This window comes from Cellulomonas wangleii, from assembly GCF_018388445.1.
GTDB lineage: Bacteria > Actinomycetota > Actinomycetes > Actinomycetales > Cellulomonadaceae > Cellulomonas > Cellulomonas wangleii.
Genome location: NZ_CP074405.1, coordinates 621,056 through 736,398, shown reverse-complemented (window position 1 = coordinate 736,398; position 115,343 = coordinate 621,056). Strand labels below are relative to the sequence as shown.

At 75.4% G+C, this 115,343-nt stretch carries 100 protein-coding genes and 1 tRNA gene (2 of these 101 running past the window's edge); 34 read left to right on the top strand and 67 right to left on the bottom strand.

Annotation, left to right across the window (positions count from 1 at the left end; all coding sequences use genetic code 11):
* From KG103_RS03600 to KG103_RS03580, 5 genes are all read right to left on the bottom strand, one after another.
* Window positions 1-173, bottom strand: partial view of a hypothetical protein gene (locus tag KG103_RS03600; RefSeq protein WP_207340494.1) — the 5' portion only. It extends 166 nt beyond the left edge of the window; 173 of the gene's 339 nt are visible here — the first part of the coding sequence; it begins with the start codon at window positions 171-173; its stop codon lies off the left edge, out of view.
* A gap of 14 nt (window positions 174-187) precedes the next feature.
* Window positions 188-613, bottom strand: coding sequence for a flagellar export chaperone FliS (locus KG103_RS03595; protein WP_207340493.1), 426 nt, complete (start codon window positions 611-613; stop codon window positions 188-190).
* A gap of 14 nt (window positions 614-627) precedes the next feature.
* Entirely contained in the window at window positions 628-2,049 is a 1,422-nt protein-coding gene (fliD, locus tag KG103_RS03590) for a flagellar filament capping protein FliD (protein ID WP_207340492.1), read from the bottom strand.
* A gap of 122 nt (window positions 2,050-2,171) precedes the next feature.
* Window positions 2,172-3,026 carry a flagellin N-terminal helical domain-containing protein gene (locus tag KG103_RS03585; protein ID WP_207340491.1) on the bottom strand — a complete coding sequence of 285 codons (855 nt, stop codon included), beginning with the start codon at window positions 3,024-3,026 and terminating at the stop codon, window positions 2,172-2,174.
* Window positions 3,027-3,144: 118 nt separating this feature from the next.
* Window positions 3,145-4,002 carry a sigma-70 family RNA polymerase sigma factor gene (locus KG103_RS03580; RefSeq protein WP_249670760.1) on the bottom strand — a complete coding sequence of 286 codons (858 nt, stop codon included), beginning with the start codon at window positions 4,000-4,002 and terminating at the stop codon, window positions 3,145-3,147.
* Window positions 4,003-4,366: 364 nt separating this feature from the next.
* On the opposite strand from KG103_RS03580, the gene flgN reads away from it, so the two are divergent.
* The 6 genes from flgN to KG103_RS03550 all read left to right on the top strand — a co-directional run bounded on the left by flgN (window position 4,367) and on the right by KG103_RS03550 (window position 9,552).
* Window positions 4,367-4,864, top strand: coding sequence for a flagellar export chaperone FlgN (gene flgN / locus KG103_RS03575; protein WP_207340490.1), 498 nt, complete (start codon window positions 4,367-4,369; stop codon window positions 4,862-4,864).
* A gap of 8 nt (window positions 4,865-4,872) precedes the next feature.
* Window positions 4,873-6,291 carry a flagellar hook-associated protein FlgK gene (gene flgK / locus KG103_RS03570; RefSeq protein WP_207340489.1) on the top strand — a complete coding sequence of 473 codons (1,419 nt, stop codon included), beginning with the start codon at window positions 4,873-4,875 and terminating at the stop codon, window positions 6,289-6,291.
* Window positions 6,292-6,295: 4 nt separating this feature from the next.
* Window positions 6,296-7,192 (top strand): flagellar hook-associated protein FlgL, encoded by an 897-nt coding sequence (gene flgL, locus KG103_RS03565; protein ID WP_207340488.1) that lies wholly within the window; start codon window positions 6,296-6,298, stop codon window positions 7,190-7,192.
* Window positions 7,189-7,635 carry a flagellar assembly protein FliW gene (locus tag KG103_RS03560; protein ID WP_207340487.1) on the top strand — a complete coding sequence of 149 codons (447 nt, stop codon included), beginning with the start codon at window positions 7,189-7,191 and terminating at the stop codon, window positions 7,633-7,635. Before flgL ends, KG103_RS03560 begins: the two co-directional genes overlap by 4 nt.
* An 80-nt stretch (window positions 7,636-7,715) precedes the next feature.
* Window positions 7,716-8,918, top strand: a complete 1,203-nt coding sequence (locus tag KG103_RS03555) for an EAL and HDOD domain-containing protein (RefSeq protein ID WP_207340486.1) — start codon at window positions 7,716-7,718, stop codon at window positions 8,916-8,918.
* 103 nt (window positions 8,919-9,021) lie between these two features.
* Window positions 9,022-9,552, top strand: coding sequence for a hypothetical protein (locus tag KG103_RS03550; protein WP_207340485.1), 531 nt, complete (start codon window positions 9,022-9,024; stop codon window positions 9,550-9,552).
* Between the two features lie 81 nt (window positions 9,553-9,633).
* Here the strand turns inward: KG103_RS03550 and groL are convergent, their stop codons facing one another.
* A complete protein-coding gene (gene groL / locus KG103_RS03545) occupies window positions 9,634-11,259 on the bottom strand; it encodes a chaperonin GroEL (protein WP_207340484.1) in 1,626 nt (541 codons plus the stop codon).
* A 230-nt stretch (window positions 11,260-11,489) separates the two neighbouring features.
* On the opposite strand from groL, the gene KG103_RS03540 reads away from it, so the two are divergent.
* The gene (locus KG103_RS03540; RefSeq protein WP_207371309.1) at window positions 11,490-12,992 is read left to right on the top strand and encodes a glycoside hydrolase family 15 protein; all 1,503 of its coding nucleotides are present in this window, start codon (window positions 11,490-11,492) and stop codon (window positions 12,990-12,992) included.
* A 124-nt stretch (window positions 12,993-13,116) separates the two neighbouring features.
* Here KG103_RS03540 and KG103_RS03535 read toward each other — a convergent pair whose 3' ends face one another.
* The 3 genes from KG103_RS03535 to KG103_RS03525 all read right to left on the bottom strand — a co-directional run bounded on the left by KG103_RS03535 (window position 13,117) and on the right by KG103_RS03525 (window position 14,510).
* Window positions 13,117-13,320, bottom strand: coding sequence for a cold-shock protein (locus KG103_RS03535; RefSeq protein ID WP_207340482.1), 204 nt, complete (start codon window positions 13,318-13,320; stop codon window positions 13,117-13,119).
* A 164-nt stretch (window positions 13,321-13,484) separates the two neighbouring features.
* Window positions 13,485-14,096: a LytR C-terminal domain-containing protein gene (locus tag KG103_RS03530; RefSeq protein WP_207340481.1), complete on the bottom strand. Its 612-nt coding sequence runs from the start codon at window positions 14,094-14,096 to the stop codon at window positions 13,485-13,487.
* A gap of 102 nt (window positions 14,097-14,198) precedes the next feature.
* Entirely contained in the window at window positions 14,199-14,510 is a 312-nt protein-coding gene (locus KG103_RS03525; RefSeq protein ID WP_207340480.1) for a DUF3263 domain-containing protein, read from the bottom strand.
* Window positions 14,511-14,609: 99 nt separating this feature from the next.
* Here KG103_RS03525 and KG103_RS03520 point away from each other — a divergent pair, with 99 nt between their 5' ends.
* Window positions 14,610-15,284 (top strand): uracil-DNA glycosylase, encoded by a 675-nt coding sequence (locus tag KG103_RS03520; RefSeq protein ID WP_207340479.1) that lies wholly within the window; start codon window positions 14,610-14,612, stop codon window positions 15,282-15,284.
* A 101-nt stretch (window positions 15,285-15,385) separates the two neighbouring features.
* Window positions 15,386-16,237, top strand: a complete 852-nt coding sequence (locus KG103_RS03515) for an SGNH/GDSL hydrolase family protein (protein WP_207340478.1) — start codon at window positions 15,386-15,388, stop codon at window positions 16,235-16,237.
* Between the two features lie 28 nt (window positions 16,238-16,265).
* On the opposite strand, the gene KG103_RS03510 is transcribed toward KG103_RS03515, so the two are convergent.
* A complete protein-coding gene (locus KG103_RS03510) occupies window positions 16,266-17,417 on the bottom strand; it encodes a sensor histidine kinase (RefSeq protein WP_207340477.1) in 1,152 nt (383 codons plus the stop codon).
* Between the two features lie 98 nt (window positions 17,418-17,515).
* Between KG103_RS03510 and KG103_RS03505 the strand changes: the two genes are divergently transcribed.
* Together KG103_RS03505 and KG103_RS03500 are read left to right on the top strand one after the other, a co-directional pair.
* The gene (locus tag KG103_RS03505; RefSeq protein WP_207340476.1) at window positions 17,516-18,187 is read left to right on the top strand and encodes a response regulator; all 672 of its coding nucleotides are present in this window, start codon (window positions 17,516-17,518) and stop codon (window positions 18,185-18,187) included.
* A 40-nt stretch (window positions 18,188-18,227) separates the two neighbouring features.
* Window positions 18,228-18,989: a deoxyribonuclease IV gene (locus KG103_RS03500; RefSeq protein WP_207340475.1), complete on the top strand. Its 762-nt coding sequence runs from the start codon at window positions 18,228-18,230 to the stop codon at window positions 18,987-18,989.
* 14 nt (window positions 18,990-19,003) lie between these two features.
* Here KG103_RS03500 and KG103_RS03495 read toward each other — a convergent pair.
* From KG103_RS03495 to KG103_RS18765, 4 genes are all read right to left on the bottom strand, one after another.
* Window positions 19,004-19,080 (bottom strand) — tRNA-Thr (locus KG103_RS03495).
* A 70-nt stretch (window positions 19,081-19,150) separates the two neighbouring features.
* A complete protein-coding gene (locus tag KG103_RS03490) occupies window positions 19,151-20,071 on the bottom strand; it encodes a DsbA family protein (protein ID WP_207340474.1) in 921 nt (306 codons plus the stop codon).
* Between the two features lie 59 nt (window positions 20,072-20,130).
* Complete coding sequence (locus KG103_RS03485) at window positions 20,131-20,640, bottom strand: hypothetical protein (RefSeq protein WP_207340473.1); 510 nt, start codon at window positions 20,638-20,640, stop codon at window positions 20,131-20,133.
* Between the two features lie 55 nt (window positions 20,641-20,695).
* Complete coding sequence (locus KG103_RS18765; protein WP_243656359.1) at window positions 20,696-23,074, bottom strand: serine/threonine-protein kinase; 2,379 nt, start codon at window positions 23,072-23,074, stop codon at window positions 20,696-20,698.
* Between the two features lie 108 nt (window positions 23,075-23,182).
* Between KG103_RS18765 and KG103_RS03475 the strand changes: the two genes are divergently transcribed.
* The 4 genes from KG103_RS03475 to KG103_RS03460 all read left to right on the top strand — a co-directional run bounded on the left by KG103_RS03475 (window position 23,183) and on the right by KG103_RS03460 (window position 28,130).
* Window positions 23,183-24,619: an alpha,alpha-trehalose-phosphate synthase (UDP-forming) gene (locus KG103_RS03475; RefSeq protein ID WP_207340472.1), complete on the top strand. Its 1,437-nt coding sequence runs from the start codon at window positions 23,183-23,185 to the stop codon at window positions 24,617-24,619.
* Window positions 24,616-25,419: a trehalose-phosphatase gene (gene otsB, locus KG103_RS03470; protein WP_207340471.1), complete on the top strand. Its 804-nt coding sequence runs from the start codon at window positions 24,616-24,618 to the stop codon at window positions 25,417-25,419. Before KG103_RS03475 ends, otsB begins: the two co-directional genes overlap by 4 nt.
* Before the next feature lie 202 nt (window positions 25,420-25,621).
* Entirely contained in the window at window positions 25,622-26,746 is a 1,125-nt protein-coding gene (locus KG103_RS03465) for an ABC transporter ATP-binding protein (RefSeq protein WP_207340470.1), read from the top strand.
* A gap of 100 nt (window positions 26,747-26,846) precedes the next feature.
* On the top strand, window positions 26,847-28,130 hold the full coding sequence (locus tag KG103_RS03460) for a DUF4032 domain-containing protein (protein WP_207340469.1): 1,284 nt from the start codon (window positions 26,847-26,849) through the stop codon (window positions 28,128-28,130).
* 100 nt (window positions 28,131-28,230) lie between these two features.
* On the opposite strand, the gene rlmB is transcribed toward KG103_RS03460, so the two are convergent.
* The 4 genes from rlmB to KG103_RS03440 are packed head-to-tail and all read right to left on the bottom strand — an operon-like array spanning window position 28,231 to window position 32,702.
* Window positions 28,231-29,232, bottom strand: a complete 1,002-nt coding sequence (gene rlmB / locus KG103_RS03455) for a 23S rRNA (guanosine(2251)-2'-O)-methyltransferase RlmB (protein ID WP_207340468.1) — start codon at window positions 29,230-29,232, stop codon at window positions 28,231-28,233.
* Window positions 29,232-30,671, bottom strand: coding sequence for a cysteine--tRNA ligase (gene cysS, locus KG103_RS03450; protein WP_207340467.1), 1,440 nt, complete (start codon window positions 30,669-30,671; stop codon window positions 29,232-29,234). Before cysS ends, rlmB begins: the two co-directional genes overlap by 1 nt.
* 58 nt (window positions 30,672-30,729) lie before the next feature.
* Window positions 30,730-31,980: an alanine racemase gene (locus KG103_RS03445; protein WP_207340466.1), complete on the bottom strand. Its 1,251-nt coding sequence runs from the start codon at window positions 31,978-31,980 to the stop codon at window positions 30,730-30,732.
* Entirely contained in the window at window positions 31,977-32,702 is a 726-nt protein-coding gene (locus KG103_RS03440; RefSeq protein WP_207340465.1) for a TetR/AcrR family transcriptional regulator, read from the bottom strand. The genes KG103_RS03445 and KG103_RS03440 overlap by 4 nt, the downstream gene beginning before the upstream one ends.
* Window positions 32,703-32,845: 143 nt before the next feature.
* Between KG103_RS03440 and KG103_RS03435 the strand changes: the two genes are divergently transcribed.
* Together KG103_RS03435 and KG103_RS03430 are read left to right on the top strand one after the other, a co-directional pair.
* Window positions 32,846-34,192 (top strand): D-arabinono-1,4-lactone oxidase, encoded by a 1,347-nt coding sequence (locus tag KG103_RS03435; protein ID WP_207340464.1) that lies wholly within the window; start codon window positions 32,846-32,848, stop codon window positions 34,190-34,192.
* A gap of 129 nt (window positions 34,193-34,321) precedes the next feature.
* Window positions 34,322-35,242 (top strand): quinone oxidoreductase family protein, encoded by a 921-nt coding sequence (locus KG103_RS03430; protein WP_249670759.1) that lies wholly within the window; start codon window positions 34,322-34,324, stop codon window positions 35,240-35,242.
* Here KG103_RS03430 and KG103_RS03425 read toward each other — a convergent pair.
* The 4 genes from KG103_RS03425 to KG103_RS03410 all read right to left on the bottom strand — a co-directional run bounded on the left by KG103_RS03425 (window position 35,232) and on the right by KG103_RS03410 (window position 37,435).
* Window positions 35,232-35,486 (bottom strand): hypothetical protein, encoded by a 255-nt coding sequence (locus tag KG103_RS03425; protein WP_207340462.1) that lies wholly within the window; start codon window positions 35,484-35,486, stop codon window positions 35,232-35,234. The genes KG103_RS03430 and KG103_RS03425 overlap by 11 nt on opposite strands.
* A 146-nt stretch (window positions 35,487-35,632) precedes the next feature.
* Window positions 35,633-36,121, bottom strand: a complete 489-nt coding sequence (ispF, locus tag KG103_RS03420) for a 2-C-methyl-D-erythritol 2,4-cyclodiphosphate synthase (protein WP_089800501.1) — start codon at window positions 36,119-36,121, stop codon at window positions 35,633-35,635.
* On the bottom strand, window positions 36,118-36,861 hold the full coding sequence (ispD, locus tag KG103_RS03415; protein WP_207340461.1) for a 2-C-methyl-D-erythritol 4-phosphate cytidylyltransferase: 744 nt from the start codon (window positions 36,859-36,861) through the stop codon (window positions 36,118-36,120). Before ispD ends, ispF begins: the two co-directional genes overlap by 4 nt.
* A gap of 91 nt (window positions 36,862-36,952) precedes the next feature.
* Window positions 36,953-37,435 carry a CarD family transcriptional regulator gene (locus tag KG103_RS03410; RefSeq protein ID WP_046530074.1) on the bottom strand — a complete coding sequence of 161 codons (483 nt, stop codon included), beginning with the start codon at window positions 37,433-37,435 and terminating at the stop codon, window positions 36,953-36,955.
* A 439-nt stretch (window positions 37,436-37,874) separates the two neighbouring features.
* Here KG103_RS03410 and KG103_RS03405 point away from each other — a divergent pair, with 439 nt between their 5' ends.
* Complete coding sequence (locus tag KG103_RS03405) at window positions 37,875-38,447, top strand: hypothetical protein (RefSeq protein WP_207340460.1); 573 nt, start codon at window positions 37,875-37,877, stop codon at window positions 38,445-38,447.
* Between the two features lie 117 nt (window positions 38,448-38,564).
* Here the strand turns inward: KG103_RS03405 and pstB are convergent, their stop codons facing one another.
* The 6 genes from pstB to KG103_RS03375 all read right to left on the bottom strand — a co-directional run bounded on the left by pstB (window position 38,565) and on the right by KG103_RS03375 (window position 44,735).
* Window positions 38,565-39,344: a phosphate ABC transporter ATP-binding protein PstB gene (gene pstB, locus KG103_RS03400; RefSeq protein ID WP_207340459.1), complete on the bottom strand. Its 780-nt coding sequence runs from the start codon at window positions 39,342-39,344 to the stop codon at window positions 38,565-38,567.
* A gap of 36 nt (window positions 39,345-39,380) precedes the next feature.
* The gene (pstA, locus tag KG103_RS03395) at window positions 39,381-40,445 is read right to left on the bottom strand and encodes a phosphate ABC transporter permease PstA (protein ID WP_207340458.1); all 1,065 of its coding nucleotides are present in this window, start codon (window positions 40,443-40,445) and stop codon (window positions 39,381-39,383) included.
* Entirely contained in the window at window positions 40,445-41,440 is a 996-nt protein-coding gene (gene pstC / locus KG103_RS03390; protein ID WP_372434891.1) for a phosphate ABC transporter permease subunit PstC, read from the bottom strand. Before pstC ends, pstA begins: the two co-directional genes overlap by 1 nt.
* Before the next feature lie 155 nt (window positions 41,441-41,595).
* A complete protein-coding gene (pstS, locus tag KG103_RS03385; protein WP_207340456.1) occupies window positions 41,596-42,696 on the bottom strand; it encodes a phosphate ABC transporter substrate-binding protein PstS in 1,101 nt (366 codons plus the stop codon).
* Window positions 42,697-42,849: 153 nt separating this feature from the next.
* The gene (locus tag KG103_RS03380; protein ID WP_207340455.1) at window positions 42,850-43,557 is read right to left on the bottom strand and encodes a response regulator transcription factor; all 708 of its coding nucleotides are present in this window, start codon (window positions 43,555-43,557) and stop codon (window positions 42,850-42,852) included.
* Entirely contained in the window at window positions 43,554-44,735 is a 1,182-nt protein-coding gene (locus tag KG103_RS03375; protein ID WP_207340454.1) for a sensor histidine kinase, read from the bottom strand. The genes KG103_RS03380 and KG103_RS03375 overlap by 4 nt, the downstream gene beginning before the upstream one ends.
* A 151-nt stretch (window positions 44,736-44,886) precedes the next feature.
* Here KG103_RS03375 and phoU point away from each other — a divergent pair, with 151 nt between their 5' ends.
* A complete protein-coding gene (gene phoU / locus KG103_RS03370) occupies window positions 44,887-45,561 on the top strand; it encodes a phosphate signaling complex protein PhoU (protein ID WP_207340453.1) in 675 nt (224 codons plus the stop codon).
* An 89-nt stretch (window positions 45,562-45,650) separates the two neighbouring features.
* On the opposite strand, the gene KG103_RS03365 is transcribed toward phoU, so the two are convergent.
* The 5 genes from KG103_RS03365 to KG103_RS03345 form a co-directional block, all read right to left on the bottom strand.
* On the bottom strand, window positions 45,651-46,391 hold the full coding sequence (locus KG103_RS03365) for a phosphoglyceromutase (protein WP_207340452.1): 741 nt from the start codon (window positions 46,389-46,391) through the stop codon (window positions 45,651-45,653).
* Between the two features lie 62 nt (window positions 46,392-46,453).
* Window positions 46,454-47,788 (bottom strand): glycosyltransferase, encoded by a 1,335-nt coding sequence (locus KG103_RS03360; RefSeq protein WP_207340451.1) that lies wholly within the window; start codon window positions 47,786-47,788, stop codon window positions 46,454-46,456.
* A 78-nt stretch (window positions 47,789-47,866) separates the two neighbouring features.
* Complete coding sequence (locus KG103_RS03355) at window positions 47,867-48,370, bottom strand: pyridoxamine 5'-phosphate oxidase family protein (RefSeq protein ID WP_207340450.1); 504 nt, start codon at window positions 48,368-48,370, stop codon at window positions 47,867-47,869.
* A 127-nt stretch (window positions 48,371-48,497) separates the two neighbouring features.
* Window positions 48,498-49,580, bottom strand: a complete 1,083-nt coding sequence (locus tag KG103_RS03350; protein WP_207340449.1) for a lactonase family protein — start codon at window positions 49,578-49,580, stop codon at window positions 48,498-48,500.
* Between the two features lie 164 nt (window positions 49,581-49,744).
* A complete protein-coding gene (locus KG103_RS03345; RefSeq protein ID WP_242635843.1) occupies window positions 49,745-51,079 on the bottom strand; it encodes an ROK family transcriptional regulator in 1,335 nt (444 codons plus the stop codon).
* Window positions 51,080-51,177: 98 nt separating this feature from the next.
* Between KG103_RS03345 and xylA the strand changes: the two genes are divergently transcribed.
* Both xylA and xylB read left to right on the top strand, forming a co-directional pair.
* Window positions 51,178-52,368: a xylose isomerase gene (gene xylA / locus KG103_RS03340; RefSeq protein ID WP_207340448.1), complete on the top strand. Its 1,191-nt coding sequence runs from the start codon at window positions 51,178-51,180 to the stop codon at window positions 52,366-52,368.
* 146 nt (window positions 52,369-52,514) lie between these two features.
* Entirely contained in the window at window positions 52,515-53,954 is a 1,440-nt protein-coding gene (xylB, locus tag KG103_RS03335; RefSeq protein ID WP_207340447.1) for a xylulokinase, read from the top strand.
* An 85-nt stretch (window positions 53,955-54,039) separates the two neighbouring features.
* Here the strand turns inward: xylB and KG103_RS03330 are convergent, their stop codons facing one another.
* The 21 genes from KG103_RS03330 to dacB all read right to left on the bottom strand — a co-directional run bounded on the left by KG103_RS03330 (window position 54,040) and on the right by dacB (window position 83,083).
* Complete coding sequence (locus KG103_RS03330) at window positions 54,040-54,387, bottom strand: histone-like nucleoid-structuring protein Lsr2 (RefSeq protein WP_207340446.1); 348 nt, start codon at window positions 54,385-54,387, stop codon at window positions 54,040-54,042.
* 83 nt (window positions 54,388-54,470) lie between these two features.
* Complete coding sequence (locus tag KG103_RS03325; protein WP_177199668.1) at window positions 54,471-54,632, bottom strand: hypothetical protein; 162 nt, start codon at window positions 54,630-54,632, stop codon at window positions 54,471-54,473.
* A 20-nt stretch (window positions 54,633-54,652) separates the two neighbouring features.
* A complete protein-coding gene (gene lysS, locus KG103_RS03320; RefSeq protein ID WP_207801299.1) occupies window positions 54,653-56,119 on the bottom strand; it encodes a lysine--tRNA ligase in 1,467 nt (488 codons plus the stop codon).
* A gap of 81 nt (window positions 56,120-56,200) precedes the next feature.
* Window positions 56,201-57,151 (bottom strand): carboxylating nicotinate-nucleotide diphosphorylase, encoded by a 951-nt coding sequence (nadC, locus tag KG103_RS03315; RefSeq protein WP_207340789.1) that lies wholly within the window; start codon window positions 57,149-57,151, stop codon window positions 56,201-56,203.
* Between the two features lie 364 nt (window positions 57,152-57,515).
* On the bottom strand, window positions 57,516-61,175 hold the full coding sequence (locus tag KG103_RS03310) for an endo-1,4-beta-xylanase (RefSeq protein WP_207340445.1): 3,660 nt from the start codon (window positions 61,173-61,175) through the stop codon (window positions 57,516-57,518).
* A gap of 276 nt (window positions 61,176-61,451) precedes the next feature.
* Window positions 61,452-66,176 carry an endo-1,4-beta-xylanase gene (locus tag KG103_RS03305; protein WP_207378775.1) on the bottom strand — a complete coding sequence of 1,575 codons (4,725 nt, stop codon included), beginning with the start codon at window positions 66,174-66,176 and terminating at the stop codon, window positions 61,452-61,454.
* A gap of 149 nt (window positions 66,177-66,325) precedes the next feature.
* A complete protein-coding gene (locus tag KG103_RS03300; protein WP_207340443.1) occupies window positions 66,326-68,044 on the bottom strand; it encodes an L-aspartate oxidase in 1,719 nt (572 codons plus the stop codon).
* A 24-nt stretch (window positions 68,045-68,068) separates the two neighbouring features.
* Window positions 68,069-68,539, bottom strand: a complete 471-nt coding sequence (gene panD / locus KG103_RS03295) for an aspartate 1-decarboxylase (protein WP_249670758.1) — start codon at window positions 68,537-68,539, stop codon at window positions 68,069-68,071.
* Window positions 68,536-69,516 (bottom strand): pantoate--beta-alanine ligase, encoded by a 981-nt coding sequence (panC, locus tag KG103_RS03290; RefSeq protein ID WP_207340442.1) that lies wholly within the window; start codon window positions 69,514-69,516, stop codon window positions 68,536-68,538. The genes panD and panC overlap by 4 nt, the downstream gene beginning before the upstream one ends.
* The gene (locus tag KG103_RS03285) at window positions 69,513-70,559 is read right to left on the bottom strand and encodes a Rossmann-like and DUF2520 domain-containing protein (protein ID WP_207340441.1); all 1,047 of its coding nucleotides are present in this window, start codon (window positions 70,557-70,559) and stop codon (window positions 69,513-69,515) included. The genes panC and KG103_RS03285 overlap by 4 nt, the downstream gene beginning before the upstream one ends.
* Complete coding sequence (locus KG103_RS03280) at window positions 70,556-72,313, bottom strand: PH domain-containing protein (RefSeq protein WP_207340440.1); 1,758 nt, start codon at window positions 72,311-72,313, stop codon at window positions 70,556-70,558. The genes KG103_RS03285 and KG103_RS03280 overlap by 4 nt, the downstream gene beginning before the upstream one ends.
* Window positions 72,310-72,831 carry a PH domain-containing protein gene (locus KG103_RS03275; protein WP_207340439.1) on the bottom strand — a complete coding sequence of 174 codons (522 nt, stop codon included), beginning with the start codon at window positions 72,829-72,831 and terminating at the stop codon, window positions 72,310-72,312. The genes KG103_RS03280 and KG103_RS03275 overlap by 4 nt, the downstream gene beginning before the upstream one ends.
* Window positions 72,832-72,877: 46 nt before the next feature.
* Window positions 72,878-73,372: a DUF3180 domain-containing protein gene (locus KG103_RS03270; RefSeq protein WP_207340438.1), complete on the bottom strand. Its 495-nt coding sequence runs from the start codon at window positions 73,370-73,372 to the stop codon at window positions 72,878-72,880.
* A complete protein-coding gene (gene folK / locus KG103_RS03265; RefSeq protein ID WP_213319978.1) occupies window positions 73,369-74,976 on the bottom strand; it encodes a 2-amino-4-hydroxy-6-hydroxymethyldihydropteridine diphosphokinase in 1,608 nt (535 codons plus the stop codon). The genes KG103_RS03270 and folK overlap by 4 nt, the downstream gene beginning before the upstream one ends.
* A complete protein-coding gene (gene folP / locus KG103_RS03260; RefSeq protein WP_207340786.1) occupies window positions 74,973-75,824 on the bottom strand; it encodes a dihydropteroate synthase in 852 nt (283 codons plus the stop codon). Before folP ends, folK begins: the two co-directional genes overlap by 4 nt.
* Window positions 75,825-75,930: 106 nt before the next feature.
* The gene (folE, locus tag KG103_RS03255; protein WP_443623135.1) at window positions 75,931-76,542 is read right to left on the bottom strand and encodes a GTP cyclohydrolase I FolE; all 612 of its coding nucleotides are present in this window, start codon (window positions 76,540-76,542) and stop codon (window positions 75,931-75,933) included.
* A 1-nt stretch (window position 76,543) separates the two neighbouring features.
* Window positions 76,544-78,595 carry an ATP-dependent zinc metalloprotease FtsH gene (gene ftsH, locus KG103_RS03250; protein ID WP_207340437.1) on the bottom strand — a complete coding sequence of 684 codons (2,052 nt, stop codon included), beginning with the start codon at window positions 78,593-78,595 and terminating at the stop codon, window positions 76,544-76,546.
* A gap of 119 nt (window positions 78,596-78,714) precedes the next feature.
* Window positions 78,715-79,269 carry a hypoxanthine phosphoribosyltransferase gene (hpt, locus tag KG103_RS03245; RefSeq protein ID WP_207340436.1) on the bottom strand — a complete coding sequence of 185 codons (555 nt, stop codon included), beginning with the start codon at window positions 79,267-79,269 and terminating at the stop codon, window positions 78,715-78,717.
* A 3-nt stretch (window positions 79,270-79,272) separates the two neighbouring features.
* A complete protein-coding gene (tilS, locus tag KG103_RS03240) occupies window positions 79,273-80,430 on the bottom strand; it encodes a tRNA lysidine(34) synthetase TilS (protein WP_207340435.1) in 1,158 nt (385 codons plus the stop codon).
* 37 nt (window positions 80,431-80,467) lie between these two features.
* Complete coding sequence (locus tag KG103_RS03235; RefSeq protein ID WP_207340434.1) at window positions 80,468-81,556, bottom strand: zinc-dependent metalloprotease; 1,089 nt, start codon at window positions 81,554-81,556, stop codon at window positions 80,468-80,470.
* A 114-nt stretch (window positions 81,557-81,670) separates the two neighbouring features.
* Window positions 81,671-83,083: a D-alanyl-D-alanine carboxypeptidase/D-alanyl-D-alanine endopeptidase gene (gene dacB / locus KG103_RS03230; protein ID WP_207340433.1), complete on the bottom strand. Its 1,413-nt coding sequence runs from the start codon at window positions 83,081-83,083 to the stop codon at window positions 81,671-81,673.
* A 157-nt stretch (window positions 83,084-83,240) separates the two neighbouring features.
* On the opposite strand from dacB, the gene KG103_RS03225 reads away from it, so the two are divergent.
* The gene (locus tag KG103_RS03225; protein ID WP_089800440.1) at window positions 83,241-83,735 is read left to right on the top strand and encodes an inorganic diphosphatase; all 495 of its coding nucleotides are present in this window, start codon (window positions 83,241-83,243) and stop codon (window positions 83,733-83,735) included.
* 203 nt (window positions 83,736-83,938) lie between these two features.
* On the opposite strand, the gene KG103_RS03220 is transcribed toward KG103_RS03225, so the two are convergent.
* Entirely contained in the window at window positions 83,939-85,420 is a 1,482-nt protein-coding gene (locus KG103_RS03220) for a C40 family peptidase (protein WP_249670749.1), read from the bottom strand.
* Between the two features lie 465 nt (window positions 85,421-85,885).
* On the opposite strand from KG103_RS03220, the gene KG103_RS03215 reads away from it, so the two are divergent.
* The 5 genes from KG103_RS03215 to KG103_RS03195 all read left to right on the top strand — a co-directional run bounded on the left by KG103_RS03215 (window position 85,886) and on the right by KG103_RS03195 (window position 91,469).
* Window positions 85,886-87,205 carry a bifunctional o-acetylhomoserine/o-acetylserine sulfhydrylase gene (locus tag KG103_RS03215; RefSeq protein ID WP_207340432.1) on the top strand — a complete coding sequence of 440 codons (1,320 nt, stop codon included), beginning with the start codon at window positions 85,886-85,888 and terminating at the stop codon, window positions 87,203-87,205.
* Between the two features lie 30 nt (window positions 87,206-87,235).
* Window positions 87,236-88,537, top strand: a complete 1,302-nt coding sequence (gene metX / locus KG103_RS03210; RefSeq protein ID WP_242635845.1) for a homoserine O-acetyltransferase MetX — start codon at window positions 87,236-87,238, stop codon at window positions 88,535-88,537.
* Between the two features lie 73 nt (window positions 88,538-88,610).
* Window positions 88,611-89,333: a maleylpyruvate isomerase N-terminal domain-containing protein gene (locus tag KG103_RS03205; RefSeq protein WP_207340431.1), complete on the top strand. Its 723-nt coding sequence runs from the start codon at window positions 88,611-88,613 to the stop codon at window positions 89,331-89,333.
* A gap of 96 nt (window positions 89,334-89,429) precedes the next feature.
* The gene (locus tag KG103_RS03200; RefSeq protein ID WP_207340430.1) at window positions 89,430-90,389 is read left to right on the top strand and encodes a zinc-binding dehydrogenase; all 960 of its coding nucleotides are present in this window, start codon (window positions 89,430-89,432) and stop codon (window positions 90,387-90,389) included.
* A gap of 3 nt (window positions 90,390-90,392) precedes the next feature.
* Window positions 90,393-91,469, top strand: a complete 1,077-nt coding sequence (locus KG103_RS03195) for an alpha/beta hydrolase (RefSeq protein WP_372434882.1) — start codon at window positions 90,393-90,395, stop codon at window positions 91,467-91,469.
* 12 nt (window positions 91,470-91,481) lie between these two features.
* Here the strand turns inward: KG103_RS03195 and KG103_RS03190 are convergent, their stop codons facing one another.
* Window positions 91,482-92,870: a restriction system modified-DNA reader domain-containing protein gene (locus tag KG103_RS03190; protein ID WP_207340429.1), complete on the bottom strand. Its 1,389-nt coding sequence runs from the start codon at window positions 92,868-92,870 to the stop codon at window positions 91,482-91,484.
* 227 nt (window positions 92,871-93,097) lie between these two features.
* Here KG103_RS03190 and KG103_RS03185 point away from each other — a divergent pair, with 227 nt between their 5' ends.
* Window positions 93,098-93,391, top strand: a complete 294-nt coding sequence (locus KG103_RS03185) for an MTH1187 family thiamine-binding protein (protein ID WP_207340428.1) — start codon at window positions 93,098-93,100, stop codon at window positions 93,389-93,391.
* Window positions 93,392-93,415: 24 nt separating this feature from the next.
* Here KG103_RS03185 and KG103_RS03180 read toward each other — a convergent pair whose 3' ends face one another.
* On the bottom strand, window positions 93,416-96,370 hold the full coding sequence (locus KG103_RS03180; protein WP_207340427.1) for an FAD-binding and (Fe-S)-binding domain-containing protein: 2,955 nt from the start codon (window positions 96,368-96,370) through the stop codon (window positions 93,416-93,418).
* Window positions 96,371-96,459: 89 nt separating this feature from the next.
* Between KG103_RS03180 and KG103_RS03175 the strand changes: the two genes are divergently transcribed.
* Complete coding sequence (locus KG103_RS03175; protein ID WP_207340426.1) at window positions 96,460-97,803, top strand: MFS transporter; 1,344 nt, start codon at window positions 96,460-96,462, stop codon at window positions 97,801-97,803.
* 47 nt (window positions 97,804-97,850) lie between these two features.
* Here the strand turns inward: KG103_RS03175 and KG103_RS03170 are convergent, their stop codons facing one another.
* From KG103_RS03170 to KG103_RS03160, 3 genes are all read right to left on the bottom strand, one after another.
* The gene (locus KG103_RS03170) at window positions 97,851-98,291 is read right to left on the bottom strand and encodes an OsmC family protein (RefSeq protein ID WP_207340425.1); all 441 of its coding nucleotides are present in this window, start codon (window positions 98,289-98,291) and stop codon (window positions 97,851-97,853) included.
* 71 nt (window positions 98,292-98,362) lie between these two features.
* Window positions 98,363-99,517, bottom strand: coding sequence for an AAA family ATPase (locus KG103_RS03165; protein ID WP_207340424.1), 1,155 nt, complete (start codon window positions 99,515-99,517; stop codon window positions 98,363-98,365).
* A 17-nt stretch (window positions 99,518-99,534) separates the two neighbouring features.
* The gene (locus tag KG103_RS03160) at window positions 99,535-100,680 is read right to left on the bottom strand and encodes a M15 family metallopeptidase (RefSeq protein ID WP_242635877.1); all 1,146 of its coding nucleotides are present in this window, start codon (window positions 100,678-100,680) and stop codon (window positions 99,535-99,537) included.
* Window positions 100,681-100,961: 281 nt separating this feature from the next.
* On the opposite strand from KG103_RS03160, the gene KG103_RS03155 reads away from it, so the two are divergent.
* The 4 genes from KG103_RS03155 (at window position 100,962) to KG103_RS03140 (ending at window position 108,005) form a co-directional block, all read left to right on the top strand.
* The gene (locus tag KG103_RS03155; RefSeq protein WP_207340423.1) at window positions 100,962-101,441 is read left to right on the top strand and encodes a hypothetical protein; all 480 of its coding nucleotides are present in this window, start codon (window positions 100,962-100,964) and stop codon (window positions 101,439-101,441) included.
* Window positions 101,442-101,682: 241 nt separating this feature from the next.
* Window positions 101,683-105,807 (top strand): S8 family serine peptidase, encoded by a 4,125-nt coding sequence (locus tag KG103_RS03150; RefSeq protein ID WP_207340422.1) that lies wholly within the window; start codon window positions 101,683-101,685, stop codon window positions 105,805-105,807.
* Between the two features lie 141 nt (window positions 105,808-105,948).
* Window positions 105,949-107,337, top strand: coding sequence for a DUF3806 domain-containing protein (locus tag KG103_RS03145; RefSeq protein ID WP_207340421.1), 1,389 nt, complete (start codon window positions 105,949-105,951; stop codon window positions 107,335-107,337).
* A gap of 134 nt (window positions 107,338-107,471) precedes the next feature.
* The gene (locus KG103_RS03140) at window positions 107,472-108,005 is read left to right on the top strand and encodes a hypothetical protein (RefSeq protein ID WP_207340420.1); all 534 of its coding nucleotides are present in this window, start codon (window positions 107,472-107,474) and stop codon (window positions 108,003-108,005) included.
* 10 nt (window positions 108,006-108,015) lie between these two features.
* Here the strand turns inward: KG103_RS03140 and KG103_RS03135 are convergent, their stop codons facing one another.
* From KG103_RS03135 to KG103_RS03110, 6 genes are all read right to left on the bottom strand, one after another.
* Window positions 108,016-108,999, bottom strand: coding sequence for a 5'-3' exonuclease (locus KG103_RS03135; protein ID WP_207340419.1), 984 nt, complete (start codon window positions 108,997-108,999; stop codon window positions 108,016-108,018).
* A 126-nt stretch (window positions 109,000-109,125) separates the two neighbouring features.
* A complete protein-coding gene (locus KG103_RS03130; protein ID WP_207340418.1) occupies window positions 109,126-110,676 on the bottom strand; it encodes a hypothetical protein in 1,551 nt (516 codons plus the stop codon).
* A 122-nt stretch (window positions 110,677-110,798) separates the two neighbouring features.
* Complete coding sequence (locus KG103_RS03125) at window positions 110,799-111,419, bottom strand: RNA polymerase sigma factor (protein ID WP_207340417.1); 621 nt, start codon at window positions 111,417-111,419, stop codon at window positions 110,799-110,801.
* Window positions 111,420-111,638: 219 nt separating this feature from the next.
* Entirely contained in the window at window positions 111,639-113,147 is a 1,509-nt protein-coding gene (locus KG103_RS03120) for a chromosome partitioning protein (RefSeq protein WP_207340416.1), read from the bottom strand.
* A gap of 179 nt (window positions 113,148-113,326) precedes the next feature.
* A complete protein-coding gene (locus KG103_RS03115; protein WP_249670748.1) occupies window positions 113,327-113,713 on the bottom strand; it encodes an ATP-binding protein in 387 nt (128 codons plus the stop codon).
* Between the two features lie 124 nt (window positions 113,714-113,837).
* The gene (locus KG103_RS03110; RefSeq protein ID WP_207340415.1) at window positions 113,838-114,071 is read right to left on the bottom strand and encodes a PspC domain-containing protein; all 234 of its coding nucleotides are present in this window, start codon (window positions 114,069-114,071) and stop codon (window positions 113,838-113,840) included.
* A 165-nt stretch (window positions 114,072-114,236) separates the two neighbouring features.
* Here KG103_RS03110 and ligD point away from each other — a divergent pair, with 165 nt between their 5' ends.
* Entirely contained in the window at window positions 114,237-115,301 is a 1,065-nt protein-coding gene (gene ligD / locus KG103_RS03105) for a non-homologous end-joining DNA ligase (protein ID WP_207340414.1), read from the top strand.
* Window positions 115,302-115,322: 21 nt separating this feature from the next.
* Here the strand turns inward: ligD and KG103_RS19060 are convergent, their stop codons facing one another.
* Window positions 115,323-115,343, bottom strand: the 3' portion of a protein-coding gene (locus KG103_RS19060) for a M15 family metallopeptidase (RefSeq protein ID WP_264758260.1). Its footprint extends 1,041 nt past the window's final position; 21 of the gene's 1,062 nt are visible here — the last part of the coding sequence; its start codon lies beyond the right edge, outside the window — the gene reads right to left on this strand; its stop codon occupies window positions 115,323-115,325.

Genomic DNA, 115,343 nt, shown 5'->3' with positions numbered 1-115,343 from the left:
AGCGGGCCCAGGTCGGCCGGCGGGTGCCAGGCGGCGCGCTGGGCGACGTCCTGCGGCGCGGGCAGGTGCGCGACGCGCAGCAGCTCCTCGGCGTGCTCGACCTCGAGCTCGAGGTCGGCCAGCGCGCGGTCCCAGCAGGTGCGGAACGTGGCCTCGCGGGACGCCGGGGTCATGGTCACGGTGGTGGTCAGCCGACGCCGAGCAGGCCGCTCGGCGCGGCCGTCGGCGGGTCGGCCGGTGCCGGCGCGGCGGCCACGTCGGCCGCGTCGTGCCAGGTGCGGGCCAGCTCGGCGACGATCTGCCGGCAGCCGTCCAGCCGCACCGCGTCCCCGCCGCTGGACACGGCGAGCAGCTCGCGCAGCAGCCACGTGTAGATGGACAGCAGCTGCGGGCCGCCGTCCCACTCCTGCACGTCGAGGCTGGCGGCCAGCTCGGCGACGATGTCCTGCGCGTGCGCGAGGTGCTGCGTGGCGTCCACGCGGCGCTCCTCGGCGAGGGCCTGGGCAGCGCGCTCGACGTCGAGGACCAGGCGGTCGGCGAGCATCGTGAGCAGCCGCGCGGGGCTCGCGGTCTGCACCGCGGCCGCGACGTACCGGCTCCGGGCGTCGTACATGGCTCCTCCGGGGGTCAGCTGGACGTGCTCGGGGTGCTGCTCGCCAGGTAGCTCGACAGGTACCCGGCCTGCGACTGCAGGCCGGACAGCGTGGTCTCCAGGCTGGCGTAGGTGCGCTCGAGCGACGCGCGGCGGGCGGCCAGGCGGTCGTCCCACTCGGCGATGCGGTCGCCCAGGTCGCGCACGGTGCCCTGCTGGGCGGTGACGGACAGGGTGAGGGTGCCGCTGATCGGGTCCGACGCCGCCTTGGCGGTCTCGGCCAGGCGGGCGGCGACGCCCTGGAGCACGGTGGCGACCTTCTCGGGGTCGGCCGCCATCGCTGCGTCGAACACCGCCTGGTCGAACGTGAACGTGCCGTCCTTGCCGAGGACGATGCCGACGTCGGACGGTGACGTGCCGCCGACGGGCATCGAGCCCTGGGCCAGGATGTTCTGCTGCAGCAGGCGGACGGCGGTGTTGCCGGCGAAGATCCCGCCGGTGACCAGGGTGCCGCCGTCCGCGGCGGTCCCCGTGGTCGCGCGCGTCCGCGATCCGATCTCGGAGAGCACCGTGGTGAGGTTGGTGACCAGGCCCGCGGCGAGCGTGCGCGCGGCCGCCTGGTCGCGGGTGACGTCGAGCGTGAGGGGCTCGGCACCCGGGGCGGTGACGGCGGTGACCACCAAGTCGACACCGGTCATGACGCCCTCGAACGTCGTGGACGCCGACGTGAGGGTCTGCTCGGACGGCGACCCGGGGAACAGGGTGATGGCCGAGTCGGACGCGGTGCGCACCGACCCCAGGGTCAGGTCCGCCCCGTCGTGGGCGACCGTGAAGGCGTGGGCCGCACCGGTCTCGGTGCCGGTGAGCTGCAGGCGGTACGTGGTCTCGCCCGTCGCGCGGCCCTCGCCGTCCAGCACGGCGACCTTGACCGCGGTGGCCCGCACCCCGGTGCCCGGGGCGTTGAAGGCGTCGACCAGGTCGGGCACCGAGGACGACGCGGCGGTGACGGTGACGTCCTGCCCGCCGCGGGTGATCGTGAACGAGGGGGTCGTGGACGCGAACGTCGCGGGCAGCTCCACGAGGGAGGCCTGGGACTGCGCGACCGCGGTCACGCGGAACGACAGCGTGCCGATCTGCGCACCGGTGCGCACGGTGGCCGTGGCGCCCGCGGCTCCGGCGCCCGGGGCGCCGGGCGTGGTGCCCGGGGCGGCGGTGGCGGTGCCCGGCTGCGTGACGGCCGCGGTGACCGCCTGCCACGTCGCCGGCTTGGCGGCGGTGGCGGCGTGCTCGGCCAGCGAGGCGACCTTGGTGTTGAGCGCCTGCAGCGCCGTGACCATGGACGACGCGGTCGCCTTCTTCTGGGACAGCAGGGTCTGCTGGCCCGCCTGCAGGGCGATGAGGCTGTCGATGAGCGCCCCGGTGCCCAGACCGCTCACGATGCCGTCGATCGTCGCCATGCTCGGTTCCCGTCTGCCGTGGGCGTCACCGCCCGGGTGTGCGACCGGCGGCGGGGGACGTGCGTCCACCCACCGCCGGTCGCGGGGTCGTGCCGGTGGTCACCTCACGGCGACCGGGTGCCTCACTGCAGGAGCTGCAGCACCGACTGCGGCAGGTTCTTGGCCTGCGCGAGCATCGCGGTGCCGGCCTGCGACAGGATCTGCGCCCGCGTGAACGACACCATCTCCTGCGCCATGTCCGTGTCACGGATGCGGCTCTCCGACGCGGACAGGTTCTCCACCGCGACGTTGAGGTTGTTGATGGTGTGGTCGAAGCGGTTCTGGATGGCACCGAGCTTGGAACGCTCGTCGGAGACCATGCCGATGGCGATATCGATCGCGTCGATAGCACCCTTGGCGTTTGCCACGAGCGCGTCCTCGCCGTCGCTTGCCTCCCTGTTGGCGACCGCAAGGTTGCCGACAGTGAGCGTCTCGGCGTCCATCTTCGTGATCGACACCTCAATGCGGTCGGAGTCCGCGGTGTTCGCCCCAACCTGGAAGCCCTTGTTGTATTCACCGTCCAACAGCGGCGTCCCGTTGAACTGGGTCGTCGCGGCGATCCGGTCGATCTCGTCCGTGAGCTGGTCCATCTCATCCTGGATGTTCAGCTTCGCGTTCTCCGACAGACCACCGTCGTTGGCCGCCTGCACCGACAGCGTGCGCATGCGCTGCAGGATGGAGTGCGTCTCGGTGAGCGCGCCCTCCGCGGTCTGCACGACGGAGATGCCGTCCTGCGCGTTGCGCACGGCCTGCTTGGTGCCGGAGATCTGCGCGCGCAGACCCTCGGAGATCGCCAGGCCGGCGGCGTCGTCGGCGGCGCGGTTGATCCGCAGACCGGAGGACAGCTTCTCGAGCGACTTCGACAGGTCGCCCTGCGTGGTGCCGAGGTTGCGGTACGCGTTGAGCGCCGCGAGGTTCGTGTTGATCGAGAGACCCATGGTTCTTATTCCTCCTGAAGTCGGGTCACGGTCGGCCCATCCGTGGGCACGTCCTGCTCATCGGCCGGTGCACCGCGGGACGTAGGAGTCGCCGCGGGTGAGATCCGGCCGGGAGTCCTCAGCCGACCAGGTCGGCGGTGCGCCCGAGGCCGTCGCGCTGGCGGGGCACGGCGTCGAGGTGGGCGGCGCCCAGCGCGGCGCGCGCGGCCATGGCCGCGTAGTACGCCTGCCGGCGGCGCTCCGCCACGCCGTCGGGGCGCTCGGGCGCGGCCACCAGGTCGGGGTCGAACGCGGAGTTCAGGCCGTCGCGCAGCAGCGCGAGGCCCTCGGTGCGCAGCTGGCTGACGCGGGACTGCGTCACGCCCAGGTCGTCGGCGATCTCGGCGATCGAGCGGTCCTCGAGGTACAGGCCAGCGATGACGGTCCGCAGCCGGTCCGGCAGCTCCTGCACGCCGGCGCGCAGCCAGTGCACCCGCTCGGTGGCCAGCACCTGCTCCTCGGGGGTGCGGTCGGTGTCGCGCACGCTGTCCGCCACCGCGGTGCCGGGCACGTCGAGGGACATGACGCGGCGCTCGGCGTCGGCGCGCGCGTCGTCGACCGCGGCGACCGCGACGCCCAGGGTCTCGGCGATCTCCCCGCGGCTGGGCGTGCGGCCCAGCGCCCCGCGCAGCCGGTCGGCGGCCGCCTCGACCTCGCGGCTGCGGCGCCGGGCGCCGCGGCTCGCCCAGTCCATCGACCGCAGCTCGTCGAGCAGGGCGCCCTTGATGCGCAGGCTGGCGTAGCGGGCGAACGGCACGTTGGTCGACGCGTCGTAGGCCCGGGCGGCCAGCACCAGGGCCAGGGCGCCGGCCGAGGCCAGCTCGTCGCGGCTGACCGTCGGCGGCACGCGGTGCAGCACCTCGGACACGTTGTAGCCGACGAGGGGCAGGTGGGCCTCGACGAGCTCGGCGACGTCGGCCGCGGTGTTCACGTTCACACAGTTGTGCTCGGCGCGCCCCGCGCAGGAGTTGACGACCCGAGCGGGTGCTGTTCCAGAGGCTCCTGCAAGCGCTTGCCACGGCCTGCCCGGTTTCGCACGGTGGGAGAGGGCTAAAAGTGATCGAACTGGTTCACCGCTCGACCGCGTCGTGCACCGCGGTGTGATGCAGATCACATCGTCTCGGGTGATGGACACATGACCAGGTCAGGGCCTCGGAGGCCCTGCGGGAGAGCGCATGCCCGACGATGGGGTGCCCCCCGGCGCGGAACGTGGCCGCGGAAGTCGTCAGGTTCCGGGCCCTGCGGCCGATGGGGGGAGGACAGGCAGGCGCACCCCGCGCCGGTCGGAGGAGGTGGGACGGATGGGCCCCAGGCCCGCGCTCGAGCAGCTGTCCGAGGTCCTGTGGCGCGAGCGGCACCTCCTGGAGCTCCTGCTGTTCAAGCTCGAGACCGAGCAGCTCGTCCTCTCCTCCGGGCGTACCCGGTGGCTCGGCCACGCCACCCGCGAGGTCGAGACCGTGCTCGACGAGATCCGCACCGCCGAGCTCGGCCGCGCGCTCGAGGCCGACCAGGCCGCCCGGGACGTCGGCGTGCAGCCCGGCGCGGGCCTCGCGGAGATCGCCGCGCACGCCCCCGCCCCCTGGGACGAGCTGCTGCGCGCGCACCGCGACGCGTTCGCCTCGCTGACGGCGGAGATCGCCGCGCTCGCCGACGGGAACCGCGAGCTGCTCGCCGTCTCCCACCGCGCCGCGCAGGAGACGCTCGCCTCCCTGCAGGACACCGTCCGCACCTACGACGGCCAGGGCCGGCACACCGGTGCCGCGGGCTCGCCCGCCCGGCTCGTCGACCAGTCGATCTAGGAGCACCCGTGAGCACCTTCTCCGGAGTGAGCACCGCGCTGAGCTCGCTGATCGCCCAGCGGCAGTCGCTCGACGTCGCCGCCCAGAACGTCGCCAACGCCAACACCGTGGGCTACACGCGCCAGCGCGCCACCCTCGTGCCCGTGGCCGGCCAGAGCGTCCCGGCCATGTTCGCCACGTCCCCCGGCGTCGGCCAGGGCACCCGCACCGCGTCCGTCGACCGGCTGGGCGACGTGTTCCTCGACGCCAAGGTCCGCTCGGCCGGCAGCAGCGCCGCGTACCTGGCCGCCCGCGCCGACGCCCACACGACGCTCGAGAAGAGCATCGGGGAACCCGCAGGCACGGGGCTCGCCGGCCAGCTCTCCGACTTCTGGAGCGGCTGGGCCGACGTCGCCAACGGCTCCGACCAGGGGGCCGCCCGGGCCGTGCTGCTCGAGCGCGGCACCGCCGTGGCCACCCGCCTGGCCACCCTGTACTCCGACGCCCGCACGCAGTGGCAGCAGGCGCGCTCGACGACGTCCGCCCTGGTCGACCGGGTCAACACCGCCGCGGAGTCCCTCGCGGGGCTCAACGAGCAGATCCTCGCGATCGAGAACTCCGGCGGCACCGCGCACGAGCTGGCCGACCAGCGCGACCTGCTCGTCACCGAGCTCGCGGGGCTCGTCGGCGCCACCACCCGCGTGCGGCAGAACGGGCAGGTCGACGTCCTGGTCGGCGGCAACGCCCTGGTGACCGGGAAGGACGCCAGTCGCCTGGCGGTCGCCGGCGCCGGGTCGTTCGCGCAGGCCACGGGCGGTCAGGCCGTCTCCGTGGTGTGGGCCGACCGGCCGGACCAGCCCGCCGGGCTCGAGGGCGGGCGCGTGGCCGGCCTGCTGTCGGTGCTGGCCCCGCCGGACCGCGGCGGCCTGCTCACCGAGGCCGCGGCCGGGTACGACGCGCTCGCCACCACCATCGCCGACCAGGTGAACGCGCTGCACCGCGGCGCCGTCACCCCCGGCGGCGCACCGGGCGGGGACTTCTTCACCGTCACCGCGGGGCAGCCGCCCGCGCTCGGCCTCACCGTCGCCCTGACGAGCGGCGCGCAGATCGGCGCCGGCACCGCCGGGGCGGGTGCGTACGACGGCTCGGTCGCCACCCGCATCGCCGCGCTGGGGGCCTCGGCCGACGGCCCCGACGCGCGGTGGCGCTCCGCCGTCGCCGACCTGGGTGTGCGCACCTCCGGCGCCGTGTCGCGCGCGACCGTCGCGGGCACCGCGCTCGCCGCGGCCGAGCAGCAGCAGCTGGCCGGCGCCAGCGTCGACCTCGACGAGGAGACGGTGAGCATGCTCGCGTTCCAGCGGGCCTACGAGGGCGCCGCCCGGGTGCTCACCGCGATCGACGAGATGCTCGACACCCTGATCAACCGCACCGGCATCGTGGGGAGGTGACGTCATGACCCGCATCACGCACGCGACCGTCCAGCGCTCGACCCTGGCGAACCTGCAGGCCAACCTGCACGCGGCCGCCCGGCTGCAGGCGCAGATGTCCAGCGGCACCAAGATCTCCGTGCCGTCGGACGACCCGTCCGGCGCGCACGACCTGCTGCGGCTGCGCGCCGAGCAGCGCACCACCGCCCAGCACCAGCGCAACGTCGCCGACGGCGACGCGTGGCTCACCACGGTGGACACGGCCCTGACCCAGTCGCTGTCGATCATGCGCGGCGCGCGTGACCTCGCGGTCCGCGCCGGCTCCGGCGCCCTCGGCCCCGACGCCCGCGAGGCGCTGGCCGCCGAGGTCGAGGCACGGCGCGACTCCCTGCTGCAGCAGGCCAACACCACGTACTCCGGACGCCAGGTCTTCGCCGGCACCACCGCGGGGCCCGCCTTCACCACCGACACCACCACCACGCCGCCCGGCTACGCGTGGCACGGCACCGGCGCCGCGGTCACCCGCCAGGTCGGCTCGGAGTCGACCGTGCGGGTGGACGCCGACGGCTCCGCCGTCTTCGGCACCGGTCCCACGTCGGCGTTCGCTGCGCTGGACGCGCTGGCGGCAGCGATCCGGTCCGGCGACAGCGACATGACCGCCGGGATCACGGCCATCGACGGCCACGTGTCCGCGATGCTCGAGCAGGTCGCCTCCGTCGGCGCGCGGCACAACCAGGTCCTCGAGGCCAAGGACGTGCTGGCGACGCGGTCGCTCACCCTGACCCAGCAGGTCTCCGGCGTCGAGGACGTCGACCTGGCCGAGGTGATCCTGCAGGTCCAGAGCCAGGAGGTCGCCTACCGCGGCGCCCTCGGCGCGGCCGCCAAGGTCCTGCAGCCGTCGCTCATGGACTTCCTGCGGTGACCGCCGTGCAGGAGGCCCTGGTCACCGTCACCACGCCCGCCGGGCCGCGGGAGGTGCCGGCGACGCTGCGCGTCCCGGGCGGCCTGCCCGGCCTGCCGGGGCACGACGCGTACGCGCTGGACCCGCTCGACGGCACGGGGGTGCTGTTCGCGCTGCGCTCGGAGCCGTCCGACGGCCCCGCCGTCCGGCTGTTCGCCGTCGAGCCGCACGCCTTCTTCCCCGACTACGCACCCGAGCTGCCGGCCGGAGGGCTCGCCGCCCTCGGTCTGGACGTCGAGCAGGACGGGGCACCGGTCCTGCTGGCGGTCGTGCACCCGGCCGACGACGACCGCGACCGCCCCACCGCGAACCTGCTCGCGCCGCTCGTCGTGCACCCGCGCGACGGCCGCGTCGCCCAGGTGGTGCTCGACTCCGACCACCCGCTCCGGGCCCCGCTCGGCTGACGCGGTCCCCGTACCGCCCGCACGAACCGAGGCGCGGCGGCCCCCGGGCCCACGTGGTCCACCCCCCAGGAGGATGACGAGTGAGCAGCGCACCCGTGACGCGCGCAGGCGCGATGATCCAGCGCCAGGCCGTCGTGCACCCGGACCGCAGCGTGTTCGCGTACGCCGTGCGCGGGGTCGTGGCCGGTCCCGACGGGCAGGAGGTCGCCGAGGAGTCGGTCGAGCACCTGGTCGACGCGGTCCTGCGCACGGTGGACCTGGCCCGCATCGCGGGCACCCGTCCGCTGGTGGTGCGCGCCACCCACGAGCTGCTCGCGGCGCCCGGCGTGCTGGACCTGCCCCACGGGATGATCCTCGAGGTGCCGGCCCACCACCAGCTCGCGTCCGGTGCCGCAGGGCGTCTGGCCGCCCTCACCGACGCCGCCGTGCGGGTCTCGCTGGCCGACTACGCGGGCGACCCGGTGCAGGACGCGCTGCTGCCGTACGCGCACCTCGTCAAGGTCGACAGCTCCCTGCCGCCCCACCTGCTCACCGAGCTGGTGCAGCGCGCGTCGGCGGCGGGCGCCGTGGTGGTCGCCGACAAGGCGACGACGCGCCCCCGCGTGACCGCGGCGCTGGAGGCGGGCGCCGAGCTGCTGCAGGGCCCGCTGGTGCTGCAGCGTCAGCCCCCGGAGGAGCGGCGGACCTTCGGGGCCGGCGAGATCCAGTGCTTCGAGCTGCTGCGGCAGCTGTCGGAGCCCCAGCCGGACCCGGTGGCGTACAGCCGCACGGTCGAGAGCGACCCCGAGCTGTCGATCCGCGTGCTGCACCTGGTGAACTCGTCCGCCTCCGGCGTGCGCCACAAGGTGGACTCGGTGCAGCTCGCCGTGATGATGGTCGGACCGCGCCGGCTCACCGCCCTGGCGACCGCCGCCCTGGTGGGCACGACGCCCACGTCGATGGAGACGCTCTGGTTCCTGCTGACCCGCGCGCACGCGTGCGGCGCGCTGGGCGGGGACGACACCGCGTACACGGTCGGCCTGCTGTCGGCCGTCGCCGCCCACCTCCGGCTGCCCGTGGGGCAGGTGGTCGCGCGGACAGGGGTCTCCGCGGCCGTGGCCGACGCCCTGGAGAACCACGGTGGCCGGTACGGCCAGGTCCTCGCGGCCGTGCTCGCGCAGGAGGAGAACGACACCGAGTCCCTCGCCGCCACCGGGCTGGACGCCTACGAGGTCGGCCGTACGTACCTCGAGGCGCTCCCCCAGGCCCTGTCGCTCGCGACCCGCCTCGCGCAGGCCGCCTGACCCCGTCCCGTCCGGCGGCGCCCGGCACCCCGGACGGCGGCAGCAGCCCGACCCGCCCGGACGGTAACCTTCCCGCGCCCACCAGGCCCGAGAAGGAGCATCCATGCACGCCAGCACGTACGACTACTCGACCTACGACACAGGCCCCGGCGCCGGGGAGGTCGTCGGGATCGTCCTCGTGGGCGCCCTGTACGTCGCGTTCCTGCTGTTCGGCATCTACCTGTACATGCGGGTCGCCCGCAAGGCCGGGTGGACGATCTGGCACGGGCTGCTGATGCTGGTGCCGGTCGCGAACGTCGTCTTCCTCATCATGTTCGCCTTCACGGAGTGGCCGGTGGAGCGCCGGCTGCGCGAGGCCGAGGCACGGCTCGCGCTGGCGACCGGCGAGATGCCCGGCGGCGGCGCGGCCGGCTACCCCGGCGCAGCCCCGTACGGCTACGGCACCGGCTACGGCGCCCCCGCACCGGCCTACGGCGGCACCGCCCCGGGCTACGGCGACACCACCCCCGCCGCCCCCGGCTACGGCGCCCCGGCCTCGCCGTACGACTCCTTCCCCGCCGGCCCGGTCCCGCCGGCCCCCGGCGCGTCGCCGTGGGATCCCCCGGCCGCGCCGCCCGCACCCGGCGAGCGCTGAGCGCGCCCGGCACGAACGCCGACGGCCGGCCACCCCATCGGGGTGACCGGCCGTCGGACCGTTCAGGTGGTGCTCAGCGGATCAGAAACCGCCGCCGAAGTCCTCGCCACCGCCGGGGCCGGCAGGAGCCGACTTCTCCGGCTTGTCGGCCACGACGGCCTCGGTGGTGAGGAACAGGGCCGCGATCGACGCCGCGTTCTGCAGCGCGGAGCGCGTGACCTTCACCGGGTCGTTGACGCCCGCGGCGAGCAGGTCCTCGTACACGCCGGTCGCGGCGTTGAGGCCCTGGCCGGCCGGGAGGTTGCGGACACGCTCCGCCACGACGCCGCCCTCGAGGCCGGCGTTGATGGCGATCTGCTTGAGCGGGGCCTCGATCGCGACGCGCACGATGTTGGCACCGGTCGCCTCGTCACCCTCGAGCTCGAGCTTCTCGAACGCGAGCTTGCCGGCCTGGATGAGCGCCACGCCACCACCGGCGACGATGCCCTCCTCGACGGCCGCCTTGGCGTTGCGCACGGCGTCCTCGATGCGGTGCTTGCGCTCCTTGAGCTCGACCTCGGTGGCCGCGCCCGCCTTGATGACGGCCACGCCGCCGGCGAGCTTGGCGAGGCGCTCCTGCAGCTTCTCGCGGTCGTAGTCCGAGTCCGAGTTCTCGATCTCGGCGCGGATCTGGTTGACCCGACCGGCGATCTGGGTCGCGTCGCCGCCACCCTCGACGATCGTGGTCTCGTCCTTGGTCACGACGACCTTGCGCGCGGTGCCGAGCACCTCGAGGCCGACCTGGTCCAGCTTGAGGCCGACGGTCTCGGAGACGACCTGGCCACCGGTGAGGACGGCCATGTCCTGCAGCATCGCCTTGCGGCGGTCGCCGAAGCCCGGCGCCTTGACGGCGATGGACTTGAAGATCCCGCGGATGCGGTTGACGACGAGCGTCGCCAGCGCCTCGGACTCGACGTCCTCGGCCACGATGAGCAGCGGCTTGCCGGCCTGGATGACCTTCTCCAGCAGCGGCAGCAGGTCCTTGACGTTCGAGACCTTGGACTCGACGAGCAGGACGTACGCGTCCTCGAGGACCGCCTCCTGGCGCTCCGGGTCGGTCACGAAGTACGCCGACAGGAAGCCCTTGTCGAAGCGCATGCCCTCCGTGAGCTCGAGCTCCAGGCCGAGGGCGTTCGACTCCTCGACGGTGATGACGCCCTCCTTGCCCACCTTGTCGAGGGCCTCGGCGATGAGCTCGCCGATCGCGGGGTCACCGGCGGAGATGGCGGCCGTGGCGGCGATCTCCTCCTTGGTCTCGATCTCCTTGGCCTGCAGCAGCAGCTGCGCCGTGACGGCCTCGACGGCCTTCTCGATGCCCTTCTTCAGGGCGATCGGGTTGGCACCGGCGGCGACGTTGCGCAGACCCTCGCGCACCAGCGCCTGGGCCAGGACGGTCGCGGTCGTCGTGCCGTCACCGGCGACGTCGTCCGTCTTCTTCGCGACCTCCTTGACGAGCTCGGCGCCGATCTTCTCGAACGGCTCCTCGAGCTCGATCTCCTTGGCGATGGAGACGCCGTCGTTGGTGATCGTCGGCGCGCCCCACTTCTTGTCGAGCACGACGTTGCGGCCCTTCGGGCCCAGGGTGACCTTGACGGTGTCGGCGAGCACGTTGAGCCCGCGCTCCATGCTCCGCCGGGCCTCCTCGTCGAAGGCGATGATCTTGGCCATGGGGCTGTGATCCTTCTTCCGGTTCGTGGGTGGCCGGTCGGTGCCCGCGACGGACGGACCGTCACGGGCGCTCACGTCACGCCCACGACGACCCTCACCTGACGGCCGGGTGTGATTCTGTCACTCTCACCTGGAGAGTGCTAACTCCATGGTTAGCACTCGCCCCCTCCGAGTGCAAGCAGCTGGTGGGACCTGGACATCCGCCCGGGGCGAAGCCCTAGTGTTCAGTCGTGCCCGACGCCGCCGTCGTGAGCCGCGCCCGGCGCCTGCGCGCCTGCGCGGTGCTCGTGCTGGTCGGCGCGCTGCTCGCCGCCGCGGGTACCGGCGCGCCGTCAGCCGCGCGACCGCCGGTGGACGCGACCGGCCTGGACACCACCGGATCGGGTGCCGTGGGTGGGGTCGGCGCCGGGGTGGGCGGCACCGCGGTCGACGTGACCGCCACGGACCACGCCCGGATCGCGCTCTACCAGCAGGCCGTCTCGGTGCTGCCGGACGGCGCCCGGGCGGAGGTCCCCGCCGACGCCCTCGCCGTCTTCCTGCCCGGCACCCGCGTGCCGGACCCGGCGGCCGCCGTCCTGGCGGGTGCCCTCGGCGCGACGCCCACCACCGCCGCAGCCCTGGGCCCGCGCGCGGCCACGCAGGCGGCGGGCGCCCAGCGCACCTGGGTGGCGGCGGGCGAGGTCCCCGGTGCGGGGGGCCCGTACGAGGAGCTGGCCCGCGCGGCGCTGCTGGACCTGCACTCGCTGACCGTGGCCGAGGGCGTCGTCGTGGCCGGCTGGTCGGAGAAGTGGCGGTACGTGTGGCCGCGCGACTCGTCGTTCGTGGCGGTGGCCCTGGCCCGCACCGGGCACCTCGAGGACGCACTGGCCGTCCTCGACTTCCTGGCGCGCGTGCAGGAGGCGGACGGGTCGTTCGAGGCGCGCTACCTGCCCGACGGGTCGGGCCCGCCCGACGACCGCGGCCTGCAGACCGACGGCACCGGCTGGGCGATGTGGGCGGCCGGGCTCGTGCTGGCCGAGGCGCCGGCCGACCGGCGCACCGCCACGGCCGAGCGGCTCGCCCCGCTGGTGGAGCGCTCGGCCGGGCGCGCGCTCGCCCTCGTGGCCGACGGGCTGCCGCCGGCGTCACCGGACTACTGGGAGGTCCCCGAGGTCGAGGTCACGCTCGGGACCGCCGCACCCCTGGTCGCGGGCCTCGAGCAGGCGGCGGTGGTCCTCGAGGCCGCCGGCCGCCCGGGTCCGGCCGCCGAGGCCGCCGCGGCGGCCGAGGGCGCGCGGCGGGCGGTGGTCGACGCGTTCGGGGCGACCGGGTACGGCCGCTACGCCACGCGGGGCGTGCCCGACGCCGCGAGCGCTTTCGTCCTCACGCCCTTCTGGTCGACCGCCCCGCACGACGCCGCGGCGGCCTGGCGTGCCTCGGTCACGTCGATGCTGCGCCCCGCGCGCGGCCTCGCACCGGGCGGGGGCTGGCGGCGCGACGGGGTGTCCTGGACGCCGCAGACCACGCTGTACGCGTGGGTGGCGGCCGAGCAGGGCGACGTCGCGGGGGCCCTGCGGTGGCTCGACGTCGTGGACCGCCACCGCACCTCGTCGGGCGCCATCCCGGAGAAGGTGCTCGCCGACGGCAGCCCGGCCGCGGTCGCGCCGCTGGGGTGGAGCGCCGCGTGCGTCCTGCTGGCGATCGACGCGCTGGAGCGCGCGACCCCCGAACGCGGGTCGCGCGGCCTGACCTGACGTCGGCGAGCGACCCGACGTCGTCGCGTGACCCGACGTCGTCGCGTGACCTGACGTCGTCACGTGACGACGTCAGGTCACGCCGGCGGCGCCGACCGCACGGGTCGGCGGCACCCGCCGCGGGTCAGGCCGGGCGCACCTGCTCGGCCTGCGGGCCCTTGGTGCCCTGACCGACCTCGAAGTCGACGGCCTGACCCTCCTCGAGCGTCCGGTACCCGTCGACCTGGATCGCGCTGTAGTGGACGAAGAGGTCCTGGCCACCGCCCTCCGGGGTGATGAACCCGAACCCCTTCTCCGCGTTGAACCACTTGACCGTGCCCTGGGCCATGCCGCGCTCCTCGACGTCCTGGTGACCGGGACGCTCCGCTGGCGCCCGGTTGCGAGGGAGCCTAGCCGCGCGGGCGGGCGCTCGAAAGGGTCTGTGCAGGTGGGACACGCAGCGGGCCGACCGACCCCCGAACGGCTCGGACGGGTCGGCGAGGACCCGGTGGCTCAGGCGTCCGGGTCGGTGACGAGCAGGACGACGATGCCACCGTCGGCCCGGTCGGGCGCGACCTCGACGGTCGGGACGCCGGTGGTGGCCGCGACGAGATCGGCCGTCGGGCGCAGGTCCTCCGACGCGACGTAGACGGTGGACTCGGCAGGCAGGGCGGTGGTCGCGTTGTCGGGCGTCACGTCGGTGAAGCCTGCCGCGGTGAGCTCGTCCGCCACCCGGCCCGCCAGGCCGGACACACGCGCACCGTTGAGCACCGCCACGGGCGTCGTCAGCACGGGCTCGGGAGCGGGCGTGGTCGCCTCCGGCACGGGGGCCTCGGCCTCACCCTCGGGCGCCTCGGTACCGTCGCCCTCACCCCCGGTCGCGTCCTCCTCGGCGGGGACCTCCGGCTGCTCCTGCGAGGTGCCGCCGCCGGACTGCGGCAGGTCACCGGTGCGGGAGAGGTACTCGACCGCGCCGTACGCCAGCACCGGCACGACCAGCAGCACCACGAGGAAGGGCCACCACCGGCTCCACGCGGACCGGGGCGCACGGTGGACGCCGGTCGGCGCGTCGGGCGAGATCGCGTCGAACTCGTCCTCGGGGTAGGGGTAGTCCGCCTTGCTCACGGCCGCAAGGCTAACGGCTCGTCAGGGGCCACCGGACGCGCCCCGCCGCCGAGGGCGCCGGAGGCCGCGCGGTACCGGGACGTTCCGGGCACGCCGGGCGACTCAGGCCTCGGTGCCCAGGCGGCGGGCGGTGCGTGCCCGCTGGCGGGACGAGCGCATGCGACGCAGCCGCTTGACGAGCATCGGGTCGTGCGCGAGGGCGGCGGGGTCGTCGATCAGCGCGTTGAGCAGCTGGTAGTACCGGGTGGCCGACATGTCGAAGAGCTCGCGGACCGCCTGCTCCTTGGCGCCGGCGTACTTCCACCACTGCCGCTCGAACGCCAGGACCTGCCGGTCCCGCTCGCTGAGCCCGTCCGTGCCGCGCTCGTCGGCGCGCAGGTCGTCCGCGACCGCGTGGGTGGCCGTGCCGTCCATGGCTCCTCCTCGTCGCGCAGTGCCGTCGGTGCTCCGCCCGGCATCGTACGCGGCGAACCACACGGGTGTCATTCGACCGCGCGGGTAGCGTGCCACCCCGTGGAGGCACCTCTGGACGACCTCGTCGCGCCCGACTGGGCGCGCGCCCTGGCCCCGGTCGAGCCCGCGCTGCGCGCCGCCGGACGGTTCCTGCGCGCGGAGGTCGCCGCCGGGCGCGGCTACCTGCCCGCGGGGGACGACGTGCTGCGCGCGTTCCGCCGCCCGCTGGCCGACGTGCGCGTGCTGGTCGTCGGGCAGGACCCCTACCCCACCCCCGGGCACCCGATGGGCCTGTCGTTCTCGGTGCAGCCGGACGTCCGCCCGCTGCCGCGCTCGTTGCAGAACGTCTTCCGCGAGCTCGTGGCGGACGTCGGCGTGCCGCAGCCCACCAGCGGCGACCTGTCCCCCTGGGCGGACCGCGGCGTCATGCTCCTCAACCGCGTCCTCACCGTGCGGCCGGGTGCCCCCGCGTCGCACCGCGGCAAGGGCTGGGAGCAGGTCACCGACCGCGCGGTGGCGGCGCTGGTCGAGCGGGGCGGCCCGCTGGTGGCGGTGCTGTGGGGCCGTGACGCGCAGCAGCTGCGGCCGGCGCTCGGTGACGTCCCGGTCGTCGCCGGCCCCCACCCGAGCCCGCTGTCGGCGTCCCGCGGGTTCTTCGGGTCACGCCCGTTCTCCGCGGTCGACGCGCTGCTGCGCGAGCAGGGGGCGGACCCCGTGGACTGGCGACTGCCGTGAGCGGCGCCCCGACCGCTGCCGTCGGCGGCCGACCCGGGCCCGCCGCACCGCCCGTGCCGGATCCGCCCACCGCGACGCCCGGTACGTCGCATGATGGGGGGATGACGTCCTCGCCCGACGCGTCCCGTCCCACCCCGACGCCCGACCCCGCGGCCCCGCCCGCAGGCGCACCGCGCTGGACGCGCTACGTCGCCTGCGGCGACTCCTTCACCGAGGGTCTGTGGGACGCCCCCGCGGGCCCCGACGCACCGCTGCGCGGCTGGGCCGACCTGCTGGCCTCGCACCTGTCGCGGCGCCGCACCGCCGCCGGGCTCGCGCCGCTCGAGTACGCGAACCTGGCCGTCCGCGGCCGCCTCATGCGCCCGATCCTCACCGAGCAGGTGCCCGCGGCCCTCGCGATGGAGCCGGACCTGGTGAGCATCGTCGGGGGCGGCAACGACATCCTGCGCCCGGCCGTGGACGTGGACGGGGTGGCCGCGGACCTGGAGCGCACCGTCGCGGCCGTGCGCGCCCGGGGCGTCGACGTGCTGCTGAGCACGGGGTTCGACGCCCGCGAGAGCCCTCTGGTCCGCGCCACCCGGATGCGGGCCGGCGTGTTCAACGCGCACGTCTGGTCCATCGCGCGGCGCCAGGGCGCGTACGTCGTCGACCCCTGGGGGATGCGCAGCCTGCTGGACTGGCGCCTGTGGTCCGAGGACCGGATCCACCTCACCACCGACGGGCACGCCCGCGTGTCGCAGGCGGCTCTGGTCGCGCTCGGGCTGCCGCCCGACCGTGAGGACTGGGACGACCCGCTCGCGCCGCTGCCCCCCGTCCCGCGCATGGTGCAGGCCCGTGCCGACGCCCGCTGGCTGCGCGAGTACGCGTACCCGTGGGCGACGCGACGGTTGCGCCGCACGTCGTCGGGCAACCTGCGGGTGCCCAAGAGGCCCGACCTGGCCCCCGTGGAGTGAGTCCCGAGGGGCTCCGGTGCGGCCGGCCTCAGCCGCCGTCGGGGGGCAGGAGGCCCAGCGGCAGGGTGGCCTCGACCACCGCCCCCGTCGGTTCGCGGCGCGACACCGCCAGCCGCCCGCCCGCCAGCCGCAGCCGCTGGTCCAGGCGCGACGTCCCGGAGACCGGGTCGCACACCGCGGGCGGCTCGAACGGGGCGCCGTCGTTCTCCACCCGCACGAGCAGCTCGTGGTCCACGACGTCGAGCTGCACCTCCACCGCGGACGGCGGACCGTTCTTCAGCGCGTTGGTCACGGCCTCCTCCACCACCCGCACCGCGAGCAGCCGCTCCGCGACCGTGAGCCCGACGAGCGAGGGGTCGTCGACCTCCCGCAGCCCGACCCCGACCTCCAGGCGGGTCGCGATGGTCGCCGGCAGGCGGCTGAGCAGCGCGCGCACCGCCGGCGCGACCCCCATCTCCAGCCGCTCCGGGTACAGCAGACGGCTGACGCGCCGCACGTCGCGCTCCCGGGACTCGGCCAGCTCGGCCCGCGCCCACGCGATCTCGTCCGCGACCGACGGCGCGCTCTGCGCGGCGGCGTCCTGGGCGGCCGCCAACCGGGCGTCGACGAGCAGCAGCCGCTGCTGCACCGTGCCGTGCAGCCCTTCGGCGACCTGGCGACGGACCCGGATCTCCTCGGTCTCCAGCGCACGCACCGCGAGCTCCACGCTCATCGCCTCCCGCTCGGCGGCCCGCGCCGATGCCCGGGCCCGGCGGCCCGCCACCATCACCCACACGCCGGCGGACCCGGCGATCACCGCGATGACGGCACCCGTGACCAGCTCGGCGCTCAGGGACCGCACGCCGTCGGACGGGTGCACGCCGAGCAGCACCTGCAGCACCGTGCGCAGCCACGCCATGGTGGCCGCCGCGATCACCAGGCGTGCCGCGATCGTCGGCAGCCCCCGGACCCGGTGCACCCCCAGGACGGCGAGCGCCCCGACGAGCCCGACCACGGCGACGCCGTTGGCGGCCAGACGGCGCCACAGCTGCACGTCCGCCCAGTCCGGCACGAGCTCCGAGTAGATCCAGGCGCTCTGGACGGACGCCCCGACGGCGTAGCCGAGGGCGATGACGCCGGCGCCGCGCAGGAGGGCGCTCCGGTCGGCGGCCTCGTCCTGCTCGCGCACACCCGCAGCCACGTCCCGGACCACCGCCACCCGCCCCCTCCGGGCGCCGCGGACGGACCGCGGCGCGCGTCGCCGCCACGACGACCCCCGCCGTGACCATACTGGTCACGATGATGCCGACCTCCCAACGCCGCCTGCGCGTCGCCCTCGTCGAGGACCAGCCGCTGTTCCGCACGATGCTCGAGCGCACGCTCACGGACGCCGGCGACCTCGAGGTGGTGGCCGCCGTCGGCACCGTGACCGAGGCCCGCCGCGTGCTGACGCCCGGCGCCGCCGACGTCGTGGTGCTCGACATCGACCTGCCGGACGGCAACGGCATCGCCCTGGGCGTCGTGCTGCGCCGCGCGCAGCCCGACCTGGGAGTGCTCCTGCTCTCCGCGCACGACGCGATGGAGCTGCTGCTGGACCTGCCGCGGGACGTGGCGCACGGCTGGTGCTACCTGTCGAAGACGAGCACCACCAGCGAGTCCGCGCTGCTGCACGCCGTCCGGGCGGCCGCGGCCGGGGAGACGGTGCTCGACCCCGCGCTGCTGGAACGCGTGTCCCCCCGCGCCGGGTCGACGGTCGCACGGCTGACGCACCGGCAGTACGAGGTGCTGCGCCTGCTGGCGCAGGGGCTGTCGAACGCGGGCATCGCGGACCGGCTGAAGATCACCGAGAAGTCGGTGCAGAACCACGTGTACGCGGTGTACTCGACGCTCGGCATCGACGCCGCGCCCGCGCTGAACCCGCGGGTGAGCGCGGCGCTGCGGCTGCTGGAGGAGACCGGTCCGTCCCTGTGACCGCCGTGCACGACCGGTGCGCGGCACGAAGGAGGCTCTCGTGGTGCTGATCGGGGCGCACGTGCGCGGTACGGAGCCGCTGGTCGAGGCCGAGCGCGTCGGCGCGCAGGCGGTCCAGCTCTTCCTCGCCGACCCCCAGGGCTGGAAGAAGCCGGTCCGCCGGCCGGACGCCGACGACCTGATCGCCTCCGGGCTGGGGATCTACGCCCACGCGCCGTACCTCGTGAACGTCGCGTCCACCAACAACCGGATCCGCATCCCGAGCCGCACCATGGTCGCCCAGCACGCCGCGGCCGCCGCGGACCTGGGCGCGCGGGGCCTGGTGGTGCACGGCGGGCACGTCGGCGACGGCGACGACGTCGCCACGGGCATCGACAACTGGCGCAAGACGTTCGAGCGCGCCACGTTCCCGGTGCGCGTGCTGGTGGAGAACACCGCGGGCGGGGAGAACGCGTGCGCCCGCACCCTGGACCGCTGGTCGATGCTGTGGGACGCGATCGGCGGCTACGACGTCGGCGTGTGCCTGGACACCTGCCACGCCTGGGCGGCGGGCGAGGACCTCGAGACGATCGTCGAGCGCCTCACGGCGATCACGGGCCGCATCGACCTCGTCCACGCCAACTCGTCGCGGGACCCGCAGGGGTCGAGCCGGGACCGGCACGCGGGCTTCGCCGACGGCACGATCCCGCCCGACCTCATCGCGCACGTCGTGCGGGAGGCCGGCTGCGACGCCGTCGTGGAGACGCCTGCGCAGACGCAGGCCGACGACGTCGCACGCCTGCGCGAGGCGCTCGGGGCGTGAGCCCCGGGCACTGGTGGAGCCCCCTGTCGGATTCGAACCGACGACCTGCTGTTTACAAGACAGCTGCTCTGGCCAGCTGAGCTAAGGAGGCGAGGCGGCCAGGGTACCGGCCGGGACGCGACCGGCGCCCGCCCCGCAGGACGAGCGCCGGTGGCGTGCGGTCAGCCCTTGGCGGCGACGGCCTCGAGCACGGCCTGCGTGAGCGGGCCGGGCGTGTACAGGTCGCCCTCCCACTTCTGGCCGTCGATGAGGACGGTCGGGGTGCTGAGCCCGTCGAGGTCCGTGGCGGCCTGCTGCGTGGCCGAGGCGACGAACGGCGCGTACCGGCGCCACGTGCCCTCGCGCTCCTCGGTCGCGTCGTCGGACGTCGCGACCTCGTAGGTGCCGTCGACGGTCTCGGTGAACATGTCGGCGACCTCCTGCGGCACACCCACCTCGACCGCGATCTCCGCGAGGCGGCTGTCCTTGATGCCGACGGTGCCCTCCTGGGGCTCCTCCTCGAACACGGCGGTCACGAAGTCGCTGTAGTGCTCCGGGTCCTCCGCGGCGACGACGGCGGCGGCGTTGGCGGCGCGCGTCGAGAAGAACGTGCCCTGGGACTGCCCGTCGAGGAACGCGATGTTCTTGTAGACGACCGTGACGCCCTCACCGGCGGCCAGCGCGTCGAGCTCGGCCGAGTTGGCGCGGTCGAACTTCCCGCACCACGGGCACATGAAGTCGAAGTACACCTCGACGACGACGTCGTCCTCGCCCGCCTCCCCGACGCCGGCGGCGCTGATCGGGATGCCTCCGGCCGCGTCGGCGGCCTCCGGGGCCTCGACGTCCTCCGGAGCCGGGACCACGGTGTCCTTGGTGCCGGCGGCGTACACGACGTCCGCGTAGGCCTCGGCGTTCGCCTGGCCCTGGCGGACGATCATGAAGATGACGGCGCCGAGGACGACCACGGCGGCGATCAGGCCCGTGATCGCGATCATCCGGGTGCGCTTGGCCTTGCGCTCCTGCTCCTGGCGCATGGCGAGCGCCTTGGCGCGGGCGTCCTCGCGGCGCTGCGACTTGGTGGGACGGGGGTCGTTGCTGGGCATGGGTGCTCCTGGGTTCGGGGGCCGGGAGGTCCCGGCGGAGGGGTGCGGGCGAGGGCGCGTCAGTGCGCCGGCGGCCCGCGCCGGGGACGCGCGGGGTCGTGGCGGCGGTCGCGCCGGACCCGCGCGGGCGGGCCCGTGGGCACCGCCGAGGCGCGCGTGGGGACCGCGGGGAGGCCGGTCGTCGCGGGCACCGGCAGCAGGCGGGCGGCCACCCGGGCTGCGGCGCGCAGGCCGCGCCGCGCGACGACGCCGAGGCCGAGCCCGGCGGCCGTCAGCAGCAGGTGCGCCGCCACGACGGGCGCCGCGACGCTGAGCAGCAGGACCGCGCCGTGCGACGCGGGACCGAGCCCGAGGGTGCCGTCGGGGCACTCCGCCGCCGAGCGCAGCACGGCGAGCCTGACGCCGAGCGACGCCAGGGGCCCGTCGGCCGTGACGCACTGGTGCAGCAGCACGCGACCCTGGGCCCCGAGCACGATCGACGCGACCGCCACCGCCGCACCGAGCGCACCCGTCACGGGGGCGCGCGCGTGCAGGCCGGCGGCCGTCCGCAGGTCCGAGGTCACGTGCACGCGACCCAGGGTAGAGGCAGCCGCCGGGCGCGGACCCCCGCGAAAGGTCCCGGGCTCAGGCGGCCGGCAGACGCGGGGGGTCGACGGGCCACCAGCTGATCGGCCGGACGTCGAGCACACCGTCGGCCAGCAGCAGCGCCGCGACCAGCGCCAGCACGACGACGACCAGCGCACCGACGGGGCCGGGCGCCACCGCGGCCAGGGTCCGCCGCGCCCCGGTGCGCGTCATGCGCGACAGCGGCCCCCACCACAGCAGGACGACCGCGAGCACCACCAGCGCACCGACGACCAGCATCGCCGTGTGCCCCTGCGGCACCTCGCCGGGCGGTGAGCCGCCGATCGCCCAGCGCCCCGACCCCAGCAGCCACCATCCGACGCCACCGACGATGACGACGACGGACCCGCCGACGAGGACCGCGGGCAGCACGCCCAGCACCGCCCGCAGCAGGTACCAGGGCGTCCCCACGAGGGTGACCGGCACGTCGGACCGCCGCACGCCGCGCCGCTCGCGCCGGGTGTGCATCGCCTCGACGGCCGTCCCCACCGTCCGGACCACCACCACCAGGACGAGCACGACGGCCAGGGTGAGCAGCGGGGCGCGGGCACCCGCGAGCGCGACCACCAGGGCGAGTGCCAGCAGCGACCCCCAGCGGCGGCGCGCGGGCGGGCGCACGTACCCGGACCCCTCACCCTCCGGCCCCTCCGAGCGCTCGAGGTCGTCCTCGAGCCACCCGACACCCTCCGGGTCCTCGTCGTCGTCGTCGACGTCGTCGTGACCGTCGTCGGTGGGACCGTCGGGCTCGTCGTCCACCGTCGGGGGCGGCACCGGGGCGGGACGCCGCACCGGCACGGCCACGGTGTGGCCGTCGCGTACCGGCGCCTCGGCGGGCGCGACCGACGGCGTCGTGGCCGGTGCCGCCGAGGCGGTCGCGGCGGCGGCCCCGCCCGCGGTGGCGACGGCCACCGTGCGCAGCGTGTCCTGCGGCGACAGCCGCTGCGCGACGAGCTCCGTGGCGAGGTCGTCCTCCTCCCACCGGTCCTCGGCGCCGGCGACGTCGTCGTCCGGCTCGTCGTCGTCCGGCTCGTCGTCGTCCAGCTCGTCGTCGTCCAGCTCGTCGTCGTCCAGCTCGTCGGCGTCCGGCTCGTCGGCGGCGTCCTCCTCGGGATCGAGAGCGCCCTCGTCGGGATCGACGTCGCCGGCGTCGGGGTAGGCGGCAGCGGGGTCGTCGACGTCGGGATCGTCGACCTCGAGGCCCTCGGCGTCGAGATCCGCGTCGTCGAGGTCCGCGGCGTCGAGATCGTCGTGAGGGTCGGCGCCCTGCGCGTCGACGACGTCCGCGTCAGCGCCGCCCGCGTCAGCGCCGCCCGCGTCAGCGCCGCCCTCGTCGGTGCCGTCCTCGTCGGTGCCGTCGGGCTCGTCGAGGTCCTCGTCGGCGGCGTCCGCGCCGTCCACGTCCATACCCGACCCCGCACCCGCGGCCGTCACGCCCGCGGCCGTCGCGCCGGCGGCCGTCGCGCCGGCGGCCGTCGCGCCGGCGACCGCGGCCACCACCGCGGCACCGCCGAACGCCCCGCGCCCGCCGGCGGGCACCACCGCGGCGGCCGCGCCGGCCGGCAGGTCGCCCTCGGCGACGACGGTCCGGAGCGCGGCCACCACGTCCTCGGGAGCCGTGCGGTCGGCCGGGTCCGGGCGCAGCGCGCCCGCGACGGCGGCCGCCGTCAGCGGCCCGACGCCCTCGAGGTCGACCTCGCCGGACCGCGCGCGAGCCAGCACCGCCTCGACGGGCCGTGAGCCGAACGGGTCACGACCGGTCGCGGCGAACGCGAGCAGCGCGGCCCAGCCCCACAGGTCCGTCGCCGGACCGGCCTCGCCACCGTCGAGCAGCTCGGGGGCCAGGTACCCCGGCGTCCCCAGCACGAATCCCGCGGAGGTGAGGTCGGCGTCGTCGTCCACTCCCTGCGCCAGGCCGAAGTCGATGAGCACGGGACCGCCGTCGGTCACCAGCACGTTGGACGGCTTGAGGTCGCGGTGCACCACGCCCGCCGCGTGCACCGCCGCGAGCGCCGAGCGCAGCCCCTCGGCCAGGGTCAGCAGGTCCTGCGGCCCCAGCGGCCCGTGCTCGCGCACGTGCTCGGTCAGCGTGTCGCCCGCCACCAGCTCGGTGACGAGGAAGGCCTCGGTCGAGTCCGCCTCGGCGTCCAGCACGGCCGCGACGGCGGGGTGCCGCAACCGCTGCAGCGCGGCGACCTCCCGCATGAGCCGCGCCCGCACGACCGCGTCGGACCCCACGTGCGGGTGCAGCATCTTCAGCGCGACGCGGGTGCCGCCGCCGTCGACCGCCCGGTACACCGTCCCCATGCCGCCGGAGCCCAGCGGCGCGACGATCGTGTACCCGCCGACCTCCGACCCCGGCGTCAGACCGATCCGCTCCATGACGCCGAACCTAGCCGGTCATCAGGCGCGACGGTGGGCCCCACCCCGAGCGTGTCACCCGTGGGACGACTAGGGTCGGGCTGCGAGACCCTGCAAGGAGTTGATCTGGTGCCCATCGACGCACCGCGCGACGGCCAGGAGCTGGTCGTCGTCGCGAACCGCCTGCCCGTCGACGTGAGCCTGGACGAGGAGGGCGCACCGAGCTGGACCCGGTCGCCCGGTGGACTCGTCACCGCGCTCGCCCCCGTCATGTCCCGGACCAGCGGAGCCTGGGTCGGGTGGGGCGGGTCCCCGGGGCTCGAGCTCGAGCCCTTCGAGGTGGACGGCACCGAGCTCGTGCCCGTGATGCTCACCGAGACCGACGTCGAGCGGTACTACGAGGGCTTCGCCAACGACACGCTGTGGCCGCTGTACCACGACGTCATCGCGCCCCCGCAGTTCCACCGGCAGTGGTGGGACGCCTACCGGCGCGTGAACGAGCGGTTCGCGCAGGCCGCGGCGGCCAACGCCGCGCACGGCGCGACGGTGTGGGTGCACGACTACCAGCTGCAGCTGGTGCCCGCGTACCTGCGTGCGCTGCGCCCCGACCTGCGCATCGGGTACTTCCACCACATCCCCTTCCCGCCGCTGGAGATCTTCGCGCAGCTGCCGTGGCGCAAGCAGGTGGTCGAGGGGCTGCTCGGTGCGGACCTCATCGGCTTCCAGCGTGGTGGCGACGCCGCCAACTTCGTGCGGATCGTGCGGCGGCTGACGGACCTGACGACGCGCGGGCAGATGATCACGGTCGACGAGGGCACGCCCGACCAGCGCCACGTCCGCGCCGCCGCCTTCCCGATCTCCATCGACTCCCACGCGTTCGACCAGCTCGCGCGCACCGAGGCCGTGCAGCGGCGGGCGAAGGAGATCCGCAGCGAGCTGGGCGACCCCGAGCACCTGCTGCTGGGTGTCGACCGCCTCGACTACACCAAGGGCATCCGGCACCGCATCAAGGCGTACGGCGAGCTGCTGGAGGACGGCCGGCTGTCGGCGACCTCCACGACCCTGGTGCAGGTGGCGAGCCCGAGCCGGGAGAACGTCGGGGCGTACCAGCAGCTGCGGGACGACGTCGAGCTGCTGGTGGGCCGCATCAACGGCGACCACGGGCAGGTCGGCCACGCCCCCGTGCAGTACCTGCACCAGTCCTTCCCCATGGAGGAGATGGCCGCCCTCTACCTGGCCGCGGACGTCATGCTCGTCACGGCGCTGCGCGACGGCATGAACCTGGTCGCCAAGGAGTACGTCGCCGCGCGGTCCGACGAGCGCGGGGCCCTGGTGCTCAGCGAGTTCACGGGCGCCGCGGACGAGCTGGTCGGGGCGGTGCTGGTCAACCCCCACGACATCGACGGCATGAAGGACGCGATCACCTATGCCGTGCACATGGACCCGCGCGAGTCCCGCAAGCGCATGCGCCGCCTGCGACGCCGGGTGCTGACGCACGACGTCGCCGCGTGGTCCGAGCAGTTCCTGGCGACGCTGACGGCCGTCCCCGTGCGGGACGACGCATGAGCGGCGGCGTCCCGGCGGACCTGCACGACCGGCTCACGGGGGTGGCGCACGACGCCGCCGCACGCCCGCTGCTCGTCGCGCTGGACTTCGACGGCACCCTCGCGCCCCTGCAGGACGACCCGAGGGCGTCGCGGATCCTCCCCGAGGGCGTCGCGGTGCTCGCCGCCCTGGCGGCCCGCGACGACGTCGCGCTCGCGCTGGTCTCCGGCCGGGCGATGGCCGACCTGCACCTGCTGGCGGAGGTCCCCGCCGGCACGTTCCTGGTGGGCAGCCACGGCGTCGAGCGTGCCCGGACCACGCAGTTCGGGCTGGACCGCGACGTCGTGGAGCTCAGCCACGAGCAGGCCGACCTGCTCTCCGCGCTCGGGGCGCGCGCCGCGGCGGTCGCCCGCGGGCGCGACGGCGTCTGGGTGGAGACCAAGCCGACCGCCGTCGTGGTGCACACACGGCTCGCCGAGCCGACCGACGCGGAGCCGGCCGAGGCGGAGGCGATCGCCCTGGGCGCCGAGCTCGGCGTCGGGACCCTGCACGGCAAGGACGTCGTCGAGCTGACCGTGCTCGCGGCCGACAAGGGCACGGCGCTGCAGGCCCTGCGCCACGAGCTCGGGGCACCGGTCGTGCTGTACGCCGGGGACGACGTCACCGACGAGCACGCCTTCGAGGCGCTCGACCCGACGGACGTCACCGTCAAGGTCGGCGCGGGACCGACCGTGGCCCGGTACCGCGTGGCGGACCCGCAGTCCGCCGTGGCGGCGCTGCAGGCGCTGCACCAGGCGCTGGACGAGGCCGACGGGGCCTGAGCCGGACGAGCGACGAAGGGGTCCGGACGCGACAGGTCCCTGTGCCATACTGGGCCGCGACCGAGGGAGGCCCGATCGGACCCCCCTCGTTCCGTGTCAGCGGAGACACAAGGGCTCAGCAGCCCCGCGTCCCCGCGGTGCTGCGTTGACACTCTTCACGACGGATCGTCCGGCACGTACCTGCCGGTGAAGGGACTGAACCATGGCTACGGTCACGTTCGACCACGCGACCCGGATCTACCCGGGGACCGAGCGCCCCGCGGTGGACGCGCTCAACCTCCACATCGAGGACGGCGAGTTCCTCGTCCTCGTCGGCCCCTCGGGCTGCGGCAAGTCGACCTCCCTGCGCATGCTCGCGGGTCTCGAGGACGTCAACGCCGGCCGCATCCTCATCGGTGACCGCGACGTCACCGACGTGCAGCCCAAGGACCGCGACATCGCGATGGTCTTCCAGAACTACGCGCTGTACCCGCACATGACGGTCGCCGACAACATGGGCTTCGCGCTCAAGATCGCCGGCACGCCGAAGGCGGAGATCCGTCAGCGCGTCGAGGAGGCTGCCAAGATCCTCGACCTGTCCCAGTACCTCGACCGCAAGCCGAAGGCGCTGTCCGGTGGCCAGCGTCAGCGCGTCGCCATGGGCCGCGCCATCGTGCGTCAGCCCCAGGTGTTCCTCATGGACGAGCCGCTGTCGAACCTCGACGCCAAGCTCCGCGTCCAGACGCGTACGCAGATCGCGTCGCTGCAGCGCCGCCTCGGCGTCACCACGGTCTACGTCACGCACGACCAGACCGAGGCCCTGACCATGGGTGACCGCATCGCGGTCCTCAAGGACGGCATCCTCCAGCAGGTCGGCACGCCGCGTGACATGTACGACACCCCGGCCAACGTCTTCGTCGCCGGCTTCATCGGCTCGCCCGCCATGAACATCGGCACGTTCCCGGTGCTCGACGGCACCGCGTCGGTCGGCCAGTCGCGCCTGGCGCTGCCGCGTGAGGCGATCAGCAGCCTCACCGACGACGACAAGGGCCACGTCACGGTCGGCTTCCGCCCCGAGTCGCTCGACGTCGTGCCGCAGGGCACGCCGGACTCGTTCCCGGTCGAGGTCAACATCGTCGAGGAGCTCGGCTCGGACGCGTTCGTCTACGGCTCGCTGACCAACGAGTTCGGCCAGGCCAGCCAGGTGCACTCCGGCGCCGGCGACGCGCAGATCATCGTGCGCGTCGACCCCCGCCAGGTCCCGCCGAAGGGTGGCACCATCTACGTGCGCATCCGCCCCAACGAGCAGCACCTGTTCCACGCGGGCTCCGGCGAGCGCATCGCCTGACGTCCTGCACAGCGCGACGAGGCGGGTCCGGCACGTCCGGGCCCGCCTCGCGTGCGTCCGGGGTTCGTCGGATGTCGGCTGCACCTGAGAGGATCCGGCCATGAGCGGTACGGCACAGCGTCTGCAGATCACGGCAGCCAATCCCGATCCGGCGCTGCTGGACCTGCCGTGGCACGTGCCGCTGGAGGAGTGGCCGGCGGAGACCCTCGCGGCCCTGCCCCGCGGCATCTCCCGGCACGTCGTGCGGTTCGCCCGCATGTCCGGGCGGGTCGTCGCGATCAAGGAGATCGGCGAGACGGTCGCGTACCGCGAGTACGAGCTGCTGCGCCAGCTGCGCAAGCTCGACGTGCCCGGCGTGGAGCCCGTCGGTGTCATCACCGGACGGCGCGCCCCCGACGGCGAGCCGCTCGAGGCGGTGCTCATCACGCAGCACCTGCAGTTCTCGCTGCCGTACCGCGCGCTGTTCAGCCAGGCGCTGCGGCCCGACACCGCGACCCGCCTCATCGACGCCCTGGCCGTCCTGCTGGTCCGTCTGCACCTCGCGGGCTTCTACTGGGGCGACGTCTCGCTGTCGAACACGCTGTTCCGGCGCGACGCGGAGACGTTCGCCGCGTACCTCGTCGACGCCGAGACCGGCGACCTGCACGACCGCCTGACCCCTGGTCAGCGCGGCTACGACCTCGAGGTCGCGCGCGTGAACATCATCGGCGAGCTCATGGACCTGCAGGCCGGGGAGTTCCTCGACGAGGCCGAGGACGCGGTCGCCATCGGCGAGGCGCTGGTCGTGCGGTACGAGGAGCTGTGGCGGGCGCTGACCGAGACCGAGTCCTTCGGGTTCGGTGAGCGGTGGCGGGTCCAGGCACGCATCGACCGCCTCAACGACCTGGGCTTCGACGTCGGCGAGCTCGACATCACCACCGACCTCGACGGCACGTCCGTGCGGATCCAGCCCAAGGTCGTCGACGCCGGGCACCACTCGCGTCGTCTCATGCGGCTCACCGGCCTGGACGTCCAGGAGAACCAGGCACGTCGCCTGCTGAACGACCTGGACGAGTTCCGCGCCGCCACCGACCGGCAGGCCGACGACGAGGCGTTCGTGGCGCACGACTGGCTCACCGACGTCTTCGAGCCCGCGGTGCGCAGCGTCCCGCGCGAGCTGCGCGGCAAGCTCGAGCCCGCGCAGATCTACCACGAGCTGCTCGACCACCGCTGGTTCCTGTCGCAGCAGCAGCACCGTGACGTGCCCATGCCTGAGGTCGCCGCCGGCTACGTGCGGGACATCCTCCCGACCCGCCCCGACGAGCAGGCCGTGCTCGGCACCCGCGCGGAGGACCTGCGCGACGGCGGCGACGACGACGTCGACCTCGACCGGCTCATCGGCTGACCGGCCGGCAGGCGCACCCGCCTGACGGTGCACCCGCCTGACGGTGCACCATCACGCGCGCGGCGCCCGCAGGGGTCCCCGGCGGGCGCCCTCGCCGCCCTCAGACGGCGCGCTGGCGCGCGACCTCGTACAGCGCGATACCCGCGGCCACGCCGGCGTTGAGCGACTCGACGGCGGACGCGATCGGGATCGAGACGATCGCGTCGCACTGCTCGCGCACCAGCCGGGACAGCCCCTTGCCCTCGGAGCCGACGACCAGCACGAGCGGGTCCGCGGCGAACGGCAGCTCACCGAGCGGCACGTCGCCGCCGGCGTCGAGGCCGACGACGAACACCCCGGCGCGGCGGTAGTCCTGCAGCGCGCGGGTGAGGTTGGTCGCGCGGGCCACGGGCACGCGGGCGGCCGCACCGGCCGAGACCTTCCAGGCGGAAGCCGTCACGCCGGCGGCACGCCGCTCGGGGACCAGCACGCCGTGCGCCCCGAACGCCCCCGCGGACCGCAGCACGGCACCGAGGTTGCGAGGGTCCGTGATGCCGTCGAGCGCGACGACGAGCGGTGCCGTGCCCGACGCCTCGGCGGTGTCCAGCAGGTCGTCGGGCTCGAGGTACTCGTACGGCGGCACCTGGATCGCGACGCCCTGGTGGACGCTGCCGTCGGTCAGCCGGTCGAGCTCGGCACGGCCCACCTCGAGCAGCGGGTAGCCCGCGTCCGCGGCGGTCGAGATGATCTCGCGCGTGCGGTCGTCGGCCTCGAGGCGCGACGCCAGGTAGACGGTCGAGACCGGGATCCCGGCACGCAGCGCCTCGACCACGGAGTTGCGGCCGGACACGATCTCGTGGGTCGACGAGGTGCGGCCCCCGCGGGAGCCGGATGCCCCGCGCGCGGCACGTGCCGACGGGCGACCGGACGCGCCCGACGTGCCGGTGGCCTTCTCCGCCGCGACCTTGCGCTTGTGCGCGACGTGGTACGGCCGGTCCTCGGCCTTGGGCGTGGGGCCCTTGCCCTCGAGCGCACGGCGGCTGTGCCCGCCGGTGCCGACGCGGGCGCCCTTCTTGCTCCCCGGCTTGCGGGTCGCGCCTCGGCGCTGGGAGTTGCCGGCCATCAGTCCTCCGTGGTGTGGGTCGCGGGCGCGGCGAGCGTCCAGCGCGCACCCGTCGGGGAGTCCTCGACGACGACTCCCGCAGTGGTCAGCCGGTCGCGGATCGCGTCGGCGGTGGTCCAGTCGCGGGCGGCACGTGCCGCCGCGCGTGCGTCGAGCTCGGCGCGCACCAGCGCGTCCAGGGCCCGCGCGGTGCGCCCGTCACCGGCCGCCGTGCTCCACTGCGGGGAGCCGGGGTCGAGGCCGAGCACGTCGAGCATGCCGCGCAGCGCCACCATCGCGGTGCGGGCGGTGTCGTCGTCGCCCGCTGCGAGCGCGCTGTTGCCCGCGCGCAGCGTCTCGTGCACGGCCGCGAGCGCGGCGGGCACGTTGAGGTCGTCGTCCAGTGCGGCGGCGAAGGCCGCGGGCAGCTCGACGTGCGCCACCTCGTGGTCCGAGGCGGCACCGACGCGCTCCGCGGCCCGCTGCACGAACCCGGCGAGCCGGTCCCACGTCGCCTCGGCCTCGGCCAGCGTGTCATCGGTCCACTCGAGCATCGAGCGGTACTGCACCGCGGTGAGCGCGTAGCGGACGACGGCGGCCGGGGCCTTCTCCAGCACCGTGGTCACCAGCAGCCCGTTGCCGAGCGACTTGCTCATCTTGGCGCCACCCTGCGTGACCCAGCCGTTGTGCAGCCAGTACCGCGCGAACCCGTAGCCCGCGGCGCGCGACTGCGCCTGCTCGTTCTCGTGGTGCGGGAAGCGCAGGTCGAGGCCGCCGCCGTGGATGTCGAACGCCTCGCCCAGGTACCGGTGCGCCATGGCCGAGCACTCCAGGTGCCAGCCGGGTCGGCCCCGCCCGTACGGGGTGTCCCACGACGCGGTCGCGGGCTCCCCGTCCTTCGGGGCCTTCCACAGCGCGAAGTCGTGCGGGTCGCGCTTGCCGGTGCCCGCGTCCTCGGGGACGTCGGTCATGTCGTCGACGCGCTGGTTGGTCAGCGAGCCGTACTCGGCCCACGAGCGCACGTCGAAGTACACGTCGCCCGGGCCCGCGACGTAGGCGTGGCCGCGCTCGACGAGCCGGTCCATGAGGTCGAGCATCGCCGGCACGTGACCGGTCGCCCGGGGCTCGTAGTCCGGGGGCAGCACACCCAGCGCGTCGTACGCGGCCGCGAACGCCCGCTCGTTGGTCAGCGCCCAGGCCCACCACTCGCTGCCGGCGGCCGCGGCCTTGGCCAGGATCTTGTCGTCGATGTCGGTGACGTTGCGGACCAGCGTGACGCGCACGCCCTTGCGGCGCAGCCAGCGGACCAGCACGTCGAACGCCACCGCGGAGCGGACGTGGCCGATGTGCGGCGGCGCCTGCACGGTGGCACCGCACAGGTAGATGCCGACCCGACCCTCGACGAGGGGGACGAAGTCGCGCACCGCCTGGGTGCCGCTGTCGTACAGCCGCAGGTTCACCGCCCCAGGTTACCGGGGCGGGCTGCCCGCGCCCGACCGGCACCGCGGGTGGCCGCGCTCAGCCGGCGCAGATGCCCTCGCCGCGGTACGTGGGCACGGTGGCCTCGACGCGGTCGCCGCGCACCAGGTGCACCTCGGAGAAGCGCTCCATGACCTCACCGGCCTTGGCGTGGCGGAACCACACGCGGTCACCGATGCGCAGGTCGGCGCGGGCGGGGACACGCAAGGGCGTCTGCACCTCACCGGCGCCCTCGCGTCCGCCCAGCCGCAGCCCTGCCGGCTGCACGGGCCGGGGCAGGCGTCCGGGCCCCGGCGGCCCGGACGCGACGTAGCCGCCCCCGAAGACCGTGGCCCACCCGTCGCCCGGGATGCGCACCACGTCGAGCCCGATGTACGCGGCGGGCCGCGGCCTGAAGGCGCGGTACCCGTCGAACAGCGTGGGCGCGAACAGTCCCGACCCCGCGGTCACCTCCGTGACACCCGGTGCGGCCGCGCTGACCTCGAGCGAGCCCGTCCCCCCGGAGTTGACGAGGTCGATCGGATGCCCCGTCGCGGCTGTCACGGCGGCCACGACCTCGGCCCGGCGTCGGGCCAGCTCGCGCGCCGACGCTGCCTTGAGCAGCCGCACACCCGCGGTCGCGTCCGGCAGCCCGGCGATCTGCGCCTCGTAGAGCATGACGCCGCGGACGTCGAGGCACCCGCGCCGCTCGACCGCGCGGGCGAGCGCCGCCGCGTCGGCGGGCGTGCGCACCGGCGAGCGCCGCACCCCCACGTGCAGGGTGAGCGGGCCGCGTCCCAGCCGCAGGGACGCGTCCACGTCGAGGCAGACCCGCAGCCGACGGTCGTGGCGGCGGGCGGCAGCGGCCAGCAGGTCGGCCTGGACGGTGTCGTCGACCATGAACGTCACGGCGGCGGCCGCCTGCGGGTCCGCAGCCACGGCGTCCACCGCGGCGGCGTCGACGGTCGGGTACCCGAGCAGGACGTCACGCACGCCGTGACCGGCGAGCCAGCGGGCCTCCGTGGCCGCGTACGCCATGACGCCGGCGAACCCGGGCCGTGCCAGCACCTGCTCGAGCACGTGCCGCACCCGGACGGACTTGCTGGCGACGCGCACGGGCGTGCCGCCGGCCCGCCGCACCACGTCCGTCGCGTTGGCCTCGAGGGCGTCGAGGTCCACCACGACGAGCGGTGCGGACAGGCCGGCGGTCGCCGCGTCGAGCCGCTCCCCCAGCGTGCGTGTCACCGGACCCGTCGCCGACGCCGCGCCGGCGGTGGTGCCGGCGCCGCGCGCCGCGGTCGGTGCGGTCATGCCAGGGCGGTCACCCCGGCCGGAGCGACCGGCGGCGCGATCGAGCGCACCTCCGCCGTCCGTTCCTGCGGGTCCTGGTCCTGGGCCTGCTCCGTCGGGGCCATGTCACCGAGCAGGGCGGACTCGTCCAGCGGCACCGCCAGCGTCGCCAGGTGCTCGGCGAACAGCCGCAGCCCCTGGTAGCCGGCCTCCGCGTCGCCGTCGACGAGCCACGCGAGCGAGAACCCGTCGATGGTCGCGATGATGGAGCGCGCGATGAGGTGCCGCGGCGCGCGCCACGTGACGCCGCCGGCCCGCTCGATCTCCTCGAGGAACTGCTCGGCCGCGGCCCAGCTGCCGATGTACTGGTCGACCCCGACCTGCTGGAGCTCGGGGTGACGCAGCGACGTCGTCGTCAGCTCGTACGTCAGCAGCTGCGGCCCGCGGGTCGCGCGGATGTTCGCCCACAGCCCCTCGAGCACGCCCATGATGAGGTCGCGCGCGGGCGCGGAGGCCGGCATCTCGGCCATGCCGCGGGCGAGGTTGCGTTCCGTGATCGTGTGCGCCATCGCGCGCAGCAGCTCGTCCTTGTCACGGAAGCAGTAGTGGACGACACCCAGGGAGACACCCGCCTCGGCGGCGACGGCGCGAACCGTCGCACCGTCGATGCCCTCCCTGCTCGCCACGTTCAGTGCGGCCTCGATGAGCTGCTCACGACGCTCGGCGACCGGCAGACGGCTCATTGCATCCTCCTCGTGGACGTCGGACGAGCACACCCCCCCGGCAGCCGTCGACGCCTCTCGAGGTTCATCTCATCGGTAGTCGTGACGATAGTCAAGGATTTCCCGCACTTGACTTGGACGGACGCCCAGCGGATTCTGCTGAGATGGGAGCACGTGGGCCCGGGGGGGCCGGTGGCCCGACGTGGCGCAACTGGGCGCGGACGCAGTCCGCGACCCCCCTGAGGGTGGCACGACCTCGCGACCTGGAGGCGCTCGTCCAGGAGGTGACCACCGCGACGGCCGCCGGGCGGCGGCTGCGCGCGGTGGGGTCGGGTCACTCGTTCACCGGAGCGGCCGTGACCGACGGCGTGCAGCTCCACCTCGACGCGCTGACCGGCGTCGAACGGGTCGCTCCCCGCCCGGACGGGAACGCCCACGTCACCGTGGGAGCAGGTACGCGCCTCGCCGACCTCAACGCGGCCCTCGCGGCGCGCGGCCTGGCGATGCGCAACCTGGGCGACATCGACCGGCAGACCGTGGCCGGGGCGATCAGCACCGGCACGCACGGCACCGGCGCACGCCTCGGCGGGCTCGCCACCCAGGTCGTCGGCTGCCGCGTGGTCACCGCGGCCGGCGACGTGGTCGAGGTGTCCCCCGGGCACGACCCGGAGCTCTTCGAGCTGGCCCGGCTGGGCCTGGGCACCGCGGGTGTGCTCGCCGCGGTGACGCTCGAGGTGGTGCCCGCCTTCCGCCTGCGTGCCCGCGAGGCGCCGATGCCGCTGGCGGAGCTGCTCACCCGCATGGACGAGCTGGCCGACGCCAACGACCACTTCGAGCTCTTCTGGTTCCCGCACACCGACCGCGCGCTCGCCAAGTGCAACAACCGCGTGGCCGACGACGAGGCGGACCAGCCGCTGCCGCTGCTGCGCCACCTCGTCGACGACGAGGTGCTGTCCAACGGCGTCTTCGCGGTGACGAACCGGCTCGCCGCGGCGTACCCGCGGGCCGTCCCGCTGCTCAACGCCGTGGCCGGCCGTGCGCTGGCCGGACGCACGTACACCGCAGGCTCGGCCGACGTCTTCGTCGCGCGTCGCCGCGTCCGGTTCCGCGAGATGGAGTACGCCGTGCCGCGCGAGCACGTCCCCGACGTGCTCCGCGCGGTGGACCGCTGGCTGCGGACCACGCGCGAGCCGGTGCCCTTCCCTCTCGAGGTGCGCTTCGCCGCCCCCGACGACCTGTGGCTGTCCACCGCGCACGGTCGCGCGACCGGGTACGTCGCCGTGCACCAGTACCACCGCATGCCGCACCGCCGGTACTTCGACGCCGTCGAGCGGATCATGGCCGAGGTCGACGGCCGACCCCACTGGGGCAAGCTGCACAGCCTGGACCACGTCCGGCTCGCCGCGCTCTACCCCCGGCTGGCCGACGCCAACCGCGTCCGGGCCCGGGTCGACCCCACCGGCACGTTCCGCAACGACTACGTCGACCGCGTCCTGGGCCCGTTGCCCTGATGCACCCGGCGCCGCGGCACACCAGGGGTCACGTCCGGACGTTTCAGGCGAACGGGCGACTCGCCGGGTCTGGTCAGACGCGCCGTCGCCCGTAAGGCTGAGCGGGTGGCGGACCAAGGACGGGCGGTCGTGGCGAGCGCGCTGGGCGGGCCCGAGGTGCTGCGGGTCGTCGAGGTGGACCTCCCCCCGCCCGGGCCGGGCGAGGTGCGCGTGCGCGTGCACGCCGCCGGCGTGAACCCGTGGGACTGGAAGTCGTACGCACCGGGGTCGGGCGGCCGGCCGCCCGTGCGCCTGGGGCTCGAGGTCGCCGGCGTCGTGGAGGCCGTCGGCCCGGGCGTGCGCTGGTACTCCCCTGGCGACGAGGTCGTCGCCTCGCCCGTCACGGGCGGTTACGCGGACGTGGTCACCGCACCGCAGGACGTCCTGGTGCGGCGGCCGGACGGGCTGGACACGGTCCGCGCGGCGGCCCTGCTCGCCGCCGGCGTGACGGCCGTGCACGCCGTGGAGGCCACCGCGGTGGACGCCGGCGACGTGGTGCTGGTGCACGGGGCGTCCGGCGGCGTCGGGCGCATGGCGGTGCAGCTCGCGGTGCTGCGCGGCGCCCGCGTGCTCGCCACGGCGTCACCGAGGTGGCACGACTGCCTGCGACGGCTCGGCGCGGAGCCCGTCGCCTACGGGCCGGGGCTGACCGACCGGGTCCGCGACCTCGTCGCGGGCAACGGCCCGGTCACCGTCGCGATCGACACGGTCGGCACGACCGAGGCGCTCGACACGTCCGTCGAGCTCGTCGCCGACCGCTCCCGCGTCGCGACGATCGTGGCGCTGGACCGGGCCGTGCGGCTCGGGGTACGGGGCCTGGGGTACGGGCCCGGCGCCGACCCGGGCACGGCGGTCCGGCAGGCGGCGCGCGCACAGCTCGCCGCCCTGGCCGCGGACGGGACCCTCGACGTGCAGATCACCGGCACGTACCCGCTCGAGGAGGCGGAGGCCGCGCACCGGCGCAGCCGCGAGGGTCACGCCGGGGGGAAGCTGGTCCTGCTCACCCGGTGACGCGCGACTGCGCGCCCGTCACGGGCGGCCACAGGTCGGGCGGGGGCGTGCGGGGCGCCGCGGGGCGGGCGGTGTCGTCGATCTGCTGCAGGCCCGCGAACGTGGCCTCCAGCGTGTCGAGCGACACGCGGTTGCGCTGCCGGACGGGCAGCGTGCGGGGCCGTCGGGGCAGGCCGACCGGGCCCGCCGCCGGGGGCGCGCCGAGCGCGGGAGCGCGCTCACTGTCTGTCGGTGGGACTGTCACGTGGAGGGACGGTACCGGCGATTCGTCCGCTTGGCGACGGACGTCCGGCCCGACGGGCGCCACCGGCGAGGTCACCCGGACGAGTTCACCCGCGCGGGTGGTGGCGTTCCCACATCGTGAGCGGGTCGCCCACGCCCGCGGGCCTCTCAGCCGGCGTCGCTCGTGACGAGAGCGGTGGCGATCGCCGCGACGCCCTCCCCGCGTCCCGTCAGCCCGAGCCCGTCCGTGGTGGTCGCCGCCACCGTGACCGTCGCCCCGCAGGCCATCGACAGCACGGCCTGCGCCTCGATGCGGCGCGGGCCGAGCTTGGGCCGGTTGCCGACCACCTGCACGGCGACGTTGCCGATGGTGAAGCCGGCGGCCCGCACGCGGCGCGCCGCCTCGGCGAGCAGCGCCGCACCCGACGCCCCGGCCCAGCGCGGGTCCGCGGTGCCGAACTGCTGCCCGAGGTCGCCGAGGCCCGCGGCGGACAGCAGCGCGTCGGCCGCCGCGTGGGCGGCGACGTCCGCGTCGGAGTGGCCGGCGAGCGGCCGCTCCCCCGGCCACTCCAGGCCGGCCAGGTGCAGCACCGCGTCGGGCGCGGGGTCGGGGTCGTAGGCGTGCACGTCGATGCCGATGCCGGTGCGCAGGTTCACGCCGGAGCTCCCGTCGTCAGGGCCTGCGCGACCATCAGGTCGCGGGCCGTCGTCACCTTGGCGGCACGCTCGTCACCGGGCACCACCCACACCCGCACGCCGGTGGCCTCCACCAGCCCCGCGTCGTCGGACGCCGCTGTCGTCTCGTCCGCGCCGCGGCCGGACCCGACGGCGTGCGCCCGCTCCAGGACGTCCCGGGCGAAGCCCTGCGGCGTCTGCACCGCGACGAGGTCACCGCGCGGCACGGTCTCGAGCACGGGCCGGCCGGTCCCGTCGCCGGCCCCGACCCGCTTGATCGTGTCGACCACGGGCAGGCCGGGCACCACGGCCGCGTGACCGGAGCGCACCGCCTCCACGACCCGCGCGACGAGGGCGGGCGGGGCGAACGGCCGTGCCGCGTCGTGCACCAGCACCACGTCCACGTCGTCCGTCAGCTCCGCGAGCCCCGCCGCGACCGACTCCTGCCGCGTACGCCCGCCGCCGACCACGTCGAGCCGGACGTCGGCGGCGGCCTCGTCGACCACCTCGCCCACGAGTGCGGCGACGGTGTCGAGGTGGGCGGCGGGCGCGGTGACGACCAGCTGGGTCACCGACGCGCCGTCGGCGGTGCGGGCGGCCAGCAGCGCGCGCGCGGCGTGCACCACGAGCGGCACCCCGGCCACGGGGACCACGGCCTTGGGCAGCGCGTGACCCAGGCGCGAGCCGCTGCCCGCGGCGGTCAGGACGGCGGCGATGGTCATGGGGGCATCGTGCCTCGCCGGTGCTGCCCCGGCACAACCCGACACAGCAGACGGCCCGGGTGCAGGACACCCGGGCCGTCGTGCGGGCCGTTCAGGAGGCGAGGACCTCGTCGAGGATGGCCTCGGCCTTGTCCTCCTCGGTCTTCTCGGCCAGGGCGAGCTCCGAGACAAGGATCTGACGGGCCTTGGCGAGCATGCGCTTCTCGCCGGCGGACAGGCCGCGGTCGGCGTCCCGGCGCGACAGGTCGCGCACGACCTCCGCCACCTTGATGACGTCACCCGACTGCAGCTTCTCGAGGTTGGCCTTGTAGCGCCGCGACCAGTTGGTCGGCTCCTCGGTGTACGGGGCGCGCAGCACCTCGAACACCCGGTCGAGCCCTTCCTGGCCGACGACGTCGCGGACACCCACGAGATCGACGTTCTCCGCCGGAACCTCGATCGTCAGGTCGCCGTGAGCGACCTTCAGCTTGAGGTAGATCTTCTCCTCGCCACGGATGGTCCGGCTCTTGATCTCTTCGATCTTGGCTGCACCGTGGTGCGGGTAGACGACGGTCTCCCCAACAGTGAAAGTCATCTGTCGGTGTCCCCTTTCGCAGACGTGTATGGTATCACGTCCCACTCCTGCGCATTCCGGTGGTCCGGCGACGTCCGCGCTGGTCAGCGTGCCGGGCGACCACCGGTCACGCCGCTGGTCAGCGGCGCCCACCGGCGCCGGGACGGGTGCCGGACGCCGCACCACGACCCCGGGCACAAGGACGCGCACCACGCGGCGGTGCGACCCGCGCACCACCCGCGCGGACCCGTGGGCGCGTGGCGGCGTCCACGCCGCGGCCCGCCGTGCGCGCAGCCGGCACCCCGCCGCGCACCTCCCCCCGCGGCTCGCGGCGCCCGCCGACGGTAGGCTGACCTGCGGCTCGTCCAGCGTGCGACCGGCGCCCCGGCGCCGGCACGTGGCCCGGCCCGCCCCACCCGCACCCGCCGCCTCCGCGCGCGAGACCCGAGCAGGAGCCCTCGTGACCCGCCTCCGCCCCCGCACCGCCCGGACCGCCGCCGCCGGCCTGGTGGCCGCCGCAGCGCTCGTCCTGACCGGCTGCTCCGCGACCAACCCGATCACCACCATCGGGGAGTACGAGGCGTCCGACGGCGCCGGCACCACGCTGGACGACGTGCGCGTGCTCAACATGCTGGTCGTCGCGGCCGAGCTGGACGGCCCCGGGGTCCTCACCGGAGCGGTCGCCAACGACTCGGGCGACGCCCAGGAGGTCACCCTGCAGGTGGGCGACGAGGAGCCGACGAGCCTGGACGTGCCCGCGGGCGGCACCGTGCTGATCGGCGCGGCGGACGCGCCCGCGCGCTACAGCGCGGTGGACGTGCCCGTGGCCGCGGTCGCGGCGCGCCCCGGCGGGCTGGTCCCCCTTAGCATCACGACCACCACCGGCGGCACGGTCGAGCTGATGGTCCCCGTGCTCGACGGCGCGCTGCCCGAGTACGCGGCGCTGCTGCCGGGCGCGACGCCCAGCCCGGCGTCGACGCAGGACGCCTCGGAGCCGCAGCCCGAGGAGATCGTCGAGGAGAACCAGGGCTGAGCACGACGCACCACGAGGGGCCGACCACCGCGAGGTGGCCGGCCCCTCGTGCGTCCCGGGGCGTGCGTCGCTGCACGGCCGCCCCCTCCGCGACCGCCGCACCGACCAGCGCGCCGGTCAGCCGAAGCGGCCCGAGATGTAGTCCTCGGTCGCCTGCTCGCGCGGCGAGGAGAACATCGTCGCGGTGTCGTCCATCTCGATCAGCCGGCCGGGCTTGCCCGTCCCGGCGATGTTGAAGAACGCCGTGCGGTCGGACACCCGCGCGGCCTGCTGCATGTTGTGCGTGACGATCACGATCGTGTACTCGGACTTCAGCTCGGCGATCAGGTCCTCGATGGCGAGGGTCGAGATCGGGTCGAGCGCCGAGCACGGCTCGTCCATGAGCAGCACCTGCGGACGCACGGCGATCGCCCGCGCGATGCACAGGCGCTGCTGCTGACCGCCGGACAGGCTCGAGCCGGGGCGCGCCAGGCGGTCCTTCACCTCGTTCCACAGGTTGGCGCCACGCAGCGAGCTCTCCACCAGGTCCTGCTGGTCGCCCTTGGACATGCGGCGGTTGTTGAGGCGCACGCCGGCCAGCACGTTGTCGGCGATGGACATCGTCGGGAACGGGTTGGGCCGCTGGAACACCATGCCGACGAGCCGGCGCACGGTCACCGGGTCGACGTCGGGGGCGTACAGGTCCTGGCCGTCCATGAGCGCCTTGCCCTGCACGCGCGCACCGGGGATGACCTCGTGCATGCGGTTGAGGGTGCGCAGGAACGTCGACTTGCCGCAGCCGGACGGGCCGATGAGGGCCGTGGCCTGCCGGGCCTCGATGGTCATGTTGACGCCGGCGACGGCGAGGAAGTCGCCGTAGAACACGTCGAGGTCCGAGACGTCGATCCGCTTGGACATGGGGATCCTTCCTGGGAGGTCGGTGCGGGCCCGCTGTCAGCGGGCGCCCTTCGGGGCGAACCAGCGGCTGACGAGCCGGGCCACGAGGTTGAGGAGCATGACGACGAGGATGAGGGTGAGCGCGGCGGCCCACGCCCGGTCGATGCCGGTGCCGCCCTGCTCGTACTGCCGGTAGGCGAACACGGGCAGCGTCGCCATGCGCCCCTCGAACAGGTCGGTGTTGACCTGGGTGATCAGGCCCACCGTGAGGAGCAGCGGGGCGGTCTCCCCGATGACGCGGGCGACGGCCAGCATCACGCCGGTGACGATGCCGGCGGCGGCGGTGCGCAGCACGACCTTGACGATCGTCAGCCACTTGGGCACGCCCAGCGCGTACGACGCCTCGCGCAGCTCGTGCGGCACCAGGCGCAGCATCTCCTCGACGGAGCGGATGACGACGGGCGTCATGAGCAGCGCCAGCGCGACGGCACCCATGACCCCCGAGCGGTACGCCGGGCCCATGACCAGCGTGAACAGCGCGAACGCGAACAGGCCCGCGACGATCGACGGGATGCCGGTCATGACGTCGACGAGGAACGTGATGCCGCGCGCGAGCGGCCCGCGCCCGTACTCCACCAGGTAGATGGCGGTGAGCAGGCCGATCGGCACCGAGATGGCGGCCGCCGCGGCGGTCACCAGCAGCGTCCCGATGAGCGCGTGGCGGATGCCGCCGGACGTCATCTCCCCGAAGACGCCGACCATGTCGGTGGTGAGGAACTCCCAGCCGAACGCGTCCGACCCGCGCGTCACGACCAGCAGCACCAGCGAGACCAGCGGGACGAGCGCCAGCAGGAAGGCGCCGGTCACCAGCGTGGTGGCCAGGCGGTCGGCGGCACGGCGGGGCCCCTCGACGACGCGGGAGGTGATGCTCGAGACGAGGACGAACAGCACGGCCCCCAGGACGACGACGCCCGGCGTGGACGCCGAGCCCGTCGCGAGCAGCACGACGAGGGACACGGCCAGCGAGCCGCCGGCGAACGCCCACGTGCTCCACCGCGGCAGCCGCCGGTGCGCGTCCCCCGTGAGCAGGCCCGCCGGGGCGGCGGGCGCGTCGACGGTCATCAGTTGGCTCCCGAGAACTCGGCACGCCGCGCGATGATCCAGCGCGCGACGAAGTTGACGACGAAGGTGATGACGAACAGCGCCAGGCCCGTGGCGACCAGCACGCTGACGCTCAGCCCGCTGGCCTCCGGGAACTTCGAGGCGATGTTCGCGGCGATGGTCTGCTGCTGGCCCGGCTTGAGCAGGAAGAACGAGAACAGGAACCCGGGCGAGATGACCATGAGCACGGCCATCGTCTCGCCCAGCGCGCGACCCAGGCCGAGCATCGAGGCGCTGATGACGCCGGAGCGCCCGAACGGCAGCACCGCCTGGCGCACCATCTCCCAGCGGGTCGCGCCCAGCGCGAGCGACGCCTCCTCGTGCAGGCGCGGGGTCTGCAGGAACACCTCGCGCGACACCGCCGTGATGATCGGCAGGATCATCACGGCCAGCACCACGGAGGCCGACATGATGTTCTTGGCGGGCGCCTGGTAGTCCGCGAAGAAGGGGATGAAGCCGAGGTTCGTCGACACCCAGGCGAACACGGGGTCGAGCCGGCCGATCAGCCAGAGCGCACCCCACAGGCCGTAGACGACCGACGGGATCGCGGCGAGCAGGTCGATGAGGTAGCCCAGGCCCTGGGCCAGGCGGCGCGGCGCGTAGTGCGAGATGAACAGCGCGATGCCCACGGACACCGGCACGGCCATCACCAGCGCCAGCAGCGACGCGAGCAGCGTGCCGAAGACGAGCGGCCCGACGTACTCCAGGACGGAGCCGCCGGAGAACCAGGAGATCGCGTCGAGCTCCTCGCGGGACGCGGTCAGCGCCGGCCACGCCCGGGCGACCAGGAAGACCGCGACGGCCGCCAGCGTCACGAGGATGAGGATGCCCGCGCCGGTGGACAGGCCGGCGAAGACGCGGCCGGCGAGACGTCCGGTGGACGCCGCGCGCACGGCCTCGGCCGCGTCGGTGCGCGCCTGCGGTGCCGCGTCGCGCGGGGGTGGGGTGGTGGTCACAGCCACGGCTGCTCCATCGGTCGGGGAGGGTGGGAGCACCGCGGGGCGGCGTCCCGGAGCGGGCGTGGTGCCCGGTCCGGGACGGCGTCGTCGCAGTGCCCGGGAGGTGCGGGTGGTGCGGGTGGTGCTGGTCGTGCGGCGGTGCGGGTCGGACGTCAGGGGCCGGTGATCGAGTCGATGGCCGCCTGGACCTCGGTGCGCAGCCCGTCCGAGATCGGCGCGGACCCGGCGACGGTCGGGTCGGCCGCCCGCTCCTGGCCCTCGGTGCTGGCGACGTACGTCAGGTACGCCTTGACCTTGGCGGCGTCCGCCTCGTCGGCGTACGTGGAGCACGCGATGGCGTACGAGACCAGGACGAGCGGGTAGGCGCCCGCCTCGGTGGTCGTGCGGTCCAGCTCGACGACCAGGCGCTTGTCCGTCGCGTCCTCGGCGCGCGGCGACGCGTCGACGACCTTCGCGGCGGCCTCGGCCGAGACCGGCACGTACGCGTCGCCGACCTTCAGCGCGACGGTGCCCAGGTCACCGGCGCGCGAGGCGTCGGCGTAGCCGATGGCCCCCTTCGCGCCGGAGACGGTGTCGATGACGCCCTGCGTGCCCTGGCCCGACTGCCCGCCGGACAGCGGCCAGTCGCCCGAGGCCTCGTGGGGCCAGGCGCCGCCCGACGCCGCCTCGAGGTACTCGGTGAAGTTCTCGGTGGTGCCGGACTCGTCCGAGCGGTTGACCGGGATGATCGCGGTCGACGGCAGCGTGACACCGGGGTTCTCCGCCGCGATCGCCGGGTCGTCCCACGTCGTGATCTTGCGGTCGAAGATCTTCGCGAGCGTCGCCGCCGACAGCTGCAGGTGCTCGGTGTCGAGGTCGGGCAGGTTGTACACGACCGCGATGGGGCTGATGTAGAGCGGCAGCTCCAGGGCCTCGCCGCCCTCGCAGCGCTCGGACGCCGCCGCGAGCTCGTCGTCCTTCAGGGCGGCGTCGGAACCCGCGAGCTGGACGGCCCCGGCCAGGAACTGCTCGCGCCCGCCGCCCGACCCGACGGCGTCGTAGCTGACGGCCACGTCGGGGTACGTGTCGTTGAACCCGGCGATCCAGCCGGCGACCGCCTTCTCCTGCGAGGAGGCGCCCGCGGCGGCCAGCGGGCCGCTGAGCCCGTCGCCGCCCTCCGCGGAGGACCCGGAGCTGCACGCGGCGAGCGTCAGCGCGAGCGCCGTCCCCGCGAGGATCAACGCACCGCTACGGCTGTGGGGAGTGAGCTTCACTGTGTCCCGTCCTGTCGGTCCGCGCGCACCGGTCGGTGCGCGGCCGACGCCGACGGTAGGGACCGCAGGTGACCGCACCGGCGGCTCCGGGTGAACCCCGGGTGAACGCTCGTCGACCAGACGCGGCGGCGGTGGGCCGCGGCGTGGCCCGCGTCACTCCACGGAGCCGTCCGACAGCTTGTAGCCGAGCCCGCGCACGGTCGTCAGGAGCGTGGGGTTCGACGGGTCGGCCTCGATCTTCGCGCGGATGCGCTTGACGTGGACGTCGAGCGTCTTGGTGTCCCCGACGTAGTCGGAGCCCCACACCCGGTCGATGAGCTGCCCGCGGGTCAGCACCCGGCCCGCGTTGCGCAGCAGCATCTCCAGCAGCTCGAACTCCTTGAGCGGGAACGGGACGAGCTCGCCATCGACGTGCACCGTGTGCCGGTCGACGTCCATGCGGACCGTGCCGACCTCCAGCACGCCGTCGTCGTCCCCGTCGCCGGTCGCACGGGCCACCGGCTCCCGGCGGCGCAGCACCGCCCGGATCCGCGCCAGCAGCTCACGCGACGAGTACGGCTTGGTGACGTAGTCGTCGGCGCCGAGCTCCAGGCCGACGACCTTGTCGATCTCGTCGTCCTTCGCGGTGAGCATGATGACCGGCACGTCGGACTCCAGACGCAGCCGCCGGCAGACCTCCGTCCCGGGCAGGCCCGGGAGCATGAGGTCGAGCAGGACGAGGTCCGCGCCGTGCTCCGCGAACCGTTCGAGCGCCTCGGGGCCCGTCGCCGCGGTGACGACGTCGTAGCCCTCCCGGCCCAGCTGGTAGGACAGCGGGTCGCGGTAGGACTCCTCGTCCTCCACGAGCAGGATGCGGGTCACGGGGTGCTCCTCGGGGCGTCGGGGGTGGTGGAGGGCCGGGGCAGGCCGCGGGCGTCGGCGACGGGCAGGCGCAGCGTGAACGTCGAGCCGCGACCGGGCTGCGACCACACCGACACGTCACCGCCGTGGTCCGCGGCCACGTGCTTGACGATCGACAGTCCCAGCCCGGTGCCGCCGGTGTCGCGCGAGCGCGCGGGGTCCACCCGGTAGAACCGCTCGAACACCCGGTCCTGGTCCGCGGCGGCGATGCCGATGCCCTCGTCGACCACCGCGATCTCGACCAGGTCACCGTCGCGGCGGACGCCGACACTGACCCGGGCGCCCGAGGGCGAGTACGTGACGGCGTTGTCCAGCAGGTTGCGCACGGCAGTCACCAGGAGGTTGCGGTCGCCGTAGACGGTCACGTCCCGGTCCCCGCCGGCCACGACCCGCACACGCTTGGCGTCGGCCACCGTGCGCGTGCGGTCGACCGCCTCGGCCACGACGTCGTCGACCGCGACCGTGGTGACGTCCTCCAGCGCGCCGGCCACCTGCAGCCGCGACAGCTCGATGATCTCGTGCACCAGCGCCGACAGCCGCGCCGCCTCGGTCTGCATCCGGCTGCTGAAGCGGCGGACCGCCTCGGGGTCGTCGGCGGCGTCGTGCACCGTCTCGGCCAGCAGCGACAGCGCACCGACGGGCGTCTTGAGCTCGTGCGACACGTTGACGACGAAGTCCCGGCGGATCGCCTCGAGCCGGCGCGCCTGGGTGAGGTCCTCCGCGAGCAGCAGCACGTGCTCGGGGGTCACCTGCGCGACGCGCACCTGCAGCAGCAGCCGCGCCGGGCCGACGGGCCCGCGCGGCACCTCGAGCTCCTCGTCGCGGATGACGCCGTCGCGGCGCACCGCGCCCACCATGTCCCGCATGGCCGCGTGCACCAGGTGACCCTCGCGCACCAGGCCCAGCGCGTGCGCCGGCGGGCTGGCCCGCACCACGCGGTCCTCCGCGTCGAGGACGACCGCCGCCGACCGCAGCACCGCCAGGGTCCGCACCAGCCCGTCCTCGAGCTCGGGCCGGGGCTGCGGCGGCACCGTGCGCTGCTCGCGCTCGCTCCACCGGAACGCCGCGACGGCCACCGCCCCCACGAGCACGCCGACGACGCCGACGACCAGCGGGCCGCCTTCCACGATCCAGTCCACGACCGCCACACTAGGCCGGGTCGAGGCGCCCGCGACTCCGCCGTCGCACCCGGACGCCGAAACGCCGCCGCGCGTTCACCTGGCGGGTGTCGGTCGTTCACCGGCGCGTGCGAACGTGTGGGCCGCCACACCGCCCGAGAAGAGGGAGCACATGCGGGACATCTTCGAGGCCGAGCTCACCCAGCTCGGTCAGGACCTGGTCACCATGAGCGGACGGGTCGAGCAGGCCATCAGCAACGCGGGCGTCGCGCTGCTCACCGCCGACCTCCGGCTCGCCGAGTCCGTGATCGCGGACGACCTCGCGATCGACGCGCTGGAGCGCGACCTCGACGAGCGGTGCGTCCGGCTGCTCGCGCAGCAGCAGCCCGTGGCCACGGACCTGCGCGTCGTCGTCTCGGCCCTGCGGATGAGCGCGTCGCTGGAGCGCATGGGCGACCTGGCCCGTCACGTCGCCCAGGTGGCGCGCGCCCGCTACCCGGTCGTCGCCGTGCCGTCGGACCTCGTGGAGACGTTCACGCAGATGCAGGACGCCGCCGTGCGCGTCGCGCAGCGCGTCACCACGCTGCTGGGCACCCGGGACATGGCGCTGGCGGAGTCCATCCAGCAGGACGACGACCTGCTCGACGAGCTGCACGCCGGAACGTTCACGGCCATGCTGTCCGGCCCGTGGAGCCGCTCGGCACAGGAGACCGTGGACGTCACGCTGCTCGGGCGGTACTACGAGCGGTTCGGCGACCACGGCGTGTCCGTGGCGCGGCGCATGGTCTACCTCGTCACCGGTGACGTGGCGGACGCGCTGGACCCGGCCGCGGTGCGCGGCGCCTGACCGCACCCACGAGCGCGGGACCTGTTCCCGCACGCACGAGGCGCCCGTCCCGGGGAGGGGGCGGGCGCCTCTCGTGCGTGCCGGCGGGGTCAGCGACCCTGGTTGGCGACCGCGGCGATGGCGGCCTTGGCGGCCTCGGGGTCGAGGTACGTGCCGCCCTTCGTGACGGGCTTGAGGGTCTCCTCGTCCAGCTCGTACAGCAGCGGGATGCCCGTGGGGATGTTGATGCCGGCGATGGTCTGCTCGTCGATGTCGTCGAGGTACTTCACGATCGAGCGGATCGAGTTGCCGTGCGCGGCGACGAGGACCGTCTTGCCGGCCTTGAGGTCGGGCACGATCTCCGCGTCCCAGTACGGCAGCGCGCGGTCGAGGACCTGCGCGAGGGCCTCCGTGCGCGGGATCGGCTCGCCCGCGTAGCGCGGGTCCGCGTCCTGCGAGTACTCGGAGCCCAGCTCGATCTCCGGCGGCGGGACGTCGTACGAACGACGCCAGAGCATGAACTGCTCCTCGCCGTACTGCTCGAGCGTCTCCTTCTTGTTCTTGCCCTGCAGCGCGCCGTAGTGGCGCTCGTTGAGGCGCCACGAGCGCTTGACGGGGATCCAGTGGCGGTCGGCGACGTCGAGCGCGTAGTTCGCGGTGGTGATCGCGCGGCGCAGCAGCGACGTGTGCACGACGTCCGGGAGCACGCCCGCGTCGGTCAGCAGGGTGCCGCCGCGCTTGGCCTCCTCGACGCCCTTCTCCGACAGGGGCACGTCCACCCAACCGGTGAACAGGTTCTTGGCGTTCCACTCGCTCTCGCCGTGGCGGAGCAGCACGAGGGTGTAGGTCATGCCTCCCATCCTGCCGCAGGCCGCCGGGACCCGCAGGGACGTCCGTCCCTGCGGGCGGCGGGTCAGCGCGTCGGCTCGGCCGCGACCGCGTAGACCTTGAGCACCTGGTCGGCCGCCGTGGACCACGCGTACCGCTCGGCCACCTGGCGCGCGCCGGCGGACCAGCGGGCGCGCCGCGCGTCGTCCGCGAGCGCGCCGGCGATCGCGTCCGCCCAGACCAGCGGGTCGTGACCGGGCACGAGGCGCCCGGACACGTCGTCGTCGACGACCGTGCGCAGGCCGCCGACGTCGGCCGCGAGGACCGGCGTCCCGCATGCCTGCGCCTCGACGGCGACCAGCCCGAAGGACTCGGAGCGCGACGGCATCGCCACGAGGTCGGCCGCGTGGTACCAGGCGGCGAGCTCGTCGCGCGGGGCGGGCGGACGGACCACGACGTCGTCCTCGACGCCGAGGGTGACGGCGAGCGCTCGCAGCTCGCGCACCGCGGTGGGGCGCCCCGACGGCCCGCCGAGCACCACGAGCAGCGGCACCGGCCGGCCGCTCGCGCGCAGCTCCCCGACCGCGCGCACCAGCACGTCGGGCGCCTTGAGCGGCTGCACGCGGCCGGCGAAGAGCACGACCGGGCGGTCGGTCGGCAGGCCGAGGTGACGCCGGGCGGCGTCCCGCGCACCGGGCGCACCGGGGCGGAACCGGTCGAGGTCGACGCCGGGCTCCACGACGTGCACCCGCGCGGGGTCCGCGTCGTACAGCTCGACGAGCTCGCGCGCCTCCACCGGGGTGGACGCGATGAGGGCGTCGGCGTCGGCGACGACCTGCTCCTCGCCGACCACCCGGACGCTCGGCTCCGGGACGTCACCCGGCCCCAGGCTGAGGTTCTTCACCTTGGCGAGCGTGTGCGCGGTGTGGACCAGCGGCACCTCCCACCGCTGCGCCGCGATCGCGCCGACCTGGCCGGAGAGCCAGTAGTGCGAGTGCACGACGTCGTACCAGCCGGGCCGGCGCGCGGCCTCGGAGCGCAGCACGCCGGCGGCCATGCCGCACAGGACACCGGGCAGGTCGTTCTTGTCGAGCGCCTCGAATGGTCCGGCGGGCACGTGGTGCACCAGCACGGGCGGGGTGACACCGGCGGGCACGACGTCGGCGAGCAGGACGTCGCGCGACGCCTCCGGGGACAGCGGGCGCCCGTCCGCGTCGACGCCGTCGAGCACGACCGTCTCGGGGACGTCGGACCGGGTGGCGCGGGTGAAGACCTCGACGCGCGCGCCCCGGGCCGCGAGCGCGTGCGCCAGCTCCAGGACGTACACGTTCATGCCGCCGGCGTCGCCCGTGCCGGGCTGGTCGAGCGGCGACGTGTGCACCGAGAGCATGGCGACGCGGGGCGCTCTCTCGGGGGTCACGGCCCCATTGTGACCCGCGGGCCGCTGCGGCGTCCTGCGGGTCCTCGGGCGCGCCGCGATACGGCCGGTGCGGCGCGCTCAGCCGCGGGCGACGGGGACGCGACCGCGGGCGCGCTCGGTGTCGAGCATGGTGCGCAGCGACACCCCGAGGCCGTACGTCACGAAGTCGCCGTGCGGCGTCAGGCGGACCATCACCGTCCCGGCCGCGGCCGCCTTCTCGGCGTCCTGGCCCATCAGCAGGCGCCGGCGCACGGCCGCGGGAGCCCGGTCGACGGGCAGCACCTGCGCGGTGGCCCGGCAGGTGATCGTCGCGGGCGGGATCGGCGCGACGAGCGCCAGCACGCCACCGCGGCGGACGGGCACCGTGAGCGACACCTCCGGCTGGTGGCGCAGGTGGTCGACCTTCCAGTCGGTCCCGTGCGCCGCGAACCACACGTGGTCCCCGTCGACCGCGGGGCTGACCCCGACGCTGCGGCCCTCGCCGCGGCGGTTCACCATGCCGACGACGACGAACGCCTGGCGGGCCAGCGTCGCCCACACCCGCTGCGAGGTCAGCCGCGGACCACCGGCGGGGGCGGTCACGCGAGCGCTCCGGCGGCTGCGGTGGGGACGACCTCGGGACGGGACATGCGGGCTCCTTCGTCGCACGTGGCCGGTGCGGCCACCGGGCGCGACGCTACCCCGCGGGCGACGGTCCGCCGGCCCGGCGTCAGCGCACCACCACCGGCACGACGCAGGCCGGCGACGGCAGGTCGACCCGCGCCACCTGCGCACCGTGCGCGTCGTGCACGACGAGTGCGTGCGCGTCCTGCAGCGCCACGACGGTCCACCCGTGCACCACGGCCAGGTGGCGGGGCGTCGGGCCGCTCAGCGGGTGCGTGACCGGCGCGCCGAGGGTGCCGCCGGGGCGGACGTCGAACGTGCTCACCGCGTCCGGGCCCCGCAGGCCGAGGGCGCGCACGCCCAGCAGCAGCCGGTCGCCGTCGAGCAGCACGTGCGACGGCGAGCGGCGCACGCCGTCGGCCGCCTCGGCCTCGGGCACCGCCGGGACACGCTGCAGCCCGGTCCCGGTCGCCGACCCCGCGTGCCAGTCCAGCACGTGCACGGACGCGTCGAGCTCGCCCACGACGTGGAGCCGGCCGCCGTCGGCCGAGAAGGCGACGTGCCGCGGTCCCGTGCCCGGCGGCAGGGCGGCCGCGACGCCGTCCGGGGTGAGACGACCGTCCGCGGCGCGGGCGTACCGGCGCAGCTCGTCGGTGCCGAGGTCGGCGACCAGGACGTGCCGGCGGTCGGGCGTCAGCGCGACGAAGTGGGCGTGCGGACCCTCCTGGCGGTCGGGGTCCGGGCCGGTGCCCGCGTGGTCGAACGTCTGCGCGGGCCGGCCGGACGCGACCACGTCGGGGGCGAAGCCGCCGTCGGGCGTCAGCGGCACCACGCCCAGCACGCCGTCGACGTAGTTCGCGACGTACAGCTCGTCGTCGACGACGAGCAGGTGGCAGGGCGCGACGCCGCCCGACGCGACCGTGGCGCGCGGGGTCAGGCCGCCGTCGGCGTCGATCTCGAAGGCCGTCACCGACCCGGGGTCGCTCTCCCCCACGGCGTACAGCCACCGCCCACCGGGGTGCGTCGCGACGAACGTCGGTGCAGGCGTCTCGACGACGAGCCGGGGCGCACCCAGCCCGCCGGTCGTGGCGTCGAGGTCGACCCGCCACACGCCCTCGCCGAGCCCGGCCTGCGTGCCGATGCCGGCGTGCGGGAAGGTGCCGATCCACAGGGGTGTCGTCGCGCTCACGCCGCGACCTTACGCAGCGGGGCGCGGGCGGGGCAGGGGAACGCCGCCCCACGTCGACCCGTCGCCCACGTCCGGCCACCCACCGCCGACGTCAGCCACCTGCCCCTCGTCCCACCCACCGGGACGTCGGGCGCGCGACTCAGCGCTCGGGACGGGCCGTGGCGTCAGCTCGTCGCGGGGGCGAACCAGACGGTCGGGTCCGCCACGACCGTGCGCAGCACCGCCAGCGCACCCCCCGTCATCGCCGGGTAGTCGCCCGCGGCCGCGCGCGTCACCGACGGCGACGACCAGTCGGAGAAGATCACGCGGTCGGCCAGCGTCTCGCTGACGACGTCGTGCACGTGGTCGAACACGCGCCCGAACGTCCCGCCCAGGACGATCTCGCTGACGTCGACGACGTTGGCGACCGTCGCCACCGCGAGCCCCAGCCAGCGCGCGGCGTCGCGGACGGCGTCGCGGGCGCGGGCGTCACCCGCGGCCAGGGCGGCGACGACCTCGGCGAACGGTGCACCCGCCGCGAGGCCCGCGGCGCGCGCGATGGCGTCCTGGCCGACGTGCTGCTCGAGCGAGACGGGGTGCGCCCCGCCGGGGCCGCCGTCGACGACGACGTGCCCGATCTCCCCGCTCCACCCGTGCCGGCCGAGGAAGATCTCGCCGTCGAGCACGAGCGCACCACCGACGCCGACCTCGCCGGACACGTAGAGGAATGACGGGGCGACCGCGCCGCGCCGGGCGTGCGCCTCGGCCCGGGCGGCGAGGTTGGCCTCGTTGGCGACGCGCGGCGGCAGCTCGGCGAGCACGGGGTGGGCGGCGAGGCGCGCGACGACGTCGACGTCCCGCCAGCCGAGGTTGGGGGCGTAGCGCAGCGGCCCGGTGATGCGGTCGACGAGGCCGGGCAGCGCCAGCGCGGTGCCGGCCACGCGGACGCCGTCGGCCGCGAGCGCGACCAGGACCGGCGCGGCGAGCGCCGCCAGCCTGTCGAGCGCCTCGTCCGGGTCGCTGCCGCGCAGGTCCACGCGCTCGACGGTCTCGACCAGGACGCCCCCGGCGAGGTCGACGGCGCGCAGCCCCAGGTAGTCGACGTTCACCTCCATGCCGACGCCCGCGACACGGCCGGACGTCGGGGCCAGCGGCACGGCGGGGCGTCCGGCGCGCGCGGCGGCGACGGGTGCCAGCTCGCGCACCAGCCCCGCCTCGATGAGCACGTCCACGAGGCTGGTGACGGCGCCGCGGGACAACCCGGTGGCGGCGGCGATCTGCGCGCGGGACGGCGCCGACGTCGCGTCGACGACCTGCCCCAGCGCGACGGACAGGTTGTGGGCCCGCATCTGCGCCTGGCGGGCGGCCCGCGACGGGTCGGGCACCTGCTCCGCGGCCCGCCCCTGGCGGGTCCGGGGACGTCCACCGACGACGACGGGGACCGTGCCGAGGGCGTCGTGCGGGGTCACCGGGGCGGCGGCGTGCACTGCGGCACCCGGCACCTCATCCACCGTCGGCATGGCTTGACCCTACCGACCTCCGGGGATAAATTCATCCCGAGAACAAAACCCGGTCGCTCGACAGCCGAGCGCCCGGCCCCCTCGACGCGGAGGCCTCCATGGTTCGCAAGCCCACCCCCGAAGACAAGTTTTCGTTCGGCCTCTGGACGGTCGGATGGAACGCGCAGGACCCGTTCGGCGCGGCGACCCGTCCGTGGCTCGACCCGGTCGAGTCCGTGCACAAGCTCGCCGAGCTCGGCGCCGCGCACGTGACCTTCCACGACGACGACGTGGTGCCCTTCGGCTCCTCGGACGCCGAGCGCGAGAAGATCCTCGACCGCTTCCGCGGCGCGCTGGCCGAGACCGGCATCACGGTCGAGATGGTCACGACCAACACGTTCACGCACCCGATCTTCAAGGACGGCGCGTTCACCTCGAACGACCGCCGTGTGCGTCGCTACGCGCTGCGCAAGATCCTGCGCAACGTCGACCTCGCCGCGTCGCTCGACGCCGACACGTTCGTGATGTGGGGCGGCCGCGAGGGCGCCGAGTACGACTCCGCCAAGGACCTGTACGCCGCGCACCAGGCGTACGCCGACGGCATCGACACCGTCGCCGCGTACATCAAGGAGAAGGGCTACGGCCTGCGCATCGCGATCGAGCCCAAGCCCAACGAGCCCCGCGGCGACATCCTGCTCCCGACGATCGGGCACGCGCTCGGCCTCATCGCCAAGCTCGAGCACGGCGACATCGTCGGCCTCAACCCGGAGACGGGCCACGAGCAGATGGCCGGCCTGAACTACACGACGGGCCTCGCGCAGGCGCTGTGGGCGGACAAGCTCTTCCACATCGACCTCAACGGCCAGCGCGGCATCAAGTACGACCAGGACCTGGTCTTCGGCCACGGCGACCTGTTCTCCGCGTTCGCGACGGTCGACCTCGTCGAGAACGGCTTCCCCAGCGGCGGCCCCAAGTACGACGGCCCGATCCACTTCGACTACAAGCCCTCGCGCACCGAGGACTTCGACGGCGTGTGGGCCTCGGCCGCCGCCAACATGTCGACGTACATCCTGCTCAAGGAGCGGGCGCAGGCGTTCCGCGCCGACCCCGAGGTCCAGGAGGCCATGGAGGCCGCCGGTGTCTTCGAGCTCGCGAAGCCCACGCTGAACGAGGGCGAGTCGCTCGCCGACTTCCTCGCGGACCGTTCCGCGTTCGAGGACTTCGACGTCGAGGGCGTGGCCAAGCACGGCTACGGCTTCGTGCGCCTCAACCAGCTCGCGGTCGAGCACGCCATGGGCGCGCGCGGCTGACCCAGCCTCACCTGACGCCCGGGGAGCCTCGCGCTCCCCGGGCGTCGCCCGTCCCCGGCCCCGACGTCCGATCGGGCCGCGGGACGTCACCCCTCGGACACCCAGCGCCCGGCAGGCCGGGCACCCTCGGCAAGGGAGCACACGCGATGACGCTCGTGGCAGGTGTGGACTCGTCCACACAGTCGTGCAAGGTGGTCGTGCGCGACGCGCAGACCGGTGAGCTGGTCCGGCAGGGCCGCGCCAGGCACCCGGAAGGCACCGAGGTGCACCCGCACCACTGGTGGGACGCCCTGCAGGCGGCCATCGCGGACGCGGGCGGCCTCGACGACGTCGAGGCGATCTCGGTCGGCGGGCAGCAGCACGGCATGGTCGTGCTCGACGCCGACGGCGAGGTGATCCGCGAGGCGCTGCTGTGGAACGACACGCGCTCGGCGCAGGCGGCGGTCGACCTCATCGCCGAGCTCGGCGACGGTGACCCCGCCGCCGGGGCGCAGGCGTGGGCCGACGCCGTCGGCTCGGTGCCCGTCGCGTCGCTGACGATCACCAAGCTGCGCTGGCTGCGCGACAACGAGCCGGAGAACGCCGCACGCGTCGCGGCCGTGGCGCTCCCCCACGACTGGCTGACCTGGAAGCTCGCGGGCGGCATGGCGGAGGTCGGGTTCGACGGGCTGGTCACGGACCGGTCCGACGCGTCGGGCACCGGCTACTGGTCGCCGATCACGGAGGACTACCGCCCCGACCTGCTCGAGATGGCCCTGGGCAGCGTGCCGCGCCTGCCGCGCGTGCTCGCGGCCAACGAGGCCGGACCCGTCGCCCCCATGTTCGAGAAGAAGCCCGTCCTGGGCCCGGGCGCCGGCGACAACGCCGCGGCCGCCCTCGCGCTCGGCCTGCTGCCGGGTGACGTCGCGGTGTCCCTCGGGACGTCGGGCGTGGTCTCGGCCATCTCCGCCGCGCCCATCGCCGACGGCACCGGCCTGGTCACCGGGTTCGCGGACGCGACCGGCTCCTACCTGCCGCTCGCGGTGACGCTCAACGCGTCGCGCGTGCTCGACGCGGCCTGCCGGATGCTCGGCGTCGACCACCCGGGCCTGTCGGAGCTCGCACTGTCCGCCCCCGCGGGCGCCGACGGCCTCGTGCACATCCCCTACCTCGAGGGCGAGCGCACCCCGAACAAGCCGCTGTCCACCGGCGCCCTGCACGGCATGCGCCTGGCCAACACGACGCCCGCGCACGTCGCGCGCGCGGCTGTCGAGGGCATGCTCTGCTCGCTCGCCGACGGCATCGACGCGATGCGCGCCGTGGGCGTCCCGGTGGAGCGCGTCTTCCTCATCGGCGGCGGTGCGCAGTCCGAGGCCGTGCGACGGATCATCCCGTCGATCATGGGCGTGGACGTGCAGGTGCCGACGCCCGGCGAGTACGTGGCCGACGGCGCCGCCCGCCAGGCGGCCTGGGTGCTGTCCGGGCAGGACGCTCCCCCGGCGTGGTCCGCGTCGTCCGGCGCCGAGGTCATGACGGGTGAGCCCACGCCGGTCGTGCGCGAGCAGTACGCGGCCGCCCGCGACCTGACGGTCGACCGCCCGGCCTGACCGCGACGACGAAGGGGCCGGCACCTCGCGGTGCCGGCCCCTTCGTCATGCGTCACGCCCCCCGACGTGACGCGCCCGACGACGCTCAGTGGGCGTCGTCGTAGGCCTTCTTGACCTCGGCGGAGATGCGACCCCGCTCCGAGACCTGGTAGCCGTTGGCCTTGGCCCACTCGCGGATCTCCTGGGCCTCGTTCGACCGCGCGGTGCGCGACGAGGAGGTGGCCGAGGACCGAGCCGTCGAACGGCCGGCCGAGCGACCGCTCACCTTGCGCGCGTTCCCGACCCACTGCGCGAGCGCGTCGCGCAGCTTGGCGGCGTTGTCGGACGTGAGGTCGATCTCGTACGTCACGCCGTCGAGACCGAACGTGACCGTCTCGTCCGCCGTCCCGCCGTCGACGTCGTCGACCAGCAGGACCTGCACCTTCTGTGCCATGGAATGCTCCCGGGCATGGGGAAATTGCTGACGGGATCACTGTCCCACCCGGGATTGTTCGCGTCAAACCCCGGAGCACATTCTCAGGATCCCGTACCCGGCCCTTCGTTCTCCGCCTCCATGCGGGCAACCGCCTGCCGCTCGGAACGGTCCGCGTTGACGATCGCACGCATCGCGAACCAGAAGATCAGACCCACACCCACCGACGGCAGCAACGCCGCCAGAACTGCACCCCAGCCGTTCACAGGTTCTCCTTCACGCAGGCTCAGGCCTGCGGCTTCACGAGCGGGAAGACGATGGTGTCGCGGATGCCCTGCCCGGTCATGGCGATCAGGAGGCGGTCGATGCCCATCCCCATGCCGCCCGACGGGGGCATGGCGTGCTCCATCGCGGCGAGGAAGTCCTCGTCGATCCGCATCGCGTCGTCGTCGCCCTTGGCGGCCAGCAGGGCCTGCGCCTCGAAGCGCTCGCGCTGCACGACCGGGTCGACCAGCTCGGAGTAGGCGGTGGCCAGCTCCATGCCGCGCACGTACAGGTCCCACTTCTCCACCAGGCCGCGCTCGGTGCGGTGGTCGCGCGTCAGCGGGGACGTCTCCACCGGGAAGTCCCGCACGAACGTGGGCGCCCAGAGGGTCGAGCCGACGTGGTGCTCCCAGAGCTCCTCGACCATCTTGCCGTGGTTGCGCTGGGCGGGCGCCAGCTCGACGTCGGCGGCGTCCAGCAGGGCCAGCAGGCGCTCGTCGGACGTGTCGTGCGTGATCTCCTCGCCCAGGGCCTCGGAGAGCGAGCCGTACATCGTCAGGGAGGTCCACTGCCCGCCCAGGTCGTACTCGGTGCCGTCGGCCAGCGTCACGACGGTCGTGCCGAGCGCGTCCCGCGCGGCGGTCTGCACCAGGTCCTGCGTGAGCGCCGCCATGGTGTCGTAGTCGCCGTAGGCCTCGTACGCCTCGAGCATCGCGAACTCCGGGGAGTGCGTCGAGTCAACGCCTTCGTTACGGAAGTTCCGATTGATCTCGAAGACCTTCTCGACGCCGCCGACGGCCGCCCTCTTGAGGAACAGCTCGGGTGCGATGCGCAGGTAGAGATCCATGTCGAAAGCATTCATATGCGTCTCGAACTGCCGCGCCGCCGCACCTTCCGGGCGCACCTGGAGCATCGGCGTCTCGAGCTCGAGGAATCCGCGGCGATAGAAGTTCTCGCGCAGCGACCGCACGACGGCCGAACGCAGCCGCACCATCTCGCGCGCGCCGGGACGGACGATCAGGTCGACATAACGCTGACGGACCCGCGCCTCCTCGGACATCTCCGTGCCCTCGTACAGGTTCGGCAGCGGGCGGATGGACTTGGCTGCCATGCGCCACTCGTCCGCCATCACGCTCAGCTCACCGCGGCGCGAGGCGATCACGCGGCCGTGGACGAAGACGTGGTCACCCAGGTCGACGTCGGCCTTGAACGCCGCGAGCGCCTCGGCACCGACCTCCTTCTCGCTGAGCATCGCCTGCAGGCGCGTGCCCGCACCGTCCTGCAGCGTGGCGAACGCGAGCCTGCCCGTGTTGCGCAGGAACACGACCCGCCCGGCGACGCCGACGACGTCGTCCGTCTCGGTGCCCGGCTCGAGGTCCGGGTGGCCCTCGCGGACCTCGGCGATGGTGTGCGTGCGCGGCACCGAGACCGGGTAGGGGGCGACACCCTGCTCGATCAGCCGCTCGCGCTTGGCCCGCCGCACCCGCATCTGCTCGGGGACGTCGTCCACGGGGGTCTCGACGACAGGCGTCGCGGGGGTGGGTTCGGTGCGTGCGCTCACCCGATGATTCTAGGGGCGGGACACGGGCGCACCGGCGGCCGGCAGGCCCTGCGTGGCCACGGTCACGGACCGGGGGTCCAGGTCGAGCGCGACGTCGAGGACGGGCGACGAGTGGGTGAGCGCGCCCACGGACAGGTAGTCCACGCCGGTGAGCGCGACCTCCCGCGCCCGGTCGAGCGTGAGGTTGCCCGTGGCCTCGAGGTCGACGTGCCCGACGCCGGCCGTGCGCGCCCGGACCGCCGCGACCGTGGCCGTCAGCGTCGCGGTGTCCATGTTGTCGAGCAGCAGGAAGTCGGCGCCGGCGTCCAGGGCCTCGTCGGCCTGCTCGGGCCGGTCCACCTCGACCTGCACCGCCACGTCGGGGAACCGCTCGCGCACCGCGCGCACGGCCCGGGCCACGGACCCGGCGGCCACCACGTGGTTGTCCTTGACCATCGCCACGTCGTACAGCCCCATGCGCTTGTTGGTGCCGCCGCCGCAGCGCACGGCGTACTTCTCCAGCGCCCGCAGACCGGGCGTGGTCTTGCGGGTGTCGAGCACCTGCGCACCCGTCCCCGTCAGCGCCTGCGTCCAGCGGTACGTGTGGGTCGCGACGCCCGAGGCCCGCGACACGAGGTTGAGCAGCGTGCGCTCCGCGACGAGCAGCACGTGCGTCGGGCCCTCGACGGTCGCCAGGACCGTGCCCGCGTCGACCACGGTGCCGTCGTGGACGTGCCACGTGACGGTCGCCCGCGGCAGACCCAGCCGGTCGGCGACCTGGTCGAGCACCTCCGGCACGACGACGAGCCCGGCGATCGCGCCGGCGTCCCGCGCGACCACGTCCGCACGGCCCCGGGCCTGCGGGTCCACGGTGGCCTGCGTGGTGACGTCGCGGCCGGGAGCGGGGCCGAGGTCCTCGTCGAGCGCGACGGCCACCAGCCGGGTGACGGCCAGCGGCTCCGGCCCGGGGTCGCCGGGCAGGGCGGCGCCGGCACGGTCCGTCGGCGCGTCGGACGGGGACGCCCCCTCGGTCGCCGGGCGGTGCGGGGCGGGGGTCGCGTCGGACTCGTCGACGAGCGGGCGGGCGTCGGTCACGGGCGCCACCGTAGCGGCGCACCGCGCCCGCCGGGCGGACGTCCGCCGCGGCGCGCTCCGGGCACGGCGGAGCCCCGCCGGCTGTCGGGGGGGATCAGCCGGCGGGGCTCCGGGTGGCCGGGGTGAGGTGACGTGTCACCCCGGCCCGCTGCTGCGGGTCAGCGCCGCAGCAGCGTCTGGCGTGCCCCGGGGTGGCGCCACGACCAGCACCACACCCGGGGGGACGTCCGCGCGCGGACGCGTGGGACGGTCATCGCCAGACGATCACGGGCACGGTCGCGCTGCGCGTCGTGCCCGCCTCGTTGGAGAGCTCGACCGTGTAGCGGTGCACACCCCGCTTCCTGCCCTCGAGCAGGGTGCCCGCGTGCTGCGCGTTGCGACCGTTCGGGGACAGCGCCTGGGTGTCGACCAGGACGCCGTCCTCGTACAGCCGGTACGTGGTGGCGTTCGTGCCCCACCACATGTGCATCGACACGGTGTAGGTGCCGTTGCCGTCCCAGTTGTCGTGCAGGACGACCGGCACGCCGGGCTTCGCGGCGACGACCTTGACCGTGATCGCCCGGCTCGTCGTGGAGCCGTGCTGGTTGGTCGCGACGACCTCGTAGCGGTAGGTGCCGTCGACCCGGCCGGTCACCTCGAACGGCACGATCTGCGCGCCGGGGGTCGCGTCGACGACCCGCTTCGTGGCGATGTCCACGCCGTTCTCCCGCAGCGTCAGCGTGTGGGCGTTCTGCCCCCACCACATCGACGACAGCACGGTGAACGTCCCGTCCTTGTCCCAGTTGTCGTGGGACAGCACGGGCGCCGTCGGCACCCCGGTCGCCGGGCCCGGGGCGGGCTCGGCTGCGACGAACCGGCCGACGCCCCAGTGGGCGGTCGACTGGTAGCCCTGGTTCGTCGCGTCGGCCCAGTTGGTGGTGCCGATGCGGGCGCCGCCCGCGGCGTCGTTGACCTGGAAGTCCAGGCCGTGCACCGAGTCCTCGATGCCGAGGTCGAGCATGTCGATCGCGACCTCGACGACGTAGCCGGTCTCCGTGCGCGCCGTCGCCGACGTCACGCGCTCCACCTGGGTGGCGGGCCCGTTGCCGAACGAGACGGCGTTGTCGGCGTTGATGCGCAGCTGCATGTCCGTCGGCAGGTAGGTGCCGTTCTTGGCGTTGCCGGCGTCGACGTAGATCTCGACCGAGTCCTGCTCCCAGGGCTGGGTCGCGGTCAGGTCGATGTCCGGGTCCGTGACCTCCATGAGGACGAACAGCCGGTCCGTGTCCCACAGCGTGCGGACCTCGGCCGTGGCCGTGGCCGTCCCGGAGACCTGCTTGCCGGTGACGACCGCCGACAGCCCCTGCCAGGCGTCGTCGACGGCACCGTCGATGACGGGCACCTCGCCCGTGGCGGACGGCACCTCGAGGTACGACAGCTCCTCGAGGAGCGCGAGGATCCCGGTCGCCCCGGGCTCCGTCCAGCCCGCACCGCCGTCGACGACGACGTTGAACCGCACGGAGCTGCCCTCGGTCGCGTCGTCGAGGGGCAGGTGGATGACCGCGGTCCAGCCGCCGTCCGTCTCGGACACCACGCCCGGGACGTCACCCGAGCCGTCGCGGGCGAACGCGTACGTCTCGTCCCCGACCTGCAGCTCGACGCCGGGGGCGTCGCCCGCGACCTCCAGCAGCACGGTGAGCGTGGTCGGAGACCAGCGCAGCTGGAACGACCCGCTCTCGCCCTCCTCGCCCAGCAGGTGCGGCTGCAGCTGCAGCCACTCGACGGCCGTCAGCGCGTCGTCGTCCAGCGGCACCTCGCCGCGGAACACGTCCGCCGTCCGGATGGGCGCGGGCAGGTCCTGCCCGGCCGCGCCGTAGTACGCCGGCTTGCCGGTCAGCGTGTCGTCGAACAGCAACGGCGCGCCGTTGTCGTTGACCCAGCTGCGGCTGTCGTAGAGCCCCCACACCGTGACCGAGAACAGCGAGTCCGCCTTCTCGCGGAACAGGTCGAACGCGTCGCGGTAGTAGTAGCCCTGCTCGATGAGCTTGGCGTCGGTGACCGGCGTACCGGTGGCGACGTCGAGCTCGGTGACGGCCTGCAGGACGGGCAGCGCCTCGAACCGCTCGATGGCGGCCCGCAGGTCGGCGATCGGCCGCGTCAGGCTGACGTGGAACTGGTGCCCCACGCCGTCCAGCGGGACGCCGCGGTCGAGCAGCCGCTCGACGAGCGCGAAGTACCGGCCCTGCTTGCCCGTCTCCTCGGTGTTGTAGTCGTTGATGAAGAGCTTGACCGGCCGGTCCGAGCCCGGCGCGGCGTACGTCTCGTTGAACGCCTCGTCGGCGTACCGGAACGCCAGGTCGATGAACTGCTCGCCCAGGATGTTGAACCACGCCGAGCGACGCAGGCCGTCGGGGTTGTCGGCGCCGTCGGCCACGACCTCGTTGACGACGTCCCACGCGACCAGCGGGTTCGTGTCCGACCCGAAGTCCCCGTACTCGTCGTGCAGCGCCTTCGCGACGGCGAAGACGTGGGTCTCCAGGCGCTCCCGCAGGATCTCCTGGTCCTCGGGGCTCGACGTGAGCGGCTCACCGTCGTCGTCGAAGAAGAACCAGCCGGGGTTCCCGGGCGTCCCCGTGGCGGGGTCCGGGTCCGTCTGGCCGGGGTTCTGGCTGTGCCAGACGAGCACGTGCCCGTAGACGCGCAGGTCGTTCTCCACGGCGTGGTCCATGATCGCGGTGGCCTGCGGCGCGATCCCGAACGTGCGGTCCGCGGCGTACCAGGCGTACGGCTTCATGTGGTTCTCGGCCGTGACCTGGTCGAAGTGCCGCGTGAGGAGGTCGCTCTGCGCGCCGCGGGTCTCCCGGTCGTCGATCGCGACGCCCAGGGGGAACGGCACGGTGTCCTGCAGGGGCGTCAGGTCCTCGACCGCCACCGTCGGGCTCGTGATCGAGACGTCGTCGACGAGGAACGTCGAGGTGTTGCCGGCGTTGTCGTTGTCCCAGGCCGTCTCGAGGTAGATCTCCGCGGCCGTCTCGAACGCCGGCAGCGAGAAGCTCCCGGTCACGAGCGTCCAGTCCTCGGTGACACCGGTGATGGACACGAGGTTGGAGTAGGTGCTGGTCCCGCCGGTCTCGGTGCGGGCGCTGAGCGTCATCGCACCGGGCTCGCCGTCGAACCGGATCCACGCCGAGAACTGGTACGGCGCACCGGCGGACAGGACGTCGGTGACGTCGTACTGCACGCCCTGGCCCTGGTGGACACGGTCGGACACGCGCAGGGCGCGGTCCGACTCGTGCCCGCCGGACTCCGTGACGGTCACGGTCGGGGGCCCGTCGCCGGTGGCGCGCGGCGCCCAGCCGCTCAGGGAGCCGTCCTCGAAGTCGAACGACAGGTCGGTGCCGTCGCCCGGGGGCGGCGTCGCCTCGAACGGGGGCCCGGTGACGACGACGTCGTCGACGAGGAAGCTCGTGGTCTCGCCCGCGGCCTCGAAGTACAGGTCACCGGCGGTCACGCCGGCGGCGCGGGTGTAGGTGCCGGCGACCTCGACCCACTCGTCGTCGGTGACCGCCACGTCGGGCGTCACGCCGGTCCACGCCTCGGGCGTCTCGGCCACGGTCGCCTTGACCGTGGTGTCCGCCTCGCCGGGCGCGAGCTTGACCCAGGCCGACACCTGGTACGTGCCGCCGCTCGCGAACAGGGAGGTGATGGAGGTCGACGCGCCGTGCCAGTTGGCGGTGCGGCCGGAGACGAGCATGCTCGCGTCCCCGGTGCGGGCGTCGTCGGTGGTCCGGGCGGCCGTCGCGGCGCCGCGTCCGGTCCAGGGCGACACGCTCTCCTCGAACGTGCTGCTGAGCACCTCGTCGGCCACTGCCGCACCGGCGGCCGAGCCGAGCCCGATGAGTGGGGCGGCGACGAGGGCAGTCGCTGCCACCCCGGCCCCGATAGTTTCGAGCACCGATCGGTGCCTGGTCGGACTCATTGACGCTCCCTTGCGCGCAGAAGTCTGGTATGGCCTAGCCACCGTACGCGGCAAACTGGTCAGACGACCAGCCTTCGGCGGAATCGGGCGGCAGATGGTTGCAGAATCGAGACCGAAACTTTCCACCGCGTCGCCCCTTCGAGTGAGGCGCACCGGGTCCGGGCACGACGAAGCCCCGCCACCCGGCCCTCGAGGGTCGGGTGGCGGGGCTCCGCCCAGCCGGGTCCGTCAGCCGCGCGTGGGGCGCGCGACCTCCCGCCCGAGCCGGTCGCGGCGCCGCACCACGAGCAGCACCGAACCGGTCGCCACGGCGAGCAGACCCATCAGGCCGAGGCCCAGCCCGGTCCCGGTGGTCGCCAGGGTGCCGCCCGCGGGGCGTGTCGCCGGGGTCCCGGGCACCGCAGCCCCGGGGGTCACGGGCACCGCACCGTCGGTCGGTGCCGCGAGGACCGTCAGGACCCCCTCCGCCAGCACGACCGACCCCACGCTCGCCACGAGACGGTAGGTCCCCGCCGCCGTCGTCCGCGGGACCGTGACCGTGAGGGACGCGCTGCCGTCCCGGCCGACCACGACCGAGCCGAGCACCGTGGTGCCCGCGTCGAGCGCGACCGTCACCGTGTCACCGGCGGGGAACCCGGCCAGGTCCACCGTCACCGTGCCGCCCGCCGTGACCGCCGGCAGGGACAGCTCCAGCGCCGGACCGTCCTGGACCGGCGGCGTGGCCGCGCCCACCAGCTGCGCGACGCCCCACCGCTGCGGCGTCAGGTGCGCCCGGCCCGTCGGGTCGGCCCACGTGCGCACCGAGGTGCGTCGACCGCCCGACCCGTCGTTGACCTGGAGGTCCAGGCCGTGGAACGTCCCGGGACCGCTGTACTGGTCGAGCAGGCCCACGGCCGCCTCGACGCGGTACCCCGTCGCCGTCTCCGCGACCTCGGACACCACGCGCGCCGCCTGGAAGGGCTCGTCGCCGGTGCCGAACGTGACGTCGCCGTCCGCGTCGATGCGCACCTGCATGTCGTCGTACCGGTACGAGGCGTTCTTGACGTTGCCCGCGTCGAGGAAGATCTCGACCGAGTCCCGCTCGTACGGGTTGCTCGACGACGTGTCGGGCGTCGCGTCGACCACGTCGGCCAGGACGTAGAGCGTCGAGCCCCGCCACAGGGTCCGGACGGTGGCCGTGGCCCCCGGCGTGCCCTCGACCTGCGTGCCCGTCGAGACGCTCGTCGCCGAGGCCCAGACGTCGTCCACGTCACCGTCGACCACCGGCGCCGCAGCAGCCTCCACGACCTCGACCGTCGACAGCGGCTCGACCAGCGACAGCACGCCCAGCACGCCCGGGGTGTTCCACCCGACGACGTCGGACCCGTCGACGACCCGCAGGTCGAAGTCGACCGTGCCGCCCTCGGTCCCCGCGACCGGGACCCGGACCACGGCGGTCCAGCCGTCGGCCGTCGCGGTCACGACGCCCGGCACGTCGCCGGTGCCCGTGCGGGAGAACCCGTAGGTCGTCCCGCCGACCTGCAGCTCGAGCGCGTCGAACCGGTCCTGGACCCGCACGTGCACGGTCAGGTGGTCGGGCGCCCAGCGGGCCTGGAAGCGGGCCGCGCCGTCGACGTCGTGCAGGGGCAGCTGCGACCACATGACGTGCGACGTCGCGCCGGCGTCCAGGGCCACGTCACCGGCGAACACGGTGCCGCTGCGGATCCGGGCCGGCAGACGGCCGTCCATGATCCCGTGGTACGCGGGCTTGGCCTGCATGCCCTCGTCGAACACCAGCGGCGCACCGCTGCTGTAGCGCCACGAGCGCGTGTCGTACAGGCCCCACACCGTGACCGAGAACAGCTGGTCCGCGTACCGCCGGAACGCGCGGAACGCGTCGCGGTAGTAGTAGCCCTGCTCGACGAGCAGGGCCTCGGTCAGCGGGGTCCCGGTCGTGACGTCGAGCTCCGTGACCGCCTGCTGCAGCCCCAGGTCGGAGAACCGCTCGAGCGTGTCGCCGAGGGCCGTCACCGGCAGGGACAGCGAGACGTGGAACTGGTGACCCACGCCGTCGATCGGGACACCCCGGTCGACCAGGCGCTCGACCAGGTCGTGGTAGCGGTCCTGCTTGCCCGGCAGCTCGCTGTTGTAGTCGTTGATGAACAGCGTGACGGGGCGTGACGTGCCGGGTGCGGCGTAGGTGCCGTTGAAGGCCTCGTCGGCGAACCGGAACGCGTCGTCGAGGAAGCCCTCGCCCAGGTACGTGTACCAGCTCGACGTCCGCAGCCCGCCCGACGACGCCGCGGCGTCGTCGGAGACGACCTCGTTGGCGACGTCCCACGCGACGAGCGGGTTGGTCGACGAGCCGAACTTCCCGTACCTCGTCGCCATGTGCTTCGCGATCGCGTCGATGTGCGTGCGCATGTTCTCGCGCACGATCTCCGCGCTCGCCGCGTTCACGGGCAGCGGTTTGCCGGCGTCGTCCTGGAAGAACCAGGCCGGCGTCTGCGCGTGCCAGACCAGCACGTGCCCGTAGACCCGCAGGTCCTGCGCCGCGGCGAAGTCCATGAGGGCGTCGGCGTCGGCGCTGGGGACGAACTCCCGCCCCACGTACCACGCCTCCGGCTTCATCGAGTTCTCGGCCGTGACCTGCGAGAAGTGCCGGGTCAGCAGCTGCGCGGCGGACCGGAAGGTCTCCCGCGAGTCGCCGGCCACGCCGAACGGCACGTCGATCGCGCCCTGCAGCGACGGCAGGTCCTGGACGACCGGGTCGGGACGCTGGGTGAACCGGAGGTCGTCGAGCAGGAACGTGGAGGTGTTGCCCGCGGCACCACCGGCCCACGCGGTCTCGAAGTACACCTCGGCCGCCGTCGTGTAGCTCGGCATCGTGAACGTGCCGGTGACCTCGACCCAGTCGGTCGACATGCCCGGGAACGCGACCAGGTTCGGGTACGACGACGACCCGGCGGTCTCGACGTGGGCGCTCAGGCTGACGTCGCCCGGGGTGCCCTCGAACTTGATCCACGCGGAGACGTCGTAGGTCGCGCCCGGCTCGAAGATGCCCGCGACCGTGTGCTGCAGGCCCTGGCCCTGGCTCACGCGGTCCGAGACCCGTGCCGCGTACTGCGAGTCACGGCCCGGCGAGACGACCGCGACCGTGGGCGCGCCGCTGCCGTTGTCACGGCCCGACCAGCCCTGCAGCGTGCTGTCCTCGAAGTCCGCGTCGATGCTGCGCGACGGGACCCACGAGCCGTCCGCACCACCGGTGGGCAGGGTGAACACCCACCCCGCGGCGAGCCGCTCGGCGATCACGGTCCTCGCGGCCGCGACCGAGCCGGCCCGGTCGCCACCGCCGTCGTGCACCAGGACGACCTGGCCGTCCCGCATGCTCGTCCGCAGGTTCGCGGTCAGGGTGGCCACGTCCTGGGTCTCCCAGTCCGCGATGGTGCTGGTCACCGCGAGCGGCTGCATGCCGAGCGCGACCGCCACCGCGGCCGTCTGGCCCCACGACCCGTTGGGGGCACGGAAGTACGGCACCGGCGCGTCCGGGTCGCCCAGCGCGCCGCGGATGATGGCGAGGTTCGCCTTGAGGTCGGTCTCGACGTCCGCCTTGCTCCACCCACCCATGTCCGCGTACCCCGTGCCGTGGTTGCACAGGGTGTGCCCCTCCGCCACGATCCGCCGCAGCAGGTCCGCGCCGCCCGGCGCCTGGACGTTCTGCCCGATGACGCAGAAGGTCGCGACGACGTCGTTCGCGGCGAGGAAGTCCAGCAGCTCGCCGGTCGCGGCACCGTTGGGGCCGTCGTCGAAGGTCAGCGCGGCCGTGGCCGTCGCACCGGCGGCGGGACGCGCCGCGACGACGGGCGTGGTCGTCGGGCCGACCGCACCGCCGAGGACGAAGCCCTCGAGGTCCGGCACCCAGCCGTCGCCGGGAGCGGCGGCGACGGGCGGCCCCACGATGGTGATGTCGTCCACGAGGAAGCTCGCGGTCGCGTCCGCGGCCTCGAGGTAGAGGTCACCGGTGACCCCGGCCGGGCGCTGCCACGTGCCCTCGAGCAGGACCCAGGCGGCGTCGGTGACCTCGACCGCCGGCGCCACCGTGGGGTAGGTGCTCGCGCTGTCGGCCACGGTCATCTTGACGGTCGTCGGCGCCGTGCCCGCGACGAGCCGGACCCAGGCGGAGAACGTGTACGTGCCGCCCTCGGCCAGCAGGGTGTTGATGGACGTCTGCGCGCCGTGCCAGTTCTGCGTCCGGCCCGCGACGAGCATGGCGCCGTTGCCGGTGCGTGCCGTCGTGGTCGCGGCGGCGGTGCCGCCGCGGCCGGCCCAGGGCGCGATCCCGGACTCGAAGTCGGAGCTCAGGACGGTGACCGGCGCGGGCGGGTCGACCGGCGCCGGACCGCTCGCGGCACGACTGACGACGACGTCGTCGAGGAGGAAGGCCGGCCACGGAGCCGCGCCACCGACCTCCAGGGTGACCTTCGACTTCGCCGGCACCGAGCGGGCCGGCAGCGTGTACGTCCCGGTGACCGTCGTCCAGGCGTCGGCCGTGACCGGGGTGTCGCCCACCCACGTGTAGACCGCGTCGGCGTCCGCCCCGCCGTTGAAGCCGGTGAAGTGCGCCGCCGTCGGCGCCGAGCCCGCAGGAAGCCTGACGCGGGCGCTGAACGTGTACTCCGTGCCCGCCTCGAGCACCCCCTCGGCGCTGGACACCGCGTCCCACCCGTTCGCGCGGCCCGAGACGCTCAGCGCGAGCCCCGCGCCCTCCGCGACGTAGCCGAACGTCGGGTTGCCGCTCTGCTGCAGCTGACCCAACGTGCCGTCGTCGAAGTTCGCCGAGACGACCACCACGGGTGGCGCGGCGGCACTCGCCGAGGACAGGGACGTGCCGATCATGGGCGCGACGACGAGAGCGGCGACAGCCGCCGTGACACCGATACTTTCGAACGCCTTTCGGCGCAGCCTGCTTCGCATGACGCTCCCTTGCGCAACCGCGGCACGCCCAGAACATGGGGCGCAGGCGCTCAGTGTGGGAGCGGGGCACGCCGGCCAACAGACCTGGTCACCCGTTCAGATGCGGCCCCACCGATGGAAACTTTCGGCCTGGGAGCGTGGTCATCGGACTATCCGACGGGGGTACGCCCGGTCTGCACGCTTCCGTCCGGTACGGACTTCACCCAGAGCCGCTGCCGCCAGCCGTCCACCGTCGAGGGATGGTCCGCCCGCGCGTGCCCGCCCCGGGACTCCTCGCGGACCAGCGCCGCGAGCGCCAGCACGGTCGCCACCTGGTGCACGTTCGTCGTCTCCCACTCCGCGAGCTGGGGCTCGCCCAGGCGCCGGCCGTCGTGGCGACGCTCGTGCGCGTCCGCCGGGATCGCCGCCAGCGTGGCCAGCGCCCGCCGCAGCCCCTCGCCCGAGCGCAGCACGCCCGGGCCGTCGGTCGCGGCGCGCTGCACCCGCGCGCGAGAGGCCGCCGCGACCAGCGCCTCGGCCCCCGGCCGCGGGACCGGCTCGACGCGCGGCAGGAACCCGCCGTCGATGCGCGCCGCGACGTCCCGCGCCGCGCGGTGCGCGAACACCAGGCCCTCCAGCAGCGAGTTCGACGCCAGCCGGTTGGCGCCGTGCACGCCCGTGCACGCCACCTCCCCCACCGCGTACAGGCCGGTCAGCGACGACCGCCCGTCGAGGTCCGTGACCACGCCGCCCGAGTGGTAGTGCTGCGCCGGCGCCACCGGCACCAGGTCGGTGGCCGGGTCGATGCCGTGCTCCGCCAGGCGCTCGTGGATCGTCGGGAACCGCCGACGCAGGAAGTCCGCCCCCAGGTGCCGCGCGTCGAGCCACACGTGGTCCGAGCCCGTCGCCGCCAGCCGCCGCACGATGGCGTGCGCGACGACGTCCCGCGGCGCGAGCTCGGCCAGCGGGTGCACGTCGGGCATGAACCGCACGCCGTCGGTGTCCAGCAGCAGGGCCCCCTCGCCCCGCACGGCCTCGCTGACCAGGGTCAGCTGGCCCTTCACACCCGCGCCCAGCCACAGCACCGTCGGGTGGAACTGCACGAACTCGAGGTCCCCCAGCACGGCGCCGGCGCGCAGGGCCGCGGCGATGCCGTCGCCCGTCGCCTGCGCCGGGTTGGTCGACGAGCGGTACACCTGCCCGATCCCGCCGGTGGCGAGCACCACCGCGGGCGCGAGCGCCGCACCGACCCCGTCGCGCGAGCCCTCGCCGATGACGTGCAGCGTCACCCCGGCGACCGCGCCGGGCGCGCCGTCGGGGCCCGGCGCACCGGTCAGCACGTCCAGCACCAGGGCGTGCTCGATGACCTCGATGCCCGGGTCGTCGCGCACGGCCTCGATCTGCGCCACCAGGGCACGGGAGATCTCGGCACCCGTCGCGTCGCCGCCCGCGTGCGCGATGCGGTCCGTCAGGTGCCCGCCCTCGCGCGTCAGGCTGATCGCACCGTCCGGCGTGGTGTCGAACACCGCGCCCCTGGCCACCAGCTCGCGCACCCGGCGGGGCCCCTCGGTGACCAGCGTCTCGACCGCGCGCGGGTCGCACAGCCCGACGCCCGCGACGAGCGTGTCCTGCAGGTGCGCCGCCGGGGAGTCCTCCGGGTGGAGCGCCGCGGCGACCCCGCCCTGCGCCCACACCGTCGACCCGGACGACAGCAGCCCCTTGGTGACCAGCAGCACCCGGCCCACCCGCGAGCGCAGCTCGAGCGCCGCCGTCAGGCCCGCGATCCCGGAGCCCACCACGACCGCGTCCGCCTGGACGGTCCAGCCCGGGTCCGGCGCCGCGAGACGCGTGGCGAGGCGGACGGACGGCAGGTCGGGCAGCACGGGCACGCAGCGGACACTAGCGCGGCAGGGTCAGCCCACCGCGCCGTCGACCGCCTCCCGGCCGCGCGCCAGCGGCAGGCCCGACGCGACGAGGCCCGTCCGCGCCGTCCACTCCTCCGGCACCTGGCCCGGGTCGTCGCCCGTGTCGACGATGCGGTTGTCCGCGTCGACGAGCACGACGTGCGGGGTGTACGTGCGCGCCTCCGCGTCGGACATCGTGCCGTAGGCGATGACGATGACGACGTCACCCGGGTGGACCAGGTGGGCGGCGGCGCCGTTGACGCACACCTGCCCACCGCCGGGCTCGCCCGCGATCGCGTAGGTGGTCAGGCGCGCGCCGTTGGTCACGTCGACGACGTCGACCTGCTGACCGGGCAGGACGTCCGCCGCCGCGAGCAGGTCCGCGTCGATCGTGATGGAGCCGACGTAGTGCAGGTCGGCGGCCGTGACCGTGGCGCGGTGCACCTTGCCGGTCATCATCGTGCGCTGCAGCGTGGTCACGCGGCACCCCCGGTCGTGCGGCCCGTCGCGTCGGAGCCCCGGCCCGCGCCGGCCAGGCCGGTGCGCAGCGTCAGCGGGGCGTTGTCGATCAGCCGCGTGCTCCCCACCCGCGCGGCCAGCAGCAGCAGCGCCTCGTCGGTGCGGGCGTCGGCCGGCGCGAAGGTCCCAGCGTCGACGAGCGCCACGTAGTCCACCGCGTCGTCGTCGGACAACCGCTCGTCGAGCACGGCACGAGCAGCCGCGACGACCTCGTCCGCGCCCTGCCCGCCGTCCGCGGCGCGACGCCCGGCGGACAGCGCCGCCGACAGGCCCAGGGCACGCTCGCGCTCGTCGGCCGTCAGGTACGCGTTGCGGCTCGAGCGGGCCAGACCGTCGGGCTCGCGCACCGTCGGGTGCACGGCGACGACGACCGGCACGTCGAGGTCCTCGACCATCCGCCGCACCGCGACCACCTGCTGCGCGTCCTTCTGGCCGAACACGGCCACGTCCGGCTGCGTCAGGTGCATCAGCTTGAGCACCACCGTGAGCACACCGTCGAGGTGGCCGGGACGCGAGGCGCCCTCGAGGACGTCGCCGACACGACCCGCGGTCACGCGGACCGTCGGGTCCCCGTCCGGGTAGACGACGTCGACCGTCGGGGCGAACACCACGTCCTGCGGGCGCAGCAGACCGGGGCCCGACAGCAGCCGCAGGTCCCGCTCCAGGTCGCGCGGGTACCGGGCCAGGTCCTCCGTGGGGCCGAACTGCAGCGGGTTGACGAAGATCGTCACCACGACGACCTCCGCCAGCGAGCGGGCGTGCTCGACGAGCGCCAGGTGCCCCTCGTGCAGCGCCCCCATGGTCATGACCACGGCGCGCCGGTAGCGGCGCCGGCCGGTGTCCGACTCGGGCCGCGGCAGCGTGGCGGCGTCCTGCGCGGCCAGCGCCGCGGCGAGGCCGTCGCGGTCGCGCACCAGCGCGGGGTGGGTGGTGCTCATGCGTCCTCCTGCGGCGGGGTGCCGCCGTCGTCGTCCGGTCCTGGCGCGCGGGGGTGTCCCGGCGGCGGTGCTCCGTGGTCGTCCTCCTGCAACGCCGGGGGCGCCGGGATGATGCCCGCGAGCGCGTCGAGCACGCGCTGCGCTGCGTCGGGGCCGACCAGCCCGGCGCTGAGCGCCCGCGCCGCCGCGGCCCGCGACAGCGCACCGTAACCCGTCAGCACGTCGACCGCACCGCTGGTGGTGCCGAGCTCGGCGAGCACCGCGACGTGGTCGGCCACCGTGCCGGCGTCCCCGCGCCGCACCGGGCCGGTGAGCGCGCTCACCGCACCCGGACCGGTGTCCCCGGCGGCGTCCTCCGCCCGCAGCGCCCCGTCGAGCGCCGCCTCCAGCAGGGGACGCAGCACGCGACCGGGATCCGCCACGCCCGCCGCCCGCAGCACCTGGGCCGCCTGGGCCACCAGCACCACCAGGTGGTTCGCACCGTGCGCGAGCCCCGCGTGGTAGAGCGGGCGCCGGTCCTCGTCGACGACCACCGGCTCCCCACCGATCTCGACGACGAGCGCCTGGCCGATCGGCAGCACGGGCCCGGGCGCGGTCACCGCGAACGCGCAGCCCGCCAGCCGGGCCAGGTCGAGGGACGTCCCCGTGAAGGTCATCGCGGGGTGCAGTGCCAGCGGGATCACGCCGGCGGCGCGGGCGGGCGCGAGCACGGCCGTGCCGAAGCGCCCCGACGTGTGCACGGCGATCTGCCCCACCTGCCACGCGCCCGTGTCCGCCAGGCCCTGGACCAGCGGCGCGAGCGCGTCGTCGGGCACGGCCAGCAGCACCAGCTCGGCGCGGCGCACCACCTCGGGCACCTCCAGCACCGGCACGCCCGGCAGCAGCATCGCGGCACGCTCGCGCGACGCCTCGGACACCGCGGAGACCCCGACCACCGGGTGGCCCGCACCGCGCAGCGCACTGCCCAGGACGGCGCCCACGCGCCCGGCGCCCACGACGCCCACACCCAGGCGGCCCGGACGCGACGCCGGGTCGGCGGTCACGGTCGGCCCCCGTCGTCGGCGACGGGCTCGGCCGGCGTGGGGCGGACGGCCGCCACGACCGTCGGGTCGGGTGCCGTCGCGGTGGCTGCCGTCGGGGCCGGGGGCGGCGCCGTCGGGGCCGTGGGCGTCGGGGCCGTGGGCGTCGGGGTCGGGGCCGTCGGCGCGGGTGCCGCGTCGACCACCGGCGGCTGCGGAGGCTGCGCGCCGGCGACGTCGCCGCCCGTCCCCAGGTCCGCCGCGGCCGTCCGCATCCACAGCTCGGGTCCGGCGACGGCCCGGGCCTCGCGGGCGCGGCGCGCCTGCTCCTGCAGCAGCTCCGCGGCGACGTGCTCGTCCAGGTGCTCGACCTGCGGCGTGACGGGTCCGGGAGTCGAGTGGGTGACGAACGTGGCGAGCCGCAGGCGCCGCTGCACCGGGCCCTGGGTGAGCGCGATGCTCTGCGTGCGCTCGTGCGGCACGACGACCACCGAGCGCCACCACCGGCCCGACCGCATGACCAGGGCGGTGCGTGTCACCAGGACCCCGTGCCGGCGCCGGCTCAGCGGGTCGACCCAGCGCGCGCGGTACGGGGCGGGCGTGAACCCGCCGTCGTCGTCGCGGCCCGTCAGGGCGGCGTCGAGCGTCGCCAGCGGGTCGTCGACGCCCAGGTCCGGCAGCACCAGCCACAGCGCGACCGCGGCCTCCGCCCGCGTGGCGACGGGGTGCAGCACGGACTCGGTCATCGACTCGGCGCCGTAGCCCGCGACGTTGATCTCGACCTTCCACCAGTCGGCGCCGCGCCAGAACGGCCCCTGGCTGAGGCGCACGGCCTGCACGCGTCCCGGCGGCACGGTCTGGGTACGGGTCTCGGTCAGCCCGTGCCGCAGCCGGATCCCGTCGGGGGACACGGCCGCGCGGAACGTCGCGGCGGCGTTGAGCCGCCCCCACACGTAGCCGCCCACGCCGATGACGCCGGGCAGGACGACGAACAGCATGCCCACGTCCCCCACCGTGACGCTCGCGGCGACCGACGCCACGAACACGACCAGCAGGGCCCACGGCGGCCCCGAGCGCAGGATCGACCGGATGAGCCGGGGCATGGGCAGCTCGTACACCTGCCGCTCGGGCGCGGCCTCGTACACGCGCACACCCGGGCTCCCGGCTGCCGCGCCCGCGACGTCGGGCACCGCGCCCGCCGCCCCGTCGACCGCGGTACCGGCGTCCGGGTCGCCCGCGGGCCCGGGCACCACCCGCGTCGGCCCGACGCCGGCGGCGAGCGCGAGGATCTGGGCGCGCAGCGACTCCGCCTCGGCCTCCCGCAGGAAGGCCAGCTGCACGGCGGAGCCCGTGCCGCCGGCGACCTCGAGGTTGAGCTGGGCGAGTCCCAGCAGCCGCGCGAGCAGCGGCTGCACCATGTCGACGGCCTGCAACCGGTCCAGGCGCGCCTGGCGCTGCTGGCGGAACAGCAGTCCCGTGCGCAGGTGCACGGCCGTGTCGGTGACGGCGTAGCGCATGACCCGCCACGCCAGCGCGGAGTACACGAAACCGACGAGCCCGACGAGCACGACGGCACCGAGCACGACGAGCCACGCGCGGCCCGGGCCGAGCGCCCCGACCACGTCGCGCAGCACGTCGGCCATCTGGTAGCCGACGATCGCGACGAACGCCACCAGCGCCTTCCACCCGCGCAGCGCCGGTGTCACGGGGTGCAGACGGCGCCAGTCGTACCCTTCCTCCCCCGCGGACTCGGGCACGGGGTGCAGCGCGGTGCTCACAGCCCCGCCAGCCGGGCCTCACCGCGGGACGCGAGCCGGTCGCGCAGCCGCGCGGCCTCGGCCGGCGGCAGACCCGGGATGGTCGCGTCGGTGCCGGGGGCGGCGGTGTGCAGCTGCACGGTCGCGATGCCGAACCGGCGGGCGAGCGGACCGGACGTCACGTCGACGTACTGCATGCGCCCGTACGGCACCACGACGAGCGAGCGCAGCAGGATGCCCCGGCGGATCAGCAGGTCGTCGGCGCGTTCGGCGTACCCCACCGCGCGGACCTGACGCGGCACGAGCAGCGCGCCCCACACCAGCAGGACGACCACGAGCGCGGGCACCGCCCACAGCCACGGCACGCCGACCAGCGCCGCGAGCAGCACCGTCGGGACGAGCAGCACGACGGCCCAGATCCCGAGGACCACGAGGCGCGCGGTCGCCAGGCGCGTCGACACCGCCGTCCACTCGACGTCGTGCAGGTCGAACGGGTCGGTGTCGCCCGCCGCGGCAGCCGGTTCCGGGGTGGTGGTCATGGGGTCCATCCTCCCGCACGGCATCGGGTGCCCGGGTGCGGGCGGGTCAGCCCGCCGAGGGGTCGGGCTCGGTGCGGCGGCGCACGGCCGGCTCCTCGGCGTCCGGCGGCGGGATCCGGCACCAGTGCTCGACGACGAGCCCCACGACGGCGAGCACGACCGCCCCGACCACGGCGACACCGGCGGACCCGGCCCGCGCCGAGTTGCCGGGCACGTCGGCGTCGGTGAGCAGGGACAGAGCCTGCCCGCCGTACCAGCCGGTCAGCAGCGCCCCGGTGTAGCACGACGCCTTGGCGAGCACCGCGGTGCGGGCCGCACGCACGGGGTCCAGCAGCGGTCGCCTGCCCCGCTGGTACTGCCGCACCGCCCAGCCCATCGACAGCACGACACCGGCGATCACCAGCTCCACGGCGACCACGAGCCACGGGACGTCCGGCGGGGTGGCCGCACCGCGGCCGACCGTCATCCGCATGGCCCACCACGTGACGGCCGTGACCCCGGCCGCCAGCAGGACGAGCGTGCGCACCCGGGTCGCGGTCACGGTCGGTGCGTCCCCTCCGGACCGGCGGCGTCCGGCTCGGGGATGGCCGCCGGCACGGGCGCCGTCAGCCAGTCGAGGGCCATCCAGCGCACGCCGTCGCGGTCGGGTGCGGTCGCGGCGAGCTGTGCCACGGGCCCGCCGCCGAGCCCGGGCAGCACCGCCTCCGGGTCGACCTGCGCCCACGGCTCGAGGACGAACGCGCGCTCGTGCGCGCGGGGGTGCGGCAGCTCGAGGTCGTCGGTCACGGCCAGGGTGTCGCCGTACACGATGATGTCGACGTCCAGGGTGCGCGGGCCCCAGCGCTCGGCGCGCTCGCGTCCGTGCGCGTTCTCCACCGCGTGCACGGCGCGCAGCAGCTCGCGTGCGGCCAGCGTGGTGCGGGCCAGCACGACGGCGTTGAGGTAGTCCGGCTGCTCGGGGCCGATCGCGGCGGTCCGGGCCAACGGGGACACGGCGACGACCTCGACGCCCGGCGTCGCCGCGAGGTCGGCGACCGCCCGCCGCAGGGTGTCCTGCGCGGGGCCGAGGTTCGCCCCCAGCGCGAGCACCGTCCGCACGGGGTGACCCGGCGGCTCGTCGAGCGCGTCCTGCACGATCTCGCCCTCGACGACGTCCGTGACCGGGTCCATGAGCTGCGTCGCACCGAGATCCGGGCCGGGGCCGTCCTCGTGGCGGTCGTGGACCGGCCACTCGGGCCGGGGTGCGGCGGGCGCGGCCGCGTACGCGTCCACCCGCGCGGCGTAGGCCGGGTCGACGGGCGCCCCGCCGGCACGCTCCGCACCGTGCGACGGCGAGGCGGCGACGGCGGCACCCACCGCGGGCAGCACCCCGGTCGGGACCGCACCGGTCGGCGCCGGCCCGACGCGGACCGCACCGCCGTCGGGACCGCCGTCGTGCGCGGGGCGCGAGGTGTCGGGCGCGGGCGGACCCGCCGCGGGCGCCCCGGCAGGCGGTGACGGCGGCCCGGGGACCGTGGCCGCACCGGACGCGGGCGTGACCGGTGCCGCCGGCGCCGCGTGCGCGACGAGCGGCGGCAGCGGGGGTGCGGCGGGCAGCGGGGCGGCGGCGGGCAGCGGGGCGGCGGCGGGCAGCGCGTCCGGGGCGGCGGCCCCCAGCGGCAGCGACGCCGTGCGCGGTCGCGACGCGTCGGTGGACCGGCGCACCTGCCCGGTCGCGGGGCGGTACGGCTCGGCGGCCGGGAGCTTGCTGCGGTCGCGCCGGATCGAGACCACGACGTCGTCGAACGGCACCGTGATCGGTGCCTCGGGCTTGTGCACGGCCACGTCGACGGCGTGCACGCCCGGCCGTGCGAGCACGGTCGCCGCGATCCGCTCGGCCAGGGTCTCCACCAGGTCGACCGGCTCCCCGGTGAGCACGGCCACGACCTGCTCGGCCAGCTCCCCGTAGTGCACGGTGTGCGCCAGGTCGTCGCCGGCCGCTGCGCGACGCGTGTCCACGTGCACGACGACGTCGGCGACGAACGTCTGCCCGTCGCGCCGTTCGTGCGGGAACACCCCGTGGTACCCCGTGGCGCGGATGCCCGTCAGCCGGATCTGGTCCAGCCGGCGCCCGCCCTCGTCCTGCACGTCGTCCTGCACGTTCACCGCGCTCCTTCCCGTGCGGCACCCGTCGTCGCGTGCCGTGCCGTCGTGTCGCCCTGCGCGTCCCGCCAGCGTGCGGCCACCCGCACCGCTGCCGCGGACGCCGCCACCTCGTGCACCCGGACCGCCCAGGCCCCCGCCGCAGCGGCCAGCGCCGTGACGGCCGCGGTCGCGTCGTCGCGGGCCTCCGGCGCGGCGGGCGTGCCGTCGGGCCCGGCCAGGAGGTGCCCGAGGAACCGCTTGCGGCTGGCGCCCACCAGCACCGGGTAGCCGTCGGCCACCAGGTCCGGCAGGTGGGCCAGCAGCGGCCAGTTGCTCTCGCCCGTCTTCGCGAACCCGAGGCCCGGGTCCAGCACGACCTGCTCGTCGCGCACCCCCGCCGCGTGCAGCGCGGCCACGCGCTGCGCGAGCTCGCGCCGCACGTCGCCCACGACGTCGTCGTAGACGTCGTGCGCGTCCATCACGTCCGCGTGGCCCCGCCAGTGCATCGCGACGTACGCCGCACCGGTGCGGGCGACGACGTCCGCCATGGCGGGGTCCGCCATGCCGCCCGACACGTCGTTGACCAGCACCGCACCGCGCTCCACGGCCCGCTCGGCCACGACGGCGCGGGTGGTGTCCACGCTCACCGCGGCACCGTGCGCGACCAGCCGCTCGACCACCGGGAGCACACGCGCGAGCTCCTCGTCGACCGGGACCCGGGCCGCGCCGGGGCGCGTCGACTCGCCCCCGACGTCGAGCAGGTCGGCACCCTGCGACAGCAGCACCACCCCGCGCTCGACCGCGGCGTCCGCGTCGAACCAGCGCCCGCCGTCGGAGAACGAGTCGGGGGTGACGTTGACGACCCCCATGACCAGGGTGCGGCCGGGCGCCCGCAGCGCGGGGGGCAGCGCCGTGAGCCGTGGCCCGTCGGCGTCGCCCCGGTGCGTCGTCGGCCGCGTGTCCACGTCGGTCCCGTCAGCGGCCCGTGACCAGGCTCATGGCCTCGGCACGGGTCGCCACGTCACGCATCTGCCCGCGCACGGCCGACGTGACGGTGCGCGCCCCCGGCTTGCGCACGCCCCGCATGGACATGCACAGGTGCTCGCACTCGACCACGACCAGCACGCCCGTCGGGTCGAGCACCTCGACCAGTGCGTCGGCGATCTGCGTCGTCAGCCGCTCCTGGACCTGCGGGCGCCGGGCGTAGACGTCCACCAGGCGCGCGAGCTTCGACAGACCCGTGATGCGCCCGTCGGCACCGGGGATGTAGCCCACGTGCGCGACGCCGTGGAACGGCACCAGGTGGTGCTCGCAGGTGGAGTACACCTCGATGTCGCGCACCAGGACCATCTCCTCGTGGCCGAGGTCGAACGTCGTGGTGAGCACGTCGCGCGCGTCGAGCCGCAGCCCGGCGAAGATCTCGCGGTAGGCGCGGGCGACCCGTGCCGGCGTCTCGCGCAGCCCCTCGCGGTCGGGGTCCTCCCCCACGGCCAGCAGCAGCTCGCGCACGGCACGCGCCGCACGCTCCTCGTCGTACGACCCGGCGCAGGCCCCGCCCGTCGCGGCGGGTGGCGTCACGGCGCTCACGTCACCGAGGTCCGTCCGCGTCCGGCGTGCCGTCCGGGGGCAGCTCGACGACGGCGGTCGCGGGGTGCTCGGGACGGGCCGCCGCGGCCTCGTCCTGCGGCACCACGCCGTGGCCGTTGAGCGCGGCCTTCTCAGCCGGCGTCATGACGGGCCCGCGGTCGGACACCGCGCGCTCCTCGGCGGACAGCCACACGTCGCGCGGCGGGCGCTTGACGACCGGGGCGAAGATCTCGGCCAGCTGGTCCTGGTTGAGGGTCTCCTTCTCGAGGAGCTCCAGCACCAGGGCGTCGAGCACGTCGCGGTACTCCACGAGGACGTCGCGCGCCTCGTCGTGCGCCCGCTCGATGAGCGCGCGGACCTCGAGGTCGATCGACGCGGCCACGTCCTCCGAGTAGTCCCGCTGGTGGCCGACGTCGCGGCCCAGGAACATCTCGCTCGACTCCTGGCCGAGCTTGATCGCGCCGATCCGCGCGCTCATGCCGTACTGCGTGACCATCTTGCGGGCCGTGGACGTGGCCTTCTCGATGTCGTTGCTCGCCCCGGTCGTGGGGTCGTGGAACACGAGCTCCTCGGCGACGCGGCCGCCCATCGCGTACGCGAGCTGGTCGAGCAGCTCGTTGCGCGTCGTGGAGTACTTGTCCTCCATCGGCATGACCATCGTGTAGCCCAGCGCACGCCCGCGCGGCAGGATCGTCACCTTCGTCACCGGGTCCGTGTACCGCATGGCGGCCGCCACCAGGGCGTGACCGCCCTCGTGGTACGCGGTGATCTTGAGCTCCTTGACGTTCATGACGCGCGTGCGCTTCTGCGGGCCGGCGATGACGCGGTCGATCGCCTCGTCCAGCGCGGCGTCGTCGATGACCTGCGCGCCACGGCGGGCCGTGAGCAGCGCGGCCTCGTTGAGCACGTTGGCCAGGTCGGCGCCGCTGAAGCCCGGGGTGCGGCGCGCGACGACCGCGAGGTCGACGCCCGGCGCCATCGGCTTGCCCTGGGAGTGCACGGCGAGGATCCGCTCGCGGCCCTTGAGGTCCGGCGGCTCGACCGCGACCTGGCGGTCGAAGCGGCCCGGGCGCAGGAGCGCGGGGTCGAGGATGTCGGGGCGGTTGGTCGCCGCGATGAGGATGACGTTCGTCTTGACGTCGAACCCGTCCATCTCGACGAGCATCTGGTTGAGCGTCTGCTCGCGCTCGTCGTGCCCGCCGCCCAGGCCGGCGCCGCGGTGACGCCCGACCGCGTCGATCTCGTCGACGAAGATGATCGCGGGGCTGTTCTCCTTGGCCTGCTGGAACAGGTCGCGCACGCGGCTCGCGCCGACGCCGACGAACATCTCGACGAAGTCCGAGCCGGAGATCGAGTAGAAGGGCACGCCCGCCTCACCGGCGACCGCACGGGCCAGCAGGGTCTTGCCGGTCCCGGGCGGGCCGTACAGCAGCACGCCCTTGGGGATCTTGGCACCGACGGCCTGGAACTTGGCCGGCTCGGCGAGGAACTCCTTGATCTCCTGCAGCTCCTCGACCGCCTCGTCGACGCCCGCCACGTCCGCGAACGTGACCTTCGGCGACTCCTTGCTCACCAGCTTGGCCTTCGACTTGCCGAAGCTCATGACCTTCGAGCCGCCGCCCTGCATGTTCGACATCAGGAACCAGAACAGGCCCAGGATGATGATGAACGGCAGGACGAGGGTCAGCAGGCTGCCCCACCACGACGGCTGCGGGACCTTCGAGGTGAAGCCGTTGGGCGGGTCGGCCGCGGTGATCGCGTCGACGACCTGCTCGCCCTGCGGGGTGACGTAGAAGAAGTAGACCTGCTTGCCCAGGTCACCGTCCTCGTCGGGCTCCGGGTCGTAGGCCTCGGTGAGCGTGAGGTCCACGCGCTGCGTGCCCTCGGTCACCAGGGCCTGGTCGACCTTGCCGTCCTCGAGCAGCTGCAGACCGGCTGACGTGTCGATCTGCTGCGACGCCGGCACCTGGAGCATGCCGAACGCGGTGAGCAGGATGGCGACGGCCAGGGCGACCCAGATGAAGGGGCCGCGGAAGAGACGCTTGACATTCATGGGCGATCGGGGCGTGGCCCCTCATCCTCCGCTCGCAGGGACACTGCCCTTGAAAGTACACGCTGGACCTGGACGGCCCCTGTGGTGTTCGCCCAGGGCACAGGCGCCCCGCGGCCGGCTCAGTCCTGGTAGACGTGCGGCGCCAGCGTCCCGACGAACGGCAGGTTGCGGTAGCGCTCGGCGTAGTCGAGGCCGTACCCCACGACGAACTCCGTCGGGATGTCGAAGCCCACGTACTTCACCGGCACCTCGACCTTCGCCGCCTCGGGCTTGCGCAGCATCGTCGCGATCTCGACCGACGCCGGGCCGCGCGAGCGCAGGTTGGACAGCAGCCACGACAGCGTCAGGCCGGAGTCGATGATGTCCTCGACGATCAGGACGTGCCGGCCGATGAGGTCGGTGTCCAGGTCCTTGAGGATCCGCACGACGCCCGAGGACTTGGTGCCCGAGCCGTACGAGGACACCGCCATCCAGTCCATCTCGACCTTGCCGTGCAGCCGGCGCGCCAGGTCGGCCATCACCATGACCGCGCCCTTGAGCACACCGACGAGCAGCAGCGGCTCGCCCGCGTAGTCGGCGTCGATCTGCGCCGCCATCTCGTCGAGCCGCGCGTGGAGCTGCTCCTCGCTCAGCAGCACCCGCTCGAGGTCGTCACCCATGTCCGCCGCGTCCACCGCTCACTCCCGGTCGTCGTGCTCGTCGTCGTGCTCGTGGTCCTGGTGGTCCTGCCTGCCGGCCCGTCCCCCGGCGGACCGTGCGGGCCGGGCCGCGTCGGCACCGCCACCCGCGGCCTGTGGCAGGCCCAGGTAGAGCCTGCCACACCCGCGTCGTGCCACCCGGCCACCGGGCAGGTGCACCGGCCCCTGCCCGCGCCACTGCGTGACCAACGCCTCGACGGCCAGCACGTGCACGCGCGCGAGCGCACCCGGCGGGCAGCCCGCGCGCACCGCGGCGTCGTGCAGGACGCGCCGCCGCACCGCGGCAGGGGCTGCCGCGAGGGGGCCCACGTCCAGCACGACGACCCCGGACTGCCCGGGCGCGGACGCGGACGCGACGAGCCCGGCGGCCGCCTGCTCCAGCGCCTCGTCCGCGTCGGCGAGCGCCTCCGCCGTGCGGGCGAGCGCCTGCGCGACCCCGGGTCCCAGGATCGTCTCGAGCACCGGCAGCACCTCGGTGCGCACACGGCTGCGCAGCGGCAGGTCGTCCGCGGACCCCGGCACCGCGCCGGTCCCGGCGACGACGTCCGTCCCGGCCGGCGGCCGGCCGTTGGTCGGGTCGTGCCACGGGACCAGGCCCTGCGCCGCGCACGCCGCCTCGGTGTCCGTCCGCCGCAGCGCGAGGAGCGGGCGGCGCAGGCGCCCGCGCACCGGCCGCATCCCGGCCAGCGCGCGCTCGCCGGACCCGCGCGCGAGCGCCAGCAGCACCGTCTCGGCCTGGTCGTCGAGGGTGTGGCCGAGCAGCACCGCCGCCGCGTCGAGCTCGTCCGCGACCGCGTCGAGCGCGGCGTGGCGGGCGGTCCGGGCGGCGCCCTCCGGCCCCCCTGCGGTCCCGACGTCCACGCGGACCACCCGCACGGGGTCCAGTCCCAGGGCGCGGCACGCGGCTGCGGCGTCGCGCGCGACGTCGGCGGACCCGGGCTGCAGCCCGTGGTCGACGACCACGGCGCCCGCACGCCACCCGGCACGCGGGGCCTCCCACGCGAGCCCCGCGGCCAGCGCCAGCGAGTCGGCGCCACCCGAGCAGCCGACGAGCACCGTGCGGCCCGGCGGCACGTCGGCCAGGGCGCGGCGCACGGCGACGCGCACGGCGGCGACGGCCGGCGGCGGCCCGCTCACGGCCGACGGGGCCGCGGCGTCGAGCGACGGGCGCAGGTCATCCGTGCACGCGGCGCACCCACACGGCGGGGTCGCCGATCTCGGCGGCGCTCGGCAGCGCGTCGGGGCCGCTCCACACCGCGTTCAGGCCCTCCGTGCCGACGCGGGCGCGCACCGCCCGGACGAACGACGCACCGTCCCGGTACTGCGCCAGCTTGAGGTCCATGCCCAGCAGCCGCCGCAGGAGGCGGTCGACGCCGGTCGCACGGGCCGACGCGTCCCGGCGCCGCTCGAACGCCCTCCGGATCGTCCGCACGGTCGGCACGACGGACGGGCCCACCTCGTCCATCATCACGTCCGCGTGCCCCTCGAGCAGCGCCATGACCGCACCGACCTCGTCGAACACCTCCCGCTGGCGCTCGGTGAGCAGGTGCAGCACACCGCCCTCGTCGTGCGTCACGGCGCGCACCAGCGCGCTCAGCAGGTCCTCGAGGCGCGGCAGGGCGGCACGTTCCGGTGCGCCGCCGGGGGCCAGGTCCGCCAGGTCGGCGAGCAGCTCCGCCGACCGCGCGCGCAGGTGGTCGGCGAGCCACGGCGCGGTGGCGAACTGCAGGGCGTGCGTCTGCTCGTGCAGCGCCACCCAGAGGCGGAAGTCGTGGCCGTCCACGCCGAGCTGACGCTCGGTGGCCAGGACGTTGGGCGCCACCAGCAGCAGCCGCCCGGGCTGCCCGGGCGCCGCGGTGAACGGGTCGTACTGCCCGATGACCTTGCCCGACAGCAGCGCCAGCACGCCGCCGACCTGCGCGGCGGCGGCCAGCCGGGCCGCGTCCGGCACGACCACGGGGGTGCCGTCGCGGCGCGTGGCCAGCGGTGCGGCCATGACCGCGAACATCTCGGCGTTGGCGGTCGCCCAGCGCGGCCGGTCCACCACCAGGACGCGCGAGAGCTCGGCGGGGTGCCGACCGTCGGCAGGCACCATGCCGGTCGCGTCGACGACGTGCCGGGCCGCGACGCCCGCCGCCGCCCGCAGGTCCGTCACGAGCTCGACCAGGGTGGCCCGGTCGGCGACCGGGCCGGGGGCCGCGACCCGCCCGGCCAGGCGGGCGGCGGCGTTCCAGTCGACGGGTCCGGGAGCGGTGGGCTGCACGCGCCCACGGTAACGCGCGAGCGCGCGACGGGCGGGGTCAGCGCGGGCGGGGTCAGCGCGGGCGGGGTCAGCGCGGGCGGTGTCAGCGGCAGGCGGGGTCAGCGGCAGGCGGTGTCAGCGGCAGCCGCAGGCCGCCAGCGACCCGACGAAGCCGTCGATGGCCTGCCGGGGGGCCCACTGCCCGCCCTCGGGCGTCTGGTCCGCCATGACGACGAACACGAGCTGGCGTCGCTGGCTGTCCAGCACGGTGCCGGCCAGGGAGGTGACTCGCGGCAGCGAGCCCGTCTTGGCGCGCACGAGCCCGCGGGCGTCGGACCGGGTGAAGCGGTCGGACAGCGTGCCGGACAGGCCGGCGACCGGCATGCCCACGGCGACGTCGCGCAGCAGCGGGTGCGCGGGGTCCGTGGTCAGCCGCACCACGTCGGCCAGCAGGGCCGGTGACAGGGAGGAGCCGGCGCCCAGCCCTGACGCGTCGACCATCCGGGCGGCCGACACGTCGATCCCGAGGGTCCCGACCTGGCGCAGCACCGCCTGCGTCCCGCCGTCGAAGCTGGCGGGCAGGCCGGCGTCGAGCGCGACGAGGCGGGACACGACCTCGGTGATGGTGTTGTCGGACGTCTCCAGGAAGTAGTGCACGACGTCGACCAGGGGCGCGGACTCGACGCGCGCGAGCTCCGGCGCACCCTGCGTCGACGACGTGCGCGTCGGCTCGCCCTGCACCGTGACGCCCAGCTCGCCCAGGCGCTGCGCCAGCACCTTCGCCGCCGCCAGGGACGGGTCCGACGTGCGCGGCGCGTACTCGCCCTCACCGACGCGGCCGATGTCGACCGCCAGCCCGGTGACGGGCGCGACGAACCCCTCGTTCACGTTGGCGGGGTGCCACGCCGGGCTGACCGTCGGGCCGGCGAACAGCGCGTCGTCCACCAGGAGGCGCACGCTGGTCGTCCCCTGCAGCGCCAGCGCCGCGGCGGTGCGTGCCGCGAGGTCGGCCATGCCCGCGCGCCCGGCGGTGGCCGCCGGGTCGCCGGCACCGGCCGCCAGCATCATGTCCCCGCCCGCGACCAGCGCGATCGTGCCGTCGTCGACGCGCACCACCCGGGTGGGCAGCGTCGCGTCCGGGTCGAGCGCCGTGAGCGCGGCGACGCCCGTGAGGATCTTGGCCGTCGACGCGGGGATGCGGCCGGCGTCGGGCTGGTGGGACGCGAGCGTCTCCCCCGTGAGCTGGTCGACCACCGTGACCCCCACGCTGGGGCCCAGGCGCGGGTCGGTGACGAGCCCGTCGACCAGGGACTGGACCTGGGCCGCGGCGGGCAGCGGCACCTGCGGGTCGAGGTCGCCCAGCGCCCGCGGCACCGCGGTGGGGTCGACCGCGCCCGGCGCCGTGGGGAACGGGGACGGGTCCGGCACGGGGGGTGCCAGGGTCACGATGCCGGGCACGACGTCGTACGCGTCGGCCGTCGCGTACCCCGCTCCGAGCAGCACGACCACGAGCGTGCCCACCCCCGCGACCCGTCCTGCTGTGGCCATCGTCACTCCTTCCGGGACGTCGTGCCCCCTGCGGCCCGGTACCGCCGCAACGGTGGGTCAGACTACTGTCCGAGACAACGGCGCCCGGGGAGACGACGCGCCCAGTGGTCGATCGACCACCGCCCGGGGGGCGGGGACGCGTGGAGGGAAGCAACAAGTGGAGTTCGACGTCACGATCGAGATCCCCAAGGGGCAGCGCAACAAGTACGAGGTGGACCACGCGACGGGGCGGATCCGCCTCGACCGGATGCTGTTCACCTCGACGCGCTACCCCGACGACTACGGCTTCATCGAGGGGACCCTCGGCGAGGACGGGGACCCGTTGGACGCCCTGGTGCTGCTGGAGGAGCCCACGTTCCCCGGCTGCCTCATCCGCTGCCGCGCGCTGGGCATGTTCCGCATGCGCGACGAGGCCGGCGGTGACGACAAGGTGCTGTGCGTGCCGACGGGCGACCAGCGCGCCGCGTGGCGTCAGGACATCGACGACGTGTCCGACTTCCACCGCCTGGAGATCCAGCACTTCTTCGAGGTCTACAAGGACCTCGAGCCGGGCAAGTCCGTCGAGGGCGCCCACTGGGTGGGCCGCGCCGACGCCGAGGCCGAGATCGAGCGGTCGCGGCAGCGCGCGATCGACTCCGGCTACAACCACTGAGCACGCACAACTGAGCACGCACGGCCCCTCGGGGGGTCGCGCACGAGGGCGGTCGGGCGGTGACGCCGGGCCGCCCTCCGGCGTTCCCGGGGCATGACGTGCGGGCGTGCGGACGCGCAGGCGACCGGGACACCGCGGCGCGTCGGGACGTGCGGGCGCCGGACGTGCCGCGCGGACGTGCCGACGAGGGGGTGACCCCGTCGTCAGGGGCGACCGGCGAACGGCATGGTCTTCGACCAGCGCATCGACGTGACGCGCAACGGCACACCGGGCCTGGACGCCTCGACGATCTGCCCGTTGCCCACCCACATCGCGACGTGGTGGATCGAGTTCGGGTCGGCCGGGTTGTCGCCCCAGAACACGAGGTCGCCGGGCCGCAGCTGGTCGTACGAGATCTTGAGGACCTGCTTGTACTGGTCGCGCGACGTGCGGTTGATGCCGACGCCCGCGGCGCGCCACGCGCCGCCCGTCAGGCCCGAGCAGTCGTACCCGTCGGGGCCGGTGCCGCCGTAGACGTACGGCAGGCCGACCTTCGACTGCGCCCACGCGACGGCCGCGGCACCGGCTGCGGCGGATCCGCGCGACGTCCCCGTGCCCAGGCCGTAGGGCGTCGAGGGCGCGGGAGCAGGAGCGGGTGCGGGTGCGGGTGCGGGTGCCGGTGCGGGTGCAGGGGCCGGGGCGGGAGCCGGCGCGGGCGCGGGAGCCGGCGCGGGAGCCGGTGCCGGAGCAGGCGCGGGAGCCGGGACCGCGGGACGCGGGCCGCCCGAGCCACCGCCGTTCGAGCCGCCGCCCGGCGCGGGAGCGCTCGGGGCGGTCCCGGGCGCGGGCAGCCGCTGCGCCTGGGCGGCGGCCTCCGCACGGGCGCGCCGGTCGGCGTCGAGCGCGTCCTGCCGGGCACGCTCCACCTCGGCACTGGTCTGCCGGGCCGCGGCGAGGGCGGTGATGAGTCCGTCACGCTCCGTACGGCCCGCAGCGAGCGACGCGTCGGCGTCGGCCTGCACGCGCTCGGCCTGTGCGAGCGCCTCCGCGGCGGCGTCGGCGGCGGCACCGGCGGCCTGCGCGGCGTCGGCGGAGCGCCGCTGCATCGTCTCGGCGACCAGCAGCGCGGCCTGGTACTCCTGCACCGCGTCGTCGGCCTTGCCCGTCACCTGGTCCAGGGCGGTGGTGCGGCGCGCGACGTCCTGGAAGCCGTCCGCGGACAGCGCGGCCTCGAGGACGTCGGCCGACCCACCGGTGCGGGCGAGCTGCCGGGCGAAGGTGACCAGCCGGCGGCGCGCCTCCTCGGCCTCCGCGGCGGCGTGCTCGGCGCGCCCGGAGGCGTCGGCCGCGCGCGCCCGGGCGGCGTCGGCGTCGGCCACCGACCGGGTGTAGCCCTCGGCGGCGGTCTGGACGACGACCTCGGCGGACTCTGCCGACGCGGCGAGCTCGGCGAGGCGCACCTCGAGCTGCGCCACGGACATCTGCGCCCGCGCCACCCCGGCACGGGCCTCGCGCACGTCGTCCGCGGACGGCGTGGCGGCTGCCGGCGTCACGACGAGCCCGAGCGTCAGCAGGCCGACGGGCAGCACGGCGAGGCGGCGCGGCACGCGGCGGGCGAGGGGGCGGCGGGCGGCACGCAGGCACGCCGCACCGGGACCGTCCACGGGGGCCGGGCGGGGCTGGGGTGTCACGTCGCCGTCATGCACGTTCGGCACGCTACCTGTGGGATTCACACAAGAGAACACCTGTCACAACAGTCCCAGAAGTCACATCGTTGTGGTTCGGGAGCAACCCGGACAGACCCCCTGGGCTGTTCGGGTGACGACCGCGCGACGGGGTCGCCGACCCCTCCGATCCGCGGGAACGGGCCCCGGCGGCGCGGGGCACGGCCGGGGCGCGTCGCCGATCTCGAAGGGTGAGATGTCCGTGCCACGGAGCGGGACGGAGCACGTAGTCTCCTGGACATGTTCCGTCGAATGTGTCGCTGACCGCGCACGTTCCCCCTGCCCACGGGCCGGTGGTCCGGCGAGGGTGCCGGATCCACCGACCGGCCGGCACCGGAGCAGCACGTGCGCTTCCCCTGACCCCCCGCGGGGCGGGCGTCGACGGCGCGCTCCTCGGGTGACAGTCCCCCACCCCGACCACCCGGCACCGCCGGCGAGGAGCACACCATGAGCAACGAGAGCTGGAGCTTCGAGACCCGGCAGGTGCACGCCGGCCAGACCCCCGACGCCGCGACGGGCGCCCGGGCGCTGCCGATCTACCAGACCACCTCCTTCGTCTTCGACTCCGCCGAGCAGGCCGCGGACAGGTTCGCGCTCAAGGAGCTCGGGCCCATCTACACGCGCATCAACAACCCGACCCAGGAGGTCGTGGAGAACCGCATCGCGAGCCTGGAGGGCGGGGTCGGCGCGCTGCTGCTCGCGTCCGGCCAGGCCGCGGAGACGTTCGCGATCCTCAACATCGCGCAGGCCGGCGACCACGTCGTCGCGTCCCCCAGCCTCTACGGCGGCACCTACAACCTGCTGCAGCACACGCTGCCCCGGTTCGGCATCGAGACCACCTTCGTCGCCGACCCGCACGACGCCCAGGCGTGGCGCGACGCGGTCCGCCCGAACACCAAGCTGTTCTTCGCCGAGACGATCCCCAACCCCAAGTCCGACGTGCTCGACATCGAGCTGGTCGCCGGCGTCGCCCACGCGCACGGGGTGCCGCTCGTGGTCGACAACACCGTCGCCACCCCGTACCTCATCAACCCCCTGCAGTGGGGCGCCGACGTGGTGGTGCACTCGGCCACCAAGTACCTGGGCGGGCACGGCACCGCGATCGGCGGCGTGATCGTCGACGGTGGCACGTTCGACTACGCCCAGCACCCCGAGCGGTTCCCGGCGTACAACACGCCCGACCCGTCGTACAACGGCCTGGTGTTCGCCCGCGACCTGGGCGTCGGCGGAGCCTTCGGCGTCAACCTGTCCTTCATCCTCAAGGCGCGCGTCCAGCTGCTGCGCGACCTGGGCGCCGCGATCAGCCCGTTCAACGCGTTCCTCATCGCCCAGGGCGTCGAGACGCTCTCGCTGCGCGTCGAGCGGCACGTCGAGAACGCGCAGAAGGTCGCGGCGTGGCTCGAGGCGCGCGACGAGGTCCGGCACGTGCACTACGCGGGCCTGGAGTCCAGCCCGTGGCACGCCAACCAGCTCAAGTACGCGCCGCGCGGCGCGGGTGCCGTGCTGGCGTTCGAGCTCGACGGCGGCGCCGCGGCCGGTCAGGCGTTCGTCTCGGCGCTCGAGCTGCACTCGAACGTCGCGAACATCGGTGACGTGCGCTCCCTGGTGATCCACCCGGCCTCGACGACGCACAGCCAGCTGACCCCCGAGCAGCAGGCGCTGTCGGGCGTGACGCCGGGGCTCGTGCGCCTCGCGGTGGGCATCGAGCACATCGACGACATCCTCGCCGACCTGGACGCGGGGTTCCGCGCGGCCAAGGGCGCCTGAGACCCGGCCCCGACGAGAGGCGCTCGCACGATGACCCGACCCGACCCCCGACCCCACACCCGCACGCCCGCGCCCGCCGGGCGTGCGATGCCCGCGGGGCCGGGGGCGGGACCGGTCGACGTGCCGGACCCGCTCGTCGGGCGCCCTGCGCGCCGCGGCGGGACGCTCGGCAGCCGCCGCCCGCTGCCCGAGCGGCCGCCCGTGCCCGCGAGCGCGGCGTGGCGCGACGGCGCCGACCCGGGACGCCGGCAGTTCGCCGACCTCGGTCCGCTGAAGCTCGAGTCGGGTGGTCGCCTGCCGGCCGTCCGCCTGGCGTACGAGACGTGGGGCGAGCTGGACGAGGACGGCAGCAACGCCGTGCTGGTGCTGCACGCGCTCACGGGCGACTCGCACGTCACGGGTGACGCGGGTCCGGGGCACCCGACCCCCGGGTGGTGGCAGTCGATGGTGGGCCCCGGTGCGCCCATCGACACCGACCGCTGGTTCGTCGTCGCGCCCAACGTGCTCGGCGGGTGCCAGGGCTCGACCGGCCCCGCGTCCGACGCCCCCGACGGGCGTCCCTGGGGAGGGCGGTTCCCGCTGCTCAGCGTCCGCGACCAGGTGGCCGCGGAGCTGCGCCTGGCGGACCTGCTGGGTGTCGACTCGTGGGCGCTGGTCATCGGCGCCTCGATGGGCGGGCACCGCGTGCTGGAGTGGGCGGCCTCGGCACCGGACCGCGTCGACGCCGTCGCCGCGATCGCGACGTGCGCGCAGACGTCGGGCGACCAGATCGCCGGGTTCCACACCCAGCTCGCCGCGATCACCGCCGACCCGCGCTACCGCGGGGGCGACTACTACGACGTGCCGGACGGCGAGGGCCCGCACGCCGGGCTCGGGCTCGCCCGGCAGATCGCCCACCAGACGTACCGCTCCGCGGTGGAGCTGGACACCCGGTTCGGGCGGATCCCGCAGGGCGCCGAGGACCCGCTGGAGGGCGGCCGGTTCGCGGTGCAGTCGTACCTCGACCACCACGGCGACAAGCTGTCCCGGCGGTTCGACGCCAACACCTACGTCACGCTCACGCGCACGATGATCACGCACGACCTGGGGCGCGACCGCGGCGGGGTGGAGGCGGCGCTCGCCCAGGTCACGGCGCGCGCCCTGGTGATCGCCGTCGACAGCGACCGGCTGTTCACACCGGCGCAGTCCGAGCGGGTGGCGGCCGCGATCCCCGGGTCCGGCCCGGTCCGGTACGTGCACTCCGACTACGGGCACGACGGCTTCCTCATCGAGGAGGACCAGGTCGGCCGGCACGTCGCGGACTTCCTGCGCGAGGGCGCCCGCCGGGCCTGACGGGGCCGCCCGGACGCATGAGGCGGCGGGCCCGATGGCGCGCCGGACGGCGGGAGACGGCACCATGGGGCGCATGTCCGTCGACGTCGCGACCGCCGCCACCGCCCTGCGTACCCAGTGGGACCGCCTGCACGCGTGGGTGGAGGTGATGGCGGACCCGCGGCTCGGGCGGGAGCCGTCGGTGCTCGACGGGTGGAACGTCGTCGAGCTGTGGGCGCACCTGGGCCGGGCGATGGACGCGCTGGCCGGGTGCACGCCGCTGCCGGCGGGCACCGTCCCGATGACCCTCGGCGAGTACCTCGGCACCTACCGGGACCGGGCGCAGGAGGTGGTGGAGACGACGCGCCGGCTGGCCGCCGAGCACGCCGCCGACCCCGTCGGCTACGTGACGGCCTCCGCCCGGGCGGCCTTCGCGACGCTCGACACCCTGGGCGACGGCGACCCCGTGGTCCAGGCGCGCCGTGGCCCGGTCCGGCTGTCGACGATGACCGTCTCGCGCGTCCTCGAGCTCGTCGTGCACGGGGACGACCTGTACCGCTCGGTGCGTCGCGTACGGGCCGCCGACGCCGTCACCGACCCGGTGGACCCGGGCGCCCTCGCGCTGGCCGCCGACGAGCTGCTGGGCATCGTCCGTGCCCGCGGCGGGTGGGACCTGGAGGTCGTCGACGCGCGCCGCTGGGTGCGTCTGGCCACCGGCCGCGCGCCGTACGACGTCGACGAGCTGGCCCTCGCGCTGCAGGCGCGGTACACGTCGGACGCCGTCCCCGACCTGGGGCGCATGCTGCCGCTGATGTGAGGTCCGGTCGCGTCGGGACGCCGCACCCCGCGGGCCACGACGCGCGGCGGGCGTCCTCCTGGTGGGTCGGCGCGACCCGGCGGGCTAGCGTGGGGCATGCTCTGCGCCCGCGTCACGTCCTTCTCCCCCGACGACCCGCTGACCGGCCTGGACGTCGGTGACGCGCCGCAGCCGCCGGCACCGGACGGCTGGACCACCGTCGACGTGCGGGCCGCGTCCCTCAACCACCACGACCTGTGGTCGCTGCGCGGCGTGGGGCTGCGCGCCGAGCAGCTGCCGATGGTGCTGGGCACCGACGCCGCCGGTGTCACGGCCGACGGCCGGGAGGTCGTCGTGCACGCGGTCGTGGGCGGCCCCGACGGCCGCGGGGTCCCCGCCGACGAGCCGCGCACCCTGCTGTCCGAGCGGTACCCCGGGACCCTCGCCGAGCGCGTCGCCGTCCCCGGGTGGAACCTCGTCGACAAGCCCGCCGAGCTGTCGTTCGTCGAGGCGGCGTGCGTGCCGACCGCGTACCTGACCGCGTACCGCATGCTGTTCCGCTCGGGCGGTGCGCAGCCGGGGCAGCGCGTGCTGGTGCAGGGCGCGGGCGGTGGCGTGTCGGTGGCCGCCGTGCAGCTCGGCGCCGCGGCGGGCCTCGAGATGGTGGTCACCGGCCGCGACGCCGCCAAGCGTGAGCGCGCGCTGGCGCTCGGGGCGGCGCAGGCCGTCGAACCGGGTGCCCGGGTCGGCCGCGTGGACGTCGTGCTGGAGACCGTGGGCCGGGCGACGTGGGAGCACTCGGTGCGTTCCGTGCGGCCCGGTGGACGGATCGTCGTGGCGGGGCTCACGTCCGGTGACCCGGAGCCGGCGTCCCTGACGCGGGTGTTCTTCCAGGAGATCAGCATCGTCGGCGCGACGACGGGCACCCGGGACGAGCTCGGGCAGGTGCTGGCCCTCCTCGCCCGGACCGGTGTGCGCCCCCTGGTCGACTCGACGTACCCGCTGGCCCGCGCGCGCGACGCGCTGGCCCGCCTGGCGTCCGGCGCCCACGTCGGCAAGATCGTGCTCGAGGTCTGAGGCGTGCGAGCCTCCCGTGACCCGGGCGGCGCCGACGTCCCGGCCGGGGCCGGCGCCCGCCCGGTCCCGCAGGCCCCGGCCGGTCCGGTCCCGCCCGCCCGCTGGGACGGCGCCGCCCTGACCACCACCTGGTCGCCCGACGCGCTCGGCGAGGGCTTCGAGGCCCGTCGCCTGGACCTGGCGGACGACGACGAGGGCGAGGTCACCGCCACGCTGGTGCGCCTCGCGCCGGACCCCACGCTGCGCCCCGCGCGCGTGGTGCTGTACGTGCACGGCTGGTCGGACTACTTCTTCCAGACGCCGCTCGCGCACTTCTGGCGCGCGCAGGGTGCGGCGTTCTACGCGCTGGACCTGCGCAAGTCCGGCCGCTCGCTGCGACCCCACCAGACCCCCGGCTACGTCGACGACCTGCGCACCTACGACGAGGAGATCGGCGCGGCGCTCGCCGTGGTGCGCGCGGAGCTCGGGCCCGTCGCGCGCGTCATGCTCATGGGCCACTCCACCGGCGGGCTGGTGCTGAGCCTGTGGACCGCCCGCCACCCGGGGGCCGTGAGCGGGCTGGTGCTCAACTCCCCGTGGCTCGAGCTGCAGGGCTCGTCCCTGGCGCGGCACCTGTCGGCCCCGGCCATCAGCCGGCTCGCACGCTTCAACCCCAAGGCCGCGCTGCCCAACATCGACCCCGGGTACTACGCGCGCACCATCGACGTCGCCACCGGCGGGGACTGGACCGTCGACGACCGCTGGCGACCGACGCCGTCGTTCCCCGTCCGTGCAGGGTGGCTCAGCGCGATCATGGTCGGGCACGCGGCGGTCGCGCGCGGCCTGGGCATCGACGTGCCCGTGCTGGTGACCATGTCGGACCGGACGCTCATCAGCGCACGCTGGAGCGAGGAGATGCGGTCCGCGGACGTCGTGCTGGACGTCGAGGCGATCGCGCGGCGGGCGGTCCAGCTGGGGGACGTGGTGACGGTGGTGCGTGTGCCCGGCGGCATGCACGACCTCACGCTGTCGGCGCGCCCCGCCCGTGAGCGGTTCTACGCCGAGCTGACCCGCTGGCTGGCGGCCTACGGCTGGTCCTGACCGGCCCGGGCGTCACAGCGCGCCGGTGGCCTCCGACAGCGTGGGACCGCCGTCGCCCAGGCGCCAGGCCCGCCAGCCGTCGACGCCCTCGACGCCCGAGACCGCGGCCGCCGCGTCGTCCGGGTCCGTCAGCACCGTGCCGTCGGGCAGCTCGATCATGCCGTCGGGGCGCAGCAGCGCCGAGAACCGCTGGCCGCGGCGCTCGCGCACCCACACGAGCGTCGTCACGGCACGCCGGCTCTTGGCGAGCGTCGCCAGCGCGGGGTACGGCCAGTCGGGCCGCTCCGGGCGGGGCGCGGCGGTCGCGTCGGGCGGGCTGTCCGCCAGCGCGTGCCCACCGGGCGACGTCGTGACCTCCGCCTCGGTGCGCGCGTCACCCTCGGCGCCCGGGCGGTCCGGCGTCCGGGGCCCGTCGACCACCGCGGCGCGCAGGCCGGCGACGGGCGTCAGCGTGGGCGGTCCCTCGAGCATGGAGGAGGACGGCGGCACGGACGCGTCGCGCGGCCACTCGGTGACGTCGGGGCGGCCCGGGCCGCCGTGGCGCGGGGTCTCCGCCGGCGGCTCCGGCGGCTGGGCCGTCGGCCCCGCGGTCCGGAACGGCAACGGGGTCGGCTCGGTCACGCTGCCGCGCCGGCCGATGGGCGTGGGCGCGGGCGGCTCCGTGCGCTCGGGCGGCGTGACCGCGCGCAGCTCACCGGTGGGCTGCGACCGGCCGCGTGCGGCCGGGGCCCCGGGGCCGCGCTCGAGCTCGGGCTCGTACGCCATGGCGGTCGCGAACGCCTCGCTCGAGCGCACCAGCCGCAGAGCCGTCGGCTCGACCGTGCGGCGCACCCCCTCGTGCAGCGCGAGCGGGGAGACCTCCAGCAGGCGACGCTCGTCGCCCCGCACGACACCCACCTGCATCACGTCGACCTGGTGCTCGCCGCCGCGCAGGAACCCGAGGGCGTCCGCGGCCTCGGCCGCGACCTCGGAGCACAGCAGCAGCAGACGCACCCCGCCGCGGGACCGCCCGGCGGCGGCGCCGAACGGCACGTGCTCGCGGAACGCCGCGAAGTCGACGGCGAACCGCGACGGGTCCGCGTGGTAGGCGCGCGCGAGGTCCGCCGTCGTCATGCGCGCGGCCGCTCCGCCGTGCCGCAGGGCGGTGACGATCGCGTCCTCGTCGAGCACCTGGGCCACCGCCACGACCACCGGCCGCCCCGACGCGTCGAGCGCGAGCAGCTCGGGCAGGTCCGACCGGTCCGACGCGCCACGCGCCCGCACGACGAACAGCGGCTCGCCCGCGATGGCGGCGAGGTGGTGGGTGACGAGCGCGGTGACCTCCTGGGCGAACGACCCGGCGAGCGGCTGCATCGGCTGGACGAGGCGCGGGCGCCCGTCGTCGAGCTCGAAGATCGGCATGTCGCGTCCGGGCCTTCCTTGCACGGCGGGGCGGGCGGGGCGGCGTCACGCCCGCCGGCGCGGTGCCGACCGGGCGCGCGTCGTCGCCCGCCCACTGTCCCACATCCGACCGGGCCCGGTCAGCCCGTCGTCCGGGGGACGTGGGGTCCGTCGGGAGTGCCGGGCGCGAGGGTCCCGGGTCCACCCGCGGGTGGACGCGCGGGCCCGCCGCGGGCAGGGTGGGACCCGTGCTCGTCGCCTTCTCCGTCGCCCCGCTCGGTGCGGGTGAGTCCGTCTCCCACGCCGTCGCCGACGCCGTGCGCATCGTGCGGGAGTCCGGCCTGCCGCACCGCACCGACGCCATGTTCACCACGCTCGAGGGCGAGTGGGACGAGGTGATGGACGTGGTGCGTCGGGCCACCGAGGCGGTGGGCGCGCACGGCCACCGGGTCAGCCTGGTGCTCAAGGCGGACATCCGTCCCGGGCACACCGGCGAGCTCGACGGCAAGGTCGCCCGGGTCGAGGCCCTGCTCGACGGCTGACGGGACGGCGCGTCCCGCGCCCGCTCAGCCCTCCGACGCCCCGCGCCCCAGCCGCGACGCCAGCAGCTCGGCCAGGTGCACGCCCTGCACGTCCGCGAGCTGCTCGGCCTGCGTGCGGCACGAGTACCCGTCGGCCAGGTAGACGTCCCCCGGGGCCGCGGCCCGCAGCGCCGGCAGCAGCGCGTTCTCCGCGACGGCCACCGAGACGTCGTAGTGGCCCTTCTCCATGCCGAAGTTGCCGGCGAGCCCGCAGCACCCCGCGAGCGCGGAGAACTGCGCGCCGGCCTCGGTCAGCAGGCGGCGGTCCGCGGTCCACGTCATCACCGAGTAGTGGTGGCAGTGCGGCTGCACGACGGCCGTGACGTCGGACAGGTCCGGCACCTGCCAGCGGTCCCCCGGCCCGATCGGCGCCGGTGCGGTCAGCAGCTCCGCCAGGGTCCGGGTCTCGCGCTGGACGGCCACGGCGCGCGGGTCGTCGGGCAGCAGGTCGACCAGGTCGCTGCGCAGCACGGCGGTGCACGACGGCTCGAGCCCCACGATCGGGATGCCGTTGACGGCGAACGGACCGAGCACCTCCAGCAGGTGCTCGAGCTGGTGCCGCGCGCCCTCGAGCTGGCCGGTGCTGATCCAGGTCAGCCCGCAGCACGCGTCGTGGTCCGGCACCAGCACCTCGTAGCCCGCGTCGCGCAGGACGGCCACGGCCGCGTGGGCGACCGACGGGGCGAGGGTGTCGCTGAACGAGTCGGTCCACAGCAGCACCGGGGGACGCGGCGTCGCGGCCGTGGTGGCGTCCGCGTCGGCGGGCAGCGTCACGCGCGCGGCGTCGTCGCGGCCCACGACGCGCACGTCGCCCGACCGCTGCCCGGCCCGCCGCGCCCACGTCCGGAACGGCACCGGCGCGAACCGCACCATGCGCCGCCGGGTGTCCATGCCGCCCAGCGCCAGCACGGCCTTGGCGACGGGCCGGATGCCGAGCACCGCGTTGGCCACGGCCGCGAGGCCCGGGACGCCCGTGACGAGACGCGCCCAGCGCGGCAGCCAGCCCAGCGCGTAGTGGTTCACCGGGCGCAGCCGACGGCGGTACGTGCGGTGCAGCACCTCCGCCTTGTACTGCGCCATGTCGACGCCCGCGGGGCAGTCGGACGAGCACGCCTTGCAGCTCAGGCACAGGTCCAGCGCCTCGTGCACCTCGGGCGAGGACCACCCGCGCGAGACCAGGCTGCCGTTGGCCATCTCCTGCAGCACGCGCGCCCGGCCGCGGGTGGAGTCCTTCTCGTCCTTGGTCGCCAGGTACGACGGGCACATGAAGCCGCCGGCCGCGCTGTTGTCGGCGCGGCACTTGCCCACGCCGACGCACCGGTGCACGGCGGTCGTCATGTCGCCGCCGTCGTGCGCGAACGAGAAGCCCGACGCGGCGGGCAGCGGGCGCGCCGCGGGCCGGCGCAGGTCGGCGTCGAGCGGGCGGGGGCGCACCAGCACGCCCGGGTTGAGCAGGTCGCGCGGGTCGAACAGGTCCTTCACTGCGCCGAACAGCTCGATCGTCCGCGGGGAGTACATGACGGGCAGCAGCTCGGAGCGGGCGCGCCCGTCGCCGTGCTCCCCGGACAGGGACCCGCCGTGGCGCGCGACCAGCGCGGCGGCGTCCTCCATGAACGCCCGCAACGGGTCGCCCGACCGCGTCAGCGGGACGTCGAGGCGCAGGTGCAGGCACCCGTCGCCGAAGTGCCCGTACGCCAGGCCGTCGACCCGGTGGTCGGCCATGAGCGCCTCGAGCTCGCGCAGGTAGGCCCCCAGCCGCTCCGGCGGCACCGCGGAGTCCTCGAAACCGGGCCACGCCTGCGCGCCCGACGGCGTGCGGCCACCCAGCCCGGCACCGTCCTCGCGGATCCGCCACATCGCCGCCGCGTCGGGCCCGGGCGGGAAGATGCCGACCGCGTCGGTGCCCGCGTCGGCCGCGAGCGCGCGCGCCGTCGCCAGCGCGTCGTCCAGGGTCGGCCCGCCGACCTCGCACATCAGCCAACCGCCGCCCGGGGGCAGGTCGGGCACCGCCGCGGCGCCCTTGACCCGCCGCACCACGTCCACCAGGCGCGAGTCCATGCCCTCGATCGCGAGCGGCGCGTGCGCGAGCAGGGCGGGCACGGCGTCGGCTGCCGTCGGCATGTCCGGGTAGCCCAGCACCACCAGCACCGGTGCCGACGGCACGGGCACCAGGTTCACGGTGGCCCCGAGCACCGTCACCAGCGTGCCCTCGGTGCCCACCAGCATCTTGGCCAGGTCGGTGCCGTTCTCGGGCGTCAGGTGCTCCAGCGAGTACCCGGACACCTGCCGGCGGAACCGGCCGAGCTCGGTGCGGACCACGTCGAGGTGCGCACGGACCAGCGCGTCGAGCCCCGGGACCGCGTCGAGCGCACCGGCCCCCGCACGCGCGGTGAAGCGCCGGCCGGTGCCGTCGACGACGTCGAGGTCCACCACGTTGTCCGCCGTCCGCCCGAAGGCCACGGCCCGCGGCCCGCACGCGTTGTTGCCGATCATGCCGCCGAGGGTCGCGCGGGCCTGCGTGGACGGGTCGGGCCCGAACCGCAGGCCGTGCGGCGCGGCGGCCCGCTGCAGGTGGGACATGACGACGCCCGGCTCGACGCGCGCCGTGCGCGCCTCGGGGTCGATCTCCAGCACCCGGTTCACGTGCCGCGAGAAGTCCAGCACGATGCCCGTGCCGACCGCGTTGCCGGCCACCGACGTGCCGCCGCCGCGCGACGTCAGCGGGGTCCCGGTCTCGCGCGCGACGGACAGCGCCGCGAGCACGTCGTCCGTGTCCCGCGGGAAGACCACGACCTGCGGCACCACGCGGTAGTTGGAGGCGTCGGTCGAGTACTCGGCCCGGCGCCGGGAGGAGTCGTCGACGCTCCCCCGCACCGCGTCGCGCAGCGCGTGCACGACGTCCCGGACGTCGGTCCCGGTCGCGTCGGTCGTCACAGCCACGTGCGGCAGTCTCCCACCACGCCACCGGGACCTGCACGGGCCGTCCGGTCCGCGGCGTCCGTGTGGGAGGCCGGTCGTACCGTCGGACCGTGCGACGCGCCCCGGTCACGGTCCTGTGCGCGGTCCAGTTCGTCGACGTCCTCGGCGTCACGAGCGCGACGACCGCGATCCCTGCCGTGCTCGCGGGCCTCGGCCTCGACGCGCACGCCGCAGGCCCGCTCGCGACGGCGTACGCGATGTTCTTCGGCGGCCTGCTGGTGGTCGGTGCGCGCCTCGGGGACCGCTACGGCCACCGTCGGGTGCTGGCCGCGGGGCTCGTGGGGTTCGCCGCGGTGTCCCTCGTCGGCGGGCTCGCCGGGTCGCTCGCGCAGGTGCTCGCCGCGCGTGCGCTGCAGGGCGCCGCGGCGGCGCTGTCGGTCCCGTCGGCGCTGCGGCTGCTGCTGCACGCCACGCCCGAGGCCGACGCCCGGCGCACCGCGCTGGCCGCGTGGAGCGCGGCCGGCGCCGCCGCGGGCGCCGCCGGGTTCGTCGTGGGCGGCGCGCTCGTCGAGGCGCTCGACTGGCGCGCCGTGTTCTGGGTCAACGCGCCGGTCGGGGCCCTGCTCCTGGTGGGCGTGCTGCTCGTGGTGCCCGCGCTCGCGCCCGACGACCGCACGACACGGCTCGACCTGGTGGGCGGGGCCCTGCTGGTCGTGTCGGTGATGTGCGTCGTGGCAGGGGCCGCAGCCGTCGAGCAGGGTGCGGGGGCGGGGCGCTCCGGCCTGCTCCTCCTGGCGGGCACGGTGGCCGCCGTCGGGTTCGTGGCGCGGATGCGGCGGGCCACGGACCCGCTCGTCCCGCCGGCCGCGTGGCGGTCGGCCCAGCTGCGGGACGGGACGGTGCTGTCGTTCGTCAACACCGCCACCACCAGCAGCGCGGCGGTGCTCGCGACCCTCCACCTGCAGGACCGGCTCGGCCTGTCCGCGCTCGCGACCGGGCTCACGCTGCTCGGGCTCAGCGTGCTCGTCGTCGTCGGGGCCGCGGCAGCCAAGCCGCTGCTGGACCGCCGGGGGCCGCGCACGGTGGCCGGGCTCGGCCTGGCGGTGGTCGCGGTCGGCGACGTCGTGCTCGTCGCGGGCGGCGCGACGTGGGCGGCGGTCGGGGCGGGTGCCGCCGTCCTCGGCCTGGGGCTCGGCCTGGCGTCGGTCGCGGCGACGGCGCTGGGGACCGACGTGCCGGAGGACCTCGCGGGCAGCGCCAGCGGCATCCTCAACACCGGCGCGCAGCTCGGCACCGCGCTCGGCACCGCCGTCCTCGTCATGGTCGCCGGGGTGACGTCGGTGTCGTGGGGATGGGCCGCGGCGGCGCTCGGAGCGGCGGTCACCGCGGGGTGGTCGTGGCGCGCCGGGCGGGCCGACGCGGCGCGCCACGGCGCGGCGACGGTCGGCGCCTGAGGCGCCCGGCGGCGCCTACCCGCCGCGCGCCGCCGGCCGCCTCGCCCTCAGGACTCCAGGGCCGCGTCGAGCGTGATGTCCGTGCCGGTCAGCGCCTTGCTCACGGGGCAGCCGGCCTTGGCCTTCTCGGCCGCCTGCTGGAACCCGGCCTCGTCGAGGCCCTCGACCTCGCCGCGGACCTTCAGGGCGATGCCGGTGATGCGGAAGCCGCCCGCCGGGTCCGGACCCAGGCTGACGTCGGCGGTCACCTCGAGCGCGACGGGCGTCCCGCCGGCCTCGGCGATGTCCGCGGACAGCTGCATGGCGTAGCACGACGAGTGCGCCGCGGCGATGAGCTCCTCGGGGCTCGTCGTGCCGCCCGCGTCCTCGGCCGCCCGCTTCGGGAACGAGACGTCGTACGTGCCGACCTGCGAGCTGCTCAGCTCGACCTGGCCGCCGCCGTCCTGCAGCGTGCCGTTCCAGGCGGTGCGTGCGGTGCGCGTGGGCATGACCACTCCTTCGTCCGTCGGTGGGTGGGCGCGAGCCGCGCCCCCCAGCGACCCTACGGGGGTGCCCCGCGTCAGCGCGCGCGCTCCAGGTGGGCCGCGACCACGTGCGGGGGTGCGCCCGCGGCCCGCAGCGCCCACGCGGCGCGGGCGTGCAGCGCCCGGCGCTGCCCCTCGTCGAGCCCCGCGTACAGCGACGTGCGGACCAGGTCGTGGCGGAACACCAGGCGGTCGCCGCGCGCGTGGACCACACCGGCGGCCAGACCGTGGCGCAGGGTCCGCCAGCACTCCGTGACCGGCTCGCCCGCCAGCGCGGCGAGGTCACCGACGACGAACGAGGTGCCCAGCACCGATGCCTGCCCGAGCATCGTCAGGACGTGCGGCCCCAGGTGCTGCACGTGCGCGCGCCCCACCTCGTCGAGCTCGTCGAGCCAGCCCGTGCCGACGACCTCGACCACGCCGCCCGAGCGCTCCAGCACACCGCACGCCTCGGCGGTCCGCAGCACGTCGACCACCAGCCGCGGGTTGCCGCCGGTCGTCGAGAGCACACCACGCAGCGCCGGCCCCACGCTCCCGCGCAGCAGGTGCTCGGCCAGCTCGACCGTGGCGGCCGGTCCGAGCGGGCGCAGCTCCAGGTACCGGGCCCCGGCGCGCGTCCAGCCGGCGACGACCACGTCCAGCTCGGCGCGGTGCGGCACCCCGCGCATCGTCATGACCGTCAGGGCGCTGGGCAGCGCCCCCTCCCCGGCCAGGTCGGCCAGCAGGTGCAGGCTGCACGGGTCGGCCAGGTGCACGTCGTCGAGCGCCAGCACCCACGGGCCGAGCTCACCGCGGCGGCGCACCAGGGCCGCGAACAGCTCGTCCGCGCGGGCGAAGCGCGCCGGGGCGCCCGCACGCTCGGGCGGCAGGACCTCCAGCAGCGCCGCGAGCTCGGCCACGACCGGGCCCCGCCCGTCCCGACCGCGCGACGGCCCGAGCAGCGCGTCGGTGAGCAGCGTGTACGGCGGGGCCGCGGGACCGACCGCACGGCCGAGGCACACCTCGATCCCCAGGAGCCCGGCGGCGCCCTGCAGCGCCTCGACCAACCGGGTGCGACCGACGCCGGCCTCGCCCTCCAGCAGCACCGTGGCACCGCCACCGGTCGCGACGGAGGACAGCAGCTCGTCGATGTCGTCGAGCTCGGCCCCGCGCCCGACGAGCGGGCGCGCGCGGGACGTCGGCTCGGTCATGCACCCGATCGTATGACTCAGCCCACGTACTCCCAGTGCCACGGCTCCGGCTTGCTGCCGCCGGCCTGCGCCCAGGCGGGGTGGACCCACTGGAACGACGCGGCGTTCTCCCGCATCCACTGGTGCTCGGCGGTGCCGAAGCCCTGCACCCCGCCGGCCAGGTCGACCGCGAGGCCCCAGCCGTGGTTGGACGTGCCGGGCGCGGCGCACAGGCCACCCTTGTTGGCGCGGCACGCGACCTGCGCACCGTAGGACCGGTAGGAGTCGGTCACGTACAGCGGGCGGCCGAAGTGCGCGGCGAACGCGGCGTTGAGCGCCTCGAGGGCCTCGGCCGCGTCGCAGCGCAGCCGGGCGTTGCCGTCGAAGGACACCCCGCACAGCGCCTCGTCGGGGATGCGGCCGTTCGCGTACCCCTGCAGCGAGACCTTCCACGCGGCGCGCTGCGCCTCCTTCTCGGCGGCCACGCGCGCCGCCTCCTCGGCGGCGGCCTGCGCGGCGGCCTGCGCGGCGGCCTCGGCGGCGGCCTGCGCCGCGGCGGCCTCGGCCCGCTTCTGGTCCGCGGTGCCGGAGACGACCTCGGCGGCCTCCTTGACCCGGTCGAGCGCCGCGCGCAGCGGCGTGGTCCCGGGGTCCGTGGTGGGCGGCAGCGTCACGTCGGCGATCCGGTCGGACGCGTCCTCCTCGGCGGGCGCCGGCTCGGCCGGTGCGTCCGGGGCCGGCGCCTCGGCGGCGGCCGCCGCGGCCTCGGCTGCGGCGGCGTCCTCGGCGGTCGCGCCGTCCGCCGGGTCGACGGTCGCGTCGGTGGTCTGGGCGGTGCCGGTGTCCACGACGTCCTGCTCGCCGCGCTCCGCGTCGCGCGAGGCGCTGCGGGACCGCTCGACGATCTCGGGGATCTCGACGTCCGCCATGGCGGCCTGCAGCTCGGCGGTCGCGGCGTCGAGCTCGGCGAGCAGCTCGTCGGGGACGGCGGCCTCGGCGGCGTCCGCGCGGACGGCGACGGCCTCGTCCACGGCGGCCTGCGCCGCCTCGACGGCCTGCGCGCGCAGCTGCGCGGTGTACGCGTCGGCCGCACGGGCGGCCGCGGCCCGGGTGAGGGAGGAGTCGTCACCGGCCACGGCGGCGACGGAGGGCTCGGCGTCGGTCGTCACGACGACCGCGCCCATGCTGAGGACGAGAGCCAGGGCGATGCCGCCCTGGGCGGTACGGATGGCGACACGGGGTACACGTGCGGCACCGGGGGAAGCCGGTCGCTGCGGGCGGGGCGCGGCGTGCTTGCCTCCCGTCCGTCGCCGGACGGTGATCTTTCTGTTACTCACGCGCAACACGTTATGTGTCTCGGACTGTCGTCCAGAAAAGTTGAGGCCGAGAGAGCGCGAAGATCCTGTGCACGTTCTGTTACCACGGAGACACGCGGCCCGCACGGCGGCCCACTACGCTGACGCCCGTGCCCGCAGACGTCCGCCCCGACACGGCGAGGACCGCCGCCCCACCGTCCGCCGCGGACGGCGGGGGCCTGGACGACCTCTACGACATCGCCCGCCTGGCACGGCGGCTCGACGTGGAGCACGCGACGATCCGCGTCTGGCTGTCCCGCAAGGTGCCGTGGCTGCCGCCCCCCGACGGGCGGCTCAACGGCGGTGCCGTCTGGCGCGCGTCGACGCTCGAGGGCATCGAGGAGCGGCGCTTCCGTCGCCGCCCGGGCCGCAAGCCCCGCTTCACCTCGGCACCCGCAGCCGCCGACGTGCCGCGCACGGGATCCATCCCCGTGGTGGCACCGCGCACGGGCGCCGTCCCGCTCGTCACCGCGCCCCGCGTCGGCGCCGAGCCGCCTGCCGCCGGACCCCTCGTCGCGGCCCCCGCAACGGCCCCGACCGTCGCCGCGAACGACCCGTCCCACGCCGTCGGGGCGCTCACCTCCCGCTGATATCCGCCCGATCCCGGCCGAACCCTCCCTGCGCCGCGCCCGTGGCGGCCCGACCCGGCGAACCCGGCGAAGCGCTCGGACGACCAGGTTGTGGAGAAGGGGTGACGAAACGCCTACCGGTCAGTAGCGTTCACGGAGCGCCGGGAACCCTGTGACAGCAGCCATACCCGGATGTGACGCCCCGCGGCTGCCCGCGGGGCGCCGACCGCTCCGCGTCGTCCGACACCCGGGATGAGACCCCATGCCACGTCGCCTGCTCGCCGGCCTGACCGCCGCCTCCGTCGTCCTCACCACCGCGCTGCTCGGCACACCCGCTGCGACCGCAGCGCCCCCGCCGGACGACCTCACGGGCCTGCTGGTCGGCCGCGAGGTCCCGGTCCAGCGGACCGAGGGCGTCGGCGACGCGCTCGCCGCGGCCGACGGCACCGTCACCGCGTTCGTCGAGCTCGACACGCCCTCGGGCGTCGAGGTCGCCGCCGACGGCGGGAGCCCGGCCGACGTCCGCGACGCCGCGACCGCCACGCAGGCCGCCGCCGAGGACGTCGTCCCCGCCGAGGCCGGGACCTCCGCCCGCACCGCGGCCGCCCAGCCGCAGCGCCTCGCCACCGTCACCAACCTCGTGTCCGGGGCCCTCGTGCTCGGCGACGCGGCCCAGCTCCGCGCCCTGGCCGACGAGCCCGGCGTGCGCGCCGTGCGCCTGGTCGCCGAGCGCACGCCCGACAACGCCGCCCAGGTCGAGTTCACCCGGACCCTGGCCACGTGGCAGGACACCGGGGTCCTCGGCACCGACGTCACGATCGGCGTCATCGACACCGGGATCGACTACACCCACGCCACCTTCGGCGGACCGGGCACCGTCGAGGCCTACGAGGCCGCGTACGGCGAGAACGGCAGCGGGCCGGTGCCGCAGGGGTCGTACGACCCGGACAAGTATCTCGGCGGCTACGACTTCGCCGGGACCGACTACGACGCCGGCGGTGAGGGCGCGCAGCTCGTGCCCGTGCCCGACGAGAACCCGATCGACGTCAACGGGCACGGCACGCACGTGGCCGGCACCGCCGCCGGGTACGGCGTCACGCCCGACGGCGGGACGTTCGAGGGCGACTACGCGGAGCTCGACACCGTGCTCGACTGGCCCGTCGGCCCGGGCACCGCGCCCGGGGCCGGGCTCTACGCGCTCAAGGTGTTCGGCGACGTCGCCGGCTCGACCAGCCTGTCGGCGCTCGCGCTCGACTGGGCGGCCGACCCGGACGGCGACGGCTCGTTCGACGACCGCCTCGACGTGCTCAACCTGTCGCTGGGTGCGTCCGGCTCCCCCGCGGACGACCCCGAGTCGGCGCAGGTCGCCGAGCTCACGGCGCTCGGCACCACGGTGGTGCTCTCCGCCGGCAACGAGGGTGACATCGAGGACGTCGGCGGCTCGCCCGGCAACGGGTTCGCCGGGCTGACGGTCGCCTGGTCCGTCGGCAAGGACCTCGCGTTCGACTCCCTCGAGGTCGTCGAGGCGTCCGACCCCGCCCTCGAGGGCCGCCACGCCGGGCAGAACTCGGTCGCGTACTCCGGTGAGGACGTCACCGCACCGGTCGCCTTCCTCGGCGAGCGGTTCGACGGCTGCGACCCCTTCACGCCCGAGCAGTCCGCGGCCGTCGCCGGCAAGATCGCCTACCTGTGGTGGGACGACGACGACGCGGCCCGCCGGTGCGGGTCGGTCGCGCGGTTCGACAACGCGACGGCCGCCGGCGCGGTCGGGGTGCTCCTGCCCACCGAGCTGACCCTGTTCTCCGCGGGCATCTCCGGCAACGACGCGATCCCGGGGCTCCAGCTCACCGCAGCGGCCACCGACGCGCTGCTGCCCGAGATCGAGGCCGGCACGCTCGTCGCCCACATCGGTCCGTCGCTCGCGCTCAGCACGCGGCAGGACGTCGGCGCCGACACGCTCAGCACCTCGTCGTCGCGCGGTGTGCACGGCTCGCTGGGCTGGGGCAAGCCCGACGTGGCCGCGCCCGGTCAGCAGATCGTGTCCGCGGCCGTCGGGTCCGGCAACGGCGGGTCGTCGAAGAGCGGCACCTCGATGGCCGCCCCGCACGTCGCCGGCATCGCCGCGCTCGTCCGCGAGGCGCACCCCGGGTGGTCCGCGACCCAGATCAAGGCCGCGATCGTCAACACCGCGACGCACGACCTGGCCACCGAGGCCGGCGGCGACCTGTTCTACGGCCCGGCCCGCGTCGGCTCCGGCCGGGTCGACGCGCTCGCCGCGGTGACGAGCAGCACGCTCCTGTACAACGCGCAGCAGCCCCAGCAGACGTCGGTGAGCTTCGGCGTCGTCCCGCTGGCGGACGAGCCGGTGACGATCCGCAAGGCGGTCACCGTGCAGAACCTCGGGTCGACCGCCCGCACCTACAGCACGCAGGTCACCTCGAGCACCACGGCGGGCGCCGCGACGATCACCGCCTCGCCGGCCAGCCTGCGGGTGCCCGCCGGCGGAACCGGCGTCGTGACGCTCACGTTCACGGCCGACCCGGCGACCGTCGCGCGGCAGATCGACCCCACGCAGCAGGTCGAGCAGATCCCCCGCCTGCCGCGCGAGTACGTCTCGCAGGTGTCGGGCCGGCTGGTCCTGACGTCCGGGGACACGCAGTGGCGCCTGCCGGTGCAGGGCACGCCCCGTCCCACCACCGACCTCGAGGCCGCCGCCGTGACGTTCCCCGACGCCGCGGCGCAGACCGCGGAGCTGGTGTTCAGCGGTCGTGACGTCGAGGCCGAGGGCTGGAGGGGCCTCGCCTCGCCGCTGGTGCACGCCGCGGACTCCCCGCGGCTCGAGGCGCTGCCCGCGAGCGTCGAGACGTCGCGCTCGACGATCGCGGCCGGTGACGTCCGGCACGTCGGCTGGGCGTCCACCGCACCCGCGGTGGTGGCCGACGGCGGCGACCCGACGCTCGAGGGGTACCTCGGCGTGGGCATCGCGACGGACGGCGACTGGGCGGTCCTGGGCCACGCCCTGCAGCCGTGGGTGCTCGTCGACACGGACGGCGACGCCGAGCCCGACGTGGCGGCGATCGCCAGCAAGATGACCGACACCGACTACACCGTCGTCGAGACGTACGACTGGGAGACCGGCGACCTGCTGGCCGGACCCGAGCTGCTGTACCCGTTCGGCGGCGGGCTCGAGATGGGCGCGTTCGACAACAGCACCGTCGTGGTGCCGGTGCCGCTCGCGGCGCTCGGGGTCGAGGCCGGCACCGAGGTCGGGGTGTGGGCGCAGATGCGCAGCCCGTACGCCGTGTCGGGCGACGGCGTCGTCGACTCGGTCGGCCCGTTCACCGTCGACCCGTACGACCCGCCGCTGTGGTTCGAGCCGGCCACCGACGACCTGTTCGTCGCCCCGGCGGCGGACGGCCGCTCGATCACCGTCCACGGCGGTCCGGGGGCGGCCGACGCCGACGTGCTGGTGCTGCACCACCTCAACGGCGCGGGCGACCGCGCGCAGGTGGTGGACGTGACCGCGCCGGAGGCCGTCGCGACGACGACGACCCTCGAGGTGGACTCGGAGCGCACCGCCGGCCAGGGCAACCTGCTGCAGATGACGGTCGCCCCGCGGGACGCCACGGGCACGTTCACGCTGTACGACGGCGACACGGAGATCGGCACGACCGAGGTCGTGGACGGCGGCGGCGTGTGGAGCACGTGGTCGCTCGGGGCCGGCACGTACCGGTTCCGCGCGCAGTTCACGCCGGACGACCCGCGGTACGCGCCGTCGTCGTCGCCGGTCGTGGAGGTGGCGCTGGCACGCTCGACGTCCACCACGACGCTGAGCGTCTCGCCCGCGAACGTGCGCTACGGGCAGCCGGCCACGGCCACGGTCACGGTGACCGGCGGGAGCTGGGCACCGTCCGGTGCGGTGACGATCAGCGAGCGCGGCAAGGTCCTGGCCACCGCCGACCTCACGGTCGACGAGCTGACCGGCACCGCGACGGTCGAGCTGCCGCGCGACCTGGCGACCGGCAGCCACCGGCTCGTCGCGGAGTTCGCCGGGAGCACCGACGTCGCGGCCTCGCAGGGCGGCGCGCAGCTGCGCGTGGCACCGGCACCGGCGAGGGTGACGCTCGAGGCGGACAGCTGGACCGTCCCGCGCGGGAGCACCCCCACGGTGACCGTGCGCGTGGGCGGCGGCGAGGGCGCACCGGCGGCCACCGGCCACGTCACGGTGCTGCTCGGGCTGCGCTCGCTCGGCACCTACCGGCTCACGGACGGCGCGGCGAGCGTCACGCTGCCGCCCGTCCGCTCCACCGGCGTGCTCACGGTGCTGTACGGCGGCGGCGGCGGGTACCTGCCGGGTGCTGCCGCGCAGGTGGTGCGCGTGGGCTGACACGTCCTCACCGCGCATCGAGCGGGTGCCGCCCGGGGTCCGACCGGGCGACACCCGCTCGCGCGTGTTCAAGCCGGGGCGCCGCCCGGCCGATGCGTGCACATGGGACTGGACCGACAGGCACCGCAAGGGAGCGGATCCGTGCTGCCCGCCCCCCACGGCCCGACCGACGCGTCCCCGCCCGAGGGACCGGCCGCCGTGACGGAGGGCGGGACGCCGGACACCGGTGCGCTGCTGCGCGTGGTCGAGCACCTCGCCGAGGTGCCCGACGAGGTCGAGCCGGACGACACGGCGGACGACGCGGAGGGGCCGCGTCCGGCGTCGCCCGACCAGGTCGACGCGGCCGTGGCCCCCGAGGACGCCGAGGACGCCGAGGACACCGAGGACACCGAGGACACCGAGGACACCGAGGACACCGTGGCACCCGAGGACACCCCGGACACCGCCGGGGACGTGCCGCCGCAGGACCCGGCACCCGAGGACGCACCCGCCGTCGACGACGAGCCGGACGCACCCGCACCCGACGAGGACGCGGCACCGGCCGCACCGGACAGCCCCGCCACAGACTCCGAGGGCGATGCGCCCCGTGACGAGCCCGCGGCCGTGGCAGATGCCGGGAGCACCGACGACGCCGAGCCTGCCGACGACGAGCCGGCGGACGACGAGCCCGCGGACGACGAGCCCGACGACGACGCCGAGCCTGCCGACGACGAGCCGGCGGACGACGAGCCCGCGGACGACGAGCCCGACGACGACACCCAGCCTGCCGACGACGAGCCGGCGGACGACGAGCCGGCGGACGACGAGCCGGCGGACGACGAGCCCACGGACGACGAGCCCGACGACGAGACCCAGCCTGCGGACGACGGGCCCGTCGGCGACGACACCGGGCCCACCGGCACCGAGCCCGCGGAGACCGAGCACAGCGACGACGACCCCACGGGGACCACGGACGACGGCACCGTCGGCGACGAGCCGGTGGACGTCGATCCGCCCGTCGCCGAGGGCGACCCGACGCCCGACGCGGCCGCGACCGTGCCGACCCCCCACCCCGTCCCGGCGGCCCCGACCTCCCCGGTCGGGCCCGTGGCGGCGGCGCTGTCGGACACGCGGCACCGGATCGACGAGCTGAACCCGGCCGAGCGGCTGTTCCTCGGCCAGCAGCGGGCGCTGATCGCGGAGCTGTGCCGCGACCCGTTCGACGTCGACGAGGTCGGCGCGTTGTTCGACCGCGTGCACGAGCAGTGGACGCAGGCCGACGACCGCCCCGACCCGCTGCCGCTCGCGGACGCGTTCGGCGTCGCGCTCGGCGACCTCGTGTGCGCCCAGGCGCCGGACCTGGGCTGGGCGACGTGCAGCGACCGGTTCGGCACCGAGATCGTGCTGGCCCGGGAGGACCCCGAGGTGCTCGTCTACCCGATCGCGTCCGTCGCGCGGGACTGGCCGAGCGCCGGACCCGGCTGGTTCGTGGCGCACCTGGCGACGGTGCTGCGGGGCGTCCGCCCGGAGGGCGCACCGCACGACGCCTGACCCCTGATCTGCGGGCCCCGCACCGCCTCACCACCCCCCGGGAGAGGCGGCCGGGGCCCGCTGCTGTGCACGGCCGCGACGCGCCGCAGACGTCCGATGTCATGCCGGACGCCCGGGATGACGATACTGGGGGGGTGACGACGTTCGACGACACCGGCATCTTCGAGCTGGTCGACGAGGAGCAGGACGCTCCCGAGCGACCGCAGCGCGCACGTGTGGTGGCCGTGCTGGCGGTTGCGGCCGCCCTCGTCGTCGCGGGCGTGACGTGGCTGCTGCTGGCGCGGTCGGCCGACGCACCCGCCCCGGAGCAGCTCTCCGTCGAGCTGCTGGACCGGCCGGCCGAGCCCACCGACGTGCTCCCCTCCGAGGTCGTCGAGCAGACGGGCGTCGACCCGGCGAGCTCGCGCTTCGCCGTCCGCACCGCCGCCGGTCAGCACTACGCGGCGACGCGGTGGGACGGCAGCCTGTGCCTGGTGGCGGTGCCGGACGGGGACGCCGCCCGCGTGGTCTGCGTCGCACCGTCCGCCACGGCCACGGCCACGCTCACGGGTCCCGACGCGTCGCGCGTCCGGCTGGGCACCGACACCGCGCCCGCCCCGGACGCGTCCGAGGGGTGGCGCGCCGCGGGCGCGAACGTGTGGGTGCTGGACGCGCCCCCGGCGGGCTGACCGCCGCGCGTCAGCCGTCCCCGCGGCCGCCCTCCGCGGTCAGCACGTCCACCAGCCGGCGCACGCTGGACGCGAGGCCCCAGCGCTCCGCGAGCGCGACGAGCGCGTCCGGGTCGGCGGGCACCGTCGGCAGGTGGTCGTCCACGTCGTCGACGGGTGCGTCGGGTGCGACGGTCACCACGCGCGGCGCCACCGCGAGGTAGTCGGCCGCGTCGGTGAGCCGGGTGCGCTGCGTCGCCGTCAGGCCCCGGTCCCCCGCGTCGCGCGCCGCGAGCACGCCCTCCAGGGTCCCGTAGCGGCGCAGCAGCGCCGCCGCGGTCTTCTCCCCGATCCCGGGCACGCCGGGCAGCCCGTCGCTCGGGTCACCGCGCAGCACGGCCATGTCCGCGTACGCGCGACCGGTGGCCACCCCGTACCGCTCCTGCAGCACCTGCTGGTCGACCACCAGCAGGTCCTTGACGCCCTTCACCGGGTACAGCACGCGCACCGGGACGTCGTCGTCGACCAGCTGGAAGAGGTCCCGGTCGCCCGTCACGACGTCGACCGCGGCACGCTCGCCGGCGGGCCGTGCCGCCTCGCGGGCGACGAGGGTGCCGATCACGTCGTCCGCCTCGTACCCGGGCGCCCCCAGGCGCGGGATGCCCAGCGCCGCGAGCACGTCGACGATGACGGGCACCTGCGCGGTGAGCGCGTCGGGGACCTCCTCGACGCCGGTGGTCCCCGGGACCTCGCGCGCCACCCGGTGCGCCTTGTACGACGGCACGGCCTCGACGCGGAACGCCGGACGCCAGTCGTCGTCCCAGCAGGCGACCAGGCGGGTCGGGTGACGGTCCGCCACCAGCCGGGCGATCATCTCGAGGAGCCCGCGCACGGCGTTGACGGGTGTGCCGTCGGGGGCCCGCACGGAGTCGGGGACGCCGAAGAAGGCGCGGAAGTACAGCGAGGCGGAGTCCAGGAGCAGCAGACGCCCGGCGGGTCCGGCGGTGGCGGTCATGGGGGAACGCTACCGATCCGCCGCCTCGCCGGGCGGGGAGCCGGTGGCGCCGTGCCGTGGCCCTCCACCACGGCGCGACGCCACCGGTGCGCGGGCCCGCCGGACACGCGGCTCGTCCCGGCCCCGTCAGGCGGGGCTCAGGTCGAGCTGGTCCTCCACCACCGCGACGACGCTCCACGTCCCGCCGTCGGCGTCGGTGAGCTCCCACGCCGGGACCACGAGCACCGCACCGTCCGGTGCGGTGAGCACCGTGACACCCAGCCGCGCACCGGTCAGGGTCACCTGCTGCACGGGCCACGCCACGGGGTCGCCGGGCGCGGGCACCGGGGGCACGGTCGGCTCGACGGGCTCCGGCAGGATCGTCGCGGGCTCGTCGAGCGTCGCGACGCCGCCCTCGGCACGAGCGGCGAGCGGCACGACGCCGCCCGGCGACCCGCCGAACCGGGGGTCGTTCAGCCGCTCGACGGCCTCGTCGGCGCCGATCACGTCGTACGTGCCGAGCGGCACGAGGGGCGCGAGCGTGCCGTAGAGCGACTGCACGCCGTCCCCGGCCAGCTGCACCGACCACGCCATCCCGGTCTGGTTGCCGTCGACGACCTGCGTGCCGGTCACGCTCACCAGCCCGGGCACCCCGGTCTCGTCGGTCACCGCGACCTCGTAGCCGTCGGGACCCACACCGAGCTCGGCCATGAGGTCGCGGGCCCGCTCGATCGCGGCGTCGCCGGTCGGGGTGCCGGCGGGGTCGCAGACACCGGGGTCGACGACGGCGGGCTGCTCGTCCGGCGCGGGCTGGATCGAGACGTCCGGCGCACCGCCCGCCGCAGCGCCCACCGATCCCCCGACGGACCCCGGCGCCGCGGGCTCGGCGGACGCACCGTCGTCGGGCGCGCTCGACGGGTCCACCGTGCAGGCGGCGGGGTCGTGGGCCGGGTCGTAGAACCAGGTGCTCGCGTACCCGTCGATGCCCACCTGGACCGTCGCGGACGTGCCGTCGGACGCACCGACGACCCACTGCCCCCACTCCTGGCGCGGCTCACCGGGCACGCCGAGCACCTCGGCCACCTGCGCCGCCGTCTGCGCCGTGGCGGCCTGCGACGCGTCGAGCGCCCACGCCTGCGCGGACCCGCCTGCGCCGTCCAGGTCGCTGCCCGTGAACACCGTGCGCCCGCCGAACCACCCGCCGGCCATGCGCGCGTCCGCTGCCATCTCGGTGGCACCCGCGCCGCCTCCCTGCAGCGCGATCGCCGGCGCGCCCGGCTCGTCCGCACCCGCGGCACCGATCGCGTACCCGCCGGCGCCGACGACCGCGACGCCCGCGGCGACGGCGGCCGCCTGCAGCCACCGGGCAGGGCGGCGCCGGGCACGGGCCGCGGCGAGCTCGTCGGTCACGGGTGCGGCACCCCCGGGCCCCAGCGGTACACCGGTGCTCGCGGCGAGGCGCGCCTGCAGACGTGCGGCGTCCGGTGTCGCACCGGCCGCCGGGTCGGCGGCGCGCACGCGGGCCACGGCGTCGTCGGCGCCGTCCGGGAGGTCGGCGGGGCCGGAGGTCTCGACGGGGCCGGAGGTCTCGGCAGGGCCGGGGGCCTCGGCAGGGCGGGGAGTGTCGGCGGTCCCTCCGCTGCCCCGGGCGTCAGGGGCGGCGTCGTCGGGGACGCCGGGGTCGCGCATGTCGTCCATGTGGTCCTCCTGGGGCGGGCTCGGCCCGTGGTCCGTTCCTGCTCCGTCTGTGTGCCGGGGGCGGCGGGTCTTGCAGCGGTGGGACGTCGCGGTCCGCTGCGCGGGCCGGGTCGAGGCGTCGGTCAGCCGTCGACGCCGGCCGCGGCGAACGCGGTCCGCAGCCGCGCCCGGGCGCGGGAGAGGGCCGCGTCGGCCCCGCCCCGGCCGATGCCGAGCGCGGCGGCGAGCGCCTCCCCCGCCAGGCCCTCCCAGGCGTGCAGCAGCAGCACCTCGCGGTCGCGCGCCGACAGGCCCGCGAGCACGGTCCGCACGGTGTCGTCGCGCACGGCGCGCAGCGCGGGGTCGTCGGCGTCCGTCTCCTCCGGGACGTCCGCGACGGGCACGGGTCGGCTCTTGCGCCGGTGGTTGGCCACGACGTAGCCCGCGGTGCGGTAGAGCCACGGCAGCTCGGCGCCCTCCGGCACGTCGTCGCGGCGGCGCCAGGCGGTCGTCAGCACGTCGGCGGTCAGGTCCTCGACGTCCGACGCGGCGACCCGCCGCAGGACGTACCGGTGCACGGCGGTGGCGTGCGACCGCACCAGGTCCTCGAACCACGCCGCGTCACGCCCACCGCCCCCGGTGACGGCGTCGCGGTCGTGCGCGCCGGCGCCCGCCGTGTCGACGTCCGCCGTGTCGCCGTCCGCGGCGTCGACGGGGCTCGGGACGGTGCGGGGGTCGGTGTCGTGCTCAGGGTGCGCGGGCACTGCGGCTCCCGGGTCGGGCGTGCGTCGGACGTCGGTCGGGACGGTGCGGGCACCACCCTCACCCTCCCGGTGTCGCGACCGGTCCCGATCTTGCACGACCCGGTCGATCCGGCGCGAGCCGCGCGATCCGGCCCGGCCCGGCGCGACGTCACCGCCGGTGCGGTCCGCCTGCCCGGCAGGTCGGGGCCGCCGGCGGGTCACGCCGGCGGCCCGTCGACGTCACAGGCCGTCGGCCACCACGGCGGTCGCGCGGAGCCAGGCGTCCCGCGTCGCGGGGCGCAGCGAGGCGTGGTCGATCGGTCCGCCGGACACGAGCGCCTTGTCGTGCGGGACCTCGAGGACCGCCCGGGTCAGCGCACCGAAGTGCGAGCGCAGCCGCTGGCGCAGGTCCTTGTCGACCTTGGGCTCGGGGAACGACAGGATCGTCACCGCCTGCCGCACCAGCTCCTCCTGGCCCGTCGCCCGCAGCGCGTCCAGCGCCCACGCGGCGGACTGCGCGGTGTCCTCGCGCAGCGTCGACACCACGACCAGCTGGTCGGCCGAGCGCACCGCCGCCTGCCAGTTCGAGGCGCGCATGTTGTTGCCGGTGTCCACGACGAGCACCCGGTAGAACTGCGTCAGCACGTCGTGCAGCGCCCGGTACGACGCCGCGTCGACGCTCTCGATCGACGCCGCGTTCTCGTCGGAGGCCAGGACGTCGAACTGCTCGTCCTGCTGCGTGCGCACGAACTGGTCGAGGTCGCCGATGCGCAGGGTGCCGCGCTGCGTGAGGTCCGGCAGGGAGTGCAGCAGGTCCACCGCGGTGCGCGTGTGGTCCCCGTGCGACGAGCGCCAGCCCAGCGTGCCCCGCGTCTCGTTGTTGTCCCAGGCCAGGGTGTACCCGCCGCGGGCGAGCCCGAACGTCGAGGCCAGCAGCATCGTGGCGGTGGTCTTGTGCGCGCCGCCCTTGGGGTTGACGACGACGACCGTGCGCGGACCGTCGAACGTGCGGCGGATCGCCTCGACCTGGGAGCGACGCGCACGCTCGGCCGCGCCGGGTCGCGGCTTGACCGCCCCGAACGTGAGGCGACGGACCGTGCGCTGCCAGCCCTGCTCGGCCGGGCCCTCGTGGCCGGGGTGCCGGGCGGCGAGCAGGTCGTCGAGCGTGGGCAGGGTCGCCGGGTCGGCCGCGCGCCGCTCGGCTCGCGTCCCGGACGTCGGCGCGCCGGAGGGCACCGCGGGCACGGCCCCGGAGGTGGCGACAGGCCCGCCCTGTGCCGCGTCGGCCGCGACCACGGGGGTCGCGCCGCTGGGCACCACGGGCGTCGGCGCCGACAGCGGGTCCGGCGTGGACCAGGCGGCCGGCTCGACGACGGGCACCGGGGCGCTGAGCGCCAGGTCGCGCTCGTCCGCCTCGTCGACGCGTCCGTCGGGGTGGATCAGCAGGGCCCACAGCCCGTCGGGGTCCCGGACCTCGACGGGCAGCGCACGGCCCGCGTCGGCCGCGAGCGCGGCGATGCGCCCCGTCACGGCGGCGCCCGCCTGCGCGAGGTCGGCCATCGCGATGGTCTCCCGGACGCCGTCGACGGAGATCTCGCCCGTGCCGTCCTCGCGGACCTCGGCCGTGATCTGCGGCAGGCGCAGGGGCGCGTCGTCGCCGTCCACCGCCGCGACCGACCCGGTGGTCGTCGGGACCGCGCCCGTCGCGGTGCCCGGCTCCGTGGCCACGTTGCCGTTCTTGCCCGTCATGTCTGCTCCCTACGTCCTGCCCGGCACGCGACCCACCGTCAACGGCACCCCGCAGGCGCGAGCACGCCACATCCTGGACGAACGTATCGCCAGACCAGCAGACGCGCACAACGGACGTCGACCGCAGCGCACCATGCACTCGTGGCCCCGCGCACACCGCCGCCGCGCGGACGCGGGCGTCAGTCGTCGGTGTCGACCTCGAACCACACGGTCGTGCCGCCGTCGGCCAGCCGGGCCGAGCCCCAGGCGGTGGACAGCGCGTCGACCAGGGCCATGCCACGCCCGTTCGGCTCGGTGGGCTCGGGGTGCCGGACCCGCGGCACGCCGCCCCCGCGGTCGGTGACGGCGACGCGCACGACACCCCCGTCGACCCGCACGGCCACGCGGACCGGCTCGTCGGCCGGTCCGTGGATCACGGCGTTGGACACGAGCTCACCCGCGAGCAGCTCGATGACCTGGTTGGACGCACCCCCGACACCGGCTCCGGCGACGGCCCGCATGACCCAGTGGCGTGCGTGCCGGGGGGCACTGCGCTCGGCGGTCAGGACCAGCTCGTCGTCGAGCACGGGCGGGGGCGTACCGCGGCGGCTGCGAAGGTCACGGACTTCTCCCACGGGCACCAGGGTGCCTGACGCGGCGGCGTCGTGCCGCCTGGGACCACGACCCGGACGGGTGACCAGCACCATGCGGTCAGTGCGTCCGGGCAGGCGGCACCCATCCCTGCGGCGGCATGCAGAACCACAGCACCGCGTACACGACGACCGCGCTGCCGGGCAGGATCGTCAGGAGCAGCAGCGCGAGGCGCACCATCCACGCGTCGATCCCGGTCCGCGCCGCGACCCCCGCGCACACCCCCGCCAGCCACCGTCCGTTCTGCGGTCGCACCAGACCCGCCCGTGCGAACGCCCCACGTATGCCGTCCATCGGTCCTCCTCGTCGTCGGTACGACGAGTCTGGACGGCCGTCCGCGTCGACGCCTCCGGGACGACCCCGGAACCGACCCTGAGGCGACCCCGGTCGCGGTCGGGGCCGGGCGACCGGGGTGCCTGCGGGGGGCACGTGGCGGCACCGGCCTCTACGGTGTGACCCATGGCACAGACCGCGGCGGTGGAGCTGGACGTCCGGGGGCGCACGGTGCGGGTCAGCAGCCCGGACCGCGTCGTGTTCCCGGAACGCGGCCTGACCAAGCTGGACGTGGTGCAGTACTTCCTGGCCGTGGGCGACGGGATCCTCGGCGCGCTGCGCGACCGCCCCACCACCCTGGAGCGCTGGCCCAAGGGCGTCTTCGAGGGCGCCCGCATGGCGACCCGGCAGGACTCCTCCGGTGACGCGTTCTACCAGAAGCGTGTCCCGCAGGGTGCGCCGGAGTACGTCGAGACGTCCCGGATCGCCTTCCCGTCGGGCCGCACGGCCGACGAGGTGGCGCCCACCGAGCTGGCGGTCGTGGCGTGGGCCGCGAACCTGGGGACCCTGACCTTCCACCCGTGGCCCGTGGTGCGCGACGACGTCGACCGGCCGGACCAGGTGCGCATCGACCTCGACCCGCAGCCCGGCACCGACTTCGCGGACGCCGCGCGCGTGGCCCCGCACGTGCGCGAGCTGCTCGCCGAGCACGGGCTGGAGGGGACCCCCAAGACGTCGGGCGGGCGAGGGCTGCACGTCTTCGTGCCGATCGAGCCGGAGTGGACGTTCACCGACGCGCGCCGCGCCACCATCGCGTTCGGCCGGGAGCTGGAGCGTCGTCTGCCGGACCAGGTGACGATGCGGTGGTGGAAGGAGGAGCGCGGCCGCAAGATCTTCGTCGACTACAACCAGATGGCCCGGGACCGCACGATCGCGTCCGCGTACTCGATCCGCTCGAACCCGCGCGCGACCGTGTCGGCGCCGCTGGCGTGGGACGAGGTCGGCGAGGCGCACCCGGACGACTTCGACGTGTCGACCATGCCCGCCCGGTTCGCGGCCGTCGGCGACCTGTTCGCCCCGCTCGTGGCCGGGGGCACGCCCCGGTACCGCCTGGACTCCCTGCTGGAGCTGGCGGACCGCCAGGCGCACGACGAGGGCCACGGCGACCTGCCCTACCCCCCGGAGTACCCGAAGATGCCGGGCGAGCCCAAGCGCGTGCAGCCCAGCAAGGACCGCGACCGCCCCCGCTGACGCGCCGGCGCGCCGACGCCGTCAGCCCCGGTACTCGTAGTG

Bases quoted from the DNA above. Each gene is read 5' to 3' on its own strand.
- KG103_RS03595 (WP_207340493.1), bottom strand. From the start codon at position 613: ATGTACGACGCCCGGAGCCGGTACGTCGCGGCCGCGGTGCAGACCGCG.
- fliD (WP_207340492.1), bottom strand. From the start codon at position 2,049: ATGGCGACGATCGACGGCATCGTGAGCGGTCTGGGCACCGGGGCGCTC.
- KG103_RS03585 (WP_207340491.1), bottom strand. From the start codon at position 3,026: ATGGGTCTCTCGATCAACACGAACCTCGCGGCGCTCAACGCGTACCGC.
- flgN (WP_207340490.1), top strand. From the start codon at position 4,367: ATGGGCCCCAGGCCCGCGCTCGAGCAGCTGTCCGAGGTCCTGTGGCGC.
- flgL (WP_207340488.1), top strand. From the start codon at position 6,296: ATGACCCGCATCACGCACGCGACCGTCCAGCGCTCGACCCTGGCGAAC.
- KG103_RS03550 (WP_207340485.1), top strand. From the start codon at position 9,022: ATGCACGCCAGCACGTACGACTACTCGACCTACGACACAGGCCCCGGC.
- groL (WP_207340484.1), bottom strand. From the start codon at position 11,259: ATGGCCAAGATCATCGCCTTCGACGAGGAGGCCCGGCGGAGCATGGAG.
- KG103_RS03535 (WP_207340482.1), bottom strand. From the start codon at position 13,320: ATGGCCCAGGGCACGGTCAAGTGGTTCAACGCGGAGAAGGGGTTCGGG.
- KG103_RS03525 (WP_207340480.1), bottom strand. From the start codon at position 14,510: ATGGACGGCACGGCCACCCACGCGGTCGCGGACGACCTGCGCGCCGAC.
- KG103_RS03515 (WP_207340478.1), top strand. From the start codon at position 15,386: ATGACGTCCTCGCCCGACGCGTCCCGTCCCACCCCGACGCCCGACCCC.
- KG103_RS03505 (WP_207340476.1), top strand. From the start codon at position 17,516: ATGATGCCGACCTCCCAACGCCGCCTGCGCGTCGCCCTCGTCGAGGAC.
- KG103_RS03490 (WP_207340474.1), bottom strand. From the start codon at position 20,071: ATGCCCAGCAACGACCCCCGTCCCACCAAGTCGCAGCGCCGCGAGGAC.
- KG103_RS18765 (WP_243656359.1), bottom strand. From the start codon at position 23,074: ATGGAGCGGATCGGTCTGACGCCGGGGTCGGAGGTCGGCGGGTACACG.
- otsB (WP_207340471.1), top strand. From the start codon at position 24,616: ATGAGCGGCGGCGTCCCGGCGGACCTGCACGACCGGCTCACGGGGGTG.
- KG103_RS03465 (WP_207340470.1), top strand. From the start codon at position 25,622: ATGGCTACGGTCACGTTCGACCACGCGACCCGGATCTACCCGGGGACC.
- KG103_RS03460 (WP_207340469.1), top strand. From the start codon at position 26,847: ATGAGCGGTACGGCACAGCGTCTGCAGATCACGGCAGCCAATCCCGAT.
- rlmB (WP_207340468.1), bottom strand. From the start codon at position 29,232: ATGGCCGGCAACTCCCAGCGCCGAGGCGCGACCCGCAAGCCGGGGAGC.
- KG103_RS03445 (WP_207340466.1), bottom strand. From the start codon at position 31,980: ATGACCGCACCGACCGCGGCGCGCGGCGCCGGCACCACCGCCGGCGCG.
- KG103_RS03440 (WP_207340465.1), bottom strand. From the start codon at position 32,702: ATGAGCCGTCTGCCGGTCGCCGAGCGTCGTGAGCAGCTCATCGAGGCC.
- KG103_RS03435 (WP_207340464.1), top strand. From the start codon at position 32,846: ATGGGAGCACGTGGGCCCGGGGGGGCCGGTGGCCCGACGTGGCGCAAC.
- ispD (WP_207340461.1), bottom strand. From the start codon at position 36,861: ATGACCATCGCCGCCGTCCTGACCGCCGCGGGCAGCGGCTCGCGCCTG.
- KG103_RS03410 (WP_046530074.1), bottom strand. From the start codon at position 37,435: ATGACTTTCACTGTTGGGGAGACCGTCGTCTACCCGCACCACGGTGCA.
- pstB (WP_207340459.1), bottom strand. From the start codon at position 39,344: ATGTCCAAGCGGATCGACGTCTCGGACCTCGACGTGTTCTACGGCGAC.
- pstA (WP_207340458.1), bottom strand. From the start codon at position 40,445: ATGACCGTCGACGCGCCCGCCGCCCCGGCGGGCCTGCTCACGGGGGAC.
- phoU (WP_207340453.1), top strand. From the start codon at position 44,887: ATGCGGGACATCTTCGAGGCCGAGCTCACCCAGCTCGGTCAGGACCTG.
- KG103_RS03365 (WP_207340452.1), bottom strand. From the start codon at position 46,391: ATGACCTACACCCTCGTGCTGCTCCGCCACGGCGAGAGCGAGTGGAAC.
- KG103_RS03345 (WP_242635843.1), bottom strand. From the start codon at position 51,079: ATGCCGACGGTGGATGAGGTGCCGGGTGCCGCAGTGCACGCCGCCGCC.
- xylA (WP_207340448.1), top strand. From the start codon at position 51,178: ATGGTTCGCAAGCCCACCCCCGAAGACAAGTTTTCGTTCGGCCTCTGG.
- xylB (WP_207340447.1), top strand. From the start codon at position 52,515: ATGACGCTCGTGGCAGGTGTGGACTCGTCCACACAGTCGTGCAAGGTG.
- KG103_RS03330 (WP_207340446.1), bottom strand. From the start codon at position 54,387: ATGGCACAGAAGGTGCAGGTCCTGCTGGTCGACGACGTCGACGGCGGG.
- lysS (WP_207801299.1), bottom strand. From the start codon at position 56,119: ATGCGGGTGCGGCGGGCCAAGCGCGAGCGGCTGATCGAGCAGGGTGTC.
- KG103_RS03305 (WP_207378775.1), bottom strand. From the start codon at position 66,176: ATGCGAAGCAGGCTGCGCCGAAAGGCGTTCGAAAGTATCGGTGTCACG.
- panC (WP_207340442.1), bottom strand. From the start codon at position 69,516: ATGAGCACCACCCACCCCGCGCTGGTGCGCGACCGCGACGGCCTCGCC.
- KG103_RS03275 (WP_207340439.1), bottom strand. From the start codon at position 72,831: ATGACCACCACCCCGGAACCGGCTGCCGCGGCGGGCGACACCGACCCG.
- folP (WP_207340786.1), bottom strand. From the start codon at position 75,824: ATGGGGGTCGTCAACGTCACCCCCGACTCGTTCTCCGACGGCGGGCGC.
- ftsH (WP_207340437.1), bottom strand. From the start codon at position 78,595: ATGAATGTCAAGCGTCTCTTCCGCGGCCCCTTCATCTGGGTCGCCCTG.
- dacB (WP_207340433.1), bottom strand. From the start codon at position 83,083: ATGGCCACAGCAGGACGGGTCGCGGGGGTGGGCACGCTCGTGGTCGTG.
- KG103_RS03215 (WP_207340432.1), top strand. From the start codon at position 85,886: ATGAGCAACGAGAGCTGGAGCTTCGAGACCCGGCAGGTGCACGCCGGC.
- metX (WP_242635845.1), top strand. From the start codon at position 87,236: ATGACCCGACCCGACCCCCGACCCCACACCCGCACGCCCGCGCCCGCC.
- KG103_RS03205 (WP_207340431.1), top strand. From the start codon at position 88,611: ATGTCCGTCGACGTCGCGACCGCCGCCACCGCCCTGCGTACCCAGTGG.
- KG103_RS03200 (WP_207340430.1), top strand. From the start codon at position 89,430: ATGCTCTGCGCCCGCGTCACGTCCTTCTCCCCCGACGACCCGCTGACC.
- KG103_RS03190 (WP_207340429.1), bottom strand. From the start codon at position 92,870: ATGCCGATCTTCGAGCTCGACGACGGGCGCCCGCGCCTCGTCCAGCCG.
- KG103_RS03170 (WP_207340425.1), bottom strand. From the start codon at position 98,291: ATGCCCACGCGCACCGCACGCACCGCCTGGAACGGCACGCTGCAGGAC.
- KG103_RS03165 (WP_207340424.1), bottom strand. From the start codon at position 99,517: ATGACCGAGCCGACGTCCCGCGCGCGCCCGCTCGTCGGGCGCGGGGCC.
- KG103_RS03160 (WP_242635877.1), bottom strand. From the start codon at position 100,680: ATGGGCGCGGTCGTCGTGACGACCGACGCCGAGCCCTCCGTCGCCGCC.
- KG103_RS03150 (WP_207340422.1), top strand. From the start codon at position 101,683: ATGCCACGTCGCCTGCTCGCCGGCCTGACCGCCGCCTCCGTCGTCCTC.
- KG103_RS03135 (WP_207340419.1), bottom strand. From the start codon at position 108,999: ATGACCGCCACCGCCGGACCCGCCGGGCGTCTGCTGCTCCTGGACTCC.
- KG103_RS03130 (WP_207340418.1), bottom strand. From the start codon at position 110,676: ATGGACGACATGCGCGACCCCGGCGTCCCCGACGACGCCGCCCCTGAC.
- KG103_RS03120 (WP_207340416.1), bottom strand. From the start codon at position 113,147: ATGACGGGCAAGAACGGCAACGTGGCCACGGAGCCGGGCACCGCGACG.
- KG103_RS03110 (WP_207340415.1), bottom strand. From the start codon at position 114,071: ATGGACGGCATACGTGGGGCGTTCGCACGGGCGGGTCTGGTGCGACCG.
- ligD (WP_207340414.1), top strand. From the start codon at position 114,237: ATGGCACAGACCGCGGCGGTGGAGCTGGACGTCCGGGGGCGCACGGTG.